Annotated in this window: 112 protein-coding genes and 2 tRNA genes (2 of these 114 running past the window's edge); 58 read left to right on the top strand and 56 right to left on the bottom strand. The window is 70.5% G+C overall.

Going from position 1 to position 111971, the window contains the following annotated elements; translation table 11 throughout:
- The 4 genes in view from ACGFNP_RS42125 to ACGFNP_RS42110 are tightly spaced (at most 20 nt apart) and all read right to left on the bottom strand, a layout consistent with a single transcriptional unit that may run on beyond the window.
- Positions 1-546, bottom strand: the 5' portion of a protein-coding gene (locus ACGFNP_RS42125) for an ABC transporter permease (protein WP_393328425.1). It extends 315 nt beyond the left edge of the window; only the first 546 of its 861 coding nucleotides appear in the window; the start codon lies at positions 544-546; the stop codon falls past the left edge of the window.
- Positions 506-1333 carry an ABC transporter ATP-binding protein gene (locus ACGFNP_RS42120; protein WP_393328423.1) on the bottom strand — a complete coding sequence of 276 codons (828 nt, stop codon included), beginning with the start codon at positions 1331-1333 and terminating at the stop codon, positions 506-508. The genes ACGFNP_RS42125 and ACGFNP_RS42120 overlap by 41 nt, the downstream gene beginning before the upstream one ends.
- A complete protein-coding gene (locus ACGFNP_RS42115; RefSeq protein ID WP_393328420.1) occupies positions 1330-1785 on the bottom strand; it encodes a MarR family winged helix-turn-helix transcriptional regulator in 456 nt (151 codons plus the stop codon). The genes ACGFNP_RS42120 and ACGFNP_RS42115 overlap by 4 nt, the downstream gene beginning before the upstream one ends.
- 20 nt (positions 1786-1805) lie before the next feature.
- Positions 1806-2483 carry a class I SAM-dependent methyltransferase gene (locus ACGFNP_RS42110; RefSeq protein WP_393328417.1) on the bottom strand — a complete coding sequence of 226 codons (678 nt, stop codon included), beginning with the start codon at positions 2481-2483 and terminating at the stop codon, positions 1806-1808.
- Between the two features lie 126 nt (positions 2484-2609).
- Here ACGFNP_RS42110 and ACGFNP_RS42105 point away from each other — a divergent pair, with 126 nt between their 5' ends.
- Entirely contained in the window at positions 2610-3764 is a 1155-nt protein-coding gene (locus ACGFNP_RS42105; protein WP_393328414.1) for a beta-1,3-glucanase family protein, read from the top strand.
- A gap of 11 nt (positions 3765-3775) precedes the next feature.
- Here the strand turns inward: ACGFNP_RS42105 and ACGFNP_RS42100 are convergent, their stop codons facing one another.
- Positions 3776-4216, bottom strand: a complete 441-nt coding sequence (locus ACGFNP_RS42100; RefSeq protein ID WP_393328411.1) for a MarR family winged helix-turn-helix transcriptional regulator — start codon at positions 4214-4216, stop codon at positions 3776-3778.
- Positions 4217-4275: 59 nt separating this feature from the next.
- Between ACGFNP_RS42100 and ACGFNP_RS42095 the strand changes: the two genes are divergently transcribed.
- Positions 4276-4818 carry an isochorismatase family protein gene (locus ACGFNP_RS42095; RefSeq protein ID WP_393328408.1) on the top strand — a complete coding sequence of 181 codons (543 nt, stop codon included), beginning with the start codon at positions 4276-4278 and terminating at the stop codon, positions 4816-4818.
- A gap of 105 nt (positions 4819-4923) precedes the next feature.
- Positions 4924-5097 carry a hypothetical protein gene (locus tag ACGFNP_RS42090; protein ID WP_393328406.1) on the top strand — a complete coding sequence of 58 codons (174 nt, stop codon included), beginning with the start codon at positions 4924-4926 and terminating at the stop codon, positions 5095-5097.
- A 491-nt stretch (positions 5098-5588) separates the two neighbouring features.
- Here ACGFNP_RS42090 and ACGFNP_RS42085 read toward each other — a convergent pair whose 3' ends face one another.
- The gene (locus tag ACGFNP_RS42085; RefSeq protein WP_393328404.1) at positions 5589-5840 is read right to left on the bottom strand and encodes a GntR family transcriptional regulator; all 252 of its coding nucleotides are present in this window, start codon (positions 5838-5840) and stop codon (positions 5589-5591) included.
- 164 nt (positions 5841-6004) lie between these two features.
- On the opposite strand from ACGFNP_RS42085, the gene ACGFNP_RS42080 reads away from it, so the two are divergent.
- Complete coding sequence (locus ACGFNP_RS42080; RefSeq protein WP_393328401.1) at positions 6005-6187, top strand: hypothetical protein; 183 nt, start codon at positions 6005-6007, stop codon at positions 6185-6187.
- Between the two features lies 1 nt (position 6188).
- Positions 6189-6476 carry a hypothetical protein gene (locus ACGFNP_RS42075; protein ID WP_393328399.1) on the top strand — a complete coding sequence of 96 codons (288 nt, stop codon included), beginning with the start codon at positions 6189-6191 and terminating at the stop codon, positions 6474-6476.
- A 120-nt stretch (positions 6477-6596) separates the two neighbouring features.
- On the opposite strand, the gene ACGFNP_RS42070 is transcribed toward ACGFNP_RS42075, so the two are convergent.
- Positions 6597-7166, bottom strand: a complete 570-nt coding sequence (locus tag ACGFNP_RS42070) for a DUF6461 domain-containing protein (RefSeq protein WP_393328396.1) — start codon at positions 7164-7166, stop codon at positions 6597-6599.
- A gap of 89 nt (positions 7167-7255) precedes the next feature.
- Here ACGFNP_RS42070 and ACGFNP_RS42065 point away from each other — a divergent pair, with 89 nt between their 5' ends.
- A complete protein-coding gene (locus ACGFNP_RS42065; RefSeq protein WP_393328393.1) occupies positions 7256-7720 on the top strand; it encodes a macro domain-containing protein in 465 nt (154 codons plus the stop codon).
- A gap of 38 nt (positions 7721-7758) precedes the next feature.
- Here the strand turns inward: ACGFNP_RS42065 and ACGFNP_RS42060 are convergent, their stop codons facing one another.
- The 6 genes from ACGFNP_RS42060 to egtB all read right to left on the bottom strand — a co-directional run bounded on the left by ACGFNP_RS42060 (position 7759) and on the right by egtB (position 14999).
- Positions 7759-8823: a cellulose binding domain-containing protein gene (locus ACGFNP_RS42060; RefSeq protein ID WP_393328391.1), complete on the bottom strand. Its 1065-nt coding sequence runs from the start codon at positions 8821-8823 to the stop codon at positions 7759-7761.
- A gap of 61 nt (positions 8824-8884) precedes the next feature.
- Complete coding sequence (locus ACGFNP_RS42055) at positions 8885-10669, bottom strand: cellulase family glycosylhydrolase (protein WP_358322789.1); 1785 nt, start codon at positions 10667-10669, stop codon at positions 8885-8887.
- Between the two features lie 234 nt (positions 10670-10903).
- Positions 10904-12022 carry an ergothioneine biosynthesis PLP-dependent enzyme EgtE gene (gene egtE / locus ACGFNP_RS42050; RefSeq protein ID WP_393328388.1) on the bottom strand — a complete coding sequence of 373 codons (1119 nt, stop codon included), beginning with the start codon at positions 12020-12022 and terminating at the stop codon, positions 10904-10906.
- Positions 12019-12987, bottom strand: a complete 969-nt coding sequence (egtD, locus tag ACGFNP_RS42045; protein WP_393328385.1) for an L-histidine N(alpha)-methyltransferase — start codon at positions 12985-12987, stop codon at positions 12019-12021. Before egtD ends, egtE begins: the two co-directional genes overlap by 4 nt.
- A gap of 18 nt (positions 12988-13005) precedes the next feature.
- Entirely contained in the window at positions 13006-13707 is a 702-nt protein-coding gene (egtC, locus tag ACGFNP_RS42040) for an ergothioneine biosynthesis protein EgtC (RefSeq protein WP_393328382.1), read from the bottom strand.
- Positions 13707-14999: an ergothioneine biosynthesis protein EgtB gene (gene egtB, locus ACGFNP_RS42035; protein ID WP_358322800.1), complete on the bottom strand. Its 1293-nt coding sequence runs from the start codon at positions 14997-14999 to the stop codon at positions 13707-13709. Before egtB ends, egtC begins: the two co-directional genes overlap by 1 nt.
- Before the next feature lie 137 nt (positions 15000-15136).
- On the opposite strand from egtB, the gene ACGFNP_RS42030 reads away from it, so the two are divergent.
- Positions 15137-16366, top strand: coding sequence for an RNA-guided endonuclease InsQ/TnpB family protein (locus ACGFNP_RS42030; RefSeq protein WP_393328379.1), 1230 nt, complete (start codon positions 15137-15139; stop codon positions 16364-16366).
- Here the strand turns inward: ACGFNP_RS42030 and egtA are convergent.
- The 3 genes from egtA to ACGFNP_RS42015 all read right to left on the bottom strand — a co-directional run bounded on the left by egtA (position 16349) and on the right by ACGFNP_RS42015 (position 18680).
- On the bottom strand, positions 16349-17569 hold the full coding sequence (gene egtA / locus ACGFNP_RS42025) for an ergothioneine biosynthesis glutamate--cysteine ligase EgtA (protein ID WP_393328377.1): 1221 nt from the start codon (positions 17567-17569) through the stop codon (positions 16349-16351). The two genes, ACGFNP_RS42030 and egtA, sit on opposite strands and share 18 nt — an antisense overlap.
- Positions 17570-17733: 164 nt before the next feature.
- Positions 17734-17973: a zf-HC2 domain-containing protein gene (locus ACGFNP_RS42020; RefSeq protein WP_358322805.1), complete on the bottom strand. Its 240-nt coding sequence runs from the start codon at positions 17971-17973 to the stop codon at positions 17734-17736.
- A gap of 68 nt (positions 17974-18041) precedes the next feature.
- Complete coding sequence (locus ACGFNP_RS42015) at positions 18042-18680, bottom strand: RNA polymerase sigma factor (RefSeq protein WP_393328374.1); 639 nt, start codon at positions 18678-18680, stop codon at positions 18042-18044.
- 165 nt (positions 18681-18845) lie between these two features.
- On the opposite strand from ACGFNP_RS42015, the gene ACGFNP_RS42010 reads away from it, so the two are divergent.
- Positions 18846-19379, top strand: coding sequence for an NUDIX hydrolase (locus ACGFNP_RS42010; protein WP_393328371.1), 534 nt, complete (start codon positions 18846-18848; stop codon positions 19377-19379).
- A 14-nt stretch (positions 19380-19393) separates the two neighbouring features.
- On the opposite strand, the gene ACGFNP_RS42005 is transcribed toward ACGFNP_RS42010, so the two are convergent.
- Positions 19394-19978, bottom strand: coding sequence for a TetR-like C-terminal domain-containing protein (locus tag ACGFNP_RS42005; RefSeq protein WP_358323566.1), 585 nt, complete (start codon positions 19976-19978; stop codon positions 19394-19396).
- Between the two features lie 91 nt (positions 19979-20069).
- On the opposite strand from ACGFNP_RS42005, the gene ACGFNP_RS42000 reads away from it, so the two are divergent.
- Both ACGFNP_RS42000 and ACGFNP_RS41995 read left to right on the top strand, forming a co-directional pair.
- Entirely contained in the window at positions 20070-21269 is a 1200-nt protein-coding gene (locus tag ACGFNP_RS42000) for a cytochrome P450 (protein WP_393328368.1), read from the top strand.
- A gap of 2 nt (positions 21270-21271) precedes the next feature.
- Positions 21272-21466 carry a ferredoxin gene (locus tag ACGFNP_RS41995; RefSeq protein ID WP_358322816.1) on the top strand — a complete coding sequence of 65 codons (195 nt, stop codon included), beginning with the start codon at positions 21272-21274 and terminating at the stop codon, positions 21464-21466.
- A 104-nt stretch (positions 21467-21570) separates the two neighbouring features.
- Here ACGFNP_RS41995 and ACGFNP_RS41990 read toward each other — a convergent pair whose 3' ends face one another.
- Positions 21571-22755 carry a mannitol dehydrogenase family protein gene (locus tag ACGFNP_RS41990; protein ID WP_393328364.1) on the bottom strand — a complete coding sequence of 395 codons (1185 nt, stop codon included), beginning with the start codon at positions 22753-22755 and terminating at the stop codon, positions 21571-21573.
- Between the two features lie 182 nt (positions 22756-22937).
- Between ACGFNP_RS41990 and ACGFNP_RS41985 the strand changes: the two genes are divergently transcribed.
- The 4 genes from ACGFNP_RS41985 to larB are packed head-to-tail and all read left to right on the top strand — an operon-like array spanning position 22938 to position 26851.
- Complete coding sequence (locus tag ACGFNP_RS41985; protein WP_393328361.1) at positions 22938-24149, top strand: lactate racemase domain-containing protein; 1212 nt, start codon at positions 22938-22940, stop codon at positions 24147-24149.
- Positions 24146-25372 (top strand): nickel pincer cofactor biosynthesis protein LarC, encoded by a 1227-nt coding sequence (gene larC, locus ACGFNP_RS41980; protein ID WP_393328358.1) that lies wholly within the window; start codon positions 24146-24148, stop codon positions 25370-25372. The genes ACGFNP_RS41985 and larC overlap by 4 nt, the downstream gene beginning before the upstream one ends.
- Positions 25357-26193, top strand: coding sequence for an ATP-dependent sacrificial sulfur transferase LarE (larE, locus tag ACGFNP_RS41975; protein ID WP_358322828.1), 837 nt, complete (start codon positions 25357-25359; stop codon positions 26191-26193). Before larC ends, larE begins: the two co-directional genes overlap by 16 nt.
- A complete protein-coding gene (gene larB, locus ACGFNP_RS41970; RefSeq protein WP_358322831.1) occupies positions 26186-26851 on the top strand; it encodes a nickel pincer cofactor biosynthesis protein LarB in 666 nt (221 codons plus the stop codon). The genes larE and larB overlap by 8 nt, the downstream gene beginning before the upstream one ends.
- Positions 26852-26902: 51 nt before the next feature.
- On the opposite strand, the gene ACGFNP_RS41965 is transcribed toward larB, so the two are convergent.
- Positions 26903-26976 (bottom strand) — tRNA-Lys (locus ACGFNP_RS41965).
- Positions 26977-27076: 100 nt separating this feature from the next.
- Between ACGFNP_RS41965 and ACGFNP_RS41960 the strand changes: the two genes are divergently transcribed.
- On the top strand, positions 27077-27916 hold the full coding sequence (locus ACGFNP_RS41960) for a MoxR family ATPase (RefSeq protein ID WP_358322834.1): 840 nt from the start codon (positions 27077-27079) through the stop codon (positions 27914-27916).
- Positions 27909-29261, top strand: coding sequence for a VWA domain-containing protein (locus ACGFNP_RS41955; protein WP_358322837.1), 1353 nt, complete (start codon positions 27909-27911; stop codon positions 29259-29261). The genes ACGFNP_RS41960 and ACGFNP_RS41955 overlap by 8 nt, the downstream gene beginning before the upstream one ends.
- Here ACGFNP_RS41955 and ACGFNP_RS41950 read toward each other — a convergent pair.
- On the bottom strand, positions 29258-30022 hold the full coding sequence (locus ACGFNP_RS41950) for a nuclease-related domain-containing protein (protein WP_358322840.1): 765 nt from the start codon (positions 30020-30022) through the stop codon (positions 29258-29260). The genes ACGFNP_RS41955 and ACGFNP_RS41950 overlap by 4 nt on opposite strands.
- A 170-nt stretch (positions 30023-30192) precedes the next feature.
- Between ACGFNP_RS41950 and ACGFNP_RS41945 the strand changes: the two genes are divergently transcribed.
- Positions 30193-30798: a TetR/AcrR family transcriptional regulator gene (locus ACGFNP_RS41945; RefSeq protein WP_358322843.1), complete on the top strand. Its 606-nt coding sequence runs from the start codon at positions 30193-30195 to the stop codon at positions 30796-30798.
- On the opposite strand, the gene ACGFNP_RS41940 is transcribed toward ACGFNP_RS41945, so the two are convergent.
- Genes ACGFNP_RS41940 through ACGFNP_RS41930 form a run of 3 tightly spaced genes read right to left on the bottom strand, consistent with a single transcriptional unit; the run spans position 30742 to position 34177 of the window.
- Positions 30742-31821, bottom strand: a complete 1080-nt coding sequence (locus ACGFNP_RS41940) for an acyl-CoA dehydrogenase family protein (RefSeq protein WP_358322845.1) — start codon at positions 31819-31821, stop codon at positions 30742-30744. The two genes, ACGFNP_RS41945 and ACGFNP_RS41940, sit on opposite strands and share 57 nt — an antisense overlap.
- The gene (locus ACGFNP_RS41935; RefSeq protein ID WP_358322848.1) at positions 31818-32978 is read right to left on the bottom strand and encodes an acyl-CoA dehydrogenase family protein; all 1161 of its coding nucleotides are present in this window, start codon (positions 32976-32978) and stop codon (positions 31818-31820) included. The genes ACGFNP_RS41940 and ACGFNP_RS41935 overlap by 4 nt, the downstream gene beginning before the upstream one ends.
- Entirely contained in the window at positions 32975-34177 is a 1203-nt protein-coding gene (locus tag ACGFNP_RS41930; protein WP_358322851.1) for an acyl-CoA dehydrogenase family protein, read from the bottom strand. The genes ACGFNP_RS41935 and ACGFNP_RS41930 overlap by 4 nt, the downstream gene beginning before the upstream one ends.
- Before the next feature lie 107 nt (positions 34178-34284).
- Between ACGFNP_RS41930 and ACGFNP_RS41925 the strand changes: the two genes are divergently transcribed.
- Positions 34285-34857: a GNAT family N-acetyltransferase gene (locus ACGFNP_RS41925; protein ID WP_393328351.1), complete on the top strand. Its 573-nt coding sequence runs from the start codon at positions 34285-34287 to the stop codon at positions 34855-34857.
- Positions 34858-34870: 13 nt separating this feature from the next.
- Positions 34871-37567, top strand: coding sequence for a hypothetical protein (locus ACGFNP_RS41920; protein WP_393328348.1), 2697 nt, complete (start codon positions 34871-34873; stop codon positions 37565-37567).
- Positions 37568-37891: 324 nt separating this feature from the next.
- On the opposite strand, the gene ACGFNP_RS41915 is transcribed toward ACGFNP_RS41920, so the two are convergent.
- Entirely contained in the window at positions 37892-38722 is an 831-nt protein-coding gene (locus ACGFNP_RS41915; protein WP_393328345.1) for a TetR/AcrR family transcriptional regulator, read from the bottom strand.
- Positions 38723-38803: 81 nt separating this feature from the next.
- Between ACGFNP_RS41915 and ACGFNP_RS41910 the strand changes: the two genes are divergently transcribed.
- On the top strand, positions 38804-40594 hold the full coding sequence (locus tag ACGFNP_RS41910; protein WP_393328342.1) for an FAD-dependent monooxygenase: 1791 nt from the start codon (positions 38804-38806) through the stop codon (positions 40592-40594).
- Here the strand turns inward: ACGFNP_RS41910 and ACGFNP_RS41905 are convergent.
- The 4 genes from ACGFNP_RS41905 to ACGFNP_RS41890 all read right to left on the bottom strand — a co-directional run bounded on the left by ACGFNP_RS41905 (position 40503) and on the right by ACGFNP_RS41890 (position 45180).
- The gene (locus ACGFNP_RS41905) at positions 40503-41387 is read right to left on the bottom strand and encodes a hypothetical protein (RefSeq protein ID WP_358322863.1); all 885 of its coding nucleotides are present in this window, start codon (positions 41385-41387) and stop codon (positions 40503-40505) included. The genes ACGFNP_RS41910 and ACGFNP_RS41905 overlap by 92 nt on opposite strands.
- Before the next feature lie 145 nt (positions 41388-41532).
- Complete coding sequence (locus ACGFNP_RS41900; RefSeq protein WP_358322866.1) at positions 41533-41907, bottom strand: VOC family protein; 375 nt, start codon at positions 41905-41907, stop codon at positions 41533-41535.
- A 45-nt stretch (positions 41908-41952) separates the two neighbouring features.
- Positions 41953-44133 carry an accessory Sec system translocase SecA2 gene (gene secA2, locus ACGFNP_RS41895; protein ID WP_358322869.1) on the bottom strand — a complete coding sequence of 727 codons (2181 nt, stop codon included), beginning with the start codon at positions 44131-44133 and terminating at the stop codon, positions 41953-41955.
- Positions 44134-44301: 168 nt separating this feature from the next.
- Entirely contained in the window at positions 44302-45180 is an 879-nt protein-coding gene (locus tag ACGFNP_RS41890; protein ID WP_393328338.1) for a DMT family transporter, read from the bottom strand.
- Between the two features lie 100 nt (positions 45181-45280).
- On the opposite strand from ACGFNP_RS41890, the gene ACGFNP_RS41885 reads away from it, so the two are divergent.
- A complete protein-coding gene (locus ACGFNP_RS41885; RefSeq protein WP_358323612.1) occupies positions 45281-45490 on the top strand; it encodes a hypothetical protein in 210 nt (69 codons plus the stop codon).
- A gap of 336 nt (positions 45491-45826) precedes the next feature.
- Here the strand turns inward: ACGFNP_RS41885 and ACGFNP_RS41880 are convergent, their stop codons facing one another.
- A complete protein-coding gene (locus tag ACGFNP_RS41880; RefSeq protein ID WP_358322872.1) occupies positions 45827-46639 on the bottom strand; it encodes an SAM-dependent methyltransferase in 813 nt (270 codons plus the stop codon).
- Positions 46640-46695: 56 nt separating this feature from the next.
- The gene (locus ACGFNP_RS41875; RefSeq protein ID WP_393328334.1) at positions 46696-47745 is read right to left on the bottom strand and encodes an acyltransferase family protein; all 1050 of its coding nucleotides are present in this window, start codon (positions 47743-47745) and stop codon (positions 46696-46698) included.
- Between the two features lie 150 nt (positions 47746-47895).
- Here ACGFNP_RS41875 and ACGFNP_RS41870 point away from each other — a divergent pair, with 150 nt between their 5' ends.
- Complete coding sequence (locus ACGFNP_RS41870; protein ID WP_358322878.1) at positions 47896-48240, top strand: PRC-barrel domain containing protein; 345 nt, start codon at positions 47896-47898, stop codon at positions 48238-48240.
- A 65-nt stretch (positions 48241-48305) separates the two neighbouring features.
- Here the strand turns inward: ACGFNP_RS41870 and ACGFNP_RS41865 are convergent, their stop codons facing one another.
- Positions 48306-48902 carry a nucleotidyltransferase gene (locus tag ACGFNP_RS41865; RefSeq protein WP_358322881.1) on the bottom strand — a complete coding sequence of 199 codons (597 nt, stop codon included), beginning with the start codon at positions 48900-48902 and terminating at the stop codon, positions 48306-48308.
- 111 nt (positions 48903-49013) lie between these two features.
- Here ACGFNP_RS41865 and ACGFNP_RS41860 point away from each other — a divergent pair, with 111 nt between their 5' ends.
- Together ACGFNP_RS41860 and ACGFNP_RS41855 are read left to right on the top strand one after the other, a co-directional pair.
- On the top strand, positions 49014-49163 hold the full coding sequence (locus tag ACGFNP_RS41860; protein ID WP_165959640.1) for a GPGG-motif small membrane protein: 150 nt from the start codon (positions 49014-49016) through the stop codon (positions 49161-49163).
- A 135-nt stretch (positions 49164-49298) separates the two neighbouring features.
- Entirely contained in the window at positions 49299-51083 is a 1785-nt protein-coding gene (locus ACGFNP_RS41855) for a SpoIIE family protein phosphatase (RefSeq protein ID WP_393328330.1), read from the top strand.
- Positions 51084-51087: 4 nt separating this feature from the next.
- Here ACGFNP_RS41855 and ACGFNP_RS41850 read toward each other — a convergent pair whose 3' ends face one another.
- On the bottom strand, positions 51088-51813 hold the full coding sequence (locus tag ACGFNP_RS41850; protein WP_358322887.1) for a metallophosphoesterase: 726 nt from the start codon (positions 51811-51813) through the stop codon (positions 51088-51090).
- Complete coding sequence (locus tag ACGFNP_RS41845) at positions 51806-52054, bottom strand: BON domain-containing protein (protein WP_219530226.1); 249 nt, start codon at positions 52052-52054, stop codon at positions 51806-51808. Before ACGFNP_RS41845 ends, ACGFNP_RS41850 begins: the two co-directional genes overlap by 8 nt.
- A gap of 71 nt (positions 52055-52125) precedes the next feature.
- On the opposite strand from ACGFNP_RS41845, the gene ACGFNP_RS41840 reads away from it, so the two are divergent.
- From ACGFNP_RS41840 to ACGFNP_RS41830, 3 genes are all read left to right on the top strand, one after another.
- On the top strand, positions 52126-52389 hold the full coding sequence (locus ACGFNP_RS41840; RefSeq protein WP_358322890.1) for a hypothetical protein: 264 nt from the start codon (positions 52126-52128) through the stop codon (positions 52387-52389).
- Between the two features lie 32 nt (positions 52390-52421).
- Positions 52422-53450 (top strand): SDR family oxidoreductase, encoded by a 1029-nt coding sequence (locus ACGFNP_RS41835; protein WP_358322893.1) that lies wholly within the window; start codon positions 52422-52424, stop codon positions 53448-53450.
- 72 nt (positions 53451-53522) lie between these two features.
- Positions 53523-55349 carry a transketolase gene (locus ACGFNP_RS41830; RefSeq protein ID WP_358322896.1) on the top strand — a complete coding sequence of 609 codons (1827 nt, stop codon included), beginning with the start codon at positions 53523-53525 and terminating at the stop codon, positions 55347-55349.
- Between the two features lie 10 nt (positions 55350-55359).
- Here the strand turns inward: ACGFNP_RS41830 and ACGFNP_RS41825 are convergent, their stop codons facing one another.
- Positions 55360-55746, bottom strand: a complete 387-nt coding sequence (locus tag ACGFNP_RS41825) for a ChaB family protein (RefSeq protein WP_358323574.1) — start codon at positions 55744-55746, stop codon at positions 55360-55362.
- A 53-nt stretch (positions 55747-55799) separates the two neighbouring features.
- Entirely contained in the window at positions 55800-56084 is a 285-nt protein-coding gene (locus ACGFNP_RS41820; protein ID WP_358322899.1) for a hypothetical protein, read from the bottom strand.
- A 164-nt stretch (positions 56085-56248) separates the two neighbouring features.
- Between ACGFNP_RS41820 and ACGFNP_RS41815 the strand changes: the two genes are divergently transcribed.
- Both ACGFNP_RS41815 and ACGFNP_RS41810 read left to right on the top strand, forming a co-directional pair.
- The gene (locus ACGFNP_RS41815; RefSeq protein WP_358322902.1) at positions 56249-56803 is read left to right on the top strand and encodes a GNAT family protein; all 555 of its coding nucleotides are present in this window, start codon (positions 56249-56251) and stop codon (positions 56801-56803) included.
- 92 nt (positions 56804-56895) lie between these two features.
- Positions 56896-58731, top strand: a complete 1836-nt coding sequence (locus ACGFNP_RS41810; protein WP_393328719.1) for a hemerythrin domain-containing protein — start codon at positions 56896-56898, stop codon at positions 58729-58731.
- 7 nt (positions 58732-58738) lie between these two features.
- Here ACGFNP_RS41810 and ACGFNP_RS41805 read toward each other — a convergent pair whose 3' ends face one another.
- The gene (locus tag ACGFNP_RS41805; protein ID WP_358322905.1) at positions 58739-61480 is read right to left on the bottom strand and encodes an AAA family ATPase; all 2742 of its coding nucleotides are present in this window, start codon (positions 61478-61480) and stop codon (positions 58739-58741) included.
- Between the two features lie 194 nt (positions 61481-61674).
- Between ACGFNP_RS41805 and ACGFNP_RS41800 the strand changes: the two genes are divergently transcribed.
- From ACGFNP_RS41800 to ACGFNP_RS41785, 4 genes are all read left to right on the top strand, one after another.
- The gene (locus ACGFNP_RS41800) at positions 61675-62646 is read left to right on the top strand and encodes a hypothetical protein (RefSeq protein WP_393328323.1); all 972 of its coding nucleotides are present in this window, start codon (positions 61675-61677) and stop codon (positions 62644-62646) included.
- Positions 62646-64214, top strand: a complete 1569-nt coding sequence (locus ACGFNP_RS41795; protein WP_393328320.1) for a clostripain-related cysteine peptidase — start codon at positions 62646-62648, stop codon at positions 64212-64214. Before ACGFNP_RS41800 ends, ACGFNP_RS41795 begins: the two co-directional genes overlap by 1 nt.
- 74 nt (positions 64215-64288) lie before the next feature.
- Positions 64289-65389 carry a winged helix DNA-binding domain-containing protein gene (locus tag ACGFNP_RS41790; protein ID WP_393328318.1) on the top strand — a complete coding sequence of 367 codons (1101 nt, stop codon included), beginning with the start codon at positions 64289-64291 and terminating at the stop codon, positions 65387-65389.
- 59 nt (positions 65390-65448) lie between these two features.
- Positions 65449-66393, top strand: coding sequence for a sugar kinase (locus ACGFNP_RS41785; RefSeq protein WP_393328315.1), 945 nt, complete (start codon positions 65449-65451; stop codon positions 66391-66393).
- Positions 66394-66465: 72 nt separating this feature from the next.
- On the opposite strand, the gene ACGFNP_RS41780 is transcribed toward ACGFNP_RS41785, so the two are convergent.
- A complete protein-coding gene (locus ACGFNP_RS41780) occupies positions 66466-66960 on the bottom strand; it encodes a DUF4232 domain-containing protein (protein WP_358322917.1) in 495 nt (164 codons plus the stop codon).
- A complete protein-coding gene (locus ACGFNP_RS41775; RefSeq protein WP_393328311.1) occupies positions 66960-67646 on the bottom strand; it encodes a hemerythrin domain-containing protein in 687 nt (228 codons plus the stop codon). The genes ACGFNP_RS41780 and ACGFNP_RS41775 overlap by 1 nt, the downstream gene beginning before the upstream one ends.
- 67 nt (positions 67647-67713) lie before the next feature.
- Between ACGFNP_RS41775 and ACGFNP_RS41770 the strand changes: the two genes are divergently transcribed.
- Positions 67714-68088, top strand: a complete 375-nt coding sequence (locus ACGFNP_RS41770) for a BlaI/MecI/CopY family transcriptional regulator (protein ID WP_219530211.1) — start codon at positions 67714-67716, stop codon at positions 68086-68088.
- Between the two features lie 14 nt (positions 68089-68102).
- Here ACGFNP_RS41770 and ACGFNP_RS41765 read toward each other — a convergent pair whose 3' ends face one another.
- From ACGFNP_RS41765 to ACGFNP_RS41745, 5 genes are read right to left on the bottom strand one after another with little or no spacing between them, the layout of a single operon-like run.
- Positions 68103-69011 (bottom strand): dihydrodipicolinate synthase family protein, encoded by a 909-nt coding sequence (locus ACGFNP_RS41765; protein ID WP_358322923.1) that lies wholly within the window; start codon positions 69009-69011, stop codon positions 68103-68105.
- Positions 69008-69997 carry an ABC transporter ATP-binding protein gene (locus ACGFNP_RS41760; RefSeq protein WP_358322926.1) on the bottom strand — a complete coding sequence of 330 codons (990 nt, stop codon included), beginning with the start codon at positions 69995-69997 and terminating at the stop codon, positions 69008-69010. Before ACGFNP_RS41760 ends, ACGFNP_RS41765 begins: the two co-directional genes overlap by 4 nt.
- A complete protein-coding gene (locus ACGFNP_RS41755) occupies positions 69990-71924 on the bottom strand; it encodes a dipeptide/oligopeptide/nickel ABC transporter permease/ATP-binding protein (RefSeq protein ID WP_393328307.1) in 1935 nt (644 codons plus the stop codon). The genes ACGFNP_RS41760 and ACGFNP_RS41755 overlap by 8 nt, the downstream gene beginning before the upstream one ends.
- Positions 71924-72865 (bottom strand): ABC transporter permease, encoded by a 942-nt coding sequence (locus ACGFNP_RS41750; protein WP_358322931.1) that lies wholly within the window; start codon positions 72863-72865, stop codon positions 71924-71926. The genes ACGFNP_RS41755 and ACGFNP_RS41750 overlap by 1 nt, the downstream gene beginning before the upstream one ends.
- Before the next feature lie 19 nt (positions 72866-72884).
- Positions 72885-74492, bottom strand: coding sequence for an ABC transporter substrate-binding protein (locus ACGFNP_RS41745; RefSeq protein WP_358322934.1), 1608 nt, complete (start codon positions 74490-74492; stop codon positions 72885-72887).
- Positions 74493-74631: 139 nt separating this feature from the next.
- Between ACGFNP_RS41745 and ACGFNP_RS41740 the strand changes: the two genes are divergently transcribed.
- Positions 74632-75348: a FadR/GntR family transcriptional regulator gene (locus ACGFNP_RS41740; protein WP_393328304.1), complete on the top strand. Its 717-nt coding sequence runs from the start codon at positions 74632-74634 to the stop codon at positions 75346-75348.
- A 7-nt stretch (positions 75349-75355) separates the two neighbouring features.
- On the opposite strand, the gene ACGFNP_RS41735 is transcribed toward ACGFNP_RS41740, so the two are convergent.
- Positions 75356-75949: an HD domain-containing protein gene (locus ACGFNP_RS41735; RefSeq protein ID WP_358322940.1), complete on the bottom strand. Its 594-nt coding sequence runs from the start codon at positions 75947-75949 to the stop codon at positions 75356-75358.
- A gap of 102 nt (positions 75950-76051) precedes the next feature.
- Here ACGFNP_RS41735 and ACGFNP_RS41730 point away from each other — a divergent pair, with 102 nt between their 5' ends.
- Complete coding sequence (locus ACGFNP_RS41730) at positions 76052-77257, top strand: amidohydrolase family protein (RefSeq protein ID WP_393328302.1); 1206 nt, start codon at positions 76052-76054, stop codon at positions 77255-77257.
- A gap of 64 nt (positions 77258-77321) precedes the next feature.
- On the opposite strand, the gene ACGFNP_RS41725 is transcribed toward ACGFNP_RS41730, so the two are convergent.
- Complete coding sequence (locus ACGFNP_RS41725) at positions 77322-78077, bottom strand: TetR/AcrR family transcriptional regulator (protein WP_393328299.1); 756 nt, start codon at positions 78075-78077, stop codon at positions 77322-77324.
- 90 nt (positions 78078-78167) lie between these two features.
- Between ACGFNP_RS41725 and ACGFNP_RS41720 the strand changes: the two genes are divergently transcribed.
- The 5 genes from ACGFNP_RS41720 (at position 78168) to ACGFNP_RS41700 (ending at position 84644) form a co-directional block, all read left to right on the top strand.
- Complete coding sequence (locus ACGFNP_RS41720) at positions 78168-79703, top strand: MFS transporter (RefSeq protein WP_393328296.1); 1536 nt, start codon at positions 78168-78170, stop codon at positions 79701-79703.
- A gap of 290 nt (positions 79704-79993) precedes the next feature.
- On the top strand, positions 79994-80521 hold the full coding sequence (locus ACGFNP_RS41715; protein ID WP_393328294.1) for a hypothetical protein: 528 nt from the start codon (positions 79994-79996) through the stop codon (positions 80519-80521).
- Between the two features lie 4 nt (positions 80522-80525).
- Positions 80526-80792: an amidohydrolase family protein gene (locus tag ACGFNP_RS41710; RefSeq protein ID WP_393328717.1), complete on the top strand. Its 267-nt coding sequence runs from the start codon at positions 80526-80528 to the stop codon at positions 80790-80792.
- Between the two features lie 99 nt (positions 80793-80891).
- Positions 80892-83795 (top strand): BTAD domain-containing putative transcriptional regulator, encoded by a 2904-nt coding sequence (locus ACGFNP_RS41705; protein ID WP_393328291.1) that lies wholly within the window; start codon positions 80892-80894, stop codon positions 83793-83795.
- An 84-nt stretch (positions 83796-83879) separates the two neighbouring features.
- Positions 83880-84644, top strand: a complete 765-nt coding sequence (locus tag ACGFNP_RS41700; protein WP_393328289.1) for an SDR family NAD(P)-dependent oxidoreductase — start codon at positions 83880-83882, stop codon at positions 84642-84644.
- 47 nt (positions 84645-84691) lie between these two features.
- Here ACGFNP_RS41700 and ACGFNP_RS41695 read toward each other — a convergent pair.
- From ACGFNP_RS41695 to ACGFNP_RS41685, 3 genes are all read right to left on the bottom strand, one after another.
- Positions 84692-84765, bottom strand: a tRNA-Lys gene (locus ACGFNP_RS41695).
- Between the two features lie 46 nt (positions 84766-84811).
- Complete coding sequence (locus ACGFNP_RS41690; protein WP_393328286.1) at positions 84812-85735, bottom strand: nucleoside hydrolase; 924 nt, start codon at positions 85733-85735, stop codon at positions 84812-84814.
- A 248-nt stretch (positions 85736-85983) separates the two neighbouring features.
- Entirely contained in the window at positions 85984-86376 is a 393-nt protein-coding gene (locus ACGFNP_RS41685) for an OsmC family protein (RefSeq protein WP_358322963.1), read from the bottom strand.
- Positions 86377-86428: 52 nt separating this feature from the next.
- Here ACGFNP_RS41685 and ACGFNP_RS41680 point away from each other — a divergent pair, with 52 nt between their 5' ends.
- A complete protein-coding gene (locus ACGFNP_RS41680; protein ID WP_358322966.1) occupies positions 86429-87142 on the top strand; it encodes a hypothetical protein in 714 nt (237 codons plus the stop codon).
- 49 nt (positions 87143-87191) lie between these two features.
- Positions 87192-87968: an FAD:protein FMN transferase gene (locus ACGFNP_RS41675; RefSeq protein WP_393328283.1), complete on the top strand. Its 777-nt coding sequence runs from the start codon at positions 87192-87194 to the stop codon at positions 87966-87968.
- Between the two features lie 8 nt (positions 87969-87976).
- On the opposite strand, the gene ACGFNP_RS41670 is transcribed toward ACGFNP_RS41675, so the two are convergent.
- Entirely contained in the window at positions 87977-88252 is a 276-nt protein-coding gene (locus ACGFNP_RS41670; RefSeq protein WP_214637009.1) for a hypothetical protein, read from the bottom strand.
- A 141-nt stretch (positions 88253-88393) separates the two neighbouring features.
- Here ACGFNP_RS41670 and ACGFNP_RS41665 point away from each other — a divergent pair, with 141 nt between their 5' ends.
- Together ACGFNP_RS41665 and ACGFNP_RS41660 are read left to right on the top strand one after the other, a co-directional pair.
- The gene (locus tag ACGFNP_RS41665) at positions 88394-88774 is read left to right on the top strand and encodes a phage holin family protein (protein ID WP_358322972.1); all 381 of its coding nucleotides are present in this window, start codon (positions 88394-88396) and stop codon (positions 88772-88774) included.
- Positions 88775-88779: 5 nt separating this feature from the next.
- Entirely contained in the window at positions 88780-90159 is a 1380-nt protein-coding gene (locus ACGFNP_RS41660) for an aromatic amino acid ammonia-lyase (RefSeq protein WP_393328280.1), read from the top strand.
- 45 nt (positions 90160-90204) lie between these two features.
- Here ACGFNP_RS41660 and ACGFNP_RS41655 read toward each other — a convergent pair whose 3' ends face one another.
- Positions 90205-91167: a LacI family DNA-binding transcriptional regulator gene (locus ACGFNP_RS41655; RefSeq protein ID WP_358322978.1), complete on the bottom strand. Its 963-nt coding sequence runs from the start codon at positions 91165-91167 to the stop codon at positions 90205-90207.
- 243 nt (positions 91168-91410) lie between these two features.
- Here ACGFNP_RS41655 and ACGFNP_RS41650 point away from each other — a divergent pair, with 243 nt between their 5' ends.
- Together ACGFNP_RS41650 and ACGFNP_RS41645 are read left to right on the top strand one after the other, a co-directional pair.
- Entirely contained in the window at positions 91411-92274 is an 864-nt protein-coding gene (locus ACGFNP_RS41650; protein ID WP_358322980.1) for an amidohydrolase, read from the top strand.
- Positions 92271-92828: a cysteine dioxygenase family protein gene (locus ACGFNP_RS41645; protein ID WP_358322983.1), complete on the top strand. Its 558-nt coding sequence runs from the start codon at positions 92271-92273 to the stop codon at positions 92826-92828. Before ACGFNP_RS41650 ends, ACGFNP_RS41645 begins: the two co-directional genes overlap by 4 nt.
- Here the strand turns inward: ACGFNP_RS41645 and ACGFNP_RS41640 are convergent.
- Both ACGFNP_RS41640 and ACGFNP_RS41635 read right to left on the bottom strand, forming a co-directional pair.
- The gene (locus tag ACGFNP_RS41640) at positions 92825-93487 is read right to left on the bottom strand and encodes a hypothetical protein (protein ID WP_358322986.1); all 663 of its coding nucleotides are present in this window, start codon (positions 93485-93487) and stop codon (positions 92825-92827) included. The genes ACGFNP_RS41645 and ACGFNP_RS41640 overlap by 4 nt on opposite strands.
- Positions 93488-93500: 13 nt before the next feature.
- Positions 93501-94673, bottom strand: a complete 1173-nt coding sequence (locus ACGFNP_RS41635) for an MFS transporter (RefSeq protein WP_358322988.1) — start codon at positions 94671-94673, stop codon at positions 93501-93503.
- Between the two features lie 69 nt (positions 94674-94742).
- On the opposite strand from ACGFNP_RS41635, the gene ACGFNP_RS41630 reads away from it, so the two are divergent.
- A complete protein-coding gene (locus tag ACGFNP_RS41630; RefSeq protein ID WP_393328276.1) occupies positions 94743-95723 on the top strand; it encodes a LacI family DNA-binding transcriptional regulator in 981 nt (326 codons plus the stop codon).
- Here the strand turns inward: ACGFNP_RS41630 and ACGFNP_RS41625 are convergent.
- Positions 95689-97104, bottom strand: a complete 1416-nt coding sequence (locus tag ACGFNP_RS41625) for an MFS transporter (protein ID WP_393328274.1) — start codon at positions 97102-97104, stop codon at positions 95689-95691. The two genes, ACGFNP_RS41630 and ACGFNP_RS41625, sit on opposite strands and share 35 nt — an antisense overlap.
- A 111-nt stretch (positions 97105-97215) precedes the next feature.
- Between ACGFNP_RS41625 and ACGFNP_RS41620 the strand changes: the two genes are divergently transcribed.
- The 9 genes from ACGFNP_RS41620 to ACGFNP_RS41580 all read left to right on the top strand — a co-directional run bounded on the left by ACGFNP_RS41620 (position 97216) and on the right by ACGFNP_RS41580 (position 107614).
- The gene (locus ACGFNP_RS41620) at positions 97216-98196 is read left to right on the top strand and encodes an ArsR/SmtB family transcription factor (protein ID WP_393328272.1); all 981 of its coding nucleotides are present in this window, start codon (positions 97216-97218) and stop codon (positions 98194-98196) included.
- A gap of 513 nt (positions 98197-98709) precedes the next feature.
- Complete coding sequence (locus tag ACGFNP_RS41615; protein ID WP_358322995.1) at positions 98710-99675, top strand: sugar-binding domain-containing protein; 966 nt, start codon at positions 98710-98712, stop codon at positions 99673-99675.
- 211 nt (positions 99676-99886) lie between these two features.
- The gene (locus ACGFNP_RS41610; RefSeq protein WP_358322998.1) at positions 99887-100984 is read left to right on the top strand and encodes a sugar ABC transporter substrate-binding protein; all 1098 of its coding nucleotides are present in this window, start codon (positions 99887-99889) and stop codon (positions 100982-100984) included.
- Positions 100985-101031: 47 nt separating this feature from the next.
- Positions 101032-101823: an ATP-binding cassette domain-containing protein gene (locus ACGFNP_RS41605; RefSeq protein WP_358323001.1), complete on the top strand. Its 792-nt coding sequence runs from the start codon at positions 101032-101034 to the stop codon at positions 101821-101823.
- Positions 101820-103055 carry a sugar ABC transporter permease gene (locus ACGFNP_RS41600; protein ID WP_358323005.1) on the top strand — a complete coding sequence of 412 codons (1236 nt, stop codon included), beginning with the start codon at positions 101820-101822 and terminating at the stop codon, positions 103053-103055. The genes ACGFNP_RS41605 and ACGFNP_RS41600 overlap by 4 nt, the downstream gene beginning before the upstream one ends.
- Positions 103055-104545: an FGGY-family carbohydrate kinase gene (locus tag ACGFNP_RS41595; protein ID WP_358323008.1), complete on the top strand. Its 1491-nt coding sequence runs from the start codon at positions 103055-103057 to the stop codon at positions 104543-104545. The genes ACGFNP_RS41600 and ACGFNP_RS41595 overlap by 1 nt, the downstream gene beginning before the upstream one ends.
- The gene (locus ACGFNP_RS41590; protein WP_393328269.1) at positions 104542-105987 is read left to right on the top strand and encodes an FGGY-family carbohydrate kinase; all 1446 of its coding nucleotides are present in this window, start codon (positions 104542-104544) and stop codon (positions 105985-105987) included. The genes ACGFNP_RS41595 and ACGFNP_RS41590 overlap by 4 nt, the downstream gene beginning before the upstream one ends.
- Complete coding sequence (locus ACGFNP_RS41585; protein ID WP_393328267.1) at positions 105984-106598, top strand: histidine phosphatase family protein; 615 nt, start codon at positions 105984-105986, stop codon at positions 106596-106598. Before ACGFNP_RS41590 ends, ACGFNP_RS41585 begins: the two co-directional genes overlap by 4 nt.
- Entirely contained in the window at positions 106595-107614 is a 1020-nt protein-coding gene (locus ACGFNP_RS41580; RefSeq protein WP_393328264.1) for a 2-hydroxyacid dehydrogenase, read from the top strand. The genes ACGFNP_RS41585 and ACGFNP_RS41580 overlap by 4 nt, the downstream gene beginning before the upstream one ends.
- On the opposite strand, the gene ACGFNP_RS41575 is transcribed toward ACGFNP_RS41580, so the two are convergent.
- The 3 genes from ACGFNP_RS41575 to ACGFNP_RS41565 are packed head-to-tail and all read right to left on the bottom strand — an operon-like array spanning position 107604 to position 110695.
- A complete protein-coding gene (locus tag ACGFNP_RS41575) occupies positions 107604-108461 on the bottom strand; it encodes a carbohydrate ABC transporter permease (RefSeq protein ID WP_358323019.1) in 858 nt (285 codons plus the stop codon). The genes ACGFNP_RS41580 and ACGFNP_RS41575 overlap by 11 nt on opposite strands.
- Positions 108458-109345 carry a carbohydrate ABC transporter permease gene (locus ACGFNP_RS41570; protein ID WP_393328262.1) on the bottom strand — a complete coding sequence of 296 codons (888 nt, stop codon included), beginning with the start codon at positions 109343-109345 and terminating at the stop codon, positions 108458-108460. Before ACGFNP_RS41570 ends, ACGFNP_RS41575 begins: the two co-directional genes overlap by 4 nt.
- A gap of 54 nt (positions 109346-109399) precedes the next feature.
- Positions 109400-110695 carry an extracellular solute-binding protein gene (locus ACGFNP_RS41565; RefSeq protein ID WP_358323024.1) on the bottom strand — a complete coding sequence of 432 codons (1296 nt, stop codon included), beginning with the start codon at positions 110693-110695 and terminating at the stop codon, positions 109400-109402.
- A 473-nt stretch (positions 110696-111168) separates the two neighbouring features.
- On the opposite strand from ACGFNP_RS41565, the gene ACGFNP_RS41560 reads away from it, so the two are divergent.
- Positions 111169-111971, top strand: partial view of an ABC transporter ATP-binding protein gene (locus tag ACGFNP_RS41560; protein WP_358323027.1) — the 5' end (the start) only. Its footprint extends 1060 nt past the window's final position; 803 of the gene's 1863 nt are visible here — the first part of the coding sequence; the start codon lies at positions 111169-111171; its stop codon lies off the right edge, out of view.

Genomic DNA, 111971 nt, shown 5'->3' with positions numbered 1-111971 from the left:
GAGCAGCACGACCACGATCACGCCGGCCAGGCGCAGGGGGTTCCAGGTCATGCTCACGCCCAGCAGCGCGGCGATGAGCACCACGACCACCGCCTGGATCATCGCCTTCACCCCGGCGGCGAACGCCTTGCCGGTGACCAGCGCGACCCGCGGGGTCGGCGTGACCAGGAGCTTGGTCAGGACGCCCGAGTCGCGTTCCCAGATGATCTGGATGCCGTAGAAGATGGCGATGAACATGGTGGACTGGGCGATGATCCCGGGGGCCAGGTAGTCCAGGTACGGGATGCCGCCGGTCGGGATCACCTTGATGCGGGTGAAGGTCTCGCCGAAGATCAGCAGCCACAGGGCGGGCTGGACCGCGCGGGTGTACAGCTCGGTGCGATCGTGGCGCAGCTTCTGCAGCTCCACCACGCACATCGCGGCGACCCTGGCGGGCAGCACGCGCCACCCCGTGCGGGGGCGCGGCGGAACGAGCAGCAGGTCGAGATCACCGACGCCGGTCATGTCAGCCGACGCGGGAGGCGGTGTTGCGGGTACGGCGGACATCGCGGAACTCTCCTCCTCCTTCGTCGAGGCCGCTGCCGGCGACGTCACGGAAGACGTCCTCCAGCGTCGGCGTCGAGCCGTCGCCGAGGCGGACGCGCAGGTCGTCGGTGAGCTGCTCCGGCGTGCCGAGCGCCCGTACGCGTCCGTGGTGCATGAGCGCGATCCGGTCGCAGTACTGGTCGGCCTCGTCCATGTAATGCGTGGTGACCAGGACGGTCATCCCGGTGGCGGCGCGTACCGCCATGATGTGCTCCCACACGCTGGTGCGGGCGATGGGGTCGAGCCCGATCGTCGGCTCGTCCAGCATGAGCAGGCGTGGGGCGCTGACCAGTGCCTGGGCGAGTTCGAGGCGGCGTACCATGCCGCCGGAGTAGGTGGCGGCCAGCCGGTCGGCGGCGTCGGCGAGCCCGACCGCCTCCAGCGCCTGGCCGACCCGGGCCGCCCGCTCGCGCCGGGGGACGTCGAAAACGCGGGCGAACAGGGAGACGTTCTCACGCCCCGTCAGGCCCGCGTCCGCCGACAGTTGCTGGGGTACGTAGCCGAGCAGGCGGCGCACCGCCATCTGTTCGGTGGCCGCGTCGTGCCCGAACACCCGCACCATCCCGGACGGGACGGGCAGCAGTGTGGTCACGCAGCGGATGGCGGTGGTCTTGCCCGCGCCGTTGGGGCCGAGCAGGCCGAACACCTCACCGGAGACCACCGTCAGATCGAGGCCGTCCACGGCTTTCGTCGGACCGAAGGCGTGGCTCAGGCCGGTGCAGCTGACCGCCGGCGGGTCGTCCCTCATGCCATCTCCATCTCCTCGTGCAGTCCCTCGGCCAGCCTGCGCAGCGCCGGGAGCGCGACGCTCAGTGCGGCCCGGTCCTCCTCGCTGAGCCGTTCGACCTGCTCGCGGACGAGCGCGGCGCGCCGCTCCTCCCAGGCCCGCAGCCGCGCCTCGGCCTCGGGGGTGGCCAGCAGCCGGGCGGAGCGGCGGTCGTCATGGCCGATCTCGCGGCGCAGCAGCCCGGCGGCCGTGAGCTGGTTGACCAGCGTGGACACCGAGTTGCCCGCCAGGTAGAGCTCCTTGGCCGCCGCCGAGACCCCGATGCCGGGGTTGGCCGCGACCAGCCGCAGCAGCTCGACCTGGGCACCGCGCAGCCGCGGCCCGGTCATCCCCTGACGCAGTCGGCGCCGGACCAGCCGCTGGATACCGGTCAGGACGCCGACGAGGGCGTCAGGAAAGTCCGTTGTATCCATACCAAAAATATTAGCTCTGCTCACGAGTTAATAGGAAGCCCCCAGCTCACCCGGTCGTAGTAGGAGTTGACCGCGGGCTGGCCGGTGTAGTTGGGGCCGGCCTGATCGTCAGAACCCTGGTAGCGGTACGGCAGGTCGATGAGGCGCCGACCCGTCCAGCCGATCCGCCGAGTGCGGCTGTCGTACCTCACACCCTGCGAGCGCAGGGACGTGGTGAGATGGCGGCCCGCGGGCGTGCCATCCCTGAGACGGATGGAGCGAACGTCGAAGTTCGCGACGAACAGGCCGTCATCGGCGAGCCACGTGCCGATCCTGGCGAGCACTCCGAGCTTGTCACCGACGTAGTGCAGCCCGTGAACGCAGGTGATCAGGTCGAAGGGCTGCTCGGGCTCCCACGTGACGACGGAGGCGGTGACCAACCGCAGGCGCGGTGGTCGCTGGGGGCGGGCGAAGAAGTCGACCAGGTCGACGCCGACGATCTCGGCATCGTCGCCGAGCAGGTCGGCGGCCTGACCGAGGGCGTTCCCCGTCCCGCAGCACAGATCGAGCCAACGCACCGGCCGCCGCCTGGAGCGCAGCGTGTCGACGACGTTGATGCCCAGCTCTCGGTCGTAGCCGGGCAGGCGTCGTTCGCGATTCATCCGGCAGTTGGCCACGACGGAGGAGCGTTCGAGCGCGTCGTCGTCGAGCAGATTCATGAGCATCATGATGACCCTTGACAGCCAGCTTTACAGGAAAGAAACTTAACCAAATGCATCGAGAGAGCGCTCTCTCGCCATGGAAGGCGAGGGCGCTCCGGCATTACGGCGAGGAGCCCGGCACTCATGATCACAAGACGAACCCTGCTCGCCGGCGCGGCGGCAGCCGCCACCACCCCGGTGCTGGCACTCACCCCCCGGGCCGAGGCCGCCACGGTGCTGCCCCTGACCGTCGTCAACCACACCTACCGCTACGCCAACAGCGCGATCTTCCTCTACGTCGTCGGCACCGACCTGAGCACCGGCCAGCAGGTCTACGTCCGGGCAGACGGCACAAGAGTGCCGGTATCGGCCTCCCTCAACGGCCCCGACGGCTTCGCCGACCTGTCCATCCCACTTGCGGCCAACGGCGACACCCACCTCAACCTGCCGTGGATGTCCGGCCGCATCTACGTCTCCATCGGCCAGAAGGTCAAGTTCAGGGTGGTCACGGATGGCAACGGCCGACCGGCGTTACAGCACCCGGCCGGTTGGGTGAGCTCGGACCCCAGCTACGGCGTGCTGCACGACTTCATGGAGTTCACGTTCAAGAGCGATGGGATGTTCTGCAACACCACCATGGTCGACATGTTCAGCATCCCGATGGAGCTCCGGCTCGACGGGCAGTCCAGCCAGACCGTCGGCACCCTCGTCCCGAACGGCCGCGACACCCTCTTCGCCGGCATCGCGGCCAACCCCGCCTTCCGGCCGCTCATCGTCGGCGACAACCTCCGGGTGATCGCCCCGGGACACGGCATCGACTCGGGCATCTTCTCTTCGACGTACTTCGATCCGTACGTCACTCAGGTGTGGAACACGTACGCGTCGGCCAACCTGCGGGTGGTGGTCGGCGGGACCACCTACACCGGGCGGGTGTCCGGCGGCCAGCTCGTCTTCAACAACGGCATCCGGACGTTCGCACGGCCGAGCACCCGTGACATCTTCTACTGCAACGGCGCCCTGGACGCCGGCGGCACCTCCGGCCCGGTCGCGGCGATCCTCGGCGCCGCGTTCAACCGTTCGACGCTGCACAACCACCCCGACCAGCCGACGACCGACCGGAGCGCGTTCTATCTCACGTCGGTCAGCAACCACTACGCGCGGGTCCTGCACGAGAACACCCGGGACCACAAGGCGTACGGGTTCCCCTTCGACGACGTCGCGAACTTCGCGTCTTATGTACAGGATTTGGCCCCGACGTCGCTGCGGCTACGACTCACGCCGTTCAACGCGACCGCCTGACCCCTGTACACCTAGGTGACGGGCAAACCGGCGTGGCGGGCGAGGACGCGCAGGGCCGAGCGCAGCGCTTCCGCTTCGCCGGCGGTGAGCCCTTGGGTCAGCTCCGCATCGACCTCGGTCGCCGCCTGGGTGCACAAGGCCAGGAGTTCCCGGCCCTCGGTCGTGAGCGTGAGCACCTGCCTGCGCCGGTCGGACGGGGCGCGCTCGCGCCGCAGGGCGCCCAGTTCTTCCAGCCGGTCGGCAAGTGAGACCACCAGGCTGGGCGCCACGTCCATGAGTTTGGCGATGTCGAGCTGGGAGGCCGCCATCCCCGACTCCAGCGCGGTCAGGAGCCCCACGTGCTTGGGCTTGAGCCCGTGGGCCGCCAGCCGTGCCGAGAACCGTTCGGTCACCACCGCTCCCAGCGTGCCGAGCTGGAAGGCGAGCGTCTCAGGCAGCTTGACGTCGTTCACGTCCAAAATGCTAACATCCTCAATATCATTCACATACTGAACGATTTGAGGCCAGAATCATGCTCGACCCCACCACTGTCCAGATCCTCTTCGCCGACCTCCAGGACAGCATCGTCGAGGCCGGCACCACCAACCCGGCCTCGGCCATCCGCCGCTCGGCCAAGGTCGTGGGCGGGCTCGCCGCCGTGCTCGACATCCCGTTCACCGTCTCGGCCGCACCACGTCCGGACGGCCCCGGAGTGATCAAGGAAGTACCCGAGGCCGAGCCGTACGTGCGTACCGGCCCGTGCTGCTGGGACGATCTGGCCTGGCGAGAGGCGATCCTGGCCGCCGGCCGCCCCACGCTGGCCATCTGCGGGGTGACCACAGAGATCGTCGTGCTGCGCACCGCCCTGGACGCCCTCGCCACCGGCCTCGCCGTCCAGGTGCTGGTGGACGGGTGCGGCGGCCTCACCACACGTACCGAAAACGCGTCGCTGCGGCAGATCGAGGCCGCGGGCGGCGTGATCACCTCCGTGGCCGGCTTCGCCTCCGACATGGTGCGCGACTTCACCACTCCCACCGGCCGACAGGTCATCGCCGCACTACACGGACTGAATTGAGAACGGACCAACAATTCCTCCGCTCTTAAACCGCTCCCGATATTTCGGGCCTCTCCTCATTACGTCGGGCAATCGGCCCGGAGAGGGACCGCCACAAACGCCGTCATGCGGCTGCCCCTGGCTCTGAGCATCGCGGCGGCCCGCCTGGCCGCGCGGCCGAGCTGGCCGCTTCGCAAGATGGTCGCTGCGCTGGCCGAGGAGCAGCAGACCCTGGCGACGTTGACGATAGGAGACGACGTTGTCTCGGATGGAGGCCAGCGCGGCTGCTCGGCGAGCTGACCGACGCGAACCTGCTGACCGACATCCCTGACGGCCGCTACCACTTCCATCACGCGCCGGTCCGCTTGCCCGCCGCCCAACTGGTCCAAGCCGAGGACCAGCGCGCGGCTCGTGTGGACTCCCTCGCGATGCCGAACCACCTCCCGCCGAGCCGACGGACTTCGGCGGCCCGCAGGACGCGCTCGGCTGGCTGGAGTCCGAACGCGCGAACCTGAGCGCTGCCGTCACCCTGGCGCACACACGGGGGCGAGCCCTCCTGCTCTTTCAACGCGATCAAATGCTCAGTGAACCGCTCATCAGCCAAGATCATGCGAATTTCGGTCACGCCCGAGGATGGCGAGCGCAACTCTCTCATGTTGCGGCGATGGAGCGGACGGGCGCGAGCGTGTCGGCGCTCAGGTTGCGCCGATCGTCCAAGGGGCAACCGAGAAAGGCTCGGCGGCGATCGTCGGAGGAACTAGCCGTCTCAAAAGGCTATCGACCAGGTACGTCTACTCCTCGGCAGGGTTGTCCGGGGGTGGGGCCACAAAGGTACCCAGACCGCGCACCGAGTAAAGAACGCCCTCCTCGCGCAGACGTTCAAGAACCTTGCGGGCCGTGCCGCGGGCCACGCCGAACTCTTGAACGATCTGATGCTCGCTGGGCACAGGCGTATCAACCAGGTACGCGCCATCGGCGATCCGTTCCTTGATGATCTCCGCTACCTGAAGCCACTTGGGCTGATTGAGACGCCACTCGATCACAACGCAGAACGGTAGATGCCCGTATCGAACCGGAGATACCCAGGGGTAACTCTAGTTCTCTATGGTGAAGTATGGGGAAGGTGCTTTACGATGGCGGACATTGGCACGCCCGCCACGACGGAGCCAGCGCCGGGACGGGCCCTAGGGCATAGGAGGTCCAACCCATGGGGAACCCAACCACAGACCTACGATTCACACCCGCGCTGGCCTTCGACATCCGACAAGTGCTGGAGCGGCATGGGTACCGGCTCCCCGAGAGCAGTCCTCACCTGCAGACTCTGGTCCTGACCCGCTCGATGAGGGCGCTGCGCCACCTGGTCGAGATCTATGAGGGACGGACGGCGTGACGTGGCCGAACTCTGGCCCTTCCATGGGCCGCATCCTGCGCCGCTGCTGGCCGTACACGAGCGCCTGACCTGGTATTCACCCGCGAACCGCACTCATCGCGTGCGGGTGACCCGGCACAGCTGCGAGTGCCGGTCGATCCTCTTCGAGCTCTGCCACGCGGCCGGACAGGCGTTCATCCGCAGGACCATCCGGGGCAACGGCGATCCGGTCGCGCATGAGACCGACTGGCTGCTCACGGCGGCCGCCGAATGTCTCTACCAGCGGATCCTGCGGGGTGAGGCGCGCTGAGACCGGCCCGGCGGAGGTCGATGATCTGCTGATAGATCTTCTCCCATCAGTCCCAGCTGCGCCCATCGTCTGCCTCGCACAACCGTCCGTTGCGGAGCTGCCACGACGTGGGCGTCCCTATCAAGTGAGGTGCTTGGTGGATCCGATGAGTACCGCATTGTCGAGGGCACGCGGCGTGAGCCGCACTCCCGTGACACGCTCAGCCAGGGCGAACGCGGTGTGGATCGGATCGCCCCAGTCCTCATCGTCGTCATCGACATCCTCAATAGGCATATCGAGTTCGACCATGTGGGCCAGCAGCCGATCCTCGTCAGTGCCCGACCGAGAGCCGGGGCAGTCAGGCTCGAACCTGGTCACCACCTGGCCATCAGCCGCGTAGACAAAGTGCTGGTCAGCGTTGACGTTCAGAAACACAGAAGCGATCACCGTCCCCGCCGACAGCGGCTTGGTCACCGACTCCTGTATCCCGGCGAAGCCGTTGGGCTCAATGAGGATGGCACCGCCCTCGACCGCGCTCGCGGCGACCACCCCCTCGTCGAGCAAGTTCTCGATGTCCGCCTCGGGATCAGCGGTGATGCCCAGCCGGTCGAACGCCTCCTGCGGAGTCAGCCCTCGGACGAACGTGATGCAGAAGGCCATGGCCAGACTTTCGTCGTGGTCGTCGAACCAGCCATAGTCGTCGGCGTTCATCAGGTCTCCACGTCATCGGGGTCAACGCGGGAGATCTTGCCAGGCCGGTCCGACAGGAATTGTCGGTCTCCCTGCCTAATGTCCAGGCTGTGATCACCTATCTCACGGGCGACGCGACCGACCCCGCCGGCAACGAGCCGCGCATCATCTGCCACATTTGCAATGACGTCGGCGGCTGGGGCCGCGGATTCGTCCTGGCCATCTCCCGCCGCTGGCCGGAACCCGAGGCCAAGTTTCGCGCCTGGCACCGCTCAGGTGCGGGATCCGAGCTGGGCCAGGTACAGCTGGTTCAGGTCGAGGAGACCCTGTGGGTGGCGAACATGATCGGCCAGCACGGCATCCGGCCCACCATGGATGGGCCGCCCATCCGCTACGACGCGGTCGACCGCAGCCTGGAAGCCGTCGCCGCCAACGCCATCGAACTCGGCGCGAGCCTACATATGCCACGGATCGGCTGCGGTCTGGCCGGCGGGACCTGGAACCTGATCGAACCGCTGATCGCCCACAAGCTGGTTGGGCAAGGCATCCCCGTGACCGTCTACGACCTGGAATGAGCTCCTAACGACGTCCAGGGAGACGAACCAGCATGTGCTCAACCGAGTGTGCAGCTCACCTGGGGTAGCGCGTTGGTGGTGTTGTTCCAGGTGGCGGTGAAGCCGAAGGTCGTGGACGCGCCTACCGGCAGGTTGCCGTTGTAGCCCGCGTTGCGGGCCGTGACGGTGGCTCCGTTCTGGGTGAGTGTGGTGTTCCAGGATTGGGTGATCTGCTGGCCGTTGGCGAAGGTGAAGGTGGTCGTCCAGGCGGAGGAGGCGGTTGAGGAGTCGTTCTTCACGGTGATCTCGCCTTGGAAGGCGCCGCCCCACTGGGAGATCACCTTGTACGTGGCGGTGCACCGGGCCGGCGGCGGGGTCACCGACGGGGAGGGTGAGGTCGGTGGGGTCACGCCGTTGAGGACCTGCGCGAGCGGTGGGTACCAGCGGTCGGCCATCTTCTGGAAGCCGGTGTCGTTGGGGTGGACTCCGTCGCCGGTGTCGGTGGCCGTGTTGAAGCCGGTCCACAGGTCGGCGACGACGATGGGCGACTGTACGGTCGTGAGGCCGGCGGCCCAGCCCGGGATCGCGTTGTCGAGTGCCACCACATCAGCCGCACAGGTGGGGCAGCCGGACGGGTTCATAGGGATGATCTTGGCTACGATGATCTTCATGTTGGGGTTGTTGGCCCGCATCTGGCCGACCAGCTTGGTGTACGCGGCGAGGACGGTGCTGGTGGGGATGAAGCCGCCCCACATGTCGTTGGTGCCCAGGTGCATGAGGACGATGTCGGGTTTGGCCGCGTTCAGCCACGGCGGCAGTTGGTTCTGGTCGGCGATGCCGGTCGCGGCGTAGCCGCCGTGGCCCTCGTTGTCACCGTCGTACGAGTACCCGTAGTTGCAGCCGCCGTCAGGGACGCTGCCGACGAAGTCGATGTTCGTATATCCGGCGGTCTGCAAGTGGTGCCAGAGCTGGGCGCGCCAGCAGCCGGGTCCTGCGGTGATGGAGTCGCCGAGGGGCATGATGCGGACGGGGGCCGTCGCCGACAGCGCGGGCAGGGCGACGCCGAAGGCGACCGCCACGAGGAGCACGGTGAGGAAGGCGTACAGGTGGGATCTGCGACGCATGGCTGACTCCAGGTAGAGGGCACAACCGGGCCCGCCGACTGACGGACCCGGCCGAGTGGTTCTACGAGAGTGGGTTCTGGGTGAGCAGGTGTGCCTTGAAGCCCTCGCCGTAGGTGCTGGTGGGCGTTCCGCTGTAGTCGGTGATGAGTACGTTGCCCTGGCTGCAGCCCCATGGGTTCCAGGTCCAGGCGGTGTACCCGACGCCGTGCGCGTCGGCCCAGCTCATGACCTGGTCGATGTAGTCGTGGGCGCAGGAGTTCTGGCCGATCTCACCGGCGTGCACCGGCACCTGGGCCGCGACGGCGCCGACCTGGCTGTTCCAGCAGGCGGTGTTGGAGCAGGTGTTGAAGTTGTAGGTGTGCCAGGCGGCCATCAGGTTGCCGGTCGGGTCGGTCGGCTTGTACGTCAGCCACTGGCTCAGGTCGTTGGACCAGGCCAGTCCGCCGAGCATGATCACATTGGTGGCGCCGGTGGCGCGCACGGTGTTGACCAGCGACTGCATGCCGGCCACCGGGTAGCCGATGCCGGTGCAGGTGCCGCCGTCGCGCCAGCACTTCCAGCCGGCGGTGGCGTCCCAGTTGGCGGCCGCGTCCGGGTAGGGCTCGTTGAACAGGTCGAAGACGACCGCGTTGTTGCCCTTGAAGGCATTGGCCACCCCGGTCCAGAACGTCGGCGCGTACTGGGCGTCGGGCATCGGCTTCTGGCAGGTCGCCGTGGTGTCCGAGCAACCGGCGCCCTGGCCGGTGTACTGGCCGTAGTTCCAGTGCATCTCCACGATCGGCGTGATGCCGTTGGCGACCAGCAGGTTCACGTAGGTTTTGACGTTCTGCTGGTAGGTGGCGCCGCTGGGCGTGCCGTTGGTGCCGTTCCAGCACTCCTCGTTCAGCGGGATCCGGACCGCGTGGATGTTCCAGGCCTTCATCGCGTCGACCGAGGCCTGATCCACGGGGCCGCTGTCCCACATGCCCTTGCCCTGTACGCAGGCGAACTCGCCGCTGGCCCGGTTGACGCCCAGCAGGCGGTAGGTGGCGCCGGCGGCGGTGACCAGCCGGTTTCCCGAGACGTGCAGAGCGGGTGCCGCGCCTCCCGTGCTGCCGTCGTTGTCGACCTCGGTGGCGTTCACCGTCACCGAGGTCAAGCCGCTGGACGCCACGGTGATCGGCCGGGTGCCGTTCGTGGTGTCGCTGTCTTCCGAAGCGCTCAACGTCACCGTTTGCGGGGTGTTCCAGTTGGCCGTGGTGAAGGTCAGGGTGGCTCCGCCGGTCACGGTGATGTTGCTGTCACCGGTGCCCGCTGTGCTGGTGACCGTCACGTTGGCGGCCGGCTGGGACTGCAGGCGGACCGTGAAGCCGCCGGTCCCGCCCTCGGGCACGCTCACGCTGGTGGAGGAGGCCACCAGCGCCTGCTGCGTCCCGCCGGCACCGTTGCCGGTGCACGAGACGCTGGGCGGGTTGTTGTTGACACCCCCGGTGTAGGTGCCGTTGAAGCCGACGGTCCAGGTCGCCCCGGTGCCCTTGGCGGCGTTGTAGGAGACCGGATTGATGGTGATGACCGCCCCCGCCGGCGTGGGCGTCGCCGGGGTGGGTACGCCTTCCCACATCTGGGTGATCACCTGATTGTTGGGGAAGTCGAAGCTCAGTGCCCAAGTGGTCAACGGGTCACCGGTGTTGGTCACCGTTATGGTGGCGCCGAACCCGCTGCCGCTGTCCCAGCTCTTGGTATAGGTGGCCGAACACGACACGGCGGCGTCGGCCGCGCTCTGGACGGTGGCGAGCCCGAATCCGGCCAGCAGTACGGCGACTGCGGCCGTCCAGGCTCTGCGCCACAAGTTCCGGCGGAATGGCATGAGGGTCCTCCGTGACGAAACCGATGGGTACACCGCCTTCTTGAAGCGGCCAAGCAGCGCCCGTCCCGGCTCTCCCCGGCTTTTGGGAGCGCTCCCAACAATCTGCTGAACCGGTTTACCTCGCAAGAGCGTCCCCCGCCCCGGAAGTGGGGCACCCGCACCGACCTTGGACAAGACCGAGAACGCTGCTGAAACTTTCAGCCGGGGTCCGCCGGCCCGAAAAGCGCTGATGCGTCAGGAGGCGAGGACGCGGGCCAGGGTGTGCAGGGTCTCCAGAGGCGTGCCGGGCGGTGGGGAGACGCGGAGCACGGGTTCGCGCAGGTCCAACGGCGCCCGGCTGGTCGGCACCACGCTGACCAGCAGGGACGCCTCCGCCGCCCGGGCCGCGGCGTGCTCGGCCGTGTCGGTCGGCGGGGGTCTGAGCGTGACGAGGGCGGACGGCTCGTCGAGCGGTTCGGCCACGCGCCAGCCCCCGGCCCCGTCGAGGAGACCGCGTGCCGTACGACCGAGGTCGGCCAGAGCGGCTTGAAGCAAGGACGGGCCGAGCGCGTGCTGTTCGAGTACGGCCACACCGAGCCCGACCCGCGCCGCGATCGCTCCTTCTGAGCTCTCGTACCGCACCGCGCCAGGCAGTGGCACCGGCGACGGTTCGCTCCAGAGGTGCCCTCCGAGGGTGGGAGCCGCGGCGTCCATGGCAGGGGTGAGGTCGGGCACAATCAGGAAGCCGACGCCGCGCGGCCCGGCCAGCCACTTGCGCGAGGTCCCCACGTACGCGCTCGCGCCCGCCCCGCGTACCTCCACGTGCCCGAGCGACTGGCAGACGTCCAGCACGAGAGGGATCCCCGCCGCGCGGCACCGCGCCCCGATCTCGGCCGCCGGTTGCACGACGCCGCGGTGGGAGCCGATGTGGGAGAGGACCATCAGGTCCAGCCCGGCCCGCACGCCTGCAGCGTCGAGGCGGCCGTCGTCGTCCACCGGAAGTTCGACGAGCTTCCAGTCCCGCTGTTCGGCGAGGCGGCGCAGCAGCATCAGCGTGCTGCCGTACTCGCTGCGCGTGTATCCGACGCTGCTGCCCGGCGCGAGCCGCCACCCGCCCAGCAGCGCCGCCATCGCGGCCGTCCCGCTCTCCAGGAAGGCCACGTCCTCCGGACCGGCGCCGACCAGCTCGGCCAGAGCCGACTTCGCCGTGGTCAGGTCCGGGACGGCGGCGTAGCCGCCGCGCTGCCGTTCCAGCCGCAGCTGCGCCATGACCGCGTCGAGCACCCGGTCGCTAGGCACGTTGCAGCCGGCCGCGTCGAGATGCCCGGGCGGTGCCGCGCCGCGCGCGGCCCGCCACAGGGTCCCAACGCTCACACTCCGGCCAGGACCAGGGTGAAGTCCCCGGCCGGGTCCGTGTAGCTGCGGCGCACCTCGAACCCCGCGTCCGCGAGCTCCGCCCGCAGCCCCTCCGGCCGGAACTTGGCGCTGATCTCGGTCCGCGTCTCCTCCCCCTCGGCGAAGTCGGCGACCAGCCCCAGCCCGCCGATCCGCACCCGCATGTCCCGGCTCGCCCGCAGCCGCATCTCGATCCACTCGTTCCGCTCGTCGTACAGCGCCACGTGCTCGAACGCCTCCGGGTCGAAGTCCGCCGCCAGCTCCCGGTTGATCACCCGCAGCACGTTCCTGTTGAAGGCGGCCGTCACCCCGGCCGGGTCGTCGTAGGCCGCGACCAACCGCCCGGTGTCCTTCACCAGGTCCGCCCCGAGCAGGAACGTGTCCCCGGGCCGGAGCGTGGCCCGCAGGTCTTTCATGAACACCGCGCGGGCGGCCGGTTCGAGGTTTCCGATCGTGCCGCCGAGGAAGGCCACCATTCGCCGCCCGGTACGCGGTAGCAACGCCAGATGGCGCTCGAAGTCGGCGCACAGCGCCCTGACCCGTAGCCCGGGGAAGAGCCCGGCCAGCCGATGCGCCGCCGCCGACAGGGTGACCTCGTCGACGTCCACCGGCGTGTAGACGCGCGGGGCGAGCGCCTCGAGCAGCAGGACGGTCTTCTCGCTGGTACCCGAGCCCAGCTCGACCAGCGTGTCCGCACCGCTGGCGGCGGCCAGGTCCGCGGCCCGCGCGCGCAGGATGGCGAGCTCGCGCCGGGTCGGGTAGTACTCGGGCAACCGGGTGATGCGGGAGAACAACTCGCTGCCCGCGGCGTCGTAGAACCACTTGGGCGGCAGCCACTTGGGCACAGCCGTCAGTCCCGTCCTGACGTCGTGTTCGAGTGCCTGGCGTAGATAGCCGCGGTCAAGATGGTTGATCACGTGCACGGTGGACTGGCTGACGGGCATGAGGCCTCCCCGAGTGGATTACAACGGCTGGACGCGTACGTCGTCGCGGGTGACGGTCAGCAGGCTGCGCTCGGGTACCGCCTGCCATCCGGGCAGGTCGTCGAGCGGCTCGCTGGCCACCAGCACGCCGTCGTGAAGTCGGTGATGGAAGAGGGTGTCGCCCCAGACGGTGGCGGCGATCGACGCGCCGTCGCAGGCGAGCAGGTTCAGGCGAGCGCCGGGGTCCTTCTCCCCGGCGTGGACGACCACCTCGGCGAGCGCCTCGCCCAGGCCGAGCCCGGCGTGCCCGCGCTGGAACACGGCGGCGGCGACCCAGGCGGCGTCGCACGTGCTCTCGGCGTCGTCGGCCAGGTCCCTGACCGCGTCCCGCGCGACGCGGCCGTTGTGGCTGAGCAGCCACCGCCCGTCGGTGAACGGCGGGGTGGCACTCTCCTCGATCGGCATGCCGACGGTGGCCGAGCGGACGGCCGCCAGCAGGCAGGTCGAGCGGGCGATCCGCGCGAGCCCGGGCAGATTGGCGTCGGTCCAGATGGGCACGGAACGGCGATACCGCACAGAGCGCCCCGATTCATACCAGCCCATGCCGTACCCGTCGGCGTTGATTGTGCCGTGACGCTGCCGCCGCGGCGCGTACGACTGTTTCAACAGGCCGTGTTCCGGCTCGTGAATGAGCCAGTCGAGCGAGCGGGCGGCGCCCAGCCAGGCCGCGTGCCTGCACATCAGACCCGCTCCGAACGGGCGCAGCGGAAGCCGGTGAAGATCTGCCGGCGGATCGGATAGTCCCAGTTTCTGAACGTGGTCCGCACCGCCGCCGGATCGGCCGCCCAGGAGCCACCGCGCAGCACCCGGTACTCCTGGCCGAAGAACACCTCGCTGTACTCCTTGTACGGAAAAGTGCGGAAGCCGGGATAGGGCTGGAACCAGGAGGCAGTCCACTCCCAGACGTCACCCACCATCTGCTCGGCCCCGTAGGCGCCGGCCCCGGCCGGGTAGGCGCCCAGCGGCGCGGGATGGGCGGCGCGGTGCCCGAGGTTCGCCCGGTCGGGGCCTGGGGCGTCCTCACCCCATGGGTACCTGTGCGCCTTCCCGGCCCGAGGGTCCCAGCCGCAGGCCTTCTCCCATTCGGCCTCGGTGGGGAGCCGCTTGCCCGCCCAGCGGGCGTAGGCGTCGGCCTCGTACCAGCTCACGTGCTGGACCGGCTCGTCCATCGGGACCGGCTCGGTACGGCCGAAGCGGGTACGCGACCAGGCGGCGCCGTCCCTGACCCAGAACAGCGGGGCGAAGACCCCGCTCCGCTGCCGCCACTGCCAGCCCTCCGCCGACCACCAGCGCGGGTCGTCGTAGCCGCCGTCCTCGATGAACGCCTCGTAGGCGCGGTTGCCCACGGGCAGCCGGTCGATCCAGTACGCGGGCAGGTCCACCCGGTGGGCCGGCCGTTCGTTGTCGTAAGCCCAGGGCAGGGTGTCGGTGCCCATGACGAAGGAGCCCGCGGGCACGAAGACCTCTTCCGGACCCTCGCTGCGGCCCGGCGGAAGGTCGCCGTCGCGCACCAGCCCGGGCTGCCCGGACAGTTGCAGGGTGGCGAGCATGGTCTCGTCATGCTGATGCTCGTGCTGGATGACCAGGCCGAACACGAAGCCGTCGCGGTGCAGCGGGGCGGGTCCGTCCAGGTCGATCGCATCGAGGACGTCGAGCACCCGCCCGCGTACGCCCTCGATGTAGCGGCGGGCCTCGGCCGGGCCCAGGAAGGGCAGGCTGGGACGATCCTTGCGCGGCGTCTTGAACGCGTCGTAGATGTCGTCGATCTCGGGCCGCAGCGGGTCGATGCCCCCGGCCGCGCGCAGCACCCAGAGCTCCTCGTAGTTGCCCACGTGCGCCAGGTCCCACACCAGTGGCGACATCAACTGGGAGTGCTGGCGTACCAGCAGGTCGTCCTCCGCCGCCGTGTAGGTGAGTGACCGGTCGCGCACCGCGATGAGCTCGGCCGCGATGCGTTCCTTGAAGTCGTTCATCTGAATGATGGCGCGGAGACCCGGTCCGTCAGGGCCGGGAGGAAGCGCCACCCCTCCTTTCGAAAACAGTATGGAAAGACTCGGTCACGCTCGGTAATGTGTGCGGTGGGTGAGGATGCTGGGACAGGAGGTGCGCGATGGCGATCCGCCGCTCCGCCACCAAACGCCATGGCATGCCCACGATCGTGCAACTGCGGCTCACACCGAACCTGGCTCAGGCTGAGGCGCTGGCGGCGGCGGTGTTGTTGTGTAATCAGGCGGCCACCGTGGTGTCCCGGCTGGCCTGGCAGCATCGTGTGTTCCGTGTGGTGGAGTTGCATCGGCTGGCCTATGACGAGGTGCGGGCGCAGGTGGCCGGACTGGGCGCGCAGGCGGCGGTGCGGGCGATCGCCCGGGTCGCCGGCGCGTATGCCAACCGGCGCGCCACCAAGAAACGCGCTCACATCTTCCGCCCGCACGGCGCCGTCCCCTACGACGCCCGGCTGATGAGCTTCAACCGTGACGCCCGCACCGTGTCGCTGTGGACGCCCACCGGCCGGGTCACCGTCCCGTACACCGGCCGGCCCGAAGACCTCAAAGCCATCGACGTGCTGCCGCGCGGCGAGGCCGATCTGGTCTGCCGGCGCGGGGTGTGGCTGTTGCTGGTCACCGTCACCCTGCCCAAGCCGGTGGTGCGTGAGCCGGTCGGCGGCTTTGTGGGGGTGGATCAGGGGGTGGCGAATCTGGCGGTCACCTGCGACGGCGTGGTGCTGCCCGGCCCGGCGCTGGCCGGCCCGATCGGCGGCAACGGCCACGTCCGCACGCTGCGGGAGCGGCGGCACCGTCAACGCCGGCGGCTGCAGAAGAAGGGCACCCCGGCGGCGCGGCGGGTGCTGCGCCGCCTTGCCGGGCGTGAGCACCGGATGATGAGCGACCTCAACCACCAAATCAGCACGTTTGTGGTGCGTGAAGCCGAACGCACCGGCCGCGGTGTCGCCCTGGAGGATCTGCAGGGCATCCGCGGTCGGGTCAGGGCTCACCGGCTCCAGCGGCGCACCCTGCACAGCTGGGCCTTCGCCCAGCAGATCACCTTCACCCGCTACAAGGCCGCCCGCGCCGGGATCGCCTTCCTGCTGGTCGACCCCGCCTACACCTCGCAGGCGTGTCCGGACTGCGGGAATGTCAGCAGGGCGAATCGGCCGGCATGGGGCCGGTTCGTCTGCACCGGGTGTGGCCTCGCTGGGTACGCCGACCACATCGCGGCCCGCAACATCGCCCAACGCGGCGTTACGGGCTGGGCTGCTATCAACCAGCCACACGCTACCGGCCTCCCCTCACCCAGACGGGACTGCGAGAGCAAACCACCGGCTTCAGCCGGTGGTAGTTGATTCCCATCCCTCGTCGCTCGGCCAGTTCGGGACATCCAGCAGGTCGGACGCAGGTGAGCGGCCCGTGCTCACGTGCCGGTCGGCGAACGCGGCCACCTCGCCGACCAGGCCGGGGCTCGCGCCGCAGCGCGGCAGCGCCTCCAGCGCGGCGCGGAAGCACGCCTCGGCGACCCGGCGCAGGTGCGGGTCGGCCAGCCCGCACCGCGCCGCCACCCCCCACAGCCGGCGGTACGGCTCCGCGGCGGCCATCGCGGCGTCGGCGGCGCGGTCGTCCATGATGAGGGCATGGGTCACGGCCACACAGACCGGCCAGATCGCCGGGTGCTGGGCGTCGAGGTAGCGGATCTCCAGCCAGCCCCGGGGCCGCACCGGTGGAAACAGCGTCGTGGCGTGGTAGGCCAGGTCCTCGGCGGTGGGCCGCCGCCCGCCGTCGGCCGTCAGCCAGTCTCGGAACGTGGAGCCATCACGGACCGGGCGATAGCTCTGCTCGTCCTCCCGTACCAGCATGAGCCGGGCATCCAGCAGGTATTCCGCCCAGTCCGCGGCAGGATCGCCCGAGGCGGGCACGGGCGAGGTCCTGGTGGGGTCGAGGTGATCCCAGACGGCCTGACGGCCCGACATCCAGCCGCACGGCCGGCCATCGCTCAGCGGCGAGTTGGCGAAGGCCGCCATCAGCACGGGGCCGAACGCGTGCGCCCGATCCCATCGCGCCGCCGGCCGCTCCCCCAGGTCCAGGTTGACCTGGATCGACGCGGTCGAGCACATCATGAGCTGCCCGTACGGCACACCGAGGAACTCGGCCATCGCCTCGTACCGGGGCTCACGCAACTGGCGGCGGGCCGGGCGTACCGGATCGAGGCCGATTCCGGCCAGCACCAGCCCTGCCGCTCGCAGGGCGGCGCGTACGGCGGCCACGTCGCCGGCCAGGCGGGCCAGCGCCTCCGGCAGCGGGCCCGCCGGGCCGGACAGTTCGAGCTGACCGCCCGGTTCGAAGGTCAACCGGCTGCCGCCGGCCAGTTCGGGCAGGGCCCGCTCGATCCTGGCCAGCGAGACCTGCCTGGCCACCTCCGTACGGTCGAAGATCAGGAATTCCAGCTCCACGCCCACCCGGTCCGCGGCGGCGGGACGGAAGCAGTGACGCGCGAAATCCGCCACCTCTGAGGCGTCCCGCAGCGGCGTACTCTCGGCTGTAAGCCCGATCATCGGCCCCCCTCGCATGGCGCATGGGTCTTGATGGTCCGCGTCCAGCGATCCGCCGCAGGCAACGGCGTCCCCATCTACAGACCCGCAAAGGGCGTAAGCGTTACAGACGGATTTTTCCGGAGATCGGATGTGGTGTGACCGGCCGCTACGTCACCTGGAGGGCCTTATGACGGTCGCCGCTCGCGGAACGCGGACATGAGCCGGTCGCGCACGCCGGCGGGGAGTTTCTCCGGGGGCGGATCGCCTAAGGCGGCGATGGTCGCGCGGAACTGTTCGAAGTAGCGGCTACAGCCCTGGCAACAGGCCAGGTGCGCGTGCGCACCCTCGCGCTCGGCCGGATCGAGGGCGTCGTCAAGATAGGCGGTGATGAGATCCACCAGCTCGTCGCATGTGAAGCGCTTCACGACGCCGACCGCCTTGTCTCCTGAATGAACCGTTTCACCTATTGTGCCGCCGCGCGGAGCCGACGGCGCTAGTCCGGCTGTCCCACGGACTCGAAATAGTCCGCGAGCCAGCCGCGCACCGCGACACGGGCGCGATGCAGCAGGACCCGCTGGTTGGCGGCGGAGATCTTCAGGATCTCGCACACCTCGTCGGAGGTGCACCCCTCCACGTCCCGCAGGGTGATCACGATGCGCTGCCGGGGCGGCAGCCTGGCCAGGACCTCGCCGATCAGGCCGCGCACCTCCGAGGCCAGCGCCTCCCCCTCGGGCGTCGGCCAGGCCGCGGGCGGATCCGTCCAGCCGCCCGGCGGCACCGGGTCGAGGTGCTGGTCGGCGGCGTTGCCACCGTCTCCCTCGAAGGCGCTCCACGGCAGCGTGCGCCGCTCGCGGACGCCGCGCTTCTTCGCCGTGTTGACCACGATGCGGAATATCCACGTCTTGACCGAGGAACGGCCCTCGAAGCCATCGATCCCGCCGATCACCGCCAGCCAGGTGTCCTGGACGACCTCTTCCGCGGAGTGGTCGGTGGACACGTAGGACCTGGCCACGCGCAGCATGCCCCGGGACCAGGTGTCGAGCAGCGCCGCGAACATCGCCTCATCACCCGCGCGGAGGGCCCGGACAATGACGTCATCCGAGGGCAACCCTCCGCCCGCGAAAGACCTCACGATCGCTTCCCTCCGGTCAGACGTCGGGACATCCATGACATCCGGGCCGACCCGCGCCCCGCATCTACCCAGGCTAATCTGCCCACCAGCGCGGCCCGGAGGCTGGGCGGCCTCCTGCGTATTCTCAGAAGATGAAATCTCCGGCGAATCGATGAGGAGCATCCCATGCGTCGGTCGGAAAGGCTGCTCTACGCGGCGAACGGGGTCGACCTCCGCGTCGTGGACCTCGAACTGACCGACGGCGAGCACATGGAGCAACCCTTCATCCGCACGCCGCAAGCCGCCGGAGCGGTGGTCTTTCATGACGGGTGCGCGCTGTTGCTATGGCGGCACCGCCCTGTCACCGACACGTGGGGGTGGGAGATCCCACTCGGCGAGATCGGCCCGGACGAGGACCCTGAGAGGGCCGCGGCCCGTCTCGTGGAGGAGCAGACCGGCTGGCGCCCCGGGCCCCTGACGCCACTGATCCGGATCCGCACCGCCGAGAACGTCGCCGACAGCGACCACGTGATCTTCGTCGCCTACCAGGCCACCCGCATCGCCGCGCCGGCCGGCGATCAGGCTCACGAACGGGCCGAATGGCTCCCGGTGCTGGGCATCCAGCGGCTGATCAGCGAGGAGGCCATCACCTCCGCGACCACGGCGGCGGCCCTGCTGCACCTCCTGGCCGACCTCCTGCAGGCACGCGCGTCACACTGAAATGGCCGTCGCCCTCAGTCGTCACCGGACTCCAGGCGATAGAGCGCGTTCAGCAGGGGCCAGGTGGCGGCGGCCATCTCGGCCGGGGTTCGCGGACATCCGCGCTGGAGCCAGTCGACCGACACCCCGATGAGCGCACCGGCGGTGAAGGCCGCCGTGACATCGGGCGGAACGGGCGAAAGGTCGTCGAGCAGGTGATCGCTGGTCGCCTCGGTGATCCGAGCGCGAATGTGGTCGATGACGCGCGCGCTGCCCTGTGATCCCAGCAGCGCGCGGAAGAGCCCGGCGTGCTCGGCCAGGCTGGCGAAGAAGGCGGTCAGCGATTCGGTCGTGTCCTGGGCCAGGTCGCCGGAGTCGAGCGAGGGCTTGGGCACCGCCTGGAGCAGGTCGTCGATCATCGCCGTACAGGCGTCCTCGGCCAGTTCGTGCACATCGCGGTAGTGGTCGTAGAAGGACGAGCGGCTCACTTCGGCGAGTTCGGCGACGTCCGAGACGCTGATTCTGGCCAGCTCCTGCTCCGCGACGAGCTGGATCAGCGCGCGGGCCAGGGCCGCTCGGGTGCGGCGAACGCGCCGGTCGCTCGCTTGGGTCTTGATCATCGCCACAGAAACAGCCTATCGTATGACGACATGTGTCGGTTTTCCTACAGATGTAGGCTAATGACATGACCCGTCGAGAAGGAGTAGCCACGTGACCCTGGCCTATCCGATCCCCAACGACGCAGCGCTGGAACCGCCCGCCGAATGGGCGAAGCTGCGTGGCGAGTGCCCGGTGGCGCACGTGAAGCTGCCCAGCGGCGACCAGGCGACCCTGCTGACCCGCTACGAGGACGTCAAGCAGGTGCTCGCCGACCCGCGCCTCAGCCGCCTGCTCAACGCCCCGGACGCGGCCCGGCTGTCGGACACCGACGATGGCGGCCTGTTCAGCAGCGAGATGGCGGCGATCATCCCGGACGGCGGCGAGGAGCACCAGCACTGGAGGCGCCTGGTCGGCAAGTGGTTCACCGCCAAGCGCATGTCCGCCCTGCGCCCCCAGATGGCGCGGATCGCCGAGCAATTGATCGACCAGATGGTCGAGCGCGGCCGGCCCGCCGACCTCAAAGCGTCGCTGGGCTTCCCGCTGCCGGTCTACGTCATCTGCGACATGCTCGGCGTGCCCGCCGCCGACCGCGAGCGGTTCTCCTACTGGTCCGACACCCTGCTCAACCTGACCAAGTACGAGAAGGCCGAGATCGACGCCGCGCAGGCCGAGTTCTTCCAGTACATGTCTGACCACCTCGCCGCCAAGCGCGCCGAACCCGGTGACGACCTGCTCAGCGAGCTGATCGCGGCCGGCGGGCCGGAGGACGGCGGGCTGACGGAGCTCCAGGTGCTGGTCACCGGGATGGCGCTGCTGGTCGCCGGGCACGAGACCACCGCCAACATGATCGGCAAGATGGTGGCGATGCTGCTGGCCGACCGCACGCGCTGGGAGCGGCTGCTGGCCGACCCGTCGCTGATCCGCACCGCGGTGGAGGAGTCGCTGCGCTTCGACGCCAACTCCGGCTTCGGCCTGCCCCGCTATCTGCCCGAGGAGACCGAGGTCGGCGGCACGGTGTTGCCGAAGGGCACCACGGTGATCTGCAGCATGGCCGCCGCCAACCGCGACGAGGGCGCCTTCGCGGCCGCCGACCGGTTGGATCTGACCCGCAGCCCCAACCCGCACCTGGCCTTCGGCTCCGGCGCCCACTCCTGCCTCGGCCAGGCGCTGGCCCGCACCGAACTGCAGGTCGTGCTGGAGGTACTGCTGCGCAAGCTCCCGACCCTGGACCTGGCGGTGCCGGTGGAGGAGCTGGAACGGTTGGACGGTCTGGCCGTCGGCGGTCTGCTCAAGCTTCCGGTGAGGTGGTAGCCATGAAGATCACTGTTGACGAGGAGAAGTGCTGCGGCGCCGGCCAGTGCGTGCTGATCGCGCCGGAGGTCTTCGACCAGCGCGAGGATGACGGCATCGTCATCCTGCTGGACGCCGAGCCCGGCGCGGACCAGCACGCGGCGGTCCGCGAGACCGCCGCCGTCTGCCCCGCCGGGGCCATCTTCCTGGACGAATAGACAGCCGGGCTGGAGCCGAGCGGGCCCGAGAGCACGAAGACCAAGGGTGGCGACGCCGAACGGGTCCGGCGGCATGAAGGCCGAGCGTGGCGACGCCGAACGGCTCAGGCGAGCTCGCGTGCCTGCCGAGCCACTGCCGAAGCGAGCTCGACGTCGTCGGCCAGACCGAGATCGGTCAGCGACGCCCCCGGCGTGCGCAGCAACCAGGCCGCGAGCACGCGGATCGCCCCTTCGGGCAGCCTGCCCTGCTTCCGTTCGGCGCGCAGGACCGGCAGCACGCGGGTGGCGATCTTCTGGTGGCCGTTTTCAGCGATCTTCGCCAGCGTGTGCCTGATCCTCGGGTTCGCGAAGCGTTCCAGCAGGGCATCACGGTAGGCGGCCAGTTCGATGTCGGGAAGCCCACGGGAGGCCTCCTCCCACCACTGCGCCAGCCAGGCGCGGCAGACAGGATCGGCCACGGCCTCGGCCACGGTCTCGTGCCCGCGCAGGGGCCCGCCGTAGGCCAGCAGGGAATGCCCGCCATTGAGCAGGCGCAGCTTGCGATCCTCGAACGGCGTGACATCGGCCATGAACCGGGCGCCCGCCTCCTCCCAGGCCGGTCTGCCCGCCGGGAAGTCGCCGGCCAGCACCCACTCGCTGTACGGCTCCGTGACCACCGTGGTCGGGTCGTCCTCGGTGGAATAGGGCGTGATCCGGTCCACCATCGTGGAGACGTACGTGGCGTGCCGCACCGCGGCTGAGTGCCCCGTGGCCTCGGCCAGCTCGGCGAGCACGCGTTCGATCAGCTCGCCGTTGCCCGGCAGGTTGTCGCAGGGCACGATCGCGACCGGCCCGTGCCCGGCCTCCCGGCGAGCCACGAGCCCGGCCAGCAGCCGCGCGGCGGCCGTCGTCACCGGTGCACGGGGGTCGGCGCGGAGCGTCTCGGCATCGGAAGGCGTTCCGGGAACGTCGGAGGAGGTGCCCGGAACGTAGCCCGCCTCCGTGATCGTCAACGTGACGACGGCCAGGTCGGGCCGCCGCCAGTAGTCCAGCCACACGTCGTGGTCACTGCCCGGATAGGCGGCGACCAGGGATTCGACGACCTCACGCCGGTCGCCGTCGGGCGCGCGGGTGATCAGGGTATAGCGCCCCTCCCGCGCGGCGAGCCGTGCCGCCAGGTCGGTGCCGCGGTGGCTGAAGGCGGCGATCCCCCACTGCTCGGCGTCGGGCGCGTGGTGGGTGTACCAGGCCTGGTGGGCGCGGGCGAACCCGCCCAGGCCTACATGGAGGATGCGCACCGGACGTCTCACAGCTTGAACGCCTTTCGCGGGTCGACGGTGGAGAAGACCGTCTCTTCCACGGCGAACAACACTATCCGGCGTGCAACAGGCGGGTGGCATGGTGGTCGGGCGCGATGAACAGCTGGGTCGGCGAACGGCATGAGGCGCCGCGCAATTTGCCAGGTGGGCCGCGCGCATGGTCGGCTGCACGCATGACCCAACAGATCGGCGGTCCCGGCGTCGTTCTCACCGATGAGCAGGTGCGGCGCTTCGTGGCCGAGCGGCTCATGGCCGAGGATCTCGACGGCCGCAGTGTCTGCGTGGTGGTCCCCGACGGGACCCGCACCTGCCCGCTCCCCCTCCTGCTCACCGCCGTTCGCGACGCGCTGGAGGGCCGGGTGAGCCGCCTGACCGTGCTCATCGCGCTGGGCACCCACGCCCCGATGGACGACACCGAGCTGGCCCCGGGGGTCCATGCGATCAACCACGCCTGGTGGGAGCCGTCGACGTTCGTCTCCCTCGGCACGATCTCCGCCGACCGGATCGGCGAGCTGTCGGGCGGGTTGCTGCGGCACGAGGTGGACGTACGGATCAACCGCGCGGTAGTGGAGCACGACGTCGCGCTGGTCCTCGGGCCGGTCTTCCCGCACGAGGTGGTCGGCTTCTCCGGGGGCAACAAGTACTTCTTTCCCGGCGTCGCGGGCGCGGATGTGATCGATCTGTCGCATTGGCTCGGCGCGCTGATCACCAGCTCGGAGATCATCGGCACACGCGGCATCACCCCGGTGCGCGCCCTGATCGACGAGGCCGCCTCGCTGATCCCGACCCGGCGGCTGGCGTTCTGCCTGGTGATGCAGTCGGGGTCGGACAAGCTGCATTCGATCGCGTACGGCACACCGCAGCAGGCGTGGGCGGCGGCGGCCGGGGTCTCCGCGGAGACACACGTCCGCTACCTCGACAAGCCCGTCAAGCGCGTCGTCTCCATCATTCCGACGAAATATCAGGACATGTGGACGGGGGCGAAGGGCTTCTACAAGCTCGAACCCGTGGTCGCCGACGGCGGCGAGGTCATCCTCTACGCCCCGCACATCTCCTCGATCTCCGAGATGCACCCCGAGATCGAGGAGATCGGCTACCACTGCCGCGACTACTTCACCAAGCAGTGGGACCGCTTCGAGCACCTGCACTGGGGCGTCCTGGCCCACTCCACCCACCTGCGCGGCTCGGGCACCTACTCGCCGGAGGAGGGCGAGCGCTGCCGGGTCCGGGTCACCCTGGCCACCGCCATCCCCGAGCGGACAGTCCGCCGGGCCAACCTCGGCTACCTTGACCCGGCCAGCGTCGACCTCGAAGCGCTGGCCACCGATCCCGAGACGTTGGTGGTGCCCGAGGCGGGCGAGGTCCTCTACCGGCTGCGCTCATGAGGCGGGCCTGGATCGACGCCTCGGCCGGGATCGCGGGAGACATGCTCCTGGCCGCGCTGCTGGACGCGGGCGCCGGCCTGGAAACGGTCCGCGCGGCCGTGGCGGCGGTCATCCCGGATGAGGTACGACTGACGCCGCGCCAGGTCACCCGAGCCGGGCTGCGGGCCACTCACGTGCGGGTCGAGAGCACCGACCACCACCCGCACCGAACCTGGGCCGAGATCCGCGACCTGATCGGCCGCGCCACTCTTCCCGAACAGGTGCGCGGAGACGCCCTGGCGGTGTTCGAGCGGCTGGCGCGGGCCGAGGCTCGGGTCCACGGCGTGCCTGTGGAAGACGTCCACTTCCACGAGGTCGGCGCCTGGGACTCGATCGCCGACGTGGTGGGCGTATGCGCGGCCCTCCATGATCTGGGCGTGCGCGAGCTGAGCGCGGGTCCGGTGGCGGTCGGCTCGGGCCGGGTGCGGACCGCCCACGGAGAGCTCCCGGTCCCAGTTCCCGCCGTGGCCGAGCTCGCCGCCGGTCGGCGGATCCTCGCGGGTGGAGAGGGCGAGCTGGCCACCCCCACCGGCATGGCCCTGGTCACCGCGCTGGCCCGCGAGTGCGCCGAACTGCCGCCCATGCGCCTGGAGGCCACCGGGGTCGGCGCGGGCGGCCGTGACGTCCCCGAACGCCCCAACGTCGTACGCGTCCTGCTCGGCGCCGACGAGCAGGACGCCGGGAGGCAGGCGGAGGATTCGGTCCTCCTGGAGGCCAACGTCGACGACCTCGACCCCCGGGTATGGCCTTCCGTCCTGACCGCACTGCTCGAAGCGGGCGCGGCCGACGCCTGGCTGGTGCCGATCCTGATGAAGAAAGGCCGCCCCGCCCACACCCTCTGCGTCCTGGCGGCCACCGCGCGGGCGGATCCGCTGCGTGCGGCGATCTTCCGGCTGACCACGACCCTCGGCGTGCGCGAGCGGGCCGTGCGCAAGACCGCGTTGGCGCGTGGCTGGGCGCACGTGGAGGTCCTCGGCGCCCGCCTCCCCGTCAAGGTCGGGTACCGCGAGGGAGTGATCGTACAGGCCACGCCGGAGTTCGAGGACGCCGCCCGCCTCGCCGTACAGGAAGAACTCCCGGTCCGCGCGGTGCTGGACGCGGCCCTGGCGGCCGCCCGCACGGCCCGGCTCGCTCCCGGCGAGCCGGTTCCCTCTCACCTGGAGGACACATGCTCCCCCCACTGACCGGCCCTGAGGCCGCGCTCGCGGACCGGGCGGGCGCCCTGCTCCGGGTCGACGGACGGCTCGGTGTGGCCTTCTCCGGCGGCGTCGACTCCTCGGTCCTGCTGGCGCTGGCCGTCCGCGAACTGGGCGCCGACCGGGTCGTGGCGGTCCTCGGCGTGTCGCCGAGCCTGGCCGCCGACGAGCGCGCGGCGGCCCACCAGGTCGCCGCGTACATCGGCGCCGAAGTGATCGAGGTGCCCACGTACGAGGGCGATCTGCCCGCCTACCGCGCCAACGGCCCGGACCGCTGCTTCCACTGCAAGGACGAGCTGTTCACCCGCATCTCCGCAGCCGGGCTCGGCCTGGCCGCGGTCGCCTACGGTGAGAACGCCGACGACGTGCGGCGCCCCGACCGGCCCGGCAGCCGCGCCGCCGCCGACCACCGGGTGCTCCGCCCCCTCGCCGACGCCGAGCTGGACAAGGCCGCCGTCCGCCGCGTCGCCGCCGCCCTGGGCCTGCCCAGCGCCGACAAGCCCGCCGCCCCCTGCCTGGCCTCGCGCGTCCCGCACTTCGAGGAGGTCACGCCCGAGAAGCTGCACCAGATCGAGCGGGCCGAGCACGCGCTGCGCGCGCTGGGCCTGCGCGAATGCCGGGTCCGCCACCATGGCGAGATCGCCCGGATCGAGGTGCCCGTCGCCGACCTCCCGCTGCTCGCGGGCGAGCTCCGGGAGCAGGTGTTGTCCGCGGTACGGCAGGCGGGCTTCCGCATGGTCGCCGTCGACCTGGCGGGCATCCAGTCGGGGGCTTTCACGCTGCCGTTGGTGGAGGTACGGGGTGGCTGACGCCTGGCAGCCACCCGCCTCCTTCGCCCGGCTCGACGACGACCGGGTGGCGCGGCGGGGCTATCCGGAGGCGGTCTACTGCGAGGGCAAGACTCCCGAGCAGGTCCGCGCGATCGCGGCCCGGCTGACGGGCGACGCGGTCACGCTCTTCACCCGCGCCACCCCTGAGCACGCGCATGCCGTACGGGATGAGCTGCCGGACGCGCGGTACGAGCCGGAAGCCCGGCTGCTGGCCTGGCCACCGGAGCCACCCGCGCCGTCCGGCGGGCGGGTGGTCGTGCTGGCGGCGGGCACTTCCGACCTGCCGGTGGCCCTGGAGGCGGAGCTGACCGCGCGCTATCTCGGCCGCGAGTGCGAGCTGGTGGTGGATGTCGGCGTGGCGGGGCTGCACCGGGTGCTGGACCAGCTCGACCTGTTGCGCGCTGCCCGGGTCGTGGTGGTGGCGGCCGGGATGGACGGCGCGCTGCCGAGCGTGGTGGCGGGGCTGATCAGCGCGCCGGTGGTCGCCGTGCCGACCTCGGTCGGCTACGGCGCCGCCTTCGGCGGCCTGGCCCCACTGCTGGCCATGCTCAACGCCTGCGCGCCCGGCGTCGCCGTGGTCAACATCGACAACGGCTACGGCGCCGGTCACCTGGCGGCTCAGATCGCCTGCCGTTGAGCGTGAACGAAGAAACCCCAGTCCGGAAATCCGGGCTGGGGTCTTTCGGCGTGCGCCGTCAGGGACTCGAACCCCGGACCCGCTGATTAAGAGTCAGCTGCTCTAACCAACTGAGCTAACGGCGCTTGCAGAGAGGAATATACCGGCACTCCGCATCCTGGTCGAATCGGTATCACCTGCCTGCCAGCCGCTAGAATAAAGTTCGGCATTCAGACAGGAGCATCGATGTTCGACTCGCCCGCTGCCGTGACCGAGCGGCTCGCCGCCGTTGACTATCTCTCCGACGACGCCATCTCCACCTCGGTGTTCCTCGCCGCCGCCCTCGGCAAGCCGCTGCTGGTCGAAGGCCCCGCGGGGGTGGGCAAGACGCAGCTGGCCAAGGCCGTGGCGCTGGCCACCGGCTCCGAGCTGATCAGGTTGCAGTGCTACGAGGGGCTCGACGAGGCCAGGGCCCTGTACGAGTGGAACTACAAGAAGCAGCTCCTGCGCATCCAGGCCACCAGCGCGGATGACGACATCTTCAGCGAGGAGTTCCTGCTGGAACGGCCGCTGCTCAAGGCGATCCGGGCCGGGGTGCCGACCGTGCTGCTCATCGACGAGACCGACAAGGCGGATGTGGAGGTCGAGGGGCTGCTGCTGGAGCTCCTGTCGGACTTCCAGGTGACGATCCCCGAGCTGGGCACCATCAGCGCGGTGCGCAAGCCGTACGTCGTGCTGACCTCCAACGCGACCCGCGAGCTGTCCGAGGCGCTCAAGCGGCGCTGCCTGTACCTGCACATCGAGTACCCGACGCCGGAACGCGAGCGCGACATCGTGCTCAGCCAGGTGCCGACGATCCGCGCGGACCTGGCCGAACAGCTGGCCAGGACCGTGGCCACGCTGCGGTCCCTGGAGCTGAAGAAGGCGCCGTCGGTGGCGGAGACGGTCGACTGGGCGAACACGCTGCTCGCTCTGGGGCGCGACGAGCTGGACGAGGCGACTGTGGCGGGCACGCTGGGCGTGGTGCTCAAGCACGCCTCCGACCACGCTCGCGCGGTCAAGGAACTCGGGCTGCCTCATGAGTGACACGTCGCTGGTCGACAGGCATGTCGGGTTCGTGCATGCGCTGCGGGAAGCGGGGCTGCCCGTGTCGCTGGCCGAGGGGCTCGACGCGGTGCGGGCGCTGCGGGTGATCGACCTGACCGAGCGCGAGTCGCTGCGCGCCGCCTACGCGGCGACGCTGGTCAAGAAGCCGGGGTACCGTCCCGGGTTCGACATGCTGTTCGACCTGTGGTTCCCGTCCTCCACAACCGGTCTGAGCACCATAAAAAATGACAGCGCGGAGCTCAGTGAGCTGCGCGACCACCTGGCCCGGCTGCTCACCCATGGCGGTGAGGCCGAGATGCGGGAGTTCGCCAGGGACATGGTCGGGCGGTTCGGCCGGCAGCCGGCGGGTCCCGGCCGCCAGAACTGGTTCTCCTACAGCGTCCTGCGCGCGTTGTCCCCCGAGACGCTGATGGCGCGGATCCTCCAGGAGGTCCTGGCCGGTCAGGAGCGCGGCGGCCTGGCCGAGAAGACGGCGCGGCAGCGGGTGAACGCCGGCATCAAGCGCTTCGAGGACGCGGTCGCCACCGACGTACGCCGCCGCATCGCCGAGGACTCCGGCGTCGAACGCATCGCCCGCTCGGCCGTCCGCCCCCCGCTCGACCAGCTCGACTTCCTCCGCATCACCAAGGCGGACCTGGCCAGGCTGCGGCGAGAGGTCTACCCGCTGGCCAGGCGCCTGGCGGCCAGGCTGACGATCAAGCATCGGAAGGGCAGACGCGGCCGGCTCGACTTCCGCCGCACCATGCGGGCCTCGCTGCAGAGCGGCGGCGTCCCGCTGACCACGCATTTCAAGCCGCCCCGGCCGCACAAGCCCGAGCTGGTGATCCTCTGCGACACCAGCGACTCGGTCTCGTCGTTCGCGCACTTCACGCTGCTGCTCACGTACGCGCTGAGGGAGCAGTTCACCAAGGTACGGGCGTTCGGGTTCGTGGACACGGTCGACGAGATCACCCGCTTCTTCGTCCCCGGCGCGGACGTGGTGGAGGCGATGACCCGGCTGGCCAACGAGGCGGACATGGTGCGCTTCGGCCGGACGAACTATGGCCATTCCTTCGAGCGGTTCGCCGAGCGCTACGGCGACGCGATCGGCTCCAAGACGTCGCTGCTGATCCTCGGCGACGCCCGTTCCAACTACCAGCCGGCCGCCGTCGACACCCTGCGCGCCCTGGCGGCCAAGGCCCGGCACGCCTACTGGCTGAACCCGGAACCCCGGCAGCAGTGGGACACGGGCGACTCCATCGCCACCGACTACGACGCGGTCGTGCCGATGTACGAGTGCCGCAACGTCGCGCAGCTCAGCGCCTTCATCCAGGACCTGGCCTAGGCACGCTGGAGCTCCCGGGCGGCGGTGCGGGTGAGCAGCTCGATCTGCTGCTCGTCGAGCACCTCTCCAGCGGTCGCCTTGATGCGCCGGGCCACCAGGCTCGGCTTGAGCAGCGTGAGGCCCTCAGCGGTGACCTGACCGCCGCGCGGCAGCAGGCCGCAGTGCACGGCGAGCAGCGGGGTGATCGTCACCGGGATCCCGGTCTCGCGGGTCAGCAGCTCGGCGAAGGCGTTGGAGGTGTCGACCAGCGACTTGGCCACCTTGCTGCCGTACTTCTCGCCGAAGAAGAGCCGCCCGGTGTAGGTGGCGATCTCGGTGTCGGGGCTCCACGACTCGTTGTCGATGACCCACACGCCGCCGGGTCCGATCACGAGGTGGTCGATGGACGCCTGATCCCTGATGGCCCGGCCGTCGAGGACGCTGTAGCCGTGCTTGCCGAGCGAGCGGCGGAGCATCCGGCCGGTGATCACCTCACCGCGCCGCCGGCCACGCCAGACCGCGGTCAGGCGGAAGGAGCGCCAGGCGACATACCAGTCGATGCCGGCCACGAGGCCCGCGAACGCGAGGCCGTAGAGGGCGGTGAGCCCCAGGTCGAAGCGGAGCGCCAGGCCGATGCCCGCCGCGAAGCCAACGGCCGCCTTGATCATCCTTGATCGCTTGCGGTTGTTGGCGTCCTCGCGCCAGAACTTCTCGTAGTACCACTGCGGCGATGCCCCAGTGAACTTCTCGTCCTGCTGCACGTAAATAGAGCCACCGGGCACGGCAAACTCCCCCAATGAGTCGCTGCATCCATCAGGATCTGCCACGCCGAAGATCCTCGCCGAGTTAATTAATACCCCACGCGCCCCCGGCGGAAGCAAGGGGACCCTAAGGTGACGGAAATAGCACCTGTCGGAACGTCATCAACCGACCAGTCGGTATGCTGTGCCACGTGAAGGACGAACCGGTACGCAGGAGGCTGCTGGGCGAAGCGACCCGGCTGTTCGCGGAGCGGGGCTTTGAGGGCGCCTCCGTGCAGGAGATCGTACTGGCCGCCGGCGTCACCAAAGGCGCCATGTACCACTATTTCGACTCCAAGGATGATCTGCTGCACGAGATCTACGGCCGGGTGCTGCGCCTGCAGATGGAGCGCCTGACCGAGATCGCCGATGGCCCCGGCACGGTCGCCGAGCGGCTGCACGCGGCGGCGGCCGACGTCATCGAGACCACCACCGCGAACCTCGACGACTCCAAGATCTTCTTCCGGTCGATGCACCTGCTCGCGCCCGCTACCCGCAAGACCGTACGAGCCGAGCGCCGCCGCTACCACGAGCGCTTCCGCGACCTGGTGATCGAGGGCCAGCGCGAGGGCGTGTTCAGCGACCGCGTCCCGGCCGAGCTCGTCGTCGACTACTTCTTCGGCTCGGTGCACCACCTGGGCACCTGGTATCACACGGATGGACCGCTGACCGGCGCCCAGGTGGGCAAGCACTTCGCCGACCTACTCCTGACCTCCCTCGGGGTGACCTCTCTCGAGGGCGGGCACGTCGGCGAGTGACGCCAGTGCCTCCCGGTGGTCGCCGGGTGTGCCGAGCGCCGTCTCGCAGGCCTTGGCGCGCTTGAGGTAGAGATGCAGGGGGTGCTCCCACGTCATCCCGATCCCGCCGTGCAACTGCACGGCCTCCTCGGCCGCGTGTACGGCGACACCCGCGTTCCACGCCTGGGCCACGGCGACCGTCACGGCCGAATCGTCACCGGCGGCCGCACGGGCGGCGGCCCTCGCCCTGACCACGTCGAGCCAGAGATCCGCCAGCCGGTGCTTGATGGCCTGGAACGAGCCGACCGGGCGGGCGAACTGGTGGCGTTCCTTCACGTACGCGAGCGTGGTGTCCAGACACCACTCCGCCACCCCGAGCTGCTCGGAGGCGAGCAGCCCCGCACCGAACCGCAGCACCTCGGCCAGATCGCACGGACCCAGCAACCGCGCGGGCGCCCCAACGATGCGGACCGTGGCGACCGGACGGGTCAGATCCAGCGACGGTACGACCTCGACGGCGGCGTCCGCGGCCTCGACCGCGTACAGCTCCCCGCCGACCGGCACCAGCAGCACGTCGGCCACCTCCGCCCCGGCGACCGCGGACACGGCCCCGGACAGCGTCCCGCCGTCCACATTCACCGACGAACCCCGCCACGGCCGGTACGGCGAGGCGGCGAACGACACCACCAGGGCCGCGGTCGTCCGGCCCTCGGCCAGCTCGCCCAGCAGGTCCGCCGAACCCGTCGCCAGCAGCGCGTGGGTGGCCAGCACGGCACTGGTGAAGAACGGGACCGGCGTGACGCCCCGGCCGAGCTCCTCCAGCACGACAGCGGCCTCGCGGGCCGAGGCGCCCGCGCCTCCGTACTGCTCGGGAATGAGCAGGCCCGCCACGCCGATCTCCCCGGCGAGCGTCTTCCACAGGTCGAGGTCGTAGGGGTCGGACTCCACCCGCTTGAGCACCGCGGCGGGCGGGCAGCGGTCGGCGAGCAGGCCGCGCACGGCGGCGCGCAGCTCCTCCTCGACCTCCGAGTACAGCAGGGTCATCGGGGCAGGTCCTTCCAAGGGACGTCCTTGTCGACGCGGGGTTCGGAGGGCAGGCCGAGCACCCGTTCGGAGATGATGTTGCGCAGGATCTCCGAGGTGCCGCCCTCGATCGAGTTGCCCTTGGCGCGCAGGTAGCGGTAGCCGGCGCCACGCCCGTAGAAGTCGACGTCCTCCGAGCGGCGGAAGGTCCAGTCGTCGTAGCCGAGGTCGCGCTTGAGCTCGACGTCGAGGCCCGACAGCGCCTGGTTCAGCTTGGCGAACGACAGCTTCATGCCCGACCCCTCCGGACCGGGCTGCCCGGCGACGAGCTGCTCGCGCAGCCGTACCCCGGAAAGGCGGGTCACCTCCGACTCCACCCACAGCGACAGCAGCCGCTGATGCAGGTCGTGGGTGCGCAGCTCGGGGTGCTCGCGCCAGGTGTCGAGCACGGGGCCGATCATGCCGCCGCCGCGCCGTACGGGGGCGCCGCCGATCGCGACGCGCTCGTTCATCAGCGTGGTCTGGGCGACGCGCCAGCCATCGCCGACCTCACCGAGCCGCAGGTCGTCGGAGAGCCGCACGCCGGTGAGAAACACCTCGTTGAACTCGGCCTCCCCGGTGATCTGCCGCAGCGGGCGCACCTCGACGCCCGGCGCGTGCATGTCGCAGATGAAGTACGTCATGCCGCGGTGCTTGGGCACGTCCGGGTCGGTACGGGTGACGAGGATCGCCCACCGGGAGTGGTGCGCGCCGGACGTCCAGACCTTCTGACCGTCGACGACCCATTCGTCGCCGTCCCTGACCGCCCTCGTGGCGAGCGTCGCCAGGTCGGACCCCGCGCCCGGCTCGCTGAAGAGCTGGCACCAGATCTCCTCGCCCGTCCACAGCGGCCGGAGGAAGCGGCGCCGCTGCTCGTCGGTGCCGAACGCCAGGATGGTCGGCGCCGCCATGCCCAGGCCGATGCCCTGCACGCCGGTGTTGAGCTGCGGCGTCCCGGCGAGCTCCCGCTCGACGACCTGCTGCAGGTCCCGCGAGACGCCCAGCCCGCCGAGCCCCTCGGGGAACCACACCCACGCCAGCCCGGCGTCGAACCTGGCCCGCAGGAACTCCAGCCGGTTCTCTGGGTCGTGCGCGCCTCGGAAGGCGTCTATGCGGTGCTTGATGTCCGCCTCGTTCACATGTACCTCTTCAGTTCGCGGTAGGCGAGTGAGCGCTTGTGCACTTCGTCGGGACCGTCGGCCAGGCGCAGCGATCTGGCTCCCGCCCAGAGCGCCGCCAGGGGGAAGTCCTGCGAGACCCCGCCCGCGCCGTGCACCTGGATGGCCTTGTCCAGGATCCATTCCACGGTGATCGGGGTGGAGATCTTGATGGCCTGGATCTCGGTGTGGGCGCCCTGGTTGCCGACGGTGTCCATGAGCCAGGCCGTCTTGAGGACGAGCAGCCGCAACTGCTCGATCCGGATGCGGGACTCGGCGATCCACTCCTGGATGACGCCTTGCTGCGCGACGGGCTTGCCGAACGTCGTACGCTCCAGCGCGCGGCGGCACATCAGCTCGACGGCGCGCTCGGCCATGCCGATCAGCCGCATGCAGTGGTGGATGCGGCCCGGCCCGAGCCTGGCCTGGGCGATCGCGAAGCCGCCGCCCTCCTCGCCGATCAGGTTGTCGACCGGCACCCGTACGTCCTCGAACACGATCTCGGCGTGACCGCCGTGGTCGGCGTCGCTGTAGCCGAACACGTGCATGCCGCGCTTGATCAGCATGCCGGGGGTGTCGCGCGGCACCAGCACCATGCTCTGCTGGCGGTGCTTCGGCGCGTCGGGGTTGGTCTTGCCCATGAGGATGAAGATCTTGCAGTCGGGGTTCATCGCGCCGGAGATGAACCACTTGCGGCCGTTGATGACGTACTCGTTGCCGTCGCGGGCGATGGAGGTGGCGATGTTCGTCGCGTCGGAGGAGGCCACGTCGGGCTCGGTCATCGCGAACGCCGAGCGGATCTCACCGTCGAGCAGCGGCTGCAGCCACTCCTTGCGCTGCCACTCGTTGCCGAACATGGAGAGGACCTCCATGTTGCCGGTGTCCGGCGCGGCGCAGTTGGTGGCCACGGGCGCCAGGCTCGGGCTGCGGCCCATGATCTCCGCCAGGGGCGCGTACTGCAGGTTTGTCAGCCCCGCGCCGTGCTCTCCCGGCAGGAACAGGTTCCACAGGCCGCGCTTTCTGGCCTCGTCCTTCAGGTCGGCGACCAGGGGCGGCGAACCCCATCCGCTGGTCGCCGCCTGCTCCTCGAAGGCGGCCTCGGCCGGGTAGACGCATTCGTCCATGAAGCGCAGCAGGCGCTCGCGCAGGTCCTCGGTGACGCTGTCGAAGGCGAAGTCCATACCCGTGACCCTACCGACCGGCCGGTATGAGTGTCGACAGGTGGTCGCCGGTAAAACCGGGCGGGTGGCCATAAGGGTGATCCGGATCCTGTTTTAGGGTGACCGCCATGAACTTGCTCTCTCCTGTGGTGCTCGAGAACGACGTCGTCCGCCTTGAGCCGCTCACCCTGGAGCACATCCCCGACCTGTTCCTCGCCGGAGGCGGGGACGAGGAGGTCTGGCGCTGGCTGCCTGTCCCGCCGCCGCGTGCCGAGCAGGAGCTGGCGGAGATCGCCCGCGGCCTCCTCTCGGACGGCAAGCACGTCCCTTTCGCGGTCGTGCAGAAGTCGTCGGGGCGGGCCGTCGGCTGGACGACGTACAGCGACGTGCCGGGGTTCGAGAAGAGTGTCGAGATCGGCTGGACCTGGTACGGCCGGGCGGTCTGGCGGACGGCGGTCAACACCTCGTGCAAGCTGTTGCTTATCGACCACGCCTTCGACAAGCTGGGCTACAACCGCGTCATGCTCAAGACGGACGTGCTGAACGAGCGGTCGCAGAACGCCATCAAGCGCATCGGTGGGGTGCATGAGGGCACACTGCGGCGCCAGCGCAGGAGGCCGGACGGCACCTGGCGCGACACGGTCTATTTCGGCATCCTCGAAGAGGAGTGGCCACACCACCGCGCTCGCCTGAACCGTTAGCCGAAAGGGCCGCATGACTGACCGGCTGGGGGGCTACTGGTTAGGCTCCCGGCTCGGCGGCGCCGTCCATGACGCTTACGACGAGTCGGGCACTCGGTATGCGCTCACCCTCCTCCCCTCGCGGCCCCCATACCAGGTCAAGGCCGCCATGCAGGTGCGGTCGCGGTCTGTCGCGCGGGTGGTGGACGCCTGCCTGAATGGGGAGGTGCCGTATCTGGTCAGCGAGTACATCCCCGGGCCGACGCTGGGGGAGGTGGTGGGGCGGCGCGGGCCGTACGAAGGCGGTGACCTGTACCTGCTGGCGGCGGCCACGGCTACTGGGCTGGCGGCGATCCATGAGGCTGGGGCGGTGCACGGCGGGCTGACGCCGGACCGGGTCGTGCTGGGGGTTGAGGGGCCGCGGCTGGTCGGGCTCGGCCTCGGGGGTGATGGGAGCGGGCCTCCCGGGGATGTGCGGGAGTGGGGCAGGCTGCTGGTGTTCGCGGCATACGGCCCCTCCGGCCCATCATCGCCCGACGGGCAGGACCGATTACCTGATCAGCCCGGTCGGCTGCTCGATCGGCTTGATCGGCCGCTTCGGGAGCTCGTGCTGGCGGCGCTCCGCCGGGATCCGGATCGGCGGCCGAGTGCGCATCAACTGCTGCTGTCCCTGCTCGACGTGCCTCAGTCCCAGCAAGGGCGCCTCCTTCCGCCGGAGCCTGTGGACGACCCGCCGCTCGGTGCGCGGGCGGAGAGCCTCTATCTCCAGCTCAGCCGGGCGGACCAGGACGTGGTGCCGGAGGTGTTCCTGCGCCTGGTGGGGATGGACCCCGACGGCACCGACACCCGCCGTCGGGCCACCCGTACCGAACTGGTCACCGGCCGCCCTCCGGAACAGGCCGCCCTGGACCGCGTCCTCAAGGCGTACACCGAAGCGGGCCTGATCACACAGACCCACGACCCGAACTCCCCCACCGCACCGAACCACAACCCCAGCGCACCCACCCTGACCGCACCTGCCCCCAACTCGAGCCTGGCCACACCCGCCCCGCACCCGAGCCTGGCCGCGCACCCCCACCCGACCTCCCTCGCGCAGAACCACGGCCCGAACTCCCCCAGCCCTCGCCAGACCCCCGCCGCGAACTCCCCCAGCCCTCGCCAGACCCCCGCCGCGCAGAACCCCGAGCTGGAACCGGCCGACCAGAGCCACGCTCCCGGAGACGGCGTGATCATCGCCCATGCGGCGCTGCTACGGGCCTGGCCACGCCTGCACGAGTGGCTCGACGCCGAACGCGACGGCCTCGCCGTACACCGGGACCTCACCGGGGCGGCGCGGCGGTGGGAGGCGGGCGGGCGGCGGGAGACCGACCTGTTCCAGGAGGACGAGCTGGACAGGGCGCTGGCGTGGGCGGCGAGCGGGCGGCGGCGGGTGACGTTGAGCGCCGCCGAGCAGGCGTTCCTGGACGGGGGACGCGCGCTGGTGCGCGGCCGGGCCCGCGGCCGGCGCCGGGCCATGGCGGTCCTGGCCTCGGTGACACTCATCGCCGTCTTGGCGGCGATCGTCGTCGCCGTCTGGCAGAACGGCACGGCCGACGGGCGGCTCGACCAGGCCATGGCCAGGGTGGCGGCGTCCAGGGCGCGGGCGCTGCGGGCGGCCGACCCCGTGACGGCCCGCAGGCTGAGCCTGGCCGCGTGGCGCCTGGCCCCGGTCGCGGAGGCCCGTGCCGCGCTGGCGGACTCGGCGGCCGATCCGGCGGTGGACGTGTTCGCCGCCCCGTACGGCGGCGCGCGTTCCCTCGACGCGCTCAGCGACGACGGCACCCGGCTGGCCGCGCTGACCGACGGGACACTCCGGGTGTACGACACCATTTCCGGCAGGCAACTGGCCACGACCGCCGGTCCTGACCAGAGCGTACGGGCGATGGCCTGGTCCCCCGACGGCCAGACGCTGGCGCTCATCGGCGTCGACCGGTCGTACCTGTGGAACACGACCTCCGACGCAGGCGTGGGACCGCCCTTCGGCCGGGGGCTGGGCGCGCCGGGGCAGCAGTCGGCCTGGTTCAGTCCGGGGGGCGGGCTGCTGTTCGCCGCGGCCCGCCAGTCGGGCGAGCGCTGGGCCTGGAACCTGCGGACCGGCCGGGCCGCGTTCGTCGGTCAGTATGTGGTGGTGGGGCCGCGTGACAGGGTGGCGCTGGTGTTCGCGGGGCCGCGTTCGGAGGTCGTACGTCTGTCCACGGGCACCCGCGCTCCGGCGCCGTGGCTGGACAGGATGCCGTGGGAGTACGCGGTTTTCAGCCCCGAGGGTGAGCGGGTGGCGATCGCCGAGGAGACCGGGGTGCAGGTGTACGCGCTGAACGGCGTACCCGTGCTCCCCGCGCGACTCCGGCCGTCACCCGGTCACCTCCGCTTCAGTACGGACGGTCAACTGCTGGCCAGCACGGACACCGACCGCGTCCGGGTCTGGCGCGTCGCGGACGGCACCCGCCTCACGGACCGCCAGGTGCCGCCCACCGGCACCGACCGCCCCGCCCAGGCCGCCCTCGCCCCGGACGGGCGCTGGCTCCGCGTACTGGCCGACCACGGCACGGTCCTCACCATCGACCTCGCCCACGCGACACCACCACCCGACCCGGCCCGCGCGGCGGCGTCGATCTGCGGCCGGTACGGCGGGCTGTCACAGCCGGACTGGAACAGGTACCTGTCCGAGGTGCCGTATCGACCGGTGTGCTGAGCTTGGGGGTCCCGCGAAGCACGGACACGCCCACCACCGCACGAGTTCCACGAAACATGGGTAAGCCCACCACGTCGCAAGTCCCACGAAGCACGCAAACGGTCCCGCAACCTCGTAAGTCCCTCGAAACGCTCGGACAGGCCTGCAACCTAGTAAGTCCCGCGAAAGGCGCAGACAGACTCGCCACCTCGCAGACGCAAAACACGGACAGACCCGCAGGCCCCCTGCCACAGCCGCCCTATGGCACCACCTGCAAACGCCCGACTCCAGCCGCCCTATGGCGCCACCCCAGCCGCCCGACCCCAGCCGCCCTATGGCGCCAACTCAGCCGCCCGACCCCAGCATCCCTCGCAGGAACTCCCGTACGGCCTCCCGCAAATCGTCGAGAGAGGGCGCATCACCTGCCCCCGCGATGGAATCGAACATGATGCCCTCGCCGAACGCCACCAACTGCCGCCCATGCCGCACCGGATCCGGCGACCCGAGCGCGGCCAGGAACCCGACGACAGGATCGCGGAAGCGCCGCCCCGCCGCGTCGTAGATCTTGCGCAGCTCGGGCCGCCTGGTCGCCTCCAGCGCCAGCTCGTACCGGGCCAGAGTGCGCCTACGATCGGCAAGCTGAACGTGAAGCGCCTCAGCCACCAGCCCCGGCAAATCGGACTCCAGAATCGCTTCAGCCGCCGCCCCGTCATACGAACCGGGCTCCGCGAGCGAACCAGCCGCCGCGCCCGACGGACCAGACTCCCGGAACGCATCGGTCGGCCAGGCCGACGGACCAGACTCCGCAAGCGAACCAGCCGCCCCACCCGACGGACCAGACTCCCGGTACGCGTTGGACGGCCGGGCCGGAGTGGTTGATCCCTGGAACGCGTCGGACGGCCGGGCCGGAGCGTTCGAGCCCTGGAACGCGTCGGACGGCCGGGCCGGGGTGGTTGAGCCCTGGAACCGATAGACCGAAGCCAATGCCTGTTCTTCCAGGTCCGTGAGGCGGGAAAGCGTCAGTTCCAGGAGGGCCGCGCGGGTGCGGGCCAGGTTGGAGGTCGATCCGGGTGGGAGGTCGGCGGCCTCGTCGACGGCTCGATGGGTGAGCCCGCGCATGCCACGCTCCGCCAGCAGGGTGATTGCCGCGTCCGCGACGGTCTCAGAGCGCTTCACGAACGTCAAGACTACACCGGTAGTGCCATCGAACTACAGACGTAGTATGGTCAAACTACAGGCGTAGTTAGGGAGGCGGGCATGGCCAGAGCCGTAGTGATCGGTGGCGGCATCAGCGGGCTGACCGCGGGGATCGCGTTACGTCGCAAGGGCTGGGACATGATCGTGCTCGAACGCGCCCCCAAGCTGGAGCCGGTCGGGTCCGGCGTGGCGGTCGCCGCCAACGCGTTGAAGGCACTCGACGTGATCGGCCTGGGCGACCGCGTGCGCAAGCTGTCCAGGATCCAGGGTCAGGTGGGCGTACGACATCAGAACGGGCGCTGGCTGACGCACACCACCGAGGACAAGGCGCAGAAGCTGTACGGCGACTCGGTCGTCATCCTGCTCCGCGCCGACCTCGTGGATGTGCTCGTGGAGGGTCTGGGCCATGAGCACCTGCGTTTGAACACCGCCGTCACCGGCGTGGACGCCGACAGGGGCATCGTACGTACTGGAGACGGTGACATGGAGGCCGACCTGATCGTGGCCGCCGACGGCATCCACTCGGCGACGCGGGCCGCGCTGTTCCCCGAGCACCCCGGTCCCGTGTACTCGGGGGTCACCGCCTGGCGGGGGCTGGTGCCCGCGCTCGGCCGGGAGTTCCAGAGCACGGAGACGTGGGGCAAGGGCCTGTTGTTCGGGGCTCATCAGATGACGGACGAACTCGTCTACTACTACGCGACCGACCTGTCACCCGCCGGTGCCGTACACGCGGACGAGCGCGAGGAGTTGTTGCGCAGGTTCGGCGGCTGGCACGATCCGATCCCGGCGTTGATCCGCAGGTCGGACAACGCGCGGATCCTGCGCAACGACCTCTACTACTTCGACACCCCGCTGCCCGCCATGCACCGAGGCCGGGTGGCGCTCATCGGGGACGCGGCCCACCCCATGACCCCGAACCTCGGCCAGGGCGCCTGCCAGGCCATCGAGGACGCCATCATCCTCGCCCTCGCCGCCAACGGGGAACTCACGGTCGATGGCGAACTCCGGTCCCGAGGTGATCTCCACGCGGGTACGGCTTCCCTCGGTGGCCGCCTCCTGGGTGAGGATCGCGCAGGCGGGGACCGGTCAGATGGGGACGGCCTCGGCGGCCGCGCCAATACGGCTCCCGGCCTCCCCCACGGAAATCCGTCACGCGCGGACCTCCCAGCCAGGGACATCCCCTACGACCGCATCAACACGGGCCCGAACCTCACAGGCACGAGACCCGCCGGCGCAAACCTGTCAGGTGCCGACCTCCCGGACAGGGACAGCCTCGGCGACTGCATCAATGCGGATCCGGCCCTCCCAGGCGCGGGACTGTCTGGCAGGACTCTGGCTGGTGGGACCCCGGCAGATGGAGGTCCGGCTGCCGGGGGCCCAGCAGGTGCAGGTCCAGCGGCCGGCACTCCGGCAGATGGAGGTCCAGCAGCCGGAGGCCCAGCAGGTGCAGGTCCGGCGGCCGGCACTCCGGCAGATGGAGGTCCAGCAGCCGGAGGCCCAGCAGGTGCGGGTCCAGCGGCCGGGACTTCGGCAGATGGAGGTCCAGCAGCCGGGGGCCTGGCAGTCGGGGGTTCGGCAGGTGTGTGGCTGGCGGGTGGGCCCGTCGACGTGAGAGACCGGCTTGCTGCCTATACGGCTGCGCGGCTGGAGCGGACCGCAGGCGTGGTGCGCATGGCGATGACCCTCTGCAAGATGACCAAGCTGCGCAACCCGGTGGCCGTCGCACTCAGGAACGCGGGGGTGGCGGTGGCCTCGCGGCTCACACCAGATCTGATGTTGCGGTCAATGAACGAGATTCTCGGGTGGCGTCCACCGGCACAGGATGGGAGTGATCAGGGGACAACCGGCTGAGTGTGATCGTTCCGCCGATGGTCAGCATGGCCGCCAGCACAGCGGGGATCGCGGTGGAGGGGTTGGTGGGGAGAGGTTCGCCGAGGAGGATCGCGCCCGCGAGTACCGAGGTGATCGGGTCCATGACCTGCACGCCCGCGTACGCGACACCGAAGTAACCCACCGCGTACGAGCGTTGCAGCAGCACGACCGCGCAGACCAGCAACACGGGCACGGCGAGTGTGAACCAGTGCAACAGCCGGCCCCAGTCCCCCTGCATGCCACCCCCGACCGCCCGGACGAACGTCGACACGCTCGCGGTCACGGCGCCGGCTCCCACGGACAGGACGAGGGCCTTGCCGGGTCCGCGCAGTCTGTTGGCGATCAGTTCGGCGGCGAGGACGATCACGCCGATCACGCCGATGAACCCGATCGCGGCCCCGTCGCCGAGTTTCGGCGTCACGTTGTGCGTCGGGAGCAGCACCATGAGCCAGAGCAACCCGACGGCCACCGCGATGGAGCCTAGTATTTCCGCTTTGTACGGGCGGCGGCCGTACATCAGCGCGGCCAGCGGCACGGCGAACACCAGAGTGGCCACGCTGATCGGCTGTACGGCGACCAGCGGCGCGAGGCTCAGCGCCACGGCGTGCAGGCACGCGCCGGTGAAGCCGATGACGCCGCCGATCCACCAGCGAGGGCGCCTCACCAGTCTGAGGGAGGCGCCCTCCGCCACGGCTTCGAACTGTTGCAGCGCGGCACCGAACGCGTATCCGAGCGCCCCCGCCAGCGCGATCACGAGGCCGACCCAGGTCATCGTCGCCCACGCAGGGACATGGATCCTTCCAAGAGCATTGCACCAGCTTATGAGGGAAGCTAAGTGCTGCAATCATCCTTTAGGCCAAACATCCCTCTCATCACGGACGTACCTGCCGTACCGGCACGGTCTTCCGCAAGACAGGTCAGGACGGCTCAGGACAGACGCAGAACACGTGCCCCTCCGGATCCTGCAGCACGATCCACCCGACCTTCTCCTCCGTCACGCCGGGCTGGAACGCGGGCTTGGTGGCCCCCAGCGCAATGTACTGCTCCACAGCCCGCTCCACATCCGGCACCCGGAAGTCGAGATGGAACTGCTTGTCCGCGCTGGGCCACTCCACCGGCTTGCGGTCGGGGACGCGGCCGAAGTAGATGTTCGTCGTGCCGTCGCCCACCGCGGCGTACTCGTCCTCCGAGTACTGGATGTCCAGCCCGGTCACCTGGTGCCAGAACTCGGCCATCCTCTTGGGCTCCGCGCAGTCGATGGTGACGGCCAGGAGCTTCGCGTTCGTTGTCATGGTTCGAGGGTGACAGGCATACCTGCCACCCTCTGTCAGGTACGGCTAGCCGCGACGTGTGGCAGATGTCACCCGCTTGAGGATCCTGTCCCACTCCGTGCCGAACGGGTTGTCCTGCACCAGATAGGTCCAGGTCGCGGTGGGGCGCTTGAGGTCGGGCTCCGGCGCCTCGAACGACTCCATCGAGCGGCGTTCGACCTCCGTCAGCAGCGCCTTGTACTCCGCCACGGCCTCCCGGTGGAACTCGTCGATCGGGCTCATCCGGCCGAGCGCCCGCAGGTGGATGCCTTCGCGCAGGTCGGTCAGGAACGCCAGGTGCTCGGTCCAGCAGCGGTCGATCGCGTGCAGCACGATCTGCCTGGCCGTCTCGTCGCGGGTGTCCTCCGGCAGCGCCGCCCAGCGTTCGGGGTCGGCCTCGGCCAGCGCCTTGGCCGCCGAGTCGCTGTGCAGGACCTTGTCGCGCCACTCCAGGATGAGCTCGCGCTGGTGCTCCAGCAGGCGGGTGTAGCGCCAGGTGTTGCGGTGGATCTCCAGGTTCACGCCCTCGGCGACCCGCTGGGCGTGGCCCACGAGGTAGGCGCCGCGGCGGTGACGTACCAGGCCGTCGGCGTCGGCCGCGGGCGGCCGCTCGTCGGGGACGAACTGGGTGATGAGGTCATCCTGCATGCTGACGAAGAACACCGAACCGCCGGGATCGCCCTGACGGCCCGCCCGCCCGCGCAACTGGTCGTCGAGGCGGCTGCTCGCGTGGCGGCCCGAGCCGATCACGTACAGGCCGCCCAGTTCGGCGACGCCCTCGCCGAGGCGGATGTCGGTGCCGCGTCCCGCCATCTGCGTGGAGACGGTGATGGCGTCGCGCTCGCCGGCCTTGGCGATGATCGCGGCCTCTTCCGCGTCGTTCTTGGCGTTGAGTACGACGGGCTCCATGCCGCGCCGCTGCAGGAGCTTGGCCAGGTTCTCCGACTCGGCCACGTCGAGCGTGCCGATGAGGATGGGCCGGCCGGTGGCGTGCGCCTCCTGGATCTCCTCGACCAGCGCCGCGTCCTTGTCCGGAACGGTCGGATAGATACGGTCCGGCGCGTCCTGCCGGACACACGGCCGGTTGGGCGGGATCACCGCGACCTTGAGCCCGTAGAACTCGCCGAGCTGCTCGCTGACCGCGACCGCCGTGCCGGTCATGCCGGAAATCTGCGGATAACGCTTGATCAGGCCCTGAACGGTGATCGAGTCGAGGATCTCGCCCTTCTCGCTGGGCGGCAGCGTCTCCTTGGCCTCCACGGCCGCCTGCAGGCCGTCGGGCCAGCGCTGGAGTACGGCCACCCGGCCGCGCGACGGGTTGATCAGCTGGACCTTGCCGTCACGCACGATGTAGTCGACGTCGCGGGTGAGCAGGGCGTGGGCGTGCAGGGCCAGGTTCAGCTCGATCAGCGTGCCGGGCTCGTTCTCGTCGTACAGCTCGACGTCCAGCATGCCCTCGACGCTGTCGGCGCCCTTGGTCGTCAGGTAGACGTTGCGCGCCTGGTCGTCGATCTCGTAGTGATAGCCCCGGATCAGCTGCCTGACCAGCGCCGCCATCTCGGGCACCGCGCTGCCCTCGTCGGCCGCCCCCGCCATGACCAGCGGCACCCGTGCCTCGTCCACGAGCACCGAGTCGGCCTCGTCGACCAGCGCCACCTCGGGCGCGGGCACGATGATCTCCGCCGCGTCGGTACGCAGCCGGTCGCGCAGCACGTCGAAGCCCATCTCGCTGACAGGTCCGTACGTGACGTCCTTCGCATAGGCCGCGCGCCGCTCGTCGGGTGTGGAGTTCTGGTCGATCCAGCCCACCGTGACACCCATCGCCTCGTAGAACGGCGCCATCCACTCGGCGTCGCGCCTGGCCAGGTAGTCGTTGACGGACATCACGTGCACCCGCTTGCCCTGCAGCGCGTACCCGGCCGCGGCCATCGCCCCCGACAGCGTCTTGCCCTCACCGGTCGCCATCTCGGCGATCTGCCCGTCGAGGAGGGCGAGCGTGCCCAGAAGCTGCACGTCGTACGGCCTGAGCCCGAGCGTCCTGTCGGCGGCCTCCCGCGCTACAGCACAGAACTCGGCCAGATCATCCATTTTCGGCTCGGGCAGCTCCTCAAGCGCGCCAATGCGTTCGGCCCGTCCGGCCGCCGCCTTGACGATCTTTTTGTACGGGCTGAGGTTCACCCCGCCCGGACGATCCAGGAGGTTTCTCACTATTCCGGAAATCGACGCCACAATCCCTCCAACGCATGCTTTGTCAGCGCCGTTCCCATTTAGTGTCAAGTGCGCTCAATCGGGGAGCGGAGCGACGGTACGGCAAGCATCGCCGTACCGGACCCTAACTCATAGGACGGCCGCAATCGCCACCCCGCTCCGCGACCGCTAATCCTTGCCGGTCATACGCCCTGCTTGTACGGCCAGCACCACCACGGCCGCCAGCAACAACGCGCACCCGCACCATGCCAGGGGCGCGAGACGCTCCCCGAACAACACCACCCCGAGCACCGCCGCGCCGACGGCTTCGCCGAGCGAGATGATCGAGACGGTCGTGGCGTTGAGCGCGGTCAGGGCTCGGAAGAACAGCGCGTAGGCGAGTGCGGTCGGCACCGCGCCGAGATAGATCAGCAGGGCGACAGGAGTCACCCCGGCTTCCGGCAGCACCCCGTCGGCCAAGGCGAACGGAGCGAGGCAGACGGCCGCGACGGCGAACCCGCCCATGGCCGTGCGCTGGGGGTCGTCGTGGTGGCGGCGCGAGTAGAGGGTCACGGCGGCGTACCCGGCCGCGGACACCAGAGCCAGCGCGATCCCGGCCGGCCGGGCGCCACCGACGTCCCCGTCCTCAGCGGAGACGGCGCTCTCGCCGGTGAGGAGGAACAGCCCGCCCAGCGCTGTGGCCAGCGCGGCGAGGGCGGCGCGGCCCAGGTGCTCCCGCAGGAGGAACCGGCTCCCCAGAGCGGTGAACACCGGCGTGGCGCCCATCGTGACCACCGTGGCGATGGCCACACCGGACTGCGCGATCGCGCCGAAGTAGGCGGTCTGATAGACGGCCATCCCGACACCGACGACCAGGACCCGCCGGTTGACCCGACCCGCCAGAGAACCCCGCCCCCTGCGGACCCGGCCCAGCGGAGAACGCCGCCCCCCGCCGACCCGGCCCGGCAGAGAAGGCCGACGCCGTCCCCCGCCGACATCGCTCGGCAGTGAACCCCGACGCTGTCCTGCGGCGACCCGGCCCGGCAGAAACCCCCGACCCCGTCTCACGACGACACCACCAAAGAGAAGGCTCCGACGCCACCACCCCGATCGGACGACATCCGATGTGAGGCCGTCAGGAGTTGCTGTGGGCCGGATGGTGGTGGACGTGAGAGGGACAGCGGCCGACCTCAGGCGGGTGGCTGCTGCCGCCCGGCGGGTGGTGGTCGACGTCGTGCGGGTGGCGGCCGACACAGGGCGGACCGTGGCCGACGCAGGGCCGGTCGTGGCAGACCCGGGACGGACGGTGGACGTCGGGTGGGTGAGCACCGACCTCAGGCAGGCGGCGGCGTACAAAAAGACAGCGCCCAGCAGGTAGCGCCAGAACGAGACGTCGACGGGATTGAGCCCGCCCGACTGGAAGAGCAGGGACCCGGCGGCGCCGCCGGTGCCCCAGGCGGTCGCGGCGACGGACACGTAGAAGGTGCCCCGCCGCGCGGAGACGTGCGACATGACTGATCTCTCCGGATGGAGTGGTGGGAAAGGGCCCGGTAGGCGGGCAGCAGCCACTCCCAGACCTGGTCAGATCCGGAAAAATCGGGAAAAGCCGCCCGCTACTCGGCGGGCGGAGGGGAACAGATCAGTCGACGCGGCACGACGACCACCCTAGCGCCGACAAACCACCAAATTCACCCACGTTTCCAGCGCAAGGAACTCAGGCGGCTTTGCGCGCCACGCCGCCCAGCAGCAGCTCTTCCCAGGTGGCCAACGGCCCAGGCAACCGCTCGTCAGGCCGCCACTCCGGAAAGTGCACCACCCCGGGCTCCTCCAGCACCAGCCCGTCGAAGAAGCGCTCGATCTCCGCCCGCGGCCGGAAGTACCCCGTCCCCATCGTCACGTGCAGCATGGCCTCCAGCGCCTGCGCCTGCGGGCTCACCGAGGCCAGCATGTTGGACGCCGCCAGGTAACTCCCGGGCGGCAGCGCGGCCATGTAGCGCTTGACCAGCCCGTGCGGGTCTTCCTTGTCGGAGAACAGGTGCAGCAGCCCGATCGCCATCAGCCCGACGGGCTGCGAGAAGTCGATGAGCCGCGCCACCCTCGGATGCCGCAGCACCGCCTCCGCGTCCCTGGCGTCCTCGGTGATCGCCATCGCGTGCTCGTTCCCGTTCAGGATCGCCCGGGCGTGCGGCTCGACCATGGGATCGCAGTCGACGTACACCACCCGTACGTTCGGGTCGGCGAACTGGGCGACCTCGTGGGTGTTCTCGATCGTCGGCAGCCCGGCGCCCAGGTCGATGATCTGCCGGATCCCGGCCTCGCGGACCAGGAAGTCGACGACCCGGCCGATGAAGGCCCGGTTGCACCAGACGAGGTTCACCACTTCGGGCACGGCCTCTTTCAGGCGGCGGGCGATGGCCCGGTCCACGGCGAAGTTCTCGGTGCCGCCCAGGAGCGCGTCGTGCACGCGGGCGACACTCGCCGTGGTGCTGTCCACGCCGGGAGGCGCCCACTCGGACCCGAGACTCACCTGTCCCCCTTCTTCTGTGACGCGGATGTTATCCGCTACCTGGCCATTCCGAAACCTCAGACCAGCACCGCCGGCTGCCGCCGGGGAGTCATCAGGCGCTTGAGCGCGGGCGCCAGCGGGCGTTCGACGAAACGGTGCACCGCGTACGCCGCCGCGCACATCACCGCGATGAGCCCGAAGAGCAGAACGTACTTGTCGACCGCCCCGCCGATCCGCTCGAACACGATGAAACCGACGTGCGCGTGCAGCAGATACAGCGGGTACGTGAGCGCGCCCGCGGTCGCCAGCCACGGCATGGCCAGCGGCGCCGTCACCCGGAGCGCGACCAGCGTCATGACCCCGAAGAGCGCCATGACCACCAGGGCGATGACCACGGGGTTGTACTCGACCGCATAGCGCTCCCCCACCGCCGTCGCGTAGCCGATGGCGCGGTAGACGGCGTTGCCCAGGCAGAGCGGCACCAGCACCAGCATCTGCTTGCTGGGCCCGAACCTGTAGAGCAGGAACAGCGCCATCCCCGCGATGAAGTAGTGGGCGAACTCCGACTGCACCACCAGGTCGATCATCGGCGGCAGCACCCCCGCCTCGACCGCGAGCGTCAGCCCCAGCCACGCCCACAGCCCCGCCAGCACCCTCCCCTGGGTCATCCCGATCCAGGCGAACACCAGAATGAGCAGGTAGAACCGCATCTCCGCCCACAGCGTCCAGTAGACGACGTCGACGTTCGCCACGTCCGGCACCGCCTGGAACATCGTGAGGTTGGCCAGCACCTGCCCGAAAGAGACGGAGAAGACCCCGGCCCCCAGCGTCACCGTGACCAGCGTGGTGACGGCGATGCCCACCCAGTACGCCGGATAGAGCCGGATCGCCCTCGACACCGCGAACTCGCGCGGGCTCCTGCCCCACGCGCTCATCAGCACCACGAATCCGCTGATCATGAAGAACAGGTCCACACCCAGGTAGCCGTACTTGGACCAGACGCTCTCGGCCTGGAAGGCGACCGGACTGTGACCACCGGCCCACCCAGAGAACGTGTAGTGAAAGAACACCACGCAGAGCGCCGCCAGCAACCGGAGCCCGTCGAGTTCATACAGCCTGTTCCGCATGGATCTGTCCTCCTTTGTTATGAGGAGGGTGACCCAGCCGACTTGACGCCCCATTGAAGGCCGCTATACGAGAGCGCGGTGTTTAGCGGAAACAGAGCGGGTAGCGGGATGCCTGCCCGAGAAAGACGAAAGACCGAGAGAGGATGAGCGATGGAGCTCTGGAACTATCAGCCTGACGTCTACGACCGCGGACAGACCCTGGACCTCGTGGGTTACCACGTCCAGGCGACGGACGGGAAGATCGGGTCCGTCGATGAGGCCACGTACGAGGTCGGCGAGAGCTACATCATCGTCGACACCGGACCGTGGATCTTCGGCAAGAAGGTCATGCTCCCCGCGAAGGTCGTCACACGTATCGACCCGCAGGAGCGCAACGTCCACGTCTCGCGTACCAAGGCCGAGATCAAGGACGCGCCCGAGTTCGACGAGGGCAAGTTCAAGGAGCCCGAGTACAGGACGCGGCTGGGTGACTACTACGGCCGCTTCCCGCACTAAGCTCCCCGCACGAATCGAGAGCCGCGCCCCGACCGGGGCGCGGCTCTCGGCGTACGGAGCGGGGATCAGGGCCAGTGCGGGTCGCCGTCGGCCCGCACCGGTGCTTCCAGTACGGCCAGGCGTTCGAGCAGCGTGAGGAACGTGGTCGCGTACGGCGATCCGGCCACCACGGCGGCCACCCGGGGCCAGTTGACCTGCTCGCGCAGGGCCCGCACCTGGGGCAGCAGCGCTCCGTAGTCGCAGGCGTGCTCCGACAGCGGCAGCAGCCAGGAGATCACCAGGTCGGTCGCCTCCAGCACCGGCACGATGACCGCCGAGGCCGTCATCGGCTCGGCCCGGTCGAGCAGTTCGTCAGTGATCGACTGGTCGGACACCCGGAAGATCAGATCGACCAGCCGGTCCTCGTCGTACGCCTTGACCAGCCAGTCCTCGGGCGGTTTGGCGGTCGTGAAGCCGATCCCCCGCAGGGCCTCCAGCGCGGCCGGCACGTCGTGCTCGGTCAGCACGAAGTCGACGTCGTGCAACGAGGGAGCCGCGCCTCGCGCGTAGGCGGCGCACCCGCCCGCCAGGGCGAACTTCACCCCGGCGTCCTTCATTCCCGAGCTCGCGCGCTTGAGTGTGTCGAGGATGGCATCGGTGACCGCATGACTATGGCTGCCCATGTGCTCCGGCTACCCGCACGATCGCCGAGTAGACCCTGAGGCCGGGAGTAGAGCCGGAGGCGGAGGGCGGCAGGCACGTTAAAGGCCGATCGGTGAGGGCAGAGGCGGCTCATGGCTACTTTGCTCTGGATCATCGCCGTAATACTCGTCATCTCCGGGATCTACGTGATCCTGGCCCGGCGCGACCTCCTCTGGGGAATCGTCCTCATCGTTCTCGGCTTCCTGGTGGGTCCCGGCGGGGTCAGCATCTTCAATGTGTAAGGGGCTCGACGCCCCGATCACCGTCCACTCCACTGGGCCGGTCTCCGAGTTCGGCCCAGTGGACCTTCTAGTTTTTGCTGAAATATCGCAACGTATGCACCTCTTTCCCGTCCTCTGGTAGGGAATGGGAAGGATGTGAGCAATTACCCGCCGTTCGGCGGCCGCTACGACTGTGGCGCGGCGGCCGCCGGGATTCGCGAACTGCTGACGCGGCTGCGTCGCCGAATGCGTAACGAGGCGATCGTCGACGAGGCAACGGCCCGGCTGGCGACGCGGCTGAACATCAGGCCCGCGGAAGCGGCCGACCAGCTCTCCCGCATGGCCCAGGACAGTGGGCTCGCGCTGGTCGAGATCGCCAGGGGGATCGACAAGCCGCCCGATCGGCCGGCCGAGCCGCCGGTGCTGCCCGACTGGGTCACCGGGGTCCTGGAAACCGTGCACATCTCGGCCTGTTTCCTCACGCCCGTCCGCGACGCCACGGGCCGCGTCGTGGACTTCCTGATCGCGGCGGCCAACCAGCACGCCGGCGACGTGGCCGGGCGGACGGCCGCGGAGCTGCGCGGGCGCCGGCTCATCGAGACCAGCCCCGGCGCGGCCGGCTCGGGGCTGTTCGACGACTTCCTGAACGTCTTCGAGACCGGTGAGACGCTGTATCGGGGCTCGCTCGAGTTCGTCGAGGTGCGGCACCGCCAGCTCTGGCCGGCCACGATGAGCGTCCGCGCGGTGCGCATCGAGGGCGGGCTGCTGGTCACCTGGTGCGCGCTCGACGACGAGGAAGTGCTGGTCGCCGGCTGGGAGCGGGCGCAACGGCTGGCCGAGCTGGGCTGGGGCGAGTGGAACCTGGCCACCCAGCAGACGCTGTGGACGCCGCAGATGTACGAGATGTTCGGCAGGGAGCGCGGCGAAGGGCCGATGCCCCTTGAGGACCTGCCTCTCGTGGTGGTGCCGGACGACCTGCCCGTCGTGGACGACCAGTTGCGCACGCTCCTGGAGCACAGCGAGGCGGTCGAGACCGAGTTCCGCATCCAGCACCGGCACGGGCTGCGGCACCTCAGCGTGGTCAGTGAGCCGGTGCTCGACACCGAGGGGCTGCCCGTCAAGGTGCGCTTCCTCGTCCAGGACGTGACCAAGAACCGCCGCCGGGAGCGGGCCCTGGCCGTGGCCCACGCGCAGGCCTCCCTGCAGCGGGAGCGGGCCGAGGAGGAGCACCGCATCGCCGTGCAGCTCCAGAACACGATCCTGCCGGTACGCCGGGGACTGATGCAGCTGCCCGGCCTGTCCATCGGGGTGCGCTATCTGCCCAGCGAGGAGCTGGCCCGGCTGGGCGGCGACTGGTTCAAGGCCCGTTCCATCCCCAACGGCAGGGTACTGCTGGGCATCGGCGACGCCATGGGCCACGGGCTGGCCGCGGCGAGCCTCATGCTGCAGATGCGCTCGGCACTGGTCGGCCTGGCCTACACGCAGGCGCCCGCCAACCAGCTCACCACCTGGCTGAACGACCTGCTCGTCCACTCCAACAACGGCGTGACCGTGACCGGCACCGCGATCATCGGCCACTTCGACCCCGCGGACCGCACGCTGACCTGGACGAACGCCGGCCATCCGCCGCCGCTCCTGATCAGGCACGGCCAGGCCGAACTGCTCGAAGGAGTGCCCGGCACCATGCTGGGCGCCTTCGAGAAAGCCGAGTACGGCCTGGCGACGACGCAACTGGAAGCCGACGACGTCCTGGTGCTCTACACCGACGGCGTCATCGAACGGCGTGGCCAGGATCTCGACGCCGGGATCGCCGCCCTGACCCAGGCCGCGGGCCAGTGCGGCTGCGCCGATCCGGAGAAGGTGATCGACTGCGTGCTGGCACACCTGGACGGGCGGGGAACCGACGACGACGTCTGCATCGCCGCCGCCCGGGTCCTGTAGCCGATCAGTCGCAGTCGTCGATGCAGTAGACGCCGTAGGCTCTGCCGAGCACCGGCAGGGCCACGTTGCGCACCCTGATCCCGCCCGGCGTCATGCCCTTCTCGGTGCCCTTGTGCGCGTGCCCGTGCAGGAACAGGTCGGCCCCGGCGGTGTCGACCGCCTCGGCCAGCAGGTAGCTGCCGAGAAACGGGTAGATCTCGGGCGGCTCACCCTCCAGCGTCTCCTTGATCGGCGAGTAGTGCGACAGCACCACGCGGTGGTCGGCCTGGACCTCCTTCAGCGCCACCTTCCACGCCTCGGCGATGTAGCGGGTGTGCGCCACGAAGTTCTTGATCTCCCGCTCGCCGAACTCACTCGCGCTCTTGCCCGCGAACCCGCCGCCGAAGCCCTTGCCGCCGACCACGCCCAGCTTCGTCTCGCCGCACTGGAGCACGGCGCCGTCGTCGTCGAGCACGGTGACCCCGGCGTCGCGCAACTCCCCGGCGATCTCGTACTGCAGGTCGGAGTGGTAGTCATGGTTGCCGAGCACGGCCACGACGGTCACGGGCAGGTCCCGGAACTCGTCGGCCACCACCCGGCCCTCCTCCAGCGTGCCGTGGCGGGTCAGGTCGCCCGCCAGCATCAGCACGTCGGCGCGCTCCTCGATGCCCTCCAGGTGCTTCCGGTACCAGCCCTTCAGGTCCTCGCCCAGGTGGATGTCGCCTACTGCCGCTATGCGGAGGTCAGTCAAGGTGCTCATCCTCTCCGGGCTCGGTGATGTCGACGACCCTGATCTCGTTGTGCAGGTGCAGGGCCGGCGCGGTCTCATGGGCCACCGCCCCGAGCCGCTCACGCTGTTCGGCCCCCTCCACCTGGCCGCGCAGGAACAGCTGATCGCCTCTGATGTCGACGCGGATGCCGAGCTCGTGCGTGCGCGCGTCCTCCGCCAGCGCTCGCTGGACCCGGGCCGCGACGTACTGCGGAGCTTCCATCGCAGATTCCTCCTTCTCCGAGGCCGCTACCCGCGGCGTTAAGTGGCAAACGGCGGGGGCAGGTGAGCGGCATGCCAGAGAACAACAACGACGATTGGGAAGAGAGCCAGGACGAGCGATCCCACGCGATGGTTCCCGCGACACCGCGCGACGTGGCGCACATCAGGGTGGGCTCCTTCCTGCTGATGTTCCTGTTCGCGTTCGCGGTGCTCGGCGTCATCGCCAGGGCCCCGGTGATGACCGGCATCGCCGTCGTGGCGGCGATCGCCGTGGTCATCGACATGGTGCTGGCCGTCCGGCGACAGCATCGCGGTACTTCAGGAGAGGCGGGTTGACCTTCATGGCGCCACAGAGTGCCGAGAATCTCATGACCAAGACGGACATCACCGACGACCTGCGCGGACGCGTGGTCGTGGTGACGGGCGCGAGCGGCGGGGTGGGGCGCGCGGTGGTACGCGAGCTCGGCGCGAAGGGCGCCAAGGTCGCGCTGATCGCCCGCGGGACGACCGGCCTGGGCGCCGCGGCCGTGGACGTCGGCGCCGCCGGCGGGAGCGGGCAGGTCTATGAGGCGGACGTGGCCGACTATGACCAGCTACGGGAGGCGGCCGAACGCGTCGAGGCGGAGATCGGCCCGATCGACGTGTGGATCAACGTGGCGTTCTCCTCGGTGTTCGCCCGGTTCACCGACATCTCCCCTGCGGAGTTCGAACGGACGACCCAGGTCACCTACCTTGGCTACGTCTGGGGGACCAAGGTGGCCCTTGAGCTGATGCGTCCCCGCAACCGGGGCGTCATCGTACAGACCGGCTCGGCCCTGTCGTACCGGGCGATCCCCCTGCAGTCCGCGTACTGCGGGGCCAAGCACGCGATCAAGGGCTTCTCCGAGTCGGTACGCGTCGAGCTGATGGCGGAGCACAGCAACATCAAGATCACCATGGTGCAACTGCCCGCGGTGAACACACCCCAGTTCGACTGGGTGCTCAGCAAGCTGCGCCGCCACCCGCAGCCGGTGCCGCCGATCTACCAGCCCGAGGTGGCGGCCCACGGCATCGTGTACGCCGCCGAGCACCCGGAACGCAAGGAGTACTGGGTCGGCGTCACGACCGCGGCCACCCTGCTCGCGCAGCGGATCGCGCCCGCCCTGGTGGACCGCTATCTGGCGCGGACCGGCGTGGACTCCCAGCAGACGGACGAGAAGCCGCGCAGCGGTGTGGCCAACCTCTGGGAACCCGCGGACGAAGACCTTGACTACGGCGCGCACGGCGGCTTCGACGAACGCTCGAAGGCCCGCAGCCCGCAGCTCTGGATGTCACAGCACCGGCGCATGGTGCTGTTCGGCCTGGCCGCCGCCGCGACGGCGACCGGCCTCGCGGCCTTCCGCCGGGCCAGAACCTGAGGAAGCCCCGGGCCGGGCAGCGTTAAGCACCCCAGAAGGGGTAGGCGGCGGGGCAACTACGAGGAGGACCTGATGTCCGAACGCGATCTGCGTTTCCTGTCCGAACTCGCCGCCCAGCTACGTGTGGACTCCGTACGCAGCTCGGCCGCCGCCGGGTCCGGCCACCCGACCTCGTCGATGTCGGCGGCCGACCTGATGGCCGTCCTGTTCGCCTGCCACCTGCGCTATGACTTCAAGGCTCCGGACAACCCCGGCAACGACCACCTGATCTTCTCCAAGGGTCACGCCTCGCCGCTGCTCTACTCGCTGTACAAGGCCGCGGGCGCGATCAGCGACGAGGAGCTGCTGTCGTTCAGGAAGCGGGGCAGCCGGCTGGAGGGCCATCCGACGCCCGACTTGCCGTGGGTGGACGTGGCCACGGGCTCGCTCGGCCAAGGGCTGCCCGTCGGGGTGGGAGTGGCGACGGCCGGTCGGCTGGAGCGCCTGCCGTACCGGGTGTGGGTGCTCTGCGGTGACAGCGAGCTGGCCGAGGGATCCATCTGGGAAGCCGCCGAGCACGCGGGGACCGAGGGGCTGGCGAACCTGACACTGATCGTGGACGTCAACCGGCTGGGCCAGCGCGGCCCGACCAGGCACGGCTGGGACACCGGCGCGTATGCCCGCAGGTTCGGCGCGTTCGGCTGGCACACGATCGAGATCGACGGCCACGATCCAGGGCAGATCGACTTCGCCCTGAACGACGCCTGCAACACGCGCCGGCGGCCGACCGCGATCCTCGCCAAGACCCGCAAGGGCGAGGGCGTCCTGGAGGTGGAGAACCGCGAGGGCGCCCACGGCAAGCCGCTCAAGGACCCGGACAAGGCCATCAGCGAGCTGGGCGGCGTGCGGGACCTGCGGGTCGAGGTGCTCCCGCCCGAGCCCACCGGCGAGCCGTACCGCTTCCACGACGGCGAACTGACGCTGCCCGCGTACAAGGCCGGCGACAAGGTGGCCACCCGGACCGGGTTCGGCGCGGCGCTCCTCGCCGTGGGCGCGGCCCGCGGCGAGGTGGTCGTGGTCGACGGCGAGGTGGCCGACTCCACCAAGGCCGGGGAGTTCGCCAAGGAGTTCCCTGAGCGCTTCGTCGAGTGCTACATCGCCGAGCAGCAGCTGGTCGCGATGGCGGTCGGCCTGCAGGTGCGGGACTGGATCCCCTACGCCGCCACGTTCGCGGCCTTCCTCACCAGGGCGTACGACTTCATCAGGATGGCCGGGGTGAGCCGGGCGTCGATCAGGCTGGTCGGCTCGCACGCCGGCGTGTCGATCGGCGAGGACGGCCCCTCGCAGATGGGGCTGGAGGACCTCGCCATGATGCGCACGGTGTACGGCAGCACCGTGCTCTACCCCTGTGACGCCAACCAGACCGCCGCGCTGACCGCCGCGATGGCCGACATCTCCGGGGTGTCGTACCTGCGCACCACCCGTGGCGACACACCGGTGATCTACCAGCCGGGCGAGCGCTTCCCCGTGGGCGGCTCGTGTGTGCTGCGGCAGTCGGCGGAGGACCGGGCCACGATCGTGGCGGCCGGGGTGACCGTGCACGAGGCGCTGGCCGCGGCCGACGAGCTGGGCCGGGAGGGCATCCAGGTGGGCGTGCTCGACATGTACTCGATCAAGCCGATCGACACGGCCACGCTGACCGAGGCGGCCACCACCACGGGCACCCTCATCACGGTGGAGGACCACCGGCCGGAGGGCGGGCTGGGCGACGCCGTGCTCGACGCCGTCGGCGAGCTCGGGCCGCGCGTGGTGAAGCTGGCCGTCCGGGACCTGCCCGGATCGGCGACACCGGAGGAACAGCTGGCAGACGCCCGCATAGACCGCCACGCGATAGCCGAGGCGGTCAAGCGGGTGCTGTGAGGGGTCGGGGTCAGCCGCGGGCCTTGGCGGTGGCCCGCCGGTTGGCCTTCTTGATGGCGTCCACGAGCTCCTGCTTGGTCATCCTGGACCGGCCCCGCACGTCGAGCTTGGCGGCCACGCCCATCAGGTGCTCCTTGCTCGCGTTCGCGTTGACGCCCTCGGCCGTCCGGCCGGACCGGTCCGTGGCGCCCTTGTCGGACGGCCCCTTCTTCGACTTCGGCTCCCAGTGGTCGCCGACCTTCTCGAAGGTGTGCTTCAACGCGGAGAAGGCCGTCATATGAGCGCGGCGGCCCTCCCCGTACGTCTGGACGGCGGAGTCATGCGCCTTCATCCACGTGTCCCGCGCCTTCTTCGGTGAGCGGCGGATGGTCGACGGCAGCTCCTCGCCGGCTGGCATGTCGATCACCTCCTACGACTGTGTCGTTATGGGGGTCGGTTACGGGGGTGCGTCTACAGAGGCGGCTCGTCGTAGCGGCGGCCGCGCTCCTCGTACACCGTGGTCCGGCGAGCCTCAGGCTCCTCGTAGACCTCGTGACGGTGAACCGGCTCGTCGATCGGGGCCACGGCCCTGCGGGTCATGCTGATCCGGTAGATCCCGAACAGCAGCCCCGCCACACCCCCGAGCATGAGGATGACGCCGACCACGTTGATGTCGAGTCCGGCGAGATCGAATTCGACGGCCCAGGTCAGGATCGCGCCGAGCATGATGAGGATGATGCTTCCGGCGATGGTCATAATTACCTCCTTGACAAGATGAACCTCTATCCCCAGGTCGGAAAACAAACCAGTCGGCTCGGCCAGGCTGATGGACCCCGCCACGATGGCCATGAGTCGCCTGCTCAGCGTCACGCCGCCGAATTGAGTTTGCCGTGGCTGATCAGGGTTGATAGTCAGGGGGAATGTTCGCTGACAAGCCCACCCTCCAGGGCGACCGAGTGACGCTGCGCCCGGTCGGCCCCGAATACGCAGACGACCTGTTCGAGCTGGTCACCGACCCCGAAGTGCGGCGGCTGACCGGCTCGCACGGTGAGTTCGACCGGGAGGCCAGCCGCCACTGGTACGCGACGAGGAGTCAGCACGCCGACCGCCTCGATCTGGCGATCATCGCGAACGGCGGGTTCGTGGGCGAGATCGTGCTCAACGAGCTCGACGAGGGCAATCGCGCGTGCAGCATGCGCATCGCGCTGATCGGCGCGCGCGCGTTCGGCAAGGGCTACGGCACGGAGGCCATCGACCTGCTGCTCCGCCACGCCTTCACCACTACGCGGCTGCACCGGATCAGCCTGGAGGTCTTCGCCTTCAACGACCGTGCCAGGCACGTCTACAAGAAGGCCGGATTCGTCGAGGAGGGCGTGCAGCGCGACGCGCTGCTCTGGGACGGCGAGTGGCACGACGCCATCACCATGTCGGTGCTGCGGCCGGAGTGGCGGCCACGACACGGAAGCCTGACATAATGATCATGACGCACGGGTCCTCCGTGGCGCGCGGGGGACCTGTGACGTCTTGCAACCAAATCACGATTTCGTGCATCTAAGCAGCAGTGACGATGCGCTTGGTGCCCGGTGACCCCGAGAGACTTGGCGGCTACTGGCTGGCCGGGCGGCTCGGCGCGGGCGGCCGCGGCGTGGTCTACGACGCCTACAACGACGAAGGCCGCCGGTTCGCGATCAAGGTGCCGCGCGGTGAGGTCACCAGGCAGCTCGCCGAGGCCGTCGGCCTGGTGAAGCCGCGCTATCTGGCCCGGGTGGTCGGCGTCGGGCTCGACAGCGAGAGCCCGTACATCGTCAGTGAGTTCGCCGACGGGCCCGATCTGCGGCAGGCGGTGGCCGTTCATGGGCCGTACGCGGGCGACGAGCTGCGCGCGCTGGCGACCGCGCTGGCGACCGCGCTCAGCACCTTGCACGAGGCGGGCATCGCGCACCGCGACCTGAAGCCCGAGAACGTCCTGCTGGCCCCGGACGGGCCGCGAGTGATCGACTACGGCATGGCGGCCGGTGGCCCGTTCGGTGGGCGGCGCACCTACCTGGCGCCCGAGGTGCTCACCGGGCAGCGGGCCGGGGCGGCGGCCGACGTGTTCGCCTGGGGCGCGGTCGTGCTCTACGCGGCCACCGGCCGCGACCCGTTCCAGGGCGAGAGCCTCGGCGGGATCATGCACCGGCTGCTGACCGTCGACCCGGACCTGGGCGATCTGCCGCCGCCGCTGCGCGACCTGGCCGGACGCGCCCTGGCCAAGAACCCGGCCGACCGTCCTTCCGCCGCGGAGCTGCTGGTCGGCGGCTCTACTGAGCTGCGCCCGCCCAGCGGGATGACCGGGCCGCGCTCGCTGGGCGAGGTGGCCGAGGAGGCGTACGCCTCACTCACCCCGGCACAGCAGGGCGAGCTGCCCGGCCTGCTGCTGCGCCTGCTCGACGGCGAGGAGGTCAAGGACAACGGCGACGAAGGCGGCGTGCTGACCCGCCTGGTGGCCGCCGGCCTGCTGGTACGGCTCAGCGTCCGGGTCGAGCCCACCACGACCGAGGTGGGCAAGCTGGTGGCGATCAGTGACGACCGGGTCGCCCCGGCCAGCGCCGCGCTCTTCCGCGCCTGGCCACGACTGCGCGCCTGGGCGGCCAAGGACTCGGCGGCCCGGAAGCACGCAGGCGGCTCCCCCGCCCGACGACCGGACGGCTCCCCCACCCGGCGATCAGACGGCTCCCCCGCCCAGCGACCGGACCTCGCGCCGGTCCGCGCCGTACAGAAGAATCCCGCCGTCGCTTCCCGCGAAGACGGCGAGCCCAGCCCCGACCTCACCTCGATGTACATCATCCACCGCGCCATGCTGGCCGACCTGCGGCGGCTCACCGAACTGCTGGCCCGGCCCGCCGAGCTCAACGAGGCCAGGAGCAGGGCGGTGCGCCGCTACGCGGCCTCGCTGCTGACCGAGGTCGACCACCACCACACCGACGAGGCCGACCTCCTGTGGCCGGTCATCGAGCGCGCCGCGGGCCAGGCCGTCGACCTGACCCCCTACACCGACGGCCACCAGGCGCTCGGCCCGCTGCTGGACCGCTGCCGCGCCGCGCTGACCGGCGACCTGGACACGCTCGGCCGGGAGCTGGGCGAGCTGCTGGGATTCCTCGACGAGCACATCGCCGAGGAGGAGTCCGAGCTGTTCCCGATCGTCTTGCGGTTCGTCCCGTTCGACGCTTTTGCGCGGGTGGAGAAGCAGGTCGCCAAGCGGGCCACGCTGCGCGAGCTGACCTTCATCGCGCCATGGCTGCTCCGCCACGCCACGCCGGAGGAGGCCACGCGGCTGCTCAAGGGGGCGGGCCGGCCGCTGCGCCTGGTGGCGGCCGCCACCAGGCCGGGCTACACCCGGCGCGAGCGCCAGATCTTCGGCTAGCCACCCCCTACTCTCGAAGATCGCTGAGCCGACCGATCAGCGCGGTACGCGAGGTGATGCCGAGCTTGGTGTAGATGTGGCTCAGGTGGTACTCGACGGTCTTGACGCTGAGCACCAGCTTCCGCGCGGCCTGCCGGTTCGTCAGCCCGCGGCTGATCAGCACCGCCACGGTGTGCTCCTGCGGGGTCAGCCCGAGCCGCGCCGTGTCCCGCGCGCGCGGCGCCGACCGGCCGCTCGCGGCCAGCTCCAGACCGCACTGCTCCAGGTACGGCAGCGCGCCCAGCCTGGAGAGCGTGACCTGGGCCGCCTCCAGTTGCTCGGCCGCGGCGGCCCGGCGCCCCCTGCGCCGCAGGAACGTACCGTAGGCGAGCTGGATCCTGGCCTCCTCGAACGGCATGTCGAGCTTGGCCGAGTGTTCGAGCGCGGTCTGGAACGCGGACTCGGCCTCGGCCGAAGCGTGCCTGGCGGCCTGCAGCGCGGCCCTGGCACGGGCGGTGGCGGCCAGCGCGCTGCGCCGCTCCTGGTCCATCGCCTGCCGCTCCCACCGCCCGAGCACGTTCTCGGCCTCGTCCGGGTCGCCGGCGTTGACCAGCGCGTCGGCCAGGAGCCCCGGCCAGAACGCCATCGCCGGTTCGCAGGGCAGGTGCGTCCTGGTCAGCGGGGTGAGCGCGGCGATCACCGCTTCGTGGTCGCCGCGGGCCGTGGCGGCCAGGCCGTCGGCGCTGGCCGTACTGACCTGGGCGATGAGGTTGTCCGGGTGGCCGGCGGCCCGGGCGGCGCGTACGTGGGCGGTGGCGCGGTCCCACTCGCCGCGGGCGGCGGGCACCAGCGCGGCCACGGCGTGCGCGTAGGCGGCCAGCCAGAGCTGGCCGAAGTCATCGGCGGCCAGCGCGCCGGACTCGGCGTGCAGGACAGCCTCGTCCCACCGCCCGAGCCGGTAGTCCACCTGGGCCAGCGCGGTCTCCACCAGCAGCTGGAAGGCCGCGGAGCGGCCGTTGCCCACGGCCAGCGCGCCGGCCAGGTCCTCGTGCGCGCCTGAGAGATCATCGCTCCACAGGCGCAGCATGCCCCGGCCGAGCAGCGCGTCGAGCTCGCCGGAGTCGCTCTGCGCGGCGGCGGGCAGATTGCCGGAGCGCGCCAGCCCCTCCTCCACGCGACCGGCCAGTCCCAGCCCGACGAGCTCGGCGAACCGCACCAGGTCGCCGTCGGCCTGCTCGGCCCAGCGCACCGCGTCGGCGCCGCGCCCGCCCGCGAGCGCGGCCATGGCCTGCCGGCCGGCGATCCCGGCCGCCAGGCCGCACTGCCGCTTGGCGTGCGGCCAGGCGGTGTCGAGGTGCCTGCCCGCCTCGTCGAGCCGCCCGTTGACCAGCGCCACGGACCCGAGCGCGTAGTCGCGCACCCCGGGATCGGCCGCGGGCGCCACCTGCGCGGCCAGCTCGGCCGCCTCACCCGGCCGGCCGGCCGCGACCAGCGCCTCCACGGCCTCCGCGATGAGCCGGTCCCGCTCGCTCCCCTCCTGGGTGAGCTGTACGGCCCGCGCCAGGCAGCCGCAGGCGTTCGACCAGAGCCCGGCCGCGGCCTGGCTGCGCCCGATCTCGGCCACCTCGCCCACCAGCGCGTCGTCCACCCGGTCGGCGGCCGAGAGCCGGTGGTGCAGCCGGTGCACCACGTCGGCGACGAGGTCAGCGGCCAGCAGGTGCAGCCGGCGCCGGGTGGCCGGGCCGAGATCGTCGTAGATGGCGGCCCTGACCAGCGGATTGGGGAAGCCGAGCGACACCCCGGCGCCGGTGCGCCACTCGACGAGCAGGCCGACGGCGACCGCCTGTTCGAGGGCGGGGAGCGGCTCGTCCAGCTCGGCCATCCGGGCCACCAGGTGCAGCGGGGCCGAGGTGCCGAGCACGGCGGCCGCGGTGACCAGCCGCTGGGCCGGCTTGCCGCACTCGGCCAGCCGGCCGCGTACCAGGGCGGTGTAGGAACGGGGTGCGGGCAGCGGGGCGTCCACGTCGGCCAGGGTCTCCGGGCGTACCTGCTGGAGCAGCGCGCGGACGTGCAGCGGTACGCCCTTGGTGTGCCGGTGCAGCCGCTCGGCCGCCTGGGGCGTCAGGCGCACCGGGCCGAGCCGCCCGCTCAGCGCCTGCACCTCTCGCACGCTCAGCCCGCCGAGCGGCAGGCGGAGCGCGGAGCCGCCGCGCAGCAGCCGGCGCAGACCGTCGGGCAGCCGGGGATGGTCGCTCTCCCTGACGATGACGATGGCGAGCACCCGGTCGTTACGCAGCCTGCGCAGCGCGAACGTCAGCGCCTGCAGCGACAGCAGGTCCGCCCAGCCGCCACCGTCGACCACCATGACGACCGGGGCCACGCGCTGGAGCTGCCGGAGCAGGTCGAGCAGCGCCGTGCCGACCACCAGCGGGTCGGGGTGCTCAGGCTCGCCCATGGACGGCAACTGGGCCAGCGGCTCCGGTACGGGCTGCGCCTGGGCACCGAGCTGGCCCAGCACGCCGTACGGCAGTTCGGCCTCGCTCTCCTCTCCACTCACATCCAGCACCAGCGCTCTTTCGACGTTGGCGAGGAACTCGTGCACCAGCGCGGTCTTGCCTATCCCCGCAGGTCCCTCCACCACCACCAGGCCGGACCGGCTCTCGAAGGCGCGGCCGAGCTGGGCGTGGAGCACCGCCAGCTCTCGGCCTCGGCCGACGAACTGCTCGTCGCGGGAGCGCTCTGGTCCGGTGAGTACGGCGCGGGCTGTCATGGACTCACCCCCAGACCAACTCATGGTGAGCCTTAGGCCGCCAAGCGTCTAGTCACTGTTTGGCCTGAGTCGCCCGATTCGATCCCTAGGGAAGAGCCCCGGGGTTATCCCCAGGGCGTTCCCGGATGTCCGACGTGACCACCGTTCATAGCGTCCAACGAGGACGAATGCCGCCAAAGACGTCGGGAGATGACATGCCGTCCTACATCGCTGAGGAGCAGCGGGGAACCGAAGCACGGATGCTCAACGTGCTCCTTCCCACCATTCTCCAGAACCTCCAGCTGATCCATCCGGCCGCCAACCAGTTCGGCGCGCCCCCGATGACGGTCTGGCCCGTCGTGGAACAGCGGAACCTCACGCAGCCGCAGCAAGGCCCCTCGTTCCCCATCCCGTCGCAGCTGGCGATGGACCGGTCGTTCATGGATCTCGTCTCCGTGGCCGTACCGACCGTACAGGCGCTCATGCCGCCGCTCGTGGAGCAGCTGCTCTCGTTCGGGCCGCCCAAGCCGGACATCGACCAGAACGAGGAGGACCGCTTCCTCCAGTTCGCGCCGCAGCTCGTCGGCACGCTCGCGCCGATCGTCGTACAGCTCCTGCCGGGCCTGCTGCAGAACATGGCCGGCCACCGCGGCGAGCAGCCCGTGCGCGTCACCGACCGGGAGCTCAACCAGCGCTTCTTCGGGCCGATCACGCAGGCCGTACTGCCCGCTGTCGTGTCCGCGCTGCCCGAACTGCTCGCCATCGTGCACGGCGACCAGCGCTCGCCCGTCCGCTACGAGCGGATGCCCGGCCACGGCCTCTTCCAGCTGATCCGCATCAGCAGGAACGAGCTGCTCAACGGCCACCGGATGCACGACGGCGACGTGATCTACCTGACCGAGACGCCGGCGCCGCCCGGCACCACCGAGGTCCGCGTCAGCACCGCCCCCCACGGCCTGTGGTGGAAGGGCGTGCAGGTCACCGACGACAGCGATCGGCAGATCTGCTTCGTCGAGACCGGCGGCGCCGACCATGCCGGCTTCGACTCCAGGTCCGTCCAGCAGGGCGGCTGCATCGTGCTGTGGAAGGCCAAGATGTTCGGCGTCCACACCCCGATGTACGTCATCCCGATCGGCGATCTGTCGCCCGACGCCAAGTGCTTCACCTTCCACTGGGCAGCCGGCTGATGGCCGAGACCCCGCTGCGGCTCGGCAGCGGAGGAGAAGAGGTCCGGCGGCTCCAGGAGCTGCTGCGCAGCCGCGGCTACCGCATCCAGGCCGACGGCTACTTCGGCGGCTCGACCTACGGCGCGGTGCTCGGCTTCCAGCAGCGCCATCGGATCCCCGCCGACGGCATCGCGGGTGCCGCCACCTGGCGGGCGCTCGGGGAGACCCGGAGCGACCCCGCCGATCGGGAGAGCACGCCACAGGGCCCGGCCCCGTGGACGTTCATGGTCTACCTGGCGGGCAACAACAGCCTGTCCGACGCGGCCGGCCGGGATCTTGAGGAGTTGCGCGCCCTCTCGTCGTACAACGGCGTGCGGGTCACCGCCTTCGTCAAGCGCCACGGCATCCAGGGCCGGGCCCAGCACATGGAGCTCAGCCCTGGAGGCACGCAGGACGTGGTCGAGGAGCTCGCTCCCCCGGTCGACCCCGGCCATCCGCAGACGCTCGTCGACTTCGCCCGCTGGACCGCCAGGCGCGCGCCCGCCGAGCGCTACGCGCTGGTGATCTGGAACCACGGCGGCGGCTGGGGACCGGACGACCTGAACCAGCTCTACACGCAGGCCAGGGGACGGGCCGTGCGGCGCGACGTCGAGCAGGGCTACATCCGGCGGGTGCCCCGCGCCGCCCCGGCCGAAGGCGAGCCGTCGTTCTCCGAGCTGACCCGGCTGACCGAGACGCCCGAGATCAGCAAGTGCGTGTTCTCCACGTCCCTGCGCCGGCTCCTGACCCTGCCCACCGGCCACGCCCGGGCCATCTCCAGTGACGACGGCACCCTGCACTCGATGGACACCATCGAGCTGTACAACGTGCTGCGGCAGCTGCACACCGACCTGGGCCGGCCGATCGACCTGCTGGGCATGGACGCCTGCCTGATGAGCAGTCTGGAGGTGTGCTACCAGATCCGCGAGCACGTCGGCGTCGTGGTGGGCTCGGAGGAGAGGGAGCCCAACGAGGGCTGGCCGTACACGGAGATCCTCACCACGCTCGCGGCCAACCCGCGGATGGACGCCAGGGACCTCGGCCGGACCGTCGTCGAGGAGTACCTGCGGTCCTACCGGGCCAGTCCGACGACCGTCACGCAGTGCGCGGTGGACGCGACGCGGATCGAGGAGTTCATGCGGGAGTTCGAGACCCTCGCCGAGTCCCTGCGCGGGCAGGTGCGGGCCAACCGGTCGGTCGTGGACAGCGTGCAGTCGGTCGCCACCCGGTTCCACACCGACCGGTCGCTGATCGACCTGCGTACGCTCTGCCTGGCGCTGATCGCCGACACCCGGACGGACCCCACGCTGGCCTCCGTCGCGGACAAGATGATCGCCCTGCACAACCCGGGCGGTTTCATCATCCACGAGGACCGGCAGGGCGCCAAGGTGGAGGACTGCGGCGGCCTCAGCGCGTACTTCCCGATGGAGCGGACGATCTCCCCGTACTACGCGGACCTGCAGATCGCCCGGGACACCGAATGGGACAGGTTCCTCAAGGAATACGCCGACGCTCGGGGTATCGGCGGGAGGCGACCGCACCGACCATGATCCGGCGACGGTGCCGGTGACATTGGGGCTATCGCGGCCAGGGACCGGCCGCGATGGCCCCTACCTTGTGTCGCATGGACCCTCTTCTCAGCAGCCGGGCCCTCAACCGGGCCACTCTCGACCGTCAGTTGCTGCTCCGCCGTACGGACCTGCCCGTGCTCGACGTCGTCGAGCGCCTCGGCGGGCTCCAGGCGCAGACCCCCCACACCTGGTACACCGGCCTGTGGAACCGCGTCGAGGGCTTCCAGGCCAGGACCGCCTCCGACCTCCTGGCCTCGCGGGCGCTCGTCCGCATCGCGTTGCAGCGCTCGACCATCCATTTGGTGAGCGCGCGTGACTGCCTGGCCATGCGGCCGCTGGTGCAGGTCGTCACCGAGCGGATGACCAGGAGCACCTTCGGTAAACGCCTGCGGGGGGTGGACCTCGACGAGCTCGCCACGGCCGGCCGGGCGCTGCTCGAAGCCCAGCCGATGACCTTCGCCCAGCTCGGGAAGGCCCTGGCCGAGCGGTGGCCGGGCAACGACCCGCACGCGCTGGGGCAGGGAGTGCGGTGGCTGGTGCCGCTGGTGCAGGTGCCGCCCCGCGGGCTGTGGGGCCAGGCCGGGCCGGTCGCGCACACCAGCGCCGAATCGTGGCTCGGACTGTCGGTGCCCCCGATGACGGCGGCCGAGCTGGTGGTGCGCTACCTCACGGCGTTCGGGCCGGCCTCGGTCATGGACGTGCAGACCTGGTCGGGGCTGACCCGGCTGGGCGAGGTGGTGGAGTCCATGGACCTGGTCCGGTTCCGCGACGAGTCGGGCCGGCTGCTGTACGACCTGCCGGACGCGGTCCGGCCCGACGCGGACACGCCGGCACCGGTGCGGCTGATGTACGACTTCGACAACCTCTTCCTGTCGCACGCCGACCGATCGAGGGTCATCACCGAGGCGGCGACCGCCGCGCTGAGCGGCTTCACAGGCACCAACGTGGTGCCGCGCATCATCCTGGTCGACGGGTTCCCGATGGGTGACTGGACGGTGAGCCGGGCCAAGGGCACCTCGACGCTCGGCATCCACCAGTGGCGGCCGATCTCCGGTCTCGACGCGGTGATCGAGGAGGGAACCCGGCTGCTGGAGTTCCTGGCGCCGGACGACCGGCACGACCTCGCCGTCTTCGACCACCCGTCCAGGACCTGAGAGCAGTGGGATACGCTGCGCCGGTCCGCCCGCACTGTCCGGAAGGCTGAGAAAGTCCCATGAGCGATCTGGTGACCTTCGGTGAGACGATGGCGCTGTTCGCGGCCCGCCGCACCGGTCCGCTGCGTTTCGCCCGCGACTTCGACCTGGGTGTCGGCGGCGCCGAGTCGAACGTCGCCATCGGCGTCACCCGCCTGGGCCACAGCGCCACCTGGATCAGCCGGGTCGGGGCCGACGAGTTCGGCGAGCTGATCCGCTTCACGCTCCAGGGCGAGGGCGTCGACGTCCGGGCCATCACCGACCCGGACGCGCCGACCGGGCTGATGATCAAGGGCCGGCGGACGGCCGACCTCGTCGACGTCCGCTACTACCGGGCGAAGAGCGCCGCCTCCAGGATCACGCCCGGCGACCTCGATCCCGCGCTCATCGAGACCGCCCGGGTGCTGCACGTCTCCGCGATCACGCCGGCTCTGTCGGCGTCCGCCCGCGAGACCGTACGGCACGCGATGGCCGTGGCCCGTGCGGCCGGGGTGTTCGTGTCGCTGGACATCAACTACCGCCGGGCGCTGTGGACGCCCGAGGAGGCCGGCGCCTGGCTGCGCGAGACCGTCGGCGACGTGGACGTGCTGTTCGCGACCGTGCCGGAGGGCCGGCTGATCGCTGACGTCGCAGATGCCGCCGACCTGGCCAAGGCGCTGGCCTCGCTCGGTCCCGGGCACGTGCTGGTCAAGTCGGGTGCCGAGGGGGCGCTGGAGTTCTCCGGCGGCTCGGTGCGGCAGGCTCGGCCGTACCAGGTGACGGAGGTCGACCCGGTGGGCGCCGGGGACGCGTTCGCGGCCGGGTGGCTCGCCGACTGGCTGGCCGGCGCGGACGCCGAGCAGCGGCTGCGCACGGCGTGCGCGGCGGGGGCGTTCGCGGTGACCTCGCAGGGCGACTGGGAGAGTCTGCCCAGCCGCTCCGACCTGAACCTCCTCCAGCGCCCCGCCGACGGCGTCAGCCGCTAGCCGCCCCGGCACGGCCAGGCCCGCGCCGGTCTGGCACCTGACCGGCGCGGACGTCGAGCCCCCGCCGGTCGGTCACTTGATCGGTGTGACGTCGAGTCGGCCCTGGTCGCACACGCGGTCGACGGTGAACGGGATCTCCGTGTGCGCCCGCTCGTCCGGCGGGATGATCATCAGCCGGGCCGCGCCGGGACAGGTGGTCTCGGTGCCGGTCTCGACGACGGTCCAGTGGAGGGTCGCGCGGGCGCTGCCGCCGGGCCTGAGCGTCACCTTCGGCTTCGCTCCCGGCGTCCGGCGGACGCGGGTCCGCAGGGCGTCACCCTGCTTGTCGAACATCACCAGCCCCGGATAGCCCTGCAGCGTGCACGCGGCCCGCGACCGGTTGGTGAACACCAGCGGCGCGTTGCGGTTGCCCGCCCCGGCGTCCACCCTGCCCAGCCGCACCTGGAGCTGCGGCGCGGAGCAGCGCCCCGGGGCAGCGGCCTGCCGCGCGGTCTCCTGCGCCAACGCGGGGGCGGCGCCGCCGGCCAGCAGCAGCCCGCCCACGAGTACGGCAATCCTGAACGTCATCATGTGTACTTCGACGCGTGAAACACACCAAGAGTTCTCCGCCGAACCTTTTGGCACTCGCGCCGGTATTGCCGCTGCCCGACCAGTCTCCACAGGACCCGGGCGGCCATCGGCATCAGGGCGAGAAACGCCTCCCGCTCCCACGGGGTGGCATCCTCCAGCAGCGCGCCGAGCTGGATCAGCAGCCGATCCTTGGGCAGCTGCGCGCGGGCGTACTCCGACAGCGTGTCCCACTCGGCCTTGGTCAGGTGCTCGGCGACGAGTGGCAGGATGCGCTCCTCCTCCTGGTCAAGGTGGACGAGCAGTTCCTCGTGCAGGTCGAGCAGCGTGTCGGCGAGCCGGTCCCGGCGGTCTTCGTCGGCCTCGGCGCGCCAGGCGGGCAGCAGCTCCTCCAGCTCCGAGATGTGCCCGGCGACGCGCTCGTGCTGCTCCTCCATCGTGCGGATGAGCTCGCTCTCCAGCCGCACCCGGCCGAGCAGCACCGGCCAGAGCAGCTTGTCCTCGGCCTCATGGTGGTGGTGCAGGCCGGTCAGCATCTCGCTCAGGTACGCGGCCAGCGTGCCGGACCGTTCGGTGTCGCCGGGGGCCACCTGCCGGATGAGCTCGGGGGCCAGCCTGAACTCGCGGCGGAACACGCGGTGGACGACCACCATCTCCCAGATGGCAGGACTGTTGTCATTATTCACGATGACAGGATGCGGGGCGCCGATTGCCAAATGATTGACCGCTGATCCAAGCCGTAGCATGTGCTTCATGAACCGCGGCCTGGGAGAGCTCGAGTCCACCATCATGGACAGGATGTGGTCCTACCGCAGGCCCGCCTCCGTCCGGGAGGTGCTCGAAGATCTGCGCGGAGAGCGGGAGATCGCCTACACCACGGTGATGACCGTGATGGACAAGCTCCACACCAAGGGCCTGCTCAAACGCAAGCCCGTCGGCCGTGCGTACGTCTACGAGCCGATCGCCTCCAAGGAGGCCTACACGGCCGACCTGATGCGCCGCGCCCTGGCCGGCAGCGGCAACCAGGCCGCCACGCTCGTGCACTTCCTCGAACGCCTCACCCCGGAGGAGGCCACCGCGCTGGAGGCGGCGCTGCAGGTCTTCCCGCCCAAGGACCGACGCGCGTAGGGCCTGCCGGAACGTTACAGCAGGCCCGCGGTGGCCAGGTGCTTGCCGATGCGAGCGGTCTCCTCATCGTTCAGCGGGACCTGCGGCAGCGCGGTGGCCGGGTGGTCGATGACGCCGCGCAGGTGCAGCGCGGCCTTGAAGGCGCCGAGTCCCGACGAGCTCCCGCCCATCCGGTCGCCGCCGACCGTGACGATCTCGAACAGCCGTACCAGCCGCTCCTGCTCCAGCCGGGCCGCCTCCCAGTCACCCTGCCGAGCCGCCTGATAGAGCCGGACGTACCCGTGGGGATCCACATTGCCCAGGCCGGGCACCACGCCGTCGGCGCCCATCCACAGGGCGGAGTCCACCGTCACCTCGGACCCGGTCAGCACGCTGAACGGCGCCTCGCGGCCGAGGATCACCTGCCGCAGGCCGCCGTCGTCCCCGCTGGAATCCTTGACCCCGGCCAGCACCCCTTCGGCGGCGAGCCCCAGCAGGAGTTCGGCGGTCAACTTGGTGTGTACGGCAACCGGCAGATCATAGGCATAGACCGGCAATCCACTCTCAGCACTGATGGTCCGGAAATGGGTGCGGATCTCGGTGGGATGGGTGCGCGTGTAGAACGGCGCCGTCGCCACCAGCCCCGACACCCCGGCCTCGACCGCGACCCGCACGTGTTCGAGCACCCGCGGCGTCGTCATGTCGATCACCCCCGCCAGCACCGGCACCCGCCCGCCCACATGGCCGACCACGGTGTCGAGCACCACCCGGCGCTGGGCGTCGGGCAGGTAGGCCACCTCCGACGACGACCCGAGCACGAACAGCCCGTCCACCCCACCCTCGAGCAGGTGGTCGATCAGCCGGATCAGCGACGCGGCGTCCACCTGACGGTCGGGGGTCATCGGGGTGCATACCGGGGGGATCACACCGGTCAGCTTCGTCATACGCGCTCCTGGATCAGTTCGAGGTCGGTGGCTCCCGCCGCCACCGGGTGGTGGCAGTGGTAGAGGTGGTCGGCGTCGCTCCGCGCCGCGGGCCAGGCGGCGCCGCACTCCTCGTCGGCCCGCCAGCACCGGGTGCGGAACGGGCAACCGCTCGGCGGCCTGGTGGCCGAGGGCACGACGCCGACCAGCGGGATCGGGTTGATCGGCGAGATCAGCCCCGGCGTGGCGGAGAACAGCGCCCGCGTGTAGGGGTGCCGGGCGTTCAGGGGTACGGCGTGCGCGGGGGTCTGCTCGACGATCCTGCCCAGGTACATCGTCACCACCCGGTCGCTCATCCGCCGGACGGTCTGGATGTCGTGCGAGACGAACACCAGCGCCAGCCCGAGCCGCTCCTTCAGATCGAGCAGCAGGTTGAGTATCTGCGCCCGCACCGAGACGTCAAGGGCGCTGGTCGGCTCGTCGGCGATGAGCAGGTCGGGTTCGAGGGCGAGCGCCCTGGCGATGGCCACGCGCTGCCGCTGCCCGCCGGAGAGCTGGCCCGGCAGCAGATCCGCCGCGCCGGCGGGCAGGCCGACGAGGTCGAGGAGCTCGCGCACGCGGGCGTCCCGCTCGGCCGGGGTGCCGCGGCCGTGCACGTTGAGCGGGTCGCGGAGCACCTGCCTGATCGGCAGCCGCCGGTTGAGCGCCGTGGACGGGTCCTGAAATATCATCCCGACGCTCGACCCGATCATGCCCCGCCGCTCGGCGTCCTTGAGCGCCCACAGGTCCTTGCCGCGGAAGGTCACGGTGCCCGACGTCGGCCGTTGCAGCGCCACCAGCACCTTGGCGAGTGTGGACTTGCCGCAGCCCGACTCCCCTACGACGCCGACCGTCTCGCCGGCGCTGATCGTGAGGTTCGCCGCGGTCAGCGCGTGGACGCGGTCCCGCGAGAACAGCCCGCCCGAGCGGGCCTTGTGCACGACATGAACGTCCTTGAGCTCAAGCACGCTGATCACTCCCCACGAGGACGACAGCGGGATGGTGACACGCCACGGCGTGCTGCCGGGCGTCCCCCTCCAGCTCCGGTACGTCGGTACGGCACACGTCCGTCACCATCGGGCACCGGTCGGCGAAGCGGCAGCCGGCCGGGAAGTCCGCCGGCGCGGGCACCACACCGGGGATCTGGGTGAGCCGCTCGGCCCCCGACTCCAGCGACAGCACGGAGCCGAGCAGCCCGCGGGCGTAGTGGTGGGCGGGCGCGCCGACCAGCGTCGCCGTGGCGCCGGTCTCCACGATCTGCCCGCCGTACATGACGACCACGCGGTCGGTGACGTCGGCGATCAGCGCGAGGTCGTGGGAGACGAGGATCAGCGCGAACCCGAGCTCCTCGCGCAGCTTCAGCAGCAGCTCGATGACCTGCGCCTGGACGGTCACGTCGAGCGCGGTGGTGGGCTCGTCGGCGACGATCAGCTTGGGCTCGCGCGACAGCGCCATCGCGATCAGCACCCGCTGCCGCTGCCCGCCGGACAGCTCGTGCGGGTAGGAGGACAGGGTACGGCGGGCGTCCAGGCCGACCAGTTCGAGCAGTTCGGCCGGTGACCGGCGGCCACCGCGGCGGGTGACCTGTTTGAGCTGGGACTTGATGGTCATGGCCGGGTTCAGCGACGAGAGCGCGTCCTGGTAGATCATCGCCATCTCGTGGCCGAGCAGGCGGCGGCGGGCGCGGCGCGGCAGCGCGAGGAGTTCCTGCTGGTCGAAGCGGACGTGGCCGCTGACGCGGGCGTCGCGGGGCTGCAGGCCCATGATGGTCAGCGCGGTCAGCGACTTGCCGCAGCCGGACTCGCCGACCAGCCCGAGCACCTCGCCCGGCCGTACCTCGAAGGCGATGCCGTCGACGATGTCCACACCCTCGGTGAAGCCGATCCGCAGCCGCTCCACCGAGAGGATCGGCGGGCCCGAGGGCAGCGGGCGGGCCCGTTCGGCCAGTCTGCGGGCGGCCTCGGCCAGTCCCGGCAGCTCGACGAGCTCGCCGGAGCCCGGCCGGGCCGCCTCGAACGCGTCGTCCTTCTTGATCGCTGCCTTGCGGGCTGTGGGCGCGGCCCAGGCGTCGGAGATGCCTTCGGACAGGATGTTCAGGGCGAGCACGGTGATCAGGATGAGCAGGCCGGGGAAGACCGTGGCCCACCAGCCGCCGAGGAGCACCATGTTCTTGCCGTCGGCGATGACGCTGCCCCACGACGGGTTCGGCGGGCGTACGCCGGCGCCGATGAACGACAGCGACGCCTCGAAGACGATCGCGTCGGCCACCATCACCGTGCAGAACACCAGCACCGGCGCCGCGCAGTTGATGGCGATGTGCCGGAGCAGGATGTGCGGGGTGCGGGCGCCGATGATCCGCTCGGCCGCGACGTAGTCCTCGCCGTACTGGGCGATCACGTTGGCCCGCACGACCCGGGCCACCGACGGCATGTACAGGAAGGCCATCGCCATCACCAGCACCGGGATGCTGCCGCCGAACACCGCCACCAGCACGGCGGCCAGCGCGATGCCGGGGAAGGCCATGATCACGTCGAGCAGGCGCATGATCGTCTCGTCGACGGCCCGGCGGGAGGTGGCCGCGACGGCGCCGATGACGGCCCCCACGACCAAGGCCAGGCCGGTCGCGCCGAGGCCGATGATCAGCGACCAGCGCGCGCCGTACAGGAGTCTGGAAAGGATGTCGCGGTTGGCGCTGTCCAGTCCCATCCAGTGACTCGCGGACGGGCCGCCGCCGGCGGCCTCCTGGAAGAGCGGCGAGTGCGGCGCGATCAGTGGCGCGAGCAGCGCGGCCAGTACGACCACGGCGACGACGCCCACGGCGACCCACGACATCGGCCGCAGCCGTTTGAAGGCGACGCCCGGCTTGGACAGGCGTTCCGTCAGTCCACGTCTCATCAGGCGGCGCTCCTGAGCCTGGGGTTGACCAGCAGGTACAGGACGTCGACCAGCAGGTTGACGACCATGAAGCCGATCGCGACGGTCAGCACGACGCCCTGCACGACCGCGGGGTCACCGTCGCGCACCGCGTTGATCATGAGCTGACCCATGCCCGGCAGGCCGTAGATCTGCTCGATGACCACCGCGCCGCCGATCAGGTAGCCGATGCGCAGGCCGAGCACGGTCAGCGGGTTGATCAGCGCGTTACGCAGCACGTTGCGGCCCACCACCACGATCGGCGGCAGCCCGCTGCCGATCGCGGTGCGTACGTAGTCGCGGTCGAGCTCCTCGACCATGGACGTACGGATGATCCTGGTGAGCTGGGCCGCGACCGGCAGCGACAGCGACAGGGCGGGCAGCGTCATCGAGCGCAGCCAGCCGCTCGTCGAGTCGGCCGGATTGATGTAGCCGCCGGTCGGGAACAGGCCCTGCCCCACGGCCAGCCACTGGATCATCAGCAGCGCCAGCCAGAACGCCGGAGCCGCCACCCCGACCAGCGAGACGATGCGGATCACCTGGTCGGGCCAGCGGTCACGGAACAGCGCCCCGGTGACACCGAAGATCAGCGCCAGCACGACCGCGATGAGCAGGCCGAGCAGCGTGAGCTGGAGGGTCAGCGGCAGCGCGGTCGTGACCGATTCGAGCACCGGCTTCTTGGTGAGCACGCTGGTGCCCAGGTCGCCCCTGGCCAGGTCGCCGATGAAACGCAGGTAGCGCAGCGGCAGCGGGTCGAGCAGACCGTTCTCGACCTGGAACTGGTGGATCTGCTCGGGGGTCGGGTTCGCGCCCTGGAAGTAGGCGTACTCCGGCTTGCTGTTGGAGAAGCGCATCACGATGAACACGAACGCGGCGACCCCGAGCACCAGCGGGACCAGGACGAGAATCCGCCGGAGGAGCATTCTGGCGATGACCACCATGTCAGGTGCGCTTGGCCTGGAGCAGGTTGATGCCCGGGTAAGCCTGCGCGCGGATGCCGGACAACTTCTTGGGGTCCCAGGCGGTCATCAGCTCGGTGTGGACGACGGGGTAGAGGACCGCCTGCTCGGCGATGAGATCCAGATATTTCTGGACCTTAGCGGCTTTAGCCGCCTTGTCGGGCTCTTTGGTGGCCTCGTCCATCTGCGTGAACAGGGACTTGGCGTCCTTGCTCTCGCCCCAGTGGCTGTACTTCATCCACAGGCCGCCGGGCACGAAGTTGTAGCGCAGGATCAGGTCGGAGTCCATGCCGAACTGGTTGGGGTTCGAGGCCGCCGCGACCACCTGGTAGTCCTGGAACTGGTCCATCTTGGCGAACAGCGCGGCCGTGTCCTGCGGCTCCAGCGTCGTCTTGACGCCGATCGCCTCCCAGGAGGCGGCGATGGTCGGCAGGCAGTCGGCGATCCAGCTCACGTTGACGGCCATCAGGTTGATCGTCAGGTTGGTCACGCCCGCCTCTTTGAGCAGGGCCTTGGCCTTCTCCTGGTCGAAGTCGTAGACGACCGAGGCCCGCTTGTGGTCGGGGTGGCCCTCGTTGAGGAAGGAGCTGGAGGCGGTGCCGTGCCCCTTGAGGGCCACGTCGATCAGCTTCTTCTTGTCGATCGCGTAGTGCAGCGCCTGCCGTACGCGGACGTCGTCGAACGGCTTGGCGCCGGTGTTGAACATCAGGAACATGTGGTTCATGCCCGCGCCGCCCTCGACGGTCAGCCCCTGCTGCTTGAGCTGCTCGACGTTGGCGTACGGGATGTTGTCGGCGATCTGCGCCTCGGCCGAGCCGCCGGAGATCTTCGCGACGCGGGCCGCCGCGTCCACGATCGTCAGCCAGTTCATCTTCTTGGCGGACGCCGGACGCGGGCCGTTGTAGTCGGCGAACGCCTCGAAGGTGGTGTTGCTCTTGGGGTTGTGCGCCGTCTGCTTGTACGGCCCCGAGCCGACGGCCTTGCCGGTCTTGGCCGCGTCCCAGGCGCCGGCCTGGCTGAAGACGTGCTTGGGCATGATCTTGGCGATGGTCAGCCGGGGCGCCGCGTCGGGGAAGGCGAACTTGAAGACCAGCTCGACGTTCTTGTCGTCGATCTTCTTCACTTCCTGGAGCCAGGACTTGAAGAAGTTGCCGGTCAGCACGTTCGCCTGCGGGTCGAGGATGCGCTCGAAGGTGAAGACCACGTCGTCGGCGGTCACCGGCTGGCCGTCGTGCCACTTCGCGCCGTCGCGGAGGGTGAACTTCCACGAGGTGGCGTTCAGGTCCGCGGGCAGCGCGGTCGCCAGGGCCGGGAACGGCTCGCGGGTGATCGGATCGGTGTCGAGCAGGCCCTCGTACACGTGCTGGATGCCGGCCATCGCGAAGGCCGAGGCAGTCTGCGTCGGATCCCAGCTCTGGTCGTTGCCATAGCCGATGACCGCGGTGATCAGGTCTTTGTTGGATCCGGCGCCGACCGAACCGGTCGAGGCCGGCCCGCCCGAGCAGGCGGTCAGGGTGGACGCGATGAACGCCGCCGCACCCGTTGCCCCGCTGTAGCGCAGGAAGTCACGGCGGCTGAACTCAGAGCTCACGGATGCCTCCTGGAACTGGAACGTAGGACGTCCCATGTCCTATGTTGTGCGTAGGGTGGACGCTATGGGCCGGGCCCGGTTGAGGTCAACAGGAGATTTCCGGAATGTTACCTAAGCGCATACTTAGAAGGGATCATTCATGACCACTGTCCCGCGCTCGCGGCCAAGCCGAGCCGTCGAGGCCCAGGAGGGCGTCAAAGAGCTCATCCTCCAGCGCGGGCTCATGGCGGGTGATCCGCTGCCCACCGAATCCGAGCTCATGGAAGAGCTCCAGGTCAGCCGCAACTCCGTCCGGGAGGCGCTCAAGGCGCTGCAGGCGGTCGGGATCGTCGACATCCGCCACGGCTTCGGCATGTTCGTGGGCCGGATGTCCCTGGCCGGGCTGGTCGACGAGCTGGCCTTCCACAGCCGCATCACCCTCCAGGACGGCAAGAACCACCTCTCCCACCTCACCGAGATCCGCGAGATCCTGGAGGCCGGCTTGGTCCAGCGGCTCATCGACCTGGGCCCGGAGGCCGACCTGACGCCGGTCGCCGACGTGATGGCGCGCATGGAGAGCGAGGCGCTGGTCGGCGACGTGTCACCGGAGACGGACCGGCTCTTCCACGACCTGCTCTACCGGCCGCTCGGCAACCCCCTGGTCAGCCAGCTGCTCGGGGCGTTCTGGGACGTGTACCACCAGTTGCGCGACCAGCTCGGCGCACCGGACGAGCCGCCGGCGGACGTGGCGAAGCGGCACCGGGACATCTACGCGGCCGTTCAGGCCGGGGACAAGAGCGCGGCGGTCGCGGCGGTCTTCGCCCACTTCGACGGCGTCCGCAACCGCCTGGCCCGCCTGCCCACCCGCTTGTCCTGACCGGCCTCTACTCGAACGCCCGATAGTCGTCCCGCCATTCGGCGAACCAGCGGTCGAACCACGGTGACGCCGCCGCCAGCGGCACGACGTGCGCCACCGTCTCCCGGTGGTATCGCCGCTGGAACTCCACCGGCATCCGGTGCAGCTCCTGGACATTGCTCACCCGGTCGGCCAGCTTGACCAGCACGGCCTGCCGCGGCGCTCCCGCCAGCGCCCGCAGGTAGGCCGCCTTGACCGCCGCTTTGTCCTGCCCGGGGGCCACGCCGGGCTTGGTCACCCACCCGACCAGCTCGGCGACGTGCTCCCCGAACCGCTCGGCGATCTCCGCGCGCGTGCACGGGGTGTCCTCGACCACGTCGTGCAGCACGATCGCCACCAGTACGTCGGGATCGCGCACCTGCGCCCCGATCACCGCGATCTCCAGCGCCTCCAGCAGATGCTCCACGTACGGCACACCGGTCGGCCGCCGCTGATCACCGTGCTGCCGAACGGCGAAGGCCACGGCCCTTTCCAGCACCTCGACCGTCTCCTCCGGCAGCGCCACGGCGAGTGGCCGCGCGGCGTCCTGCCAGGACTTCCAGTTCGTGAAGACCTCAGTCACGCTCCAGATGCTAGTGGACATAGATAGTTTGACGCCTTACTATCCGATGGTGCTTCTTTCCGCCCTAAGATAGTTAGACATCGAATCAAATTCAGGAGTGACATGCGTACCCTGATCCATAACGTCCGTGTCTTCGACGGTGAGCGGACCATCCCCCGTGCCGACGTGCTGATCGACGGCGACCGCATCGGCGAGCCGGGCGGCCCCGCCGACATCGAGCTCGACGGCACCGGCAAGACCCTGCTCCCCGGCCTGATCGACGCGCACGCGCACGCCTTCGACGGAGACCTCGCCGAGGCGCTGCGGTTCGGCGTCACCACCGAGCTCGACCTGAACAACCTGCCGCCCCTCCTGGCCGAGCAGCGCCGGCTGGCCGCCGACCGCGACGACGTCGCCGACCTGCGCAGCTCCAGCGTCATCGCCACCGCGCCCGGCGGGCATCCGACCCAGATCATGACCCCCGACGTGCTGAAGATGCTGGGCACGGACGCCACGATCGACACCGTCGCGGACTCCGGCCAGGCCAAGGCGTTCGTCGAGGCCCGGCTGGCGGAGGGCGCCGACTACCTGAAGATCGCGGTCGACGACGGCGCCTCGGGCGGGACGCGACTGCCCGTGCTCAGCCCGGAGCTGGCCGCCGTCCTGGTCGAGGCGGCGCACGCCGCCGGGATCAAGGCCATCGCGCACACGGTCACCGCCCGGGAGGCGATGATCGCCCTGGACGTGGGTGCCGACGGGCTGGCGCACCTCTACGCCGACACCGATCCCGCCGGGGCCGAGGAGATGGCCGCCCGGATCGCCGCGTACGACGCGTTCGTCATCAGCACGATCACGTACATGGAGGCCGTCACCGGCGATCCCGGCGGCACGGAGCTCCTGCGTGACCCGCGGGTCGCGGACCGGATGTCGGAGCGGTCGAAGGCCACCTTCAACCGGGAGTTCAGCGACATCCCCCTGCACTCCCAAGGCGTGACGAACGCCTCACACGCGGCCCTGGCCCTCTTCCGCGCCGGAGTGCCGCTGCTGGCGGGCACCGACTGCACCCCCTTCGGGCCGCCGCACGGCGCCGGCCTGCACCACGAGCTGTTGCTGCTGACCGAGGCCGGGCTGACGCCGGCGGAGGCGCTCGCGGCGGCCACCAGCCTCCCGGCCCGCCACTTCGGGCTCTCCGACCGGGGCAGGATCGCCCCGGGCCTCCGCGCCGACCTGCTGCTCGTCGACGGCGACCCGACCCGGAACATCACCGACACCCGCGCCATCGCCGACATCTGGCGACGCGGCGTACGACAGACCCACACCCCGGCCTGACCCGGCCCGGCCTGACCCGACCGAACCGAGTCGGCCGACCCGGTCGAGCGGGCCGATCGCCCGGCTACTTCGCGCGTTTGGCGATCAGGAGCTCCAGACCGTCGAAGATGCGATTCAGCCCGAAGTCGAGCGCGTCGTCCTGGGCGGACCCGGCGGCGGCGGCGGACGCGACGGCGGTCGTGAGGGCGGGGAACCGCTCGCCGTGCCGCTCCAGCAGCTCGGCCAGAACCGAGATCAGCTCCCCCTCGGTGCTGCCCGCCCGCACCCCCGCCGGCGTCACCGTGGTCAGCACCTGCTGCGCCAGGTTGCGAACGTGACCCGTCACGAGGACGACCGCGTCCAGCTGCTCGGCCCCGTCGAGCCCGGTCGGGGCGAGCGCCTCGACGGCGCACTCCAGCCAGCCGAGCTCGTTGGGGCCGACCGGCCGCTGACCCACGGTGACCTGGAGCAGCCAAGGGTGCTGCCGGAGGACCTCCCAGAACCGCCGCGCCCACTCCCCCAGCTTGGCCCGCCAGTCCCCCCCGCCCAGGGCGGACGGCTCCCCCAGAGCCGTGTCGATCATGAAGGCAATCAGCTCGGTCTTGCCGGGAAAGTAGCGGTACAGCGACATCTTCGTGAAGTCGAGGTCGGCGGCGACCCGTTGCATGGAGACCATCGCGAGCCCTTCGGCGTCGGCGATGCCGATGGCCGCCCGCGCGATGCGCTCGGGGCTGAGCGCGGGCTTGGGCCCCCGGGTCGGCCGGCCGACCGCCCCCCAGAGCAGCTCCAGGGCGCTCGCCTGATCCTTGGACCCGAACTCGCCGTCCTTCTTCGCCGCCATCTGAGCTCCCCTTCGCATTGCGCCGCCCTGAAACTGCGTCTATCGTACACCGAGTGTCCGTCGGACACAGTTATCGAAAGGCGCTCCCCCATGCCCATCTCCAACGCCCGAAAGTGGGGCACGCTGGTCATCGCCTGCCTTGTCGCGGTGATCCCCAACATCGACATGACCGCCCTCAACCTGGCCATTCCCAACCTCAACCGCGACCTGCACCCCTCGGCCACCCAGATCCTGTGGATCGCCGACGCGTACGGCTTCGCCCTGGCCGCCCTGCTGGTCACGATGGGCGGGATCGGCGACCGCATCGGCCACAAGAGGCTGCTGCTCATCGGCACCGTGGGGTTCGCCGCCGCCTCCGCGCTGACCGCGTTCACCCCGAACGCGGAGCTGCTGATCGCGGCACGGGCGCTGCTCGGCGTCGCGGGGGCCACGCTCATGCCGTCCGCGCTGTCCCTCATCCGCCGCGTGTTCACCGAGCCGAAGGAGCGTACGTCGGCGATCGGGATCTTCAGCGCGGCCGGCGGGCTCGCGGTCGGGCTCGGCCCGGTGCTCGGCGGCGCGCTGCTGACGCACTTCTGGTGGGGCTCGGTGTTCCTGATCAACGTGCCGATCATGGCCGTCGCCTTCGTCGCCGGGCTCGTCGTGCTGCCCGAGGCACGCGGCCCCCGGCCCGGCCGCCTCGACCTGCTCAGCGTGCCGCTGTCCGCCGTCGGCGTGCTGGGCATCGTGTACGGGGTCAAGGAGGCCGCCCTGTACGGCCTCACCGAGGCGCACGTCGTCATCTCCGTCGTCGTCGGCGTCGCCGGGCTGGTCCTGTTCCTGGTGCGGCAGGGCAGGGCGGCGGACCCGCTCATCGACATCAGCCTGTTCAGGCGGGCCGCGTTCACCGGTTCGATCAGCACGAACCTCTTCGCGATGTTCGCCCTGGTCGCCCAGTCGCTGATCTTCTCCCAGTACTTCCAGCTCGTCCTCGGCTGGACGCCGCTGACCTCGGGCCTGGCCGGGCTGCCCGCCGCCCTGGCCTCGATGGTCGGCGGGGGCGTGCTCGCGCCCGTCCTGATCAACGCGCTCGGCCGGGCCCGCGCCGTCGCCACCGGCCTGATCGTCGCCGCGGTGACCTACGCACTGTTCCTGCTGGCCGGCGTGGAGTCGAACTACCTGGTGCTGCTGATCCCGATGATCCTTTCCGGCGGCGCCATGGGCCTGGCCCTGACCATCACCGGTGACACGGTGCTGGCCTCGGTGCCGAAGGAACGTTCCGGAGCCGCCTCGGCGATCTCCGAGACCGCCACCGAGCTCGGCGGCGCGCTGGGCATGGCCGTACTGGGCAGCATCCTCAACGCCGTCTACCGCCACACCCTCGTACCGCCCGCCGGGCTCACCGCCGGCGCGCGGAGCGCGGCCGGCGACTCTCTCGGCGCGGCGATGCAGGTCGCCACCAAGCTGCCCGGAACGCTCGCGGGTCAGCTCACCACGGCCGCCAGGGAGGCCTTCGTGAACGGCATGCACGTCGCCCTGCTCGGCAGCGCCGGCTTCGCCACCTTGGTGGCGGTCGCCGCCCTCATCACTCTGCGCCACGTGCCCAAGGTCATCGACGACCACGAACCGGCCGTCGCCACCCACTGACCTCGTACAGAACAGGAATCTCCCATGGAATTGTCCCGCCGGAACGCGCTCGCGGTCGGAGTGGCCGGTGCCTTGGGGCTGGGCCGCACCTCCCCCGCCCGCACGTCCCCCACCCACACGGACAGTGGCGGCGCGGCCATCGCGCTGACCCGCGTCACGGTGATCGACGCCACCGGCGCCCGCCCACGGCCGGACATGACGGTGATCGTCAGGAACGGCCGGATCGCCGCCCTCGGCCACGACGTCGCGGTCCCCGCAGATCTCCAGCTGCGGAGCAGGGACGTCGGGAGGTGCGCAAGGCCAAGCGCGCAGGAGCCGACTTCATCAAGGTCTACAGCAGGCTGGACCGCGAGAGCTTCCTCGCCATCGCCGATGAGGCCCGCAGGCTGCGTCTGCCCGTCTGCGGTCATGCGGCGGACGCCGTCCCCATCGTCGAGGCCGCCCGGGCGGGGCAGCGCAGCTTCGAGCACTTCTTCCCGGCGCTGTTCGGTGTCTCCGGCAAGGAGAGCGAAGTACGCCGGCTGATCGACGCCATCAAGATCCAGGGCAAGGGCACCGGGGTCCACGACTGGTTCGCCGCGATCCACCCGGCGGACTGGCTCGCCTGCACCACGTACGACCCGCACCGCGCCGCCGACGTCTACGCCCAGCTGAAGGAGAGCGGCGCCGCCATGACGCCCACCCTGGTCATGCACCGCGTCACGGACCTGCCCGACCACGTCGTCGCCGACAAGGAGCGGCTTCGCTACCTGCCGCCAGGTACCGAAGAGTCGTGGAAGGCCGCCCTGGCGGAGATCTTCACCAAGGGGCGTACCTGACGAGCTGGCCCAGCTGGTGGCGGCCGGTTTCACCCCGATGGCGGCCCTGCAGGCGGCCACCCGGGATCCGGCCCGCCACCTCGGCCTGCAGGACTCGCTGGGCACCATCCGCAAAGGCCACCTCGCCGACCTGGTGGTCCTGAACGCCAACCCGCTCGACGACATCCGCAACACCCTGCGCATCCATTCGGTGATGACCCGGGGCCGCTACCTCTCGGCAGCCGACCGCGACCGCCTGCTGGCGAGCATCGAGGCCGCCGCCAAGACCTGATGTCCGTCCGGGACGCGCTCGCCGCGTCTTCGTCCCCGGAGTGGCGCTTCGTACCCCGAGTAAATCCACGAGCGCCCGCGCAGGTCGATAATCGCTGGCATGTGGTTCGGGGTCCTGGGCGCGGTGGAGGTGCGGTCCGACGACGGCGGGCTGATCAGCGTCGGCGGCCCGCGCGTACGTTCCCTGCTGGCGATGCTGCTGCTGGACGCGGGCCAGGAGGTGAGCGTGCGGCTGCTCGTCGAGGGCCTGTACGGCCGGAGCGATTCCGCGCACGCGCTGCAGACCCAGGTGTCGCGACTGCGCCGCGGACTCCGGGCGGCGGGTGGCGAGCTGGTCGAGTTCGGTCCCGCCGGTTATCGGCTGGCGGTCGATCCCGAGGACGTCGACGTTCACCGGTTCGAGCGGCTCGCCGCCGAGGGACGGCGGGCGCTCGCGGCCGGGGATCACGTCAAGGCCGCGCCGTTGACGCGGTCGGCCCTGGACCTGTGGCGGGGACCGGCGTTGGACGACGTCATGACCGCGCCCTTCGCCGAGCCGCAGGCCGCCCGCCTGGAGGAGTTGCGGATCGCCGTGCTCGAAGACCACATCGAGGCGCGGCTGGGCCTGGGTGAGCACCATCACCTGGTGGCGGAGCTGCCGGGGATCATGGCCGCGCATCCGTTGCGGGAACGCCTGCGCGGGCAGCTCATGCGCGCGCTGTACGGAAGCGGTCGCCAGGCCGAGGCGCTCGAAGTGTACGAGGACGCCCGGCGGACCCTGGCCGGCGAGCTCGGCGTCGACCCTTCCCCGGAGCTGCAGAACGTCCACCTCGCGGTGCTCCGCGCCGAACGCACGCTCGCCGAGGTTCCACGAGCCGGGGTCCCCGCTCAGCTCACCAGTTTCGTGGGGCGCGGGGAGGATCTCGGACGGGTCGGCGAGCTGCTCAAAAGGGGCCGGCTGGTCACGCTCACGGGGCCGGGCGGAGTCGGGAAGACCCGGCTGGCGATCGAGGCGGCGGCGCGGGAGCCGGGAGAGGTCCGCTTCGTCGACCTGGCCCCGGTCTCCGACGTCCCGCAAGCCCTGATCGGCGCGCTGGGCCTGCGGGAAGCCGGGCTGGTGCCGTCGCTGTCCGGCCCGCTCGACGCCATCGACCGGCTGGTCTCGGGGTTGGCCGGGCGGCGGCTGCTGCTCATCCTGGACAACTGCGAGCACGTCCTGGACGCGGTCGCCCGGCTCGCCCGCCACCTGCTGGCCGCCTGCAGTGGCCTGCGGATCCTGGTCACCAGCCGGGAGCGGCTCGATGTCACCGGTGAGACGCTGTGCCCGGTCGCGCCCCTCGCGGTCCCGCCGCCCGAAGCCGCGGCCTCGGACGGGTTCGGGCTTCCGGCGGTGCGGCTGTTCGCCGACCGGGCCGCGGCCGTCCGTCCCGGTTTCGCGGTCGGCGACGCCAACATCTCCCTGGTGCTCCACGTGTGCCGGACGCTCGACGGGCTGCCGCTGGCGATCGAGCTGGCCGGCGCCCGGCTGCGTTCGCTGACACTCGACGACGTCGCGGTACGGCTCGACGACCGGTTCGCGCTGCTGTCCCGCGGCGATCGTACGGCGGCGCCCCGTCATCAGACCCTCCGCTCGGTCGTGGCCTGGAGCTGGGACCTGCTGAGCCGGGACGAGCAGGCGCTGGCGGCGCGGCTGACGGTGTTCGTCGACGGCGCCACTCTCCACGCGGCCTCGCGGGTCTGCGGGCTGCCGGATGCCGAGGTCGTCGAACGGCTGGCCGACCTCGTCGACAAATCCCTGGTCGAGACCGCCGACGGGCGCTACCGCATGCTGGAGACGGTCCGCGAGTTCTGCGCCGAACGGCTCGCGGGCACCGGGGAGGGCGAGCGGCTGCGGGCGGCGCACGCGGCGTACTTCCTCGACCTGGCCAGGACCGCCGAACCCCACCTGCGCGGCCCGGACCAGCTGCACTGGCTGGCCAGACTCGACGCCGAGCGCGGCAATCTCGACGCCGCGCTGCGCTGGGCCGTACGCGCCGACCCACTGCTCGCCGTCCAGCTGATCACCGCCCTGTCGTGGCACGGGCAACTGCGGGGGCTGAGCGGCGGCCGCGGCCCGATGGCCGCCGAACTCCTCAAGATGATCGGCCCCGAGCCGTCCGCCGGCCAGGAGGAGGAGTACGTCCTGTGCCTCGCGCACGCGGCGGCGTCGAGCGACGGCTACGACCGCGAACTACGCCTGTGGCTGGACCGCCTGCCGTCGGCCCCGACCGCGGCCGGGCCGCGATACCCGTTCCTGGCCGTGCTCCGGCTCATGGTGCTCGGACCTCGCCGGGACGAGGTGTTCGGGGCCGATCCGTGGTCCCGGGCCTTCGCCCGGTTGGCCGCGGGCACCAGAGGACTGCTCGACGGAGATCCGGCAGAGGCGGAGCGGGCGTTCCGCGCGGCGCTCGGCGGCTTCCGCGCGGTCGGCGACCGCTGGGGAATCGCGACGGCGCTGGACAACCTGGCCTGGCTCAGCGGCCTGCAAGGGGACGAAGCGGCTTTCGTACCGCTGATGGCAGAGGCCCTCGACCTGGCGGGCCAGTTGGGCGCGGTGGAGGACGTGACGCGGATGCTCGTCAGGAACGCCGACGCGCTGGCCACGGCCGGCCGGCCCACCGCCGCGCGGCAGGACTACGAGCGCGCCGCCGAGCTCGCCCGCGGCACCGGCCTGCCCGAGGCGCAGGCCGACGCGCAGCGAGGGCTCGCCGACCTCGCGCGCCTGGACGGCGATCTCGCCCGCGCCCGCGAGCTGTACGGACTGGCCATGGACGGATGCGAACGGGAGTCGATGAGCACCCGATGGACGCGGTGGCAGGTCCTCATCGGCCTGAGCCGGATCGCCCAGAGCGAGAACGACGCCCGCCTGGCGCAGTCCTACTGCCACCTGGCCCTCATCGCCGCACTCGTTCACGGGAACCTGCCGGCCGCGACCATCGCGGCGGAAGGCATGGCCGCGGCCTTTCTCGGTCCGCCGCAAGCGTGACTGCCAGCGGTTGGTAAGCGTTCGGTGAGCGGCCGCATCGAGGGTTGGGGGCACACACCGATCACTGACTGACTGGAGTTCACCATGCCGAACCTCACCGGAAAGACCGCCCTGGTCACGGGCGCATCGCGGGGCATGGGCCGCGCCATCGCCCAGCGCCTGGCCGCCGACGGCGCGCGGGTGGCCGTCCACTACGCCACCAGCGTCGAAGCGGCCAAGGAGACCGTGTCCGCGATCGAACAGGCCGGCGGCAGCGCCTTCGCGGTCCAGGCCGAGTTCGGCGTGCCGGGCGACGTGGACGCGCTCGTGACGGGCCTGGGCGGACAGCCGCTGGACATCCTGGTCAACAACGCGGCCTGCGGGAACCTGGACACGCTGTTCGCCGGCTCGATCGACCGGCTGACGCCGCGGCAGTTCGACGAGGTCTTCGCGATCAACGTGAAGGCGCCCTTCTTCCTCGTCCAGGCCGTACTGCCGCTGCTGCGCGACGGCGGGCGCATCATCAACATCTCCTCGCTGTCCGCCCGGATCGCGCTGTCCACCCAGATCGCCTACGCGATGAGCAAGGGCGCCGTGGAGATCATGACCCGGACCCTGGCCAACAGCCTCGGCGCGCGCGGCATCACGGTGAACGCGGTGGCCCCGGGCGCGACCGACACCAACGTGAACGGCGTCCTGCACGCCCCGGAGACCAGGGCCGCCATAACCTCGGGCACCGCGCTCGGCCGGATCGGCCGACCGGCCGACATCGCCGACGCCGTCGCCTTCCTCGCCTCGGACGACGCCCGCTGGATCACCGCGAACGTCCTGGACGCCACCGGCGGCATGTTCCTCGGCCCGCTCGGATAATTGAAGAAGCCCCAGCTCACATACATGAGCTGGGGCTTCCTTGTCGGTGCGCCGCCAGGGACTCGAACCCCGGACCCGCTGATTAAGAGTCAGCTGCTCTAACCAACTGAGCTAGCGGCGCCCGCAACAGATGTAACTGTAGCAGCCGCCGCGCACCCCCCAGAACATCATCCGAGCCGCTCTCCCAGCGCCTCGTAGGCCCCCAGAACCAGCTCCCAGAACCGCTTCACGTCCAGCGACGTCGCCACCAAGGCGTTGGGCCGTCCGTCACGGAGTTTGAAGTCGGTGACGGTCATCCCCGACGTGTACCGGCCGGCCGTCTCCACGTTCACCCGTGCCGGTACGCAGGTGAACAGCGAAGGGTCGATCACGTACGCCACGGCGCACGCGTCATGAATGGCCGGGCCGTCGTCCGCCGTGACCTGGCCGTAGAACTGCGCGGCGGGCACCAGCAGCTCGGACAGCCGGCCGAGCGGGCGCATCCGGTCCAGGAGTTCGCTGGTCACCATGGCCGTGAGCGTCACGTCGAGGCCGAGCATCTTCACCGTCCAGCCGGCGTCGAAGGCGATCGCGGCCGCCTCCGGGTCGGCCAGCATGTTGAACTCCGCCGCGGGATTGGTGTTGCCGCGGGTGAAGGAGCCGCCCATGATCACGAAGTCGCGGGCCCACTCCACGACGCGCGGCTCCCGGCGTACGGCCAGCGCGATGTTGGTCAGTGGGCCGATGGCGACCAGCGTGATCTCGCCCGGGGCGGCCCGCAGCGTCTCCACGATGAAGTCCACCGCGTGGCCGTCGGAAACGGGGCGGGTGGCCGGTGGGAGGACGGCGTCACCCAGGCCGGACAGGCCGTGGACGTCGGCGGCGCGGACCGTGTGGCGCACCAGCGCGCCCGCGCTGCCTGGAACGACCGGAACGTTCCCGAGGTCGAGGAACTCCCTGAGCGCCAGCGCGTTGGCCGTGGTCAGCGCGAGGTCGACGTTGCCGCCGACCGTGGTGATGCCGACCAGCTCCAGGGCCGGGGTGCCCGCTACCAGCGCCAGGGCGAGCGCGTCGTCGATGCCGGGATCGCAGTCAATGAGGACCTTTGTCACAGAACCGAACAATACGCATGAATCGGGGCCGGACAGTCCCCCAACTGTCCGGCCCCGACCGAGGGCGGTCCAGGCCAGCGATTTCCCCCAAAAACGCCGGCGGTCCCGCACTGCGAACAGCGGTCCCCCTCCGCGTCCGCTTCGGTAAAAGTCTGCAAGTCAGTCGCAGGACTCTTGACCTGCCTCGACACTACCGAGGCGAATGCAACGAACGTGCCATAGCGGGGTCGAATGTCCGCCTAATCCGGCTAAGGGATCTCCAAACGGACCTCCGTCCCTTCCTGGAGGGAGCGGCTGACCGTGCAGTACTTCGCGTGCACCCGCTCGGCCACCGCCCGGAAGACCTCATCCGCCTGCTCGGACGGGACTTCGACGTCATAGGTCACCGTGACGGGACCCAGCAGGTTCGGCTCGATCTTCTCCGATCCGACGGTCATCGCCAGGCGGATCAGCCTTTGCCCGCGCTTGGCGGTCAGCGGCTCCACCGTCACGATGTTGCACCCGCCCACCGCCGCGAGCAGCAGCTCGACGGGCGTGAAGGCGCCATCCTCGTCGCCGCCGCCGATCCGCACCTCCGCGCCACGGGCGTTCGTGGCCCGGAAGCCGCCGTCTTCGGTCCGCTCAACACGTACGTTAGCCATGTTTCAGACACTACTCAGACGCCTCTCATGTTCGGCGCGCATCGTCTATCCCATGGCTAGCGAGGCAAAGGCGAATCAGCCTCTCATCGTGTTCTGGTGTGGTGTCGCGGTCGCCGAGTTCGGTGCGATCCAGCCGGGGTTCGGGTACCCGTGGCGTCCTTCCGCGTGGGCCGTCGCCGGGTTGCTGGTGGCGCTCGGGCTGCTGTCGGTCAAGGCGCCGGAGCTCCTCCGGTCGGAGCAGGCCAGGCGGCGCCTGCGCCTGGCCGGGTACGTGGTGGGCACGGTGCTGGTGACACACCAGCTCAGCTCCACCGCGTACGTGACCACCGCGAGCCGCGCCGGCTCCCTCCTCCTGTACGGCATCGCGGCCGTGATGGCCGTCTGGCACCACGCCGTACGGGCCACGACCAGGGGCTCCCTGCTCATCGTCGCCGATCTCGAACCCGCCGGGCTGCGCGACCTGCTCGCCACCCACACGGGCGACACGGTGACCGTCTACCGGACCGACCGGGTGACGGACGAGCTACGCGAGCTGGAGGCCGAGCACGGCCTGGTGGTCGTCGCCGGTCAGGAACACGACCCCCGGGCCAAGGAACGGCTCAGCGCCTCGGGGCTGAGCCGTCAGGTGCCCGACATCGCCGAACGCACCGTGATCGTCGCCGGCCCGCGGCCCTTCAAGCGGTACGTCCGGGGCGCTCTCACGCGCCTGTCCGTACCGAAGGCGCAGGTCAAGACAACCAACTTCAAACGTAAGCCATTGGTTTAACAAGGCATTACGCGCGCCGTGGGACGGTTGCTGCGAACAAGGAGGCAAGGTGACGACTTTCCCCGGAAGCGCCCGTGTCGAGATGGTCATGGGCATACCCGTCAGCGTGGATATCCGTACGGCCCTGCCGCGGCGAGAGCTGGCTCCCGTACTCGACGACGCCTTCGCCTGGCTGCGCTGGGTGGACGAGACGTTCAACCCCGCCAGGGAGGACAGCCAGATCAGCCGGCTGAACCGCGGCGGGACCATCAGGCAGATCCCGGAGCTCATCGAGGTGCTGCACCGCTGCGACGAGCTCAGCGAGGCCACCGGCGGCTGGTTCGAATCCCGGATCAACGGCGTCATCGACACCTCGGGCTACATCAAGGGCTGGGCGCTCGAACGGCTCTCCCGCGCGCTGGCCAGTGCGGGTGCCGTCGATCACCGCATCACCGCCGGCGGGGACATCAGGGTGCGCGGCTCGGCCGCCCCCGGCAAGCGCTGGCACATCGGCGTCCGTGACCCGCGCACCGGCCTGGTACGCAAAGTCGTCTTCACCCACGACATGGGCATCGCCACCTCGGGCGGCGCGAACGTCGTCGACCCGCACACCGGCGTCAAGCAGGACAAGCTCGGCTCGGTCACCGTACTCGGCCCCGACCTGGGCGCCGCCGACGCCTACGCCACCGCGATGTACGCCATGGGCCCGGTGTTGGCCAGGCGCTTCGCCATGGACCTCGCGGAGGCCGAGCACTACCAGACCATGATCATCAGCCGTGACGGGCAGGAGATCAGCACGCCCGGCTTCGCCCACTACGGCAGCACCGAAACCCAGCTGGCGGGCTGAGGCGCGGGTCAGGCGTCGGGATGTTTGCTCAGGTATTCGAGGTAGACCGGTCGCAGCGCCTCGCCGAGCTCACCTTCTCCCGCCGCGAGGGCATCGCTGAGCAGTGCGGACACCCGGCTGAGGTCGTTGGCGGTCTCTGTGTCGTGACCGCTGGCGGCCTCCGCCGCCGGGATCACCCTCAGCAGGTTCCACAGGAAACCCAGATCACCGTGGCGTACGGCATAGCTGACGGCACGGTCATGCAATTCGCTGGCCGACAGCGATTCGAAACCCTCGGACTCCATCTCGCTCCCCTCCCCCGCACGTCTCTGCCCATCGTTGCCCATCGATAACGCGTATCACAGTGCGTGGCCGGAATGCACATATCCGGTCATCACGGTGAGCCCCTATCGGAGCACCGATGGGTAATGGGAGGATCAACCAGCGTGAGATTCATCATCAGAACCCTGGCGGCCGCGGTCGCCCTCTGGGTCGCCATCCAGTTCATCGATGGCATCCAGATCACCGGCCCCCAGAACACCCCCACCTACTGGGGCACTCTGCTCGTCGTCGCCCTGATCTTCGGCCTCATCAACGCCATCGTGAAGCCGATCGTCAAGGGGCTCGGCTGTGCCCTGATCGTGCTGACGCTGGGGCTGTTCCTCCTCGTCATCAACGCGGCCATGCTGCTGCTGACGAGCTGGATCTCCGGCCAGCTCGACATCCCCTTCCATGTCAGCAACTTCTATCCGGCCGCCTTCTGGGGCGCGATCATCATCAGCGTGGTCAGCTGGCTGCTCGGCCTGTTCATCCCCGACAACGATTGAGCTCGATGGAACTCGACGGTGCCGGTCTGACCTGCGCGCAGGTCCACGCGGTGGCGTACGGCGCGGCCCGGGTCACGATCTCCTCACTGGATCGGGCCCGGGCGGCGTGGGGAGCGGCCCAGGAGCTGACCGGGCCCATCTACGGGCAGAGCACCGGAGTCGGGGCCAACAAGGACGTGGGTGTGGAGGGGGGCGGGCTCGACCTGCTGCGCAGCCACGCGGGCGGGGCGGGGCCACTCGTCGCGCCCGAGCGGGCCAGGGCGATGCTGGTGGTACGCCTCAACCAGCTGCTGGCGGGCGGCTCGGGCGTCGATCCGGGCGTGCTGCCGGTGCTGGCGGGGGCGATCAACGACGGCTTCACTCCCCCGATCCGCACCTACGGCGCCATCGGCACCGGCGATCTGGCCGCTCTCGCCACCGCGCTGTGCCTGCTGGGAGAGCTGTCCTGGCAGGGGCCGACGGCGAACGCGCCCCGATATCCGCTGGCGTCCGGGGACGCGGCGCCGTTCCTCAGCTCCGGCGCCGCGACGCTGGCCGACGCCGCCATCGCCGTACACCGGCTGCGCGTCCTGCTGGAGGCCGCCGTCGACGTGGCGGCGTTCAGCTTCGTCGCGGTGTCCGCCTCGGCCGAGCCGGTGGCCGCCGTCGTACAGGAGGCCCGGCCGCACCCCGGCCAGGCCGCCGCGGCCGCCCGCCTGCGCGGGCTGCTCGCGCGGGAGTTCGCCGCCCGCATCCAGGACCCGTACGGCTACCGCGCCTTCGCCCAGGTGCACGGTGCCGCGCTGGACGCGCTCGACCGCGCCGAGCGGGTCGTCGAGACCGACCTGAACGCCGCCGCCGAGAACCCGCTCATCGCCGACTCGCTGGCCTGGCACAACGGCAACTTCCACTCGGCCCCGGTCGCGCTGGCGCTCGACGCGCTGCGCGCGGCGCTGGTGCCGACGGCTCAGCTCAGCACGGCCCGGCTGGCCACGCTCATGGAGCCCGCCTACACGGGGCGGCTACCGTTCCTGGCGGCGCGGCCGGGCGGGTCGGGGGCGATGATCCTGGAGTACGTGGCCCAGGACGCGCTGGCCGAGCTACGCCACCTCGCGAACCCGGTCACGGCCGGGACCGCCGTCATCTCCCGGGGGACCGAGGACCACGCGGGCTTCGCGACGCAGGCCGCGCGCTACGCGCTGCGCTGCGTGGAGCCACTGGAGATCGTGCTCGCCTGCGAGCGCCTGGCCGCCACCAGAGCACCCAATGTCCCCGACCGTCCCCTCTCGGATGATCTGGACGCCGCACGTGCGCTGATCTCCAACAATTTCCTTCTTGTACGGCAAGCCGTGGGCACCCGCCACCCGCCGCACAGGGCCGAGGGCCTCCAGGAGGACGGCCGCTGACCCGCACGGGGATCCCACCGTGACGGCCCGCCGAAAAGCCCGGCCCTACTTCGGCGCCTTGCCCACCGAACCGCGTTCGCGGAGCGTCGGCTGTTGCACGACCCGGCGGCGCCGCGTCCCCCCGTCGGCCGCCGCCGACATGAGGCGGACGGCCGCCCGCACGATGCCGTCGATGTCCCAGTCCACCGTCGTCAGTCCGGGCGTGAGCAGCCCCGACATCGGGTGGTTGTCGTAGCCCATGACCGAGACGTCGCCCGGGATCGACAGTCCCAGCTCGGCCGCCGCCGCGTAGACGCCATAGGCGATCGAGTCGGCGAAGCAGAACACCGCGCTCGGCCGGTCGGCCTCCAGGATGCGGTGGGCCGCCTCGGTGGCCGCCGCCAGGCCGTGGGACGCGGTGGTCACCACGACGTCGAGACCGAGGCGGTCGGCTTCGGAGGTGACGAGCACGTCGGCCGGACGGTCGGGGGTGCTGGTCAAGGTGGGCGTCAGCACGGTGATCCGCCGGTGGCCCATGGCGTGGAGATGTTCGAGGGCGAGGCTGACGCCGCGGCGGTTGTCGAAGACCACTTCTCCGGCGGTGCCGGCGAGTGAGTCGCCGATCGCCACCACCGGCAGCGACTCGCACAGATCCGCCCAGAACGACGCCGCCGGATCGACGGGCTGCACGATCATGCCGTCGACCCGCTGGTCGCGCAGTTGCTGGGCGAGGGCCCGCTCGCGGGCCGGGTCACCGACCGCGTCGAGGATGAGCGCGTAACGGTCCTTCTCCCGCAGGCCCCTGCTGATGCCGACGGCCAGCGACTGCTGCCAGAGGTCTTCGAGGGAACCGCAGAGCAGCCCGATCATGTTGGTGCGTCCGCTGGCCAGAGCCCTGGCGATGGGGTCGGCCTCGTAGCCCAGCTCGGCCGCGGCGGCGCGCACCCGCTCCATGGTCTCCTCCGAGACCTGCATGCCACGCAGCGCGTAGGACACAGCGGCCGGCGACAGCCCGGTCGCCTGGGCCACTTCCCGGATTGTCGCTCTCTTCCGTGGCATTAAGCCAGCCTATTGCGTGCCACCGACAGAAGCTCGCATGCCGAAGGGACCGCTGGCGTGGTTCATCCAGATCCGGGGGCTAGCGGCCTGCCGTTGACATTTGTCTTGTGAAGCGGTTCACTGAACCGTATCACTGAATCGCTTCACAAGCTCGAATCGCCAGCGTGATAGGTTTACCTGCAATACTAGTAGGAAATAGAGGGAGGTGTGGCCGTGAGCATCGACATTCATCAGCATCTGTGGACCCGTTCGTTCGTCGAAGCGCTCCGCGGCCGGACCGTCCCTCCGTACCTGGACGGCTGGACGTTGTTCCTCGACGGCGAACCGCCCTACGAGGTCGACCCGGCCGACCACGAGAACCGGGACGTCACCGGGCTGGAGCTGGCCCTGGTCTCGCTGTCCAGCCCGCTGGGCATCGAGTTCCTGCCTCCGGAGGAGGCGTGGCCGCTGCTCGACGCCTATCACGAGGGCGCGCTCGCGCTGCCCGCGCCGTTCGGCGCGTGGGCCTCGACCTGCCACAGCGAGCCCGACCCCGAGCGCCTGGCCAAGGACCTCGACCGCGGGTTCGCCGGGCTGCAGATCCCGGCGACCGCCCTGCCCGACGACCGCCTGCTGGACGTGCTCACGGAGCGGGACCTGCCGCTGTTCATCCATCCGGGCCCGGCCGCGCCCGCGCCGCCCGGCACACCGTCCTGGTGGCCCGCGCTGGTGCCGTACGTCCAGCAGATGCACGCGTCCTGGCACTACTTCCACGCGGTCGTCAGGCCGCGCCACCCCCGGCTGCGCGTGTGCTTCGCGCTGCTGGCCGGGCTGGCCCCGCTCCACTCGGAGCGACTGATCGCGAGGGGCGGCACGGGCCGCGGCCTGGTGGACCCCGGCTGCTTCGTGGAGACCTCCTCGTACGGCCCGCGCGCGATCGACGCGATCGTCCGCGAGCTCGGCGTCGACGTCGTCGTCAACGGCTCCGACGCCCCCTATGCCACCGCACCCGACCCGGGCCTCGGCGAGGCAGCCGCCCACGCCATCCGGGTCACCAATCCCCGTCGTCTACTCAGCCGAAAGGAGACCCGTAAGTGAGCGAGCAAATCCTCGAACACACCGGCACGAATCAAACCCAGGACGGGGGTGCCTGTGCTCGGCTCCCGGAGCGCACACTGGACCGGCGCGAACTGCGCGAGCTGGTGAACGAGCTGGCCGCCAACCCGGCCGAGTGGCGGGAGCAGGTGGAGTTCCCCGCCGACGGCGGCCGGCACTACGCCTCGCTCTACCGTGACGCGTACGTCGACGTCTGGCTCCTGTGCTGGCGGCCCGAGGACGACACGGGCTGGCACGACCACGACATCTCCTCCGGCGCGGTCCACGTGGTGCAGGGCGCGCTGGCCGAATGCAACCCGCGCATCGGCGGCGAACACCTGGAGACCGTGGTGACGGAGGGCCAGTCGTTCTCGTTCGGCCCGGACCACATCCACCGGCTCAACGGCGCCATGGACAACAGCGTCTCGATCCACGCCTACTCGCCGCCGCTGTGGCGGCTGGGCCAGTACTCCATCGACGACACCGGCGTCATGCGCCGCGTCTCGGTCAGCTACGCCGACGAACTGCGTCCCATGGACGACGCCGCAGTGGCCTAGGAACGGTGTAGTGAAGGCCTGAGCACGCAGCAGCTCGCGCAGGGCTCCACATCGGGCAGCGCGATCCACAAGCAGCAGGTCCGGCGGAAGTAGCCGTCGTCGGCGGGCTCGATCAGCCCGTCGACCGGCTTGCCGATCTCGGCCAGCAGCGCCATGTAGTCACCCGCCACGAACTGCGTCAACGGGTGGGCGAACGCCTCCGCGGTCGAACCCCAGAGCGTCCGCTCACCCACCTTGACCATCCGGCTGATCACCCGGACCAGCGGCTCCTGCGACTCGGCCAGCGCCTGCCTGATCGGCGCGACGCCGGACCCCCAGCTCACGCGCGTGGCCGCGATCGTCACGCCCGCCCCCGACACCTTGAAGTACGTGTCGGCCAGCCGCATGGTCGGCACCCGCCCGTCGAGCGCCCAGCCGAGCGCCATCGGCATCGTGTGCCAGTAACCGTAGGTCTTCCAGAACAGCGCCGCGCCGACGTGCCGAGGGGCCTTCCAGCGCGCCGCCGTCTCGTCGACCAGCTCCCCCAGCAGTGTGTACGGCGGGCGCAGCAGCTCCGAGGCAGCCGTCCAGGTCTCGTCGGGCTCGATGACCAGGCCCGGTTCGACCCCGATCACCCCGCCGCGCCCGTCGGCCAGCCGCTGGAGCGCCTCGGTCAGCACGTGAGTCCCTCCACTACAGGTAAGCCTTACCCAACGTAGCAGGGCGCCCGGCGAACCAGCCGGCCAGCAGCTGCGCCCCCAGCACGCCGAGCCCCGCCAGCAGGGGCACCGTCCACCCGCCGGACACCTGCCTGAGCAGCCCGAACAGCACCGGCCCCAACGCGGCAACCGCGTACCCCACCGACTGCGCGACCGACGAGAGCGCGGTCACCGACGCCGGGTCGGGCGCACGCAGCGCGATCAGCAGCAGCGCCAGCGCGAACGAGGCGCCCTGCCCGATACCGAGCACGACCATCCACAGCCACGGCGCGGCGACCGGGGCCAGCAGCATGCCGAGGTATCCGGCCACGGTCATCAGCCCGGCCCCCATCACGAACGGCACCTGCGACGGCCGCCGCCCGGCCAGGATCGGCACGGCGAGCGTGGCGCCCACCTGGACCAGATTCGTCACGCTGAGCAGGTAGCCGCCCTGGTCGGCGGGGAGCCCGGCGTCGTGGAAGATCGTCGGCAGCCAGGCCAGCATCACGTAGAAGGTGAACGACTGCAGGCCCATCAACGCGGTCACGTACCAGGTCACCCGGCTGCGCAGCACCATCCTGAACGGCCGTGGCCCGTTCTGCGGCCCCGCCTGCCCGCGCAGCGCCTGCGGCAGCCACAGCAGGGCGGCCAGCAGCGCGGGTACGGCCATCAGCGCCGAGACGCCGCGCCAGCCGTAGCCCGTGGCGTGCTCGATGGGGATCACCAGCGCCGAGGCGGTCGCGGCGCCGCCCACGATCGCGGAGCTGTAGACGCCGGTCATCAGGTTGACCCGGTCGGGGAAGTACTGCTTGGTGATGCCGGGCATGGCCACGTTCATCACGGCGATGGCGATGGCCGCGATCGCCGAGCCCGCGTACAGGGTGGGGACGCCGTCGAGGCCGCGCAGCACCACGCCGGCGGCCAGCACGAGGAGCCCGGCGAGTAGCGTACGGTCCAGTCCGATCCGGCGCGCGAGCAGCGGCGCGATCGGCCCGAACACGCCCAGGCAGACCACCATGACCGTGGTGATCCCGCCACCGCCGGCGGGCGTGAGGCCGACGTCCTTCATGATCTCGTCGAGGAGCGGGGAGATGCCGGCGATCGCGGGCCGCAGGTTCAGCGCGGCCAGCACGAACCCGGCGACGAGCAGTGCGGATCTCAGGGACATAGAACCCCTACTCTCGCATAACGCTCTGACAACGTTGTCTGGCCGTCCTACTTGGGAAAGGATCCAAGAGTGAGACCGACGATGAAGGACGTCGCCTTGGCCGCCGGCGTGGCGCTCAAGACGGTCTCGCGCGTCGTGAACGGCGAGCCGGGCGTCAATCCGGCGACGGCCGAACGGGTGCGCGAGGCCATCGAGCGGCTGGGCTACAGCCGCAACGAGAGCGCGAGAGTGCTGCGCAGGGGCCGCACCGCGACCGTCGGGCTGGTCATCGAGGACGTCGCCGACCCGTTCTACGCGGGGCTGAGCCGGGCGGTCGAGGACGTGGCCATTGTCGAGGGCTGCCTGCTGCTGAGCGGCTCGTCCGGCGAGAAGCCGGCCAGGGAGCGCGAGCTGGTGCGGACGTTCTGCGCCCGCCGGGTCGACGGGCTGATCGTGGTGCCCGCCGGCGACGACCACTCCTACCTGCGGCCCGAGCTCGACGCCGGGACGCCCGCGGTGTTCGCGGACCGGCCGCCCGGGCCCGGGCTGGACGTCGACACCGTGCTCAGCGACAACGCGGGCGGCGCCACGGAGGCCATCGGCCACCTCCTGGCGCACGGCCACCGCCGGATCGCCATGCTCGGCGACCATCCGTCGATCTTCACCGCGGCCGAGCGGCTGGCGGGCTACCGCTCGGCCCTCGGCCAGCTCTTCGATCCCCGGCTGGTGGCGATGCGTGCCCCCACGCTTGAGACGGTCCGCACGGACCTGGAGCGCATGCTGGCACTCGACTCGCCGCCGACTGCCCTGTTCACCGGCAACGGCCGGCTCACCATCACCGCGTTGCGCGCGCTCGGCGGGCGGCGGATGGGGCTGATCGGGTTCGACGACTTCGAACTGGCCGACCTGCTGACGCCCGGGGTGACGGTGGTGGCACAGGACCCGGCCGGGATGGGACGGGTGGCCGCCGAACTGCTCTTCCGCCGCCTGGCCGGGGACGGCGGGCCGTCGGAGCACGTCCAGCTGCCGGTGCGCCTCATCCCCCGGGGCTCGGGCGAACTGTCTCCGTAACCTCTGGGGCGACATCCGGACGAACGTCTCCCGCGAAAGGGCGGACGTCTCCGGCAGAGACGGGGCCGGTGTCCGGACGTAGTACGCCGGACAGGGCCAGGGCGACGAGGATGCCCGCGAGGCCCGCCGCGGCGATGGCCGGTCCCGGGCCGATCGCCTCGCCCAGGGCGCCGATCGCCGCCGCGCCGATCGCCTGTCCGGTCATCAGCCCGGCCGACAGCAGCCCGAACGCCTGCCCGCGCACCTCCTCCGGCACCGACTCGACGAAACGCCGCTGCAGCCCGAGCTGGTAGGACAGCCCGGCAGCGGCCACGGCGGCGATCACCGCGGCCCACGCCACGCCGGGCGCCGCCAGGAAGGCCAGCCACGGCAGCCCGATCAGCACCGCCAGCGGCAGCGACAACCGCTCCCTGAGCGCCGGAGCCGCGAACCGCCCCACACTGAACTCGCCGACCGCCATCCCACCCGCCGCCAACGCCAGCACCACCCCCGCCTGCCCCCGCCCACTCAGGTAGGGCACGATCATCGCTTCGGCCCCCGCCAGGCACATACTCGGCAACCAACTGGCCAGCAGCAGCCCCCGCACCCGCCGATCGACCAGCAGCAACCGATTCACCCGCAACGTCACCCGCACAGCTCCACCACGCACGACCGCACTCCCGACCGCGTCCGGAACGGCCGTGTCGTACGGGGGCGCACCGTCTGAGGACGCGCCGTCTGAGGACGTGTCACGAGCAGCCGTACCGCGCCCAGCCGCGTCCGGGGCGGCCGTCCCGTGCGTAGCCGCGCCACGGGCGGGCCGGTACGGCAGGCCGTACCGCAGCACCACGGCGGCCACCGCCGAGAGCGCCGCCGTGACCGCCAGTGCCCCGCGCGGCCCCGCCATCGCCAGGAAGGCGCCCCCGACCGCGAGCCCCGCGATCTGGGCGCTCGCCGACGTGACCCCCATCAGCGACCGGGCCAGCACGAACGCGTCCCCAGGCAGCACATCAGGCAGCAACGCACTCCGCGCCGCCTGGAACACCGGCGCGAACAACCCTGTCACCAGCACCAGCCCGAGCATCACCGGCACCGGCAACCCGGCGAAGGCCAGCAGCAGGCAGACCACCACCCTGACCAGCTCCCCCACGACCATCACCGCCCGAGGCGGCAGTCGGTCGGCCAGGGAGAGCAGGAACATCCCGCCCACGATGTACGGCAGCCAGCCGGCCATGTACGCCGCGGCCGAGAGCCCGGGCGACCCCGTCTCCGTGTACACCAGCACCGACAGCGCCAGCATCTTGATCGAGTCACCGGTGATCAGCAGCGCGAAGCTGCCGAACAGCACCCGGAACTCCCGCACCGCGAACACCTGCCCGAAGGTGGCTCCACGCTCCGTCAACCCGCACCCCCACGTTGAAAGGGCGATCCCGGAGGGAGGTCTCGGGACCGCCGGACACGATGCTGCGGGAGCACTCCCGGCGGAAGCGACACTTTCGGATATAAACGAAAGGTGTTCAGGATCGAGGTCACTCCGCAGGACATAGTGGCCAGCCGGTTCGCCATCTCGCCGCTGATCGAGACCATGCACGCGCAGTGGGTGATAGAAGGCCGCACCGCGGCGGGCGCGCATCGGCGCTGGGCCGACAAGTGGCGCGAACCGTACAAGAAGCTGGTCGGCCGCCATCCGGCACTGCGCGCCCTGGCGGCGATCACCGGCAACAAGGGCAGCGACAACGTCGACTTCATCGCCCCGCCGCCCGCCGGGATGAGCGTGCCGTTCGAGACCGAGCTGGCCGCCATGCGCACCACCCCGGTCGGACAGGCGCACGCGGAGATCGCCACCGCCCTGGCCGGTCGGCCGCCCGTGCCGGAGTGGACCAGGGCACTGCTGCTCGGCCCCGACGTCGTCCAGGTGCTGGCCGACGCCTACGAGGCGCTGTGGACGGAGATCCTGTCCAAGGACTGGCCACGCTTCCAGGCGATCCTGGAACGCGACGTGGTGCAGCGGGCGGGCCGGCTGGCGGCGTACGGCTGGGCGGCGGCGCTCGACGACCTGAGCGAGCAGGTCCGGTGGCACGGCGACGGGTACATCGAGGTCCGGATGGGCAAGGGCGAGGAGCGGCATCGGCTGGGCGGCAAGGGGCTGCTGTTCCTGCCGTCGGTGTTCGTGCCGGGCGTGGGCGCCTACCTGGAGGACGCCTGGCCGTACGCGCTCACGTACCCGGCCCGTGGCACGGGCGCCGAGCCGCCCGCGACAGCCACGGGCCTGGCGGTGCTGATCGGCCGCACCCGCGCCCGCATCCTCATCGAGCTCGCCGTGCCCGCCACCACCACCCACCTCGCCGCCCTGCTCGGACACAGCCTCGGCACCACCGGTGGCCACCTGGCCGCCCTGCGCGGCACCGGCCTCATCGCGGGCACCCGTACCGGCCGCACCGTCCTGTACGCCCGCACCCCGCTCGGTGACGCACTCGTCAGCGGCACCTTGTGATGCTCTCCGCAAACCCCGCGCTGGTCACCGGCAACCTGTGACTCTCTCCGCAAACCCCTACCATCCTGTACGGCAGGCACGGGAAGACCCATCCGCCGCCGCGCGCGGGCGACATTCCAGGGTTACGCTCACCGGCCGTGCCACCACCCCGCCGTGACGCGCGCACGGTCACCGGCTACGTTCCCACCCCCCGGCCGGAGTCCAAGCGCCTCAAGAAGGCGACCCAAGCGACGGCAGAAAGGCGGCCTGAGCGACGGCAGGCCGGTGAGGGTCTGACGACGCGGCCCGATTGGCCGCACGAACCCCGACCGATCAGGTGCAGGCACGGCCCGATTGGCCGCACGAACCCCAACCGATCAGGGGCGGGCGCGGCCCCATCGGTGGGACGGCGAGTCGTTGAGCGGTTGCCCCAGGCGATTTTTGTTCGGCAGGCTTGATAGCCGTCCAGGCGGAGGGCGCGGAGGTATAGTCACATCCGTCCAGCACAAGTGTTCAGGCCGAGGGAGTGCGCGCATGAAGGCCGCCGAGGACGCGCCGGAGGCGCAGGCCCGTTTCCCGCACGATCTGATGTACGCGGCGGCGTCGCAGTACTACCTCGATGACGCCACCCAAGCCGACATCGCCAAACGGCTGGGCGTCAGCAGGGCGACCGTGAGCCGGCTGCTCACCGAGGCCCGCAGGCAGGGCATCGTCGAGATCAGGGTGCACCGGCCCGCCACCCTCGAGGAGGGCCCCCTGGCCGCTGAGGTGGCCGAGGCGCTCCAGCTGAAGCGCGTGCATCTGGTCCCCAAGGTCAGCGGCCCGGCACTGGGGCCCTGGCTGGCCCCCGGGCTGGCCCGCGCCCTGGCCGGGGTCGGGCTGGAGTCGGGCGACGTGGTGCTGGTCTCGTCCGGCAGCACGGTCTACGAGTGCGCGCGCGAGGGCCTCGGGCAGTTCCCCGGCGTCACGATCGCGCCGGCCGTGGGCGGCCAGGAGGAGCCGCAGCCGTGGTTCCAGACCAACGAGACCACCCGCATCCTGGCCGAACGCGTCGGCGGCGTGCCCAGTTACCTCTACGCGCCCGCCCTGCCGGGGCCCGAACTGTTCTACTCTCTCCAGCACGAGCCGTCGGTGCGCAAGGTCATGGACCTGTGGGCGCACGCCAAGTGCGCCATCGTCGGCGTCGGCTCCGCGCCGCTGATGCGGCAGGTCGTGCCCGCGTTCATGCCGCGCGACGCGGAGAGCCTGCGCGAGGCCGTGGGCGACGTCTGCATGCGGGTGTACAACCGCGCCGGGGAGCCGGTCTCCTACCCGGGCAGCGAGCGCCTGGTGGCCCCCGGCCTGCACCAACTACGCAGCATCCCGACGTCGATCGCGGTCGCGGTGGGCGCCGAGAAGGTGCTGTCCATCATCGCGGGCGCCCGGGGCGGCTACTTCAACCAGCTGGTCACCGACGTCCTGACCGCCGAAGGGCTTCTCGCGGCGGCCCGGCGTTCCTAACCGAACACCAGACGAACGACAGACGTCCAGTTCTTGACCAAAACCAGGCAAACGCCCTGAACATTTTTGCTGGACAATTATTCTGAACTCGCGCTAGCGTGAGCCGCACCACAGGACGTGACCGGTTGTGAGTGACATGTCTCCCGTGGTGTTTCGGGGGAGCGACGCGATCAGCGAGTCCGTGAGGACGTAGCGAGTGAGGAAAGAACCCGTGAAGAGAGTTCAGATGCGGACCTCCGCGTTCGCCGCGGTTGTCGTCATCGCAGGGTCGGCGCTGGCCGCCTGCGGCTCCGGTTCCACCGGCGGAGACAGCGGCTCCAGCACCAGCAACAGCGGAGGCGGCGCGGAGAACGCCAAGGTGGCCTTCCTCATGCCCGACCTCGCCTCCACCAGGTACGAGCTGGCCGACAAGCCGCTCTTCGAGGCCAAGATGAAGCAGCTCTGCCCGAGCTGCACGGTCATCTACCAGAACGCCGACTCCGACGCCGCCAAGCAGCAGCAACAGGCCAACTCGGCGATGGCCCAGGGCGTCAAGGCCATCGTGATCGACCCGGTCGACTCGGCCGCCGCGGCCACGATCGTCAAGACGGCGCAGTCGCAGCAGATCCCGGTCATCGCCTACGACCGGCCGGTCCCGGCCACGCCCGCCGACTACTACATCTCGTTCGACAACGAGAAGATCGGCAACATGATCGCCCAGTCCCTGGTCGACCACCTCAAGAAGGAGAACGCCAAGGGCGGCATCCTGGAGGTCAACGGCTCGCCCACGGACGCGGCGGCCGGCCTGATCAAGAAGGGCATCCACAGCGCGATCGACCCGAGCGGCTTCAAGCTGCTGGCCGAGTACGACACCCCCGACTGGCAGCCGGAGAAGGCGCAGACCTGGGTCAGCGGCCAGATCACGCAGTTCAAGGACCAGATCGCCGGCGTGGTCGCGGCCAACGACGGCACCGGCGGCGGCGCTATCGCCGCGTTCAAGGCGGCCGGTGTGAAGGTGCCGCCGGTCACGGGCAACGACGCCGAGCTGGCCGCCGCCCAGCGGATCATCGCGGGCGACCAGTACAACACGATCTCCAAGCCGATCAAGATCGTGGCGGAGGCGTCGGCCGATGTCGCCTACCAGTTCATGCAGGGCAAGAAGCCCGCGGGCAAGACCACGCTCTACAACACCCCCTCGCAGCTGTTCGTCCCCACGGTCGTGACCAAGGAGAACATCAATGAGGTGCTGTTCCAGAGCGGCATCATGAAGGCCGCCGACGCGTGCACCGGCGAGTACGCCAAGGGCTGCGCCGAGCTCGGCATCAAGTAGAGGCTCATCGAGTAAGGCTCATCGAGTAGGGCGAGGGAGGAGCCGTCTTGTCGCCTACAGAGCAAGCGGACAGCGTTCTGTCCCTGCGGGGGATCAGTAAGACGTTCGGCGCGGTCGCCGCGCTGACCGACATCGAGCTCGATGTCGCGGCAGGCCAGGTCATGGCCATCGTCGGCGACAACGGCGCGGGCAAGTCGACGCTGGTCAAGATCCTGTCGGGGGTGCACCCGCCCGATTCGGGGACGATCACCTTCGAGTCGCGGGAGATCGACATCCCGACGCCGGCGGCGGCGCACAAGCTCGGCATCGCCACCGTCTTCCAGGACCTCGCACTGTGCGAGAACCTCAACGTGATCCAGAACCTGTTCCTGGGTCAGGAGGTCCGCCCGCTCCGGCTGAACGACGTGGCGATGGAGACCCGCTCCTGGGAGCTGCTCCGCCAACTCTCCGCGAAGATCCCCAGCGTCCGCGTGCCGGTCGCCGCGCTCTCCGGCGGCCAGCGGCAGACGGTGGCCATCGCCAGGTCGCTGCTCGGCGACCCCAAGGTGATCATCCTCGACGAACCGACCGCCGCCCTGGGCGTCGCCCAGACGGCGGAGGTGCTCAACCTGGTCGAGCGGCTCCGCGAGAACGGCCTCGGCGTCATCATGATCAGCCACAACATGGCCGACGTGCAGGCCGTGGCCGACACCGTGGCGGTGCTCCGGCTCGGCCGGAACAACGGGGTGTTCGACGTGGGCGCGGTCTCCACCGAGGAGATCATCGCCGCCATCACCGGCGCCACCGACAATGCGGTCTCCCAGCGCCAGGCGCGCCGCAAGGAAGGGCTCCCCTCATGAACAGCACGCTCACCACGGATCGCCAGGACGAGCGGCTGAGCGGGCACGAAGGGCTGCGCGGCGCGATCGCCGACGTGCTCGAGCGGGCCCGCGGCGGCGACCTCGGCGTGATCCCCGTCGTGGTGGGGCTCATCGTCATCTGGACGGTGCTGCAGATCCTCAACCCGATCTTCCTGTCCAGCGCGAACCTGGTGAACCTCACGCTGGAGTCGGCCGCGGTCGGCATCATCGCGCTGGGCATCGTCTGCGTGCTGCTGGTCGGCCAGATCGACCTGTCGGTCGGCTCAGTCAGCGGCCTGTCGGGAGCCGTGCTCGCCGTCCTGTTCGTCAGCAACGGGCTGCCGGTGTGGCTGGCCATCCTGGCCGCGGTCATCATGGGCGCGGTGATCGGCTGGGTGTACGCGCAGCTGTTCAACCGGTTCGGGGTGCCGAGCTTCGTCATCACGATGGCCGGGCTGCTGGCCTTCCTCGGGCTGCAGCTGTACGTGCTGGGCAGCAAGGGCTCGATCAACCTGCCGTTCGACTCGGGCCTGGTGAACTTCGCGCAGCTCGACTTCGTGCCGCCGTGGCTGTCGTACTGCTTCGCGGTGATCGCGGCCATCTGGCTGTTCGCCAGCGGTTACCTGCACGCCCAGGAGCGGCGCCGCGCCGGGCTGTCGGCCAGGAACCTGTCCACGCTGATCATCAGGAGCGTGGCACTGCTGGCCGTGCTGGCCTTCGTGGTCTACTACCTCGGGCAGACCCGCGGCGTGGGCTGGATGTTCATCTTCTTCGTGGGCCTCGTGCTGATCATGCACTACATGCTGTCGCGTACCAAGTGGGGCCGGGCCGTCTACGCGGTCGGCGGCAACGTGGAGGCCGCGCGCCGGGCGGGCATCAACGTCAAGGCCATCTACACCTCGGTCTTCGTGCTCTGCTCGACGTTCGCGGCGGTGGGCGGCATCCTCGCCGCGGCCCGGCTGGCGGCGGCGAACCAGAGCAGCGGCGCGGGCGACGTCAACCTCAACGCCATCGCCGCGGCCGTGATCGGCGGGACGAGCCTGTTCGGCGGGCGCGGCACCGCCTTCGGCGCGCTGCTCGGCATCATCGTCATCCAGTCGATCTCCAGCGGGCTGACGCTGCTCAACCTCGACTCCTCCATCCGGTTCATGGTCACCGGCATCGTCCTGCTGCTCGCGGTCGTCGTCGACTCGATCGCCCGCAAGTCGCGGACCTCCCACGGACGCGCCTGATGGCGGTCATCTGCGTCGACGCGGGGACCACGGTCATCAAGGCCGTGGGGTACGACGAGACGGGCGCCGAGGCGGCCGTCGTCCGGCACGGGACCAGCGTCTCCCGGCCCGCCCCCGGCCAGGCCGAGCAGGACATGGACTCCGTCTGGGACGCGGTCGCGCACACGGTCCGCGGCGTCGCGGCCCAGCTCGGCTCCGCGCCCGACTTCGTCGCCGTGACCGCGCAGGGCGACGGCTGCTGGCTGGTCGACGCGTCGGGCCGGCCCACCGGTCCGGCGATCCTGTGGAACGACGGCAGGGCCGCCGCGACGGTCGACGGCTGGAACCGCTCGGGCCTGGCCGCCGACGCCTTCCGCGTCAACGGCTCCTCCGCCGCCTCCGGGCTCCCCCACGCGATCCTGACCTGGCTGAACGAGCACGATCCCGACCGGCTGGCCCGCTCGGCCGCCAACCTGTCGTGCGGCGGCTGGATCTTCTCCCGGTTGACCGGAGAGCTCGCCGCCGACGAGTCCGACGGCTCGGCCCCCTTCATGGACCTGCGCACCCGCGCCTACTCCCCGGCCCTGCTTGCCATGTTCGGCCTGGAATGGGCCGAGCACCTGCTGCCCGAGCTCCGCGACGACGGCCGCCGGGTGGGCGGGCTGACCCGCGAGGCCGCCGAACTGCTCGGGCTGCCCGCCGGGACGCCGGTCGTGATGGCGCCCTACGACATCGCCGCCACCGCGCTCGGCGCCGGCACCGTGGGCGCCGGCCAGGCGTGCAGCATCCTGGGCACCACGCTCTGCACGGAGACCGTCGTCGAACGGCCCGACCTGGACGGCGAGCCCGTCGGCATCACGATCGCGATGCCCGGCGGCTACCTGCGTGCCTTCCCCACCTTCGCCGGGACCGAGGTCCTCCAGTGGGCCTGCCGCCTGCTCGGCCTGGACGGCCCGGCCGAGCTGGGCGAACTCGCGGCCACCGGCCCGCCGGGCGCGGGCGGGCTGTCGTTCCAGCCGTACTTCTCCCCCGCCGGCGAGCGCGCGCCGTTCTCCGATCCACAGGCCAGGGGCGCCTTCCTCGGCCTGTCCTTCGAGCACGGGCGCGAGCACGTCGCCCGCGCGGTGCTCGAAGGGCTCACGCTCGTCATCCAGGACTGCCTGGCCGCCTCCGGCGACCGGCCGCGCGAGCTGCGGGTGTGCGGCGGCGGCTCGGCCAGCGCGCTCTGGCTGCGGATGATCTCCGACGTCACCGGCCTGCCGGTCTTCAGATCGGCCGACGCCGAGGTCGGCGCCAGGGGCGCCTACCTGGTCGGCCTGGTCGCCACGGGTGCGGCCACCAGTGTCAAGGCCGCGGCGGAGCAGTACGTACGGCTGCGCGACGCCGTACGACCTGAGCCCGGCGCGTACGACATGGCCTACCGGGACTTCCTCGCCCTACGCGAGACCAGCGCCCGATCGTGGCCGCTGCTGGCGGAGATGCGCGGCCGCCGAAAGCGGGGTCGTGCGTGAGCGTCTGGATCGGAGTGGACCTGGGCACGCAGAGCGTCCGGGCGATGGCCGTCACGGACTCCGGCGAGCTGCTCGGCTCGGCGAGCAGGCCGCTGACCAGCCACCGTGACGGACCCCGGCACGAGCAGGACCCGGAACAGTGGTGGCGCGAGCTCGCCGCCGCCACCACCGAGGCGCTGCGCGACGTGCCGCCGGAGCGGATCCGCGGGGTCGCCGTGGCCGCGACCTCCGGCACGATCCTGCTCACCGGCCCTGACGGGCAGGCGCTGACCCCCGGGCTGATGTACGACGACCGGCGGGCGACGGCCGAGGTGGAGCGGGTCAACGCGGCCGGGGCGGCCGTCTGGGAGCGGCTGGGTTACCAGCGCATGCAGGCCAACTGGGCGCTCCCCAAGCTGCTGTGGCTGCTGCGTGACGCCCCGCCCGATGCCCGGCCGGCCCACCAGAACGACTTCGTGAACCGGCGCCTGGTCGGGCGGGAGGTGGCCACCGACCTGGGCAACGCGCTCAAGACCGGGGTGGACCTGATCGACGAGCGGTGGCCGTACGAGGTGTTCGACGAGCTGGGCGTGCCCACCGGGACGCTGCCCGGCGTCGTACGGCCGGGCACCACGCTCGGCACGGTCTGCGCCGAGGCGGCCGCGATCACCGGCATCCCGGCCGGCACCCCGGTGATCGCCGGGACCACCGACGGGTGCGCGGCACAGCTCGGCGCGGGAGCCATGACGCCGGGCAGCTGGAACTCCGTCATGGGCACCACCTTGGTGCTCAAGGGCGTGACCAGAGAGCTGATCCACGACCCGCTGGGCGTGGTCTACTCGCACCGCGCGCCGGACGGCTCGTGGCTGCCGGGCGGCGCGTCGAGCACGGGCGCGGGGGTGCTGACCCGCGAGTTCGCGGGCCGTGACCTCGACGCGCTCAGCACCCAGGCCGCCACCCACTTCGGCCACGCCGCCGAGTTGCCTGTCACCTATCCGCTCGTGTCGCGCGGGGAGCGGTTCCCGTTCGTCGCGCCCGAGGCCGAGGGGTTCACGCTCGGCGAGCCCGCCGACGACGTCGAGCGCTACGTGGCGATCCTGCGCGGCGCGGCGTTCGTCGAGCGGCTCTGCTTCGACTACCTCGACCTGCTGGGCGCCCCGGTGGACGGCGAGATCGTGCTGACCGGCGGGACCACCAAGAGCGCCTACTGGACCCAGCTCCGCGCCGACGTCCTGGGGCGCCCCGTCACGCTGCGGGAGAACGCCGAGCCCGCGCTCGGCATGGCCGTACTCGCGGCGGGAGAGGCGGGCGACCCGGCCCGGATGATCCGCACCCGCGAGGTCGTGGACCCTGTCGGGCCCCGCCTGGACGAGGCCTATCTACGCTTTGTCGCAGAACTGGAGAGACGCGGCTGGCTGCCCGGAAGCGCCGCCGGCCACGCCCGTGAGAGGACCGCACCATGACCCACATCGCACTGGTGCGCCACGGCGAATCCGTCTGGCATGCCGAGAACCGTTACGCCGGGCTCAGCGACATCGAGCTGACGCCGCGCGGCCACGACCAGGCCGGGCAGCTGGCCTCCTGGGCCGCCCGGGCCGGGCTGTCGGCCGTCTGGGCGTCCACGCTGAGCAGAGCGCGGCTCACCGCCGCCGCCAGTGCCGAGGCGGCGGGCGTCGAGCCGCGGGTGGACGGGCGGCTGCGGGAGCTCGACTTCGGCCAGGGCGAGGGGTTGACCGCCGCGGAGATGCGCGGGCGGTTCCCCGAGGCCCGTGCCGCCTTCGAGGCCGACCCCGCCACGAACCCCCTGCCGGGCGGCGAGGACCCGAAACTGGCGGCCGACCGGTTCACCGAGTGCCTGCGGGACATCGCCGCGACCCATCCGGACGGCCGGGTGATGGTCGTCGCGCACACGACCATCATCAGGATCGCGCTGTGCCGGCTCATGGGCGTGCCCCTGGGCGAGTACCGGCGGCTCTTCCCACGCCTGGACAACTGCGCCATCACAGAGATCCGCCCGCGGGACGGCCAGGTGGCGATCCTGCGGTACAACTCCCCGATTGGAGCTCTTCGTTGACCATCCGAGTCCTCGCCGCCGGCGACCACTTCGTCCAGAACCGCCTCTTCATCGACGCCATCAGGCGCGAGGTTCCCGGTGACGTGGAGATCCGCGAGCTCACGCTGCCGTGGCCGGTGGTGCCGTTCGGCCGGGTGGGCGAGGTCGATGAGGCGTCCGACGTGGAGGACGAGCTGATCGAGGCGCTGCGTGGTGTCGAGGTCTGCGTGACCCAGATGGCCCCCCTGACCAAGCGGGTGCTGGACGCGTGCCCGGAGCTCAAGCTGTTCTGCGTGAGCCGGGGCGGCCCGGTCAACGCCAACCTGGACGCGGCCTCCGAGGCCGGGGTCGCGGTCACGTTCGCGCCGGGGCGCAATGCCGTGGCCACCGCCGAGCACACGCTGGCCATGCTCCTCGCCGCCACCCGCCGCATCCCCCAGACGCACGCCGACCTGGCGGGCGGCGTCTGGCGGGGCGACTACTACACCTACGACAACGTCGGGCCCGAACTGGAGGGCTCCACGGCCGGCCTGATCGGCTACGGCGCGATCGGCCGCCGGGTGGCCCGCATGCTGGAGGGCTTCGGCGCGGAGGTCCTGGTCTACGACCCATACGTGGAAATTTCAGGACAGGTGGAGTTGGCTGAGCTGCTCGAACGCTCCCGGTTCCTCTCCCTGCACGCGCGGGCCACCCCCGAGACCATCGGCATGATCGGCGCACCGCAGATCGCCGCGATGCCCGCCGTGTCCGTCATCGTCAACTGCGCGCGCGGCTCCCTGCTCGACTACGACGCCCTGTGCGACGCGCTGGACTCGGGCCACCTGTTCGGCGCCGCGATGGACGTCTTCCCCGAGGAGCCCATCCCGGCGGGGTCGCGGCTCCTCACGACCCCGAACCTGGTCATGACCCCGCACCTGGCCGGCGCCAGCAAGGAGACGGCCATGAACGCCGCCACGATCGTCGCCGGGGACGTGGCCCGCTATGTCCGCAAGGAGCCGCTCAAGCACTGGGCGAACCCGGCCGCGCTCATCCCTTGAGCGCGCCGGCCATCAGCCCGCGCATGAAGAACCGGCCGAGCAACACGTAGATCAGCATCGTCGGCACCGACGCCAGGATGGCCGCCGCCATCTGCTGGCTGTACGGGGTGGCCTGGGCGCCGGCGATGTTGTTGAGCATGACGGTCGCCGGCCAGCTCGTCGGCCCGGTGAGGAAGACGGCGAACAGGAAGTCGTTCCACATCGAGGTGAACTGCCAGATGATCACCACCGCGATCGCCGGCGTGGACACCGGCAGCACCACCGACCAGTACGTACGCAGCATCCCCGCGCCGTCCACCCGCGACGCCTCGATGAGCTCGTCGGGGATGGTGACGTAGTAGTTGCGGAAGATCAGCGTGCAGATCGGGATGCCGTAGACCACGTGCGCCAGCGTCAGCCCCGGGATGCCGCCGTAGAAGACGCCCTGCAGCCCGGTCAGCTCGTTGAGGTTCACCAGCAGCTGCACCAGGGGGATCATCACGCCCTGGTACGGGATGAACATGCCGAACAGGAACAGCGTGAACAGCAGGTCCGCGCCCGGAAAGCGCCATTTCGACAGCACGTAGCCGTTCAGGGAGCCGAGCACACAAGACAGCAGCGAGCCCGGCACGGCCAGCAGGACGGAGTTCCACAGGCCCGGGGCCAGCTTCTCCCAGGCCACCCGCCATGCCTCGAAGGTCCAGGTCCGCGGCAGGTTCCACGCCTGGCCGGGATCCGCCTCGGTGAGCGGCTTGAAGCTGGTGACCAGGAGGACGTAGATCGGGATCAGGAAGATCACCACGAAGGCGATCAGCAGGGCGAGGCGTACCCCGGTGGACGCCCGCCGACGCCCGATGACCGCGGTCATGAACGCCGCTCCTTACGTACGGACCAGATCAGGTACGGGATGACGAAGATGGCCACGCTGAGCACGATGTACGAGGCGATCGTGGCGCCCTTGGCCGGATCGTGGGAGTCGAACACCGCCACCCACATGAACACGGCGGGCACGTCGGTGATGATCTGCTTGCCCGACACCGCGACGATCAGGTCGAACACCTTGAGCGAGATGTGCCCGAGGATGATCAGCGCCGACAGCGTCACGGGCCGGAGCATCGGCAGCACGACGTACCGGTAGACGCCCCACTCGTTGCACCCGTCGACGCGCGCCGCCTCGCGCAGCTCCTCCGGCACGCCACGGAAGCCCGCCAGGAACAGTGCCATGACATATCCGGACATTTGCCAGACTGCCGGGAGGGCCATCGCGGCCATCCCCCAGTCCGGGTCCCGGAACCACTGCCACTGCGGCAGCCCGATCCAGTCGAACAGCCGGTTCAGCCCGACCGCCCGCTGCTCCATCCCCGAGTTCATCAGCCACCGCCACACGATGCCGGTCGCCACGAAGGAGATGGCCATCGGGAACAGGTAGATGGCCCGGAACGTGCCCTCGCCCCTGATCCCCTTCTCCATGAGAAACGCCAGGAACCAGCCGAGCACCAGCGCGCCCAGCACGAACACGAGCGTGAACATGATCGTGTGCTGCACCGAGATGTGCCATCGCGGCAGGTCCCAGATGTCGACGAAGTTCTTCAGCCCGACGAACTTGCCTTCGGACACCTCGTCGTGCTTGTCGGTCATGGCCAGCCGGAAGTTCCAGCCCAGCATGCCGTACACGAACACGCCGATCGCGATGATGGACGGCGTGACGAGGAGTAACCCAGGCAGCCAGGTGCGCGCCCGCCTCACAAGCATTCCCTCCAAGAGGTACGGCAGGCGCGAACGCCTGCCGTACCCGGGTGACTGAACTTACTGCGCGTTGGCCGTCGCGGCGTCGGCGAGCCCCTTCTGCAGGGCCGCGACGTCCTTGCTGCCGATGAACAGGCCGACCGCCTCGGTGATCGAGGCCAGCCACGGCTGGTTCACCGACACTCCGTGCTGGATGGAACCGGCCAGCTTGTTGCTCGACCAGTCCTTCAGCGCGTCGGCCAGGTAGTCGGTGTAGAGCGACTGGTCGGCGTCCTTGCGGGCGGGGATGGAGCCCTTCTTCGGGTTGAAGGCGTCCTGCCCCTCCTTGCTGGCCGCGACCTTGAGCCAGGCGAGGGCCCCGTCACGGTTCTTCGCGCCCTTGGGGAGCGTGAAGCTGTCCGACAGCCACAGGTAGGTGCCCTCGGTGCCGGGAGAGGGCGCCCAGTCGAAGTCCTCCTTCGACTTCTTGCCCAGGCCGCCGTCGGGCGGGTTGTGGAAGTAGCCGTAGGCCCAGTCGCCCATGATGTTGAACGCGGCCTCGCCGTCGGCCACCTGCTTGGCCGCGGGCTGCCAGTCGTCCTGCGGGTCGCCCGCGTACGTCATGATCGTCTTGAAGCTCTCCAGCGCCTTCTTCACCTCGGGGCTGCCCCAGTTGGCGCCCGGCTTGAACAGGGCGTTGTAGGCGTCGGTGCCGAGTGAACCGAGCAGCACGCTCTCCATGAGGTGCACCACGGTCCACTCCGAGCCGATGGACAGCGGGATCTTGCCCTTGGCCTTGACCTTGCCGAGGTCGGCGATGAACTCGTCGACCGACTTGGGCGCGGCCGCGATCCCCGCGTCCTTCAGCACCTTCGGGTTGAACCACAGCACGTTCGACCGGTGGATGTTGACCGGCACCGAGTAGATCTTGCCGTCCACGCTGATCTGGTCGATGAGCTGGGAGGGGAAGACGTCCTTCAGTTTCAGCTCGTCATAGAGGGAGTTGAGGTCTTCCAGGTCACCCGCCTTGATGTAACCCTGCAGCTCGGCACCCGCGTGACCCTGGAAGGTGTCCGGCGGGGTGTCCGCCTGAAGCTTCGACTGCAGCAACGCCTTGGCCTTGTCGCCGGAGCCACCCGCGACCGCCGCGTCGAAGAAGGTGTAGTTCGGGTTCTCCTTCTCGAAGATCGCCCGCATCGCCTTCAGGCCGTCGGCCTCCCCCGGCCCTGTCCACCAGGAGAACACCTCGACCTGCTTCTTCTCGCCGCCACCCGTGGCCTGCGGGCTGGCCGTTCCGCCGCCGCTACCACCGCAGCCGGCCAGGCCGAGCACGCTCGCCATAGTGATCGCGACGGCCGCCAACCACCGTCGTCGCATCGCACACCGTCCCTTCGAAACCCCGAGTGGTGAAGGTTGACAACGTTGTCAGTAGGGCAATCAACCCACTTCGCACTTGGAGCCGTCAAGGCATGTGCTGATAACAGGTCCGCATACGCAGCCGCCGAGCGCGCGGCGATCGGCCGGCGGTGGGCGGGCCCGAGCCCTGCGCGGCTCGAGCCCGCTGTCACGCGCCCGGAACCGGCCCCCACCCCTCCGAGGAGGCCAAGCTCCGCATGGACACGCGACGCCCCGGCGGATCCGGCCACCACACTAAGTGGCCGATCACATGCAGAACGCTAGGCAAACGGACCGGACGCCGCATGCGTCGAGATGGCCATTCGAGGATGTAATCGCGTGAAGGCAGTGATGTGTAGAGAGGTATGTGCAGCCCTCTATGCAGACGTAGAAGAGTGCTCAGGTTCAACCACGATGAAGCGGGAACTGTCGTACCCGGCGGGCACACTCTCTGTATGGCCGACGAGCCCCTCGAACTCGGCGAGGTCTCCGCCTCAGACTGGCACGCCCACACCGACAAGATGGCCGAGGTCGGCTTCCTCGCCATCGCGAAGCGGCTACCGTCCCTCGTGGTCCAGGCGATGCGGATGGCCTGGCGGGCCAGCCCGCGCGACACCGTGGCGACGGTCACGCTCAACCTGCTCGGCGGCGTGTTCACCGCGTTCGGGCTGCTGGCGACGACCGGCGTGCTGGGCGCGCTCTTCCAGGAGGGGCCGACGCCCGACCGGGTGATGGCCGCCGTGCCCAGCCTGATCATGGTGGCCACCGCCGCGGGGCTGAGCACGGCCGTACAGGCGGGCGCCGGCTGGGCACAGGCCCGCCTCGACCCGCAGGTGACGCGGCAGACCGAGGAGCGCCTCTACGACCTGACCAGCCGGGTCGCGCTGGTGGCCTTCGACGATCCGGAGTTCCACGACGCGCTCCAGCGGGCCCGGCTGCGCGGCGTGGCCATGGCCGACTCCGTGGTCTCCTCGGCCATCAACGTCGTGACCGCCGCGGTCGGCATCGCCGCCGTGGCCGGGGTCCTGAGCGTGCTCCACCCTGTGCTGCTGCCGCTGCTCCTGCTGGCCGTGCTGCCCGACGCGTGGGCCGCCGTACGCAGCGCCAAGATGCGCTACACGACGCTCTACTCGCTCATCCCGGCCGTCCGGCGCAAGTGGATCATCGCCGAGTTACTGGCCGACCGCGAGCCCGCCGCCGAGGTGCGCTCCTTCACCATGCGCGGCTTCCTGCTGCGCATGTACGACGCGGTGGCGCG

This window comes from Nonomuraea sp. NPDC049269 (genome assembly GCF_043197155.1).
In the GTDB taxonomy this organism is placed as follows: Bacteria; Actinomycetota; Actinomycetes; order Streptosporangiales; family Streptosporangiaceae; genus Nonomuraea.
Note: the sequence above shows the minus strand (reverse complement) of the source record. Positions and strands in the feature narration are given on the sequence as shown.

Coding starts and splice junctions, on each gene's coding strand:
- ACGFNP_RS41685 (WP_358322963.1), bottom strand. CDS start 86,376: ATGGCTAACGTACGTGTTGAGCGGACCGAAGACGGCGGCTTCCGGGCC.
- ACGFNP_RS41740 (WP_393328304.1), top strand. CDS start 74,632: ATGACCACTGTCCCGCGCTCGCGGCCAAGCCGAGCCGTCGAGGCCCAG.
- ACGFNP_RS41765 (WP_358322923.1), bottom strand. CDS start 69,011: ATGACGAAGCTGACCGGTGTGATCCCCCCGGTATGCACCCCGATGACC.
- egtB (WP_358322800.1), bottom strand. CDS start 14,999: ATGAACGACTTCAAGGAACGCATCGCGGCCGAGCTCATCGCGGTGCGC.
- ACGFNP_RS42030 (WP_393328379.1), top strand. CDS start 15,137: ATGGCGATCCGCCGCTCCGCCACCAAACGCCATGGCATGCCCACGATC.
- ACGFNP_RS41670 (WP_214637009.1), bottom strand. CDS start 88,252: ATGGAGTCCGAGGGTTTCGAATCGCTGTCGGCCAGCGAATTGCATGAC.
- egtC (WP_393328382.1), bottom strand. CDS start 13,707: ATGTGCAGGCACGCGGCCTGGCTGGGCGCCGCCCGCTCGCTCGACTGG.
- ACGFNP_RS41785 (WP_393328315.1), top strand. CDS start 65,449: ATGAGCGATCTGGTGACCTTCGGTGAGACGATGGCGCTGTTCGCGGCC.
- ACGFNP_RS42080 (WP_393328401.1), top strand. CDS start 6,005: ATGGGGAACCCAACCACAGACCTACGATTCACACCCGCGCTGGCCTTC.
- ACGFNP_RS42120 (WP_393328423.1), bottom strand. CDS start 1,333: ATGAGGGACGACCCGCCGGCGGTCAGCTGCACCGGCCTGAGCCACGCC.
- ACGFNP_RS41750 (WP_358322931.1), bottom strand. CDS start 72,865: ATGCTCCTCCGGCGGATTCTCGTCCTGGTCCCGCTGGTGCTCGGGGTC.
- ACGFNP_RS41810 (WP_393328719.1), top strand. CDS start 56,896: ATGCGCTTGGTGCCCGGTGACCCCGAGAGACTTGGCGGCTACTGGCTG.
- ACGFNP_RS41920 (WP_393328348.1), top strand. CDS start 34,871: ATGACTGACCGGCTGGGGGGCTACTGGTTAGGCTCCCGGCTCGGCGGC.
- ACGFNP_RS41985 (WP_393328361.1), top strand. CDS start 22,938: ATGACCCAACAGATCGGCGGTCCCGGCGTCGTTCTCACCGATGAGCAG.
- ACGFNP_RS41955 (WP_358322837.1), top strand. CDS start 27,909: ATGAGTGACACGTCGCTGGTCGACAGGCATGTCGGGTTCGTGCATGCG.
- ACGFNP_RS41725 (WP_393328299.1), bottom strand. CDS start 78,077: ATGGCGGCGAAGAAGGACGGCGAGTTCGGGTCCAAGGATCAGGCGAGC.
- ACGFNP_RS41840 (WP_358322890.1), top strand. CDS start 52,126: ATGCCAGAGAACAACAACGACGATTGGGAAGAGAGCCAGGACGAGCGA.
- ACGFNP_RS41940 (WP_358322845.1), bottom strand. CDS start 31,821: ATGACCCTGCTGTACTCGGAGGTCGAGGAGGAGCTGCGCGCCGCCGTG.
- ACGFNP_RS41960 (WP_358322834.1), top strand. CDS start 27,077: ATGTTCGACTCGCCCGCTGCCGTGACCGAGCGGCTCGCCGCCGTTGAC.
- ACGFNP_RS42110 (WP_393328417.1), bottom strand. CDS start 2,483: ATGAATCTGCTCGACGACGACGCGCTCGAACGCTCCTCCGTCGTGGCC.
- ACGFNP_RS41905 (WP_358322863.1), bottom strand. CDS start 41,387: ATGACCTGGGTCGGCCTCGTGATCGCGCTGGCGGGGGCGCTCGGATAC.
- ACGFNP_RS41815 (WP_358322902.1), top strand. CDS start 56,249: ATGTTCGCTGACAAGCCCACCCTCCAGGGCGACCGAGTGACGCTGCGC.
- larE (WP_358322828.1), top strand. CDS start 25,357: ATGCTCCCCCCACTGACCGGCCCTGAGGCCGCGCTCGCGGACCGGGCG.
- ACGFNP_RS41845 (WP_219530226.1), bottom strand. CDS start 52,054: ATGGAAGCTCCGCAGTACGTCGCGGCCCGGGTCCAGCGAGCGCTGGCG.
- ACGFNP_RS41780 (WP_358322917.1), bottom strand. CDS start 66,960: ATGACGTTCAGGATTGCCGTACTCGTGGGCGGGCTGCTGCTGGCCGGC.
- ACGFNP_RS41805 (WP_358322905.1), bottom strand. CDS start 61,480: ATGACAGCCCGCGCCGTACTCACCGGACCAGAGCGCTCCCGCGACGAG.
- ACGFNP_RS41565 (WP_358323024.1), bottom strand. CDS start 110,695: ATGCGACGACGGTGGTTGGCGGCCGTCGCGATCACTATGGCGAGCGTG.
- ACGFNP_RS41860 (WP_165959640.1), top strand. CDS start 49,014: ATGGCTACTTTGCTCTGGATCATCGCCGTAATACTCGTCATCTCCGGG.
- ACGFNP_RS41720 (WP_393328296.1), top strand. CDS start 78,168: ATGCCCATCTCCAACGCCCGAAAGTGGGGCACGCTGGTCATCGCCTGC.
- egtD (WP_393328385.1), bottom strand. CDS start 12,987: ATGCCCGTCAGCCAGTCCACCGTGCACGTGATCAACCATCTTGACCGC.
- ACGFNP_RS41575 (WP_358323019.1), bottom strand. CDS start 108,461: ATGACCGCGGTCATCGGGCGTCGGCGGGCGTCCACCGGGGTACGCCTC.
- ACGFNP_RS41730 (WP_393328302.1), top strand. CDS start 76,052: ATGCGTACCCTGATCCATAACGTCCGTGTCTTCGACGGTGAGCGGACC.
- ACGFNP_RS41595 (WP_358323008.1), top strand. CDS start 103,055: ATGGCGGTCATCTGCGTCGACGCGGGGACCACGGTCATCAAGGCCGTG.
- ACGFNP_RS41600 (WP_358323005.1), top strand. CDS start 101,820: ATGAACAGCACGCTCACCACGGATCGCCAGGACGAGCGGCTGAGCGGG.
- ACGFNP_RS41660 (WP_393328280.1), top strand. CDS start 88,780: ATGGAACTCGACGGTGCCGGTCTGACCTGCGCGCAGGTCCACGCGGTG.
- ACGFNP_RS41995 (WP_358322816.1), top strand. CDS start 21,272: ATGAAGATCACTGTTGACGAGGAGAAGTGCTGCGGCGCCGGCCAGTGC.
- egtA (WP_393328377.1), bottom strand. CDS start 17,569: ATGATCGGGCTTACAGCCGAGAGTACGCCGCTGCGGGACGCCTCAGAG.
- ACGFNP_RS42115 (WP_393328420.1), bottom strand. CDS start 1,785: ATGGATACAACGGACTTTCCTGACGCCCTCGTCGGCGTCCTGACCGGT.
- ACGFNP_RS41825 (WP_358323574.1), bottom strand. CDS start 55,746: ATGCCAGCCGGCGAGGAGCTGCCGTCGACCATCCGCCGCTCACCGAAG.
- ACGFNP_RS42060 (WP_393328391.1), bottom strand. CDS start 8,823: ATGCGTCGCAGATCCCACCTGTACGCCTTCCTCACCGTGCTCCTCGTG.
- ACGFNP_RS41700 (WP_393328289.1), top strand. CDS start 83,880: ATGCCGAACCTCACCGGAAAGACCGCCCTGGTCACGGGCGCATCGCGG.
- ACGFNP_RS41570 (WP_393328262.1), bottom strand. CDS start 109,345: ATGCTTGTGAGGCGGGCGCGCACCTGGCTGCCTGGGTTACTCCTCGTC.
- ACGFNP_RS41680 (WP_358322966.1), top strand. CDS start 86,429: ATGGCTAGCGAGGCAAAGGCGAATCAGCCTCTCATCGTGTTCTGGTGT.
- ACGFNP_RS41930 (WP_358322851.1), bottom strand. CDS start 34,177: ATGGACTTCGCCTTCGACAGCGTCACCGAGGACCTGCGCGAGCGCCTG.
- ACGFNP_RS42105 (WP_393328414.1), top strand. CDS start 2,610: ATGATCACAAGACGAACCCTGCTCGCCGGCGCGGCGGCAGCCGCCACC.
- ACGFNP_RS42005 (WP_358323566.1), bottom strand. CDS start 19,978: ATGATCAAGACCCAAGCGAGCGACCGGCGCGTTCGCCGCACCCGAGCG.
- ACGFNP_RS41910 (WP_393328342.1), top strand. CDS start 38,804: ATGGCCAGAGCCGTAGTGATCGGTGGCGGCATCAGCGGGCTGACCGCG.
- ACGFNP_RS41790 (WP_393328318.1), top strand. CDS start 64,289: ATGGACCCTCTTCTCAGCAGCCGGGCCCTCAACCGGGCCACTCTCGAC.
- ACGFNP_RS41900 (WP_358322866.1), bottom strand. CDS start 41,907: ATGACAACGAACGCGAAGCTCCTGGCCGTCACCATCGACTGCGCGGAG.
- ACGFNP_RS41795 (WP_393328320.1), top strand. CDS start 62,646: ATGGCCGAGACCCCGCTGCGGCTCGGCAGCGGAGGAGAAGAGGTCCGG.
- ACGFNP_RS41755 (WP_393328307.1), bottom strand. CDS start 71,924: ATGAGACGTGGACTGACGGAACGCCTGTCCAAGCCGGGCGTCGCCTTC.
- ACGFNP_RS41870 (WP_358322878.1), top strand. CDS start 47,896: ATGGAGCTCTGGAACTATCAGCCTGACGTCTACGACCGCGGACAGACC.
- ACGFNP_RS41875 (WP_393328334.1), bottom strand. CDS start 47,745: ATGCGGAACAGGCTGTATGAACTCGACGGGCTCCGGTTGCTGGCGGCG.
- ACGFNP_RS41820 (WP_358322899.1), bottom strand. CDS start 56,084: ATGACCATCGCCGGAAGCATCATCCTCATCATGCTCGGCGCGATCCTG.
- ACGFNP_RS41615 (WP_358322995.1), top strand. CDS start 98,710: ATGAAGGCCGCCGAGGACGCGCCGGAGGCGCAGGCCCGTTTCCCGCAC.
- ACGFNP_RS42070 (WP_393328396.1), bottom strand. CDS start 7,166: ATGAACGCCGACGACTATGGCTGGTTCGACGACCACGACGAAAGTCTG.
- ACGFNP_RS42095 (WP_393328408.1), top strand. CDS start 4,276: ATGCTCGACCCCACCACTGTCCAGATCCTCTTCGCCGACCTCCAGGAC.
- ACGFNP_RS41705 (WP_393328291.1), top strand. CDS start 80,892: ATGTGGTTCGGGGTCCTGGGCGCGGTGGAGGTGCGGTCCGACGACGGC.
- ACGFNP_RS41830 (WP_358322896.1), top strand. CDS start 53,523: ATGTCCGAACGCGATCTGCGTTTCCTGTCCGAACTCGCCGCCCAGCTA.
- ACGFNP_RS41635 (WP_358322988.1), bottom strand. CDS start 94,673: ATGTCCCTGAGATCCGCACTGCTCGTCGCCGGGTTCGTGCTGGCCGCG.
- ACGFNP_RS42055 (WP_358322789.1), bottom strand. CDS start 10,669: ATGCCATTCCGCCGGAACTTGTGGCGCAGAGCCTGGACGGCCGCAGTC.
- ACGFNP_RS41800 (WP_393328323.1), top strand. CDS start 61,675: ATGCCGTCCTACATCGCTGAGGAGCAGCGGGGAACCGAAGCACGGATG.
- ACGFNP_RS41835 (WP_358322893.1), top strand. CDS start 52,422: ATGACCAAGACGGACATCACCGACGACCTGCGCGGACGCGTGGTCGTG.
- larC (WP_393328358.1), top strand. CDS start 24,146: ATGAGGCGGGCCTGGATCGACGCCTCGGCCGGGATCGCGGGAGACATG.
- ACGFNP_RS41585 (WP_393328267.1), top strand. CDS start 105,984: ATGACCCACATCGCACTGGTGCGCCACGGCGAATCCGTCTGGCATGCC.
- ACGFNP_RS42010 (WP_393328371.1), top strand. CDS start 18,846: ATGCGTCGGTCGGAAAGGCTGCTCTACGCGGCGAACGGGGTCGACCTC.
- ACGFNP_RS41925 (WP_393328351.1), top strand. CDS start 34,285: ATGAACTTGCTCTCTCCTGTGGTGCTCGAGAACGACGTCGTCCGCCTT.
- ACGFNP_RS42090 (WP_393328406.1), top strand. CDS start 4,924: ATGCGGCTGCCCCTGGCTCTGAGCATCGCGGCGGCCCGCCTGGCCGCG.
- ACGFNP_RS41770 (WP_219530211.1), top strand. CDS start 67,714: ATGAACCGCGGCCTGGGAGAGCTCGAGTCCACCATCATGGACAGGATG.
- ACGFNP_RS41865 (WP_358322881.1), bottom strand. CDS start 48,902: ATGGGCAGCCATAGTCATGCGGTCACCGATGCCATCCTCGACACACTC.